This window comes from Paenibacillus hunanensis, from assembly GCF_034055775.1.
Classification (GTDB): domain Bacteria; phylum Bacillota; class Bacilli; order Paenibacillales; family Paenibacillaceae; genus Saccharibacillus; species Saccharibacillus hunanensis.
In genome coordinates, this window is sequence record NZ_CP139194.1 from 4107717 (window position 1) to 4223059 (window position 115343).

A 115343-nucleotide genomic window follows, 5' to 3' on the forward strand; every position below is an offset into this window, starting at 1 on the left:
CTGGCTTCTTCCTTCGCTTGTGCTGCTTCTGACTGCACAGATACCAGACGCTCGCCGATTTCACTTAATTGTTGCTCCAGCTGCTGGCGTTGCTGGGCTGTCTCATTCAGGCGCAATTCAAGCTCCTGCACGCGCTGTTCATGCTCGCTGGATAGCTGCTCCCAGGTTCCAGCTTCACCTTTAGCATGCTCGGCTTCTGCCTGCACTGCTGCTAGACGCTCACGTGTCTCGTGCAGCTCTTGCTCCAATTGCTGGCGTTGTTGACCCATTTCATTCAAGCGCATCTCCAGCTCCTGCATCTGTTGCTCATGCTCGCCCGACAGTTGCTCCCACGTACTAGCTTCTTCCTTCGCCTGTACCGCTTCTGCCTGTACGCTTGCCAGCTGCTCTCGAGTGTCATTCAAATTCTGCTCCAGCTGTTGACGCTGCTGATGAATGTCGCTGAGCTCATGCTCCAGTCGCTGACGTTGTGCTAGGGTTTCATCTAAGCGCATTTCCAGTTCTTGAATCTGCTGCTCATGCTCACTCGACATCTGTTCCCACGTCGTCACTTCTTCCTTCGCCTGTGTTGCCTCTGCCTGCACTGTGGCAAGACGTTCGCTCGTCTCGTGCAGCTCTTGCTCTAGTTGCTGACGCTGTTGCTGTGTTTCGTTCAAGCGTGTCTCCAGCTCGCCGATCTGCTCCGCATGTTGGGCTTGCAGTGTCGTCTGCTCTTCCTGACTATGCTGCTCCAGCTGTGTATGACGAGCTTGCCAAGTTTCTAGTTCGCTCCATACTTGAGTATGCTCATTGCGAAGATTTTCCAGTTCATGCTGACGCTCTTCCAATTGTCCGCGAAGCTGCTGTTGCTCTTGTTCCAGCTCGATACGACGCTGCTCGGCAGCTGCAAGCTGCGTGCGCAATTGCTCACTTTCTCCTTGCAAACGCTCCAGTTCCTCGCTTCGCTGTGACAGACTTACTTCCAGCTCGCGATACTGTTCTTCCAGACTGCTATATCGATCCTGCCATGAACCAAGCTCCGTCCACACCTGCCCGTTTTCCTCACGTAGTGCTTCCATACGTGTCGCTTGTTCAGCCAGCTTTTGCTCGGTCTGATCATGCAGTGTATTCAATTCCTCATATTGTGCACGTAGCTGCTCTAGCTCAGGACGCAGATGTTCATTTTCATCCTGTGCCTGCTGCAATTGTCCACGCACTTCGTCCATTTGCTGTAGTGCATTCGTATGCTGAGCTTGCAGCTGTTCATGCTGCTGTCTAAGCTCGGATAACTGCGGATGCAGTGTTGCATTTTCCTGTAAAGCTAGCTCCAGTTCCCCACTACGCTCATCCAGCTCGGACTGCGTGGTCTCCGCCTGCTGCTGCAATTGTTCATAACGTTGCTCCAGCGCTTCGAGCGTCAACTGACGCTGTTCTTGCTGGGCTTGCAGATCAGCCAGCAGAGCTTGACGCTGCTCTTGCTGGGCTTCCAACTCCGCTCGCTGCTGCTTGACTTGCTCCAGCTCGGTGCCTTTAGCAGATAGCTCGGCAGACAAGCGTTGCTGCTCTTCCTCCTGCTGTCCGGATAGCTCGCGCCATGTATCCGCTTCTTCCTGTAGCTGCGTTAGCTTCTGCTCCAGCCCTGTTTGTTTTACACGTAGCTCGTCTAGCTGCGCGTGCGTAAAATCGTTATCTTCCTCCAGTTCCTGCACCCGTTGCTGTGCCAGATCATGCGCCTGCTGAAGCGTATGGATGCTTTCTTCTAGCTCCTCGTTACGCAGACGATACATTTCCTCATTTTCATTCGACTGCATCAGCTCCATCTGTAGCTCTTCAGTCGCTTGCTTCGTGTTTGTTTCCAGATTCTGATACTGATCATTCAGCGCTTGAATCTGCTTGCGCGCTTTTTCCAGCTCATCTTGCAGCTGGCTACCCGTTTCACGGTAATCTGCACTCTGCTGCTCCAGCACTTCATTTTGCTGCTGTGCAGTCGCCAGATCAGCCTGCACCTGCTGTAGCTCCTCGGTTGCGACAGACAACTCATCTGTGAGTCGCTGCTTGTTCTGCTGCTCCAGCTCGGCATCATCCTGTAGCTTACGAATAACCTCCTGCTGCTTGAGCTGCACCTCATGCAAGCGTTCCAGCTCCTGCTGCAAACGATCGCGTTCATTCACCGCTGCATCCAGCTCAGACCGATCGGTCGTCGCCTGGATCGCTTCCTCCGCCATATGTACTGCCGACAAAATGGCAAGCTTCGTGGTGTCTAGATGATCATGTGCCTGCGCAATCTCGTGCATGTGACCATCCACATACTCGGCTACTCGCTTCATGTAGTCGGCACTGCTGCCAACCAGCTTATATGTTCTACCGTAAATATTCACACTGACTCGAATCCGTTCGGGTGTTGTCACAGCCTTGCCCTCCTTTGCATTCATACTATCTATATGTCATCGAAATGGTTTCTATCCTTTATAAGCACAAAATGTTGACGGAGCATCAGCGTTCCCATCAACATTTGGCATCTTATCGCTGTCTGCCATCCCTTTAACAGAGATGAACAGCGCATCCTATTTCCATTGCACATTGATGTTATCTTTGTGCGCATGTATGTGAGCCTGATTCGCGGAAATGATGTTTATCCTGATGTTTATAATTCCATTGTACAAAATGTCCTTCTGTATATTCTAGTGCCGGATGAACAAAAAAGCCACATCGACGATTAATTCGATGTGGCTTCTGCCATTTCCTGCTTTATCTGCAACTACACAAAGGCAGCTCTTACAGATAAAGACAGTTTATAGGAACGATTCAAAAAGTAATGTATTATCAGATCGTATACGTAAGCTTTTTTGCTGGAGCATGCCCTACTTCGGTAAGGAATGAGGGCAACCGCTTGCTAGTAAATTGCTGACACGCTATGTCGTCCTTTTCCCTGTTATCTTCCATTTCGTATTGCTTATACGTACACGAGATGGTGTGATACGCTCTAGCAAGACATTCTATACGTTACTTGCGCAGCTCAGCGTCAAAAGTTAAAGTAAGCGAAATCAGAACTCTCTCATGTACTTCTGTAACTTCTTCATCTGTCAGTGTACGTTCTGAATGACGATAAACAAGTGCAATAGCTACACTCTTTTTGCCATTGCCAATACGTTCACCCTTAAATACATCAAATACTTGCACCGACTCCAACAGTTCCTGACCCGCAGCACGAATAACATTTGTCAGATCACCAGATGGAATCGCATCGTCAACGACGACAGCGATATCACGCTGAATCGAAGGATAACGTGGCAGCTCATGATACGTAATCTGTCCGTTCACCTGCTCATACAGCGGTGCCAGTTCGATCTCAGCTACATACGTATCCTCCAGATCAACTTCACGCTGAATGTCTGGATGAATCTGTCCGATTGTACCGATGCGCAGCTCCTGCATGCCTGTATTCAGATAGACCGAAGCCGAACGCCCTGGATGGTAGCCTTCTGGTTGATCGGCTTTGTAGGTTACCTGTGGTTGAATACCCAGATAGCTGAATACGCCTTCCAGTGCACCTTTAATATCAAAGAAATCGACACGCTCAGCGGAAGTGTTCCATTGTGCTGGCTGACGACGACCGGTAAGTAGCAAGCCCAGCAGTGGAATTTCATGCGGCTGACGAGTCAGCTTCTCTTCCTCACTGAAAAATGCCATACCGATCTCGAACAGGGCGAGATTTTCCTGCTTACGATTACGGTTGTACGAAGCGATCTCCAGCAGCTGCGATACAAGTCCGGTACGCAACACGCTACGCTCCTCACTCATCGGCATCGCCAGTGCTACATCATGATGTGTACCACGAAGCTGCGGGAAACGCTTGTTTTTATCAGGATGTGTGAACGAGTAGCTGATCACTTCCTGATAACCACCGTGTACAAGCAAATGACGAATCGTACGACGCAGACGCTGTGGTGCAGTGAGTGCGCCTGGCGTTGTTGCGCCTTCGATTGGTGTAGTTGGAATATTGTCATAGCCATACAGACGTGCTACTTCTTCGATCAGATCCACATCGCGTGTAATATCACCGCGGCGTGTTGGTACACGTACTTCAATCAGATCATGTGCCACATCACCACAAGGGAATTGCAGGCGAGCGAAGATCGTTTTCACTTCCAGCAGCGACAGCTCTGTACCGAGGTAGCTGTTCAGCTTGCTCAGCGACAGCTGTAATGTCTGCTCCTGTGGTTCAGTAACGACCTGCTCCACGACACCTTCATGGATCATACCATGCGCGTAACGCACGATCAGCTCAGCCGCACGATTCAGCGCAGGCACTACTGCCGCTGCATCCACTTCTTTTTCAAAACGAAGACTTGCTTCAGAACGCAGTCCCAGACGACGGGACGTTTTGCGTACAGTACCGCCATCAAAACGTGCCGATTCCAGCAAAATATTCACCGTGCCCTGCGACACCTCACTGTCTGCACCACCCATTACACCAGCCAGACCCACTGCTTTGCCACCACTAGCGATTACGAGCATACGCTCATCCAGCTTGCGCTCCTGATCATCCAGCGTCGTCAGTACTTCACCTTCACGACCCATGCGGACTTCGATAGCACCGTTGTTCAGCTTGTCTGCATCATAAGCGTGCAGCGGCTGGCCGTATTCCAGCATGACGAAGTTCGTAATATCGACCACATTGTTGATCGGACGCACACCTGCGGCGATCAGACGGTTTTGCAGCCAGAGCGGAGATGTGCCCACTTTGATCCCGCTAATGTAACGTGCGGAAAAGTGACTGCATGCTTCTGTCGCTTCAATCGTAACCGAGATGTGATTGCTTGCTGCATCGCCACCTTCAACCGGCTGCACTTCTGGCAGTTTCACATCACGACCGAGAATCGCGCCTACCTCGTAGGCTGCACCCAGCATGCTCAGGCAGTCTGAACGGTTTGGTGTCAGATCGAAATCGAGAATCTGATCGTTCAAGCCTAGCAGGTCAACGATCGGCATACCGATCTCGGTTTGCTCAGGCAATACGAGAATGCCTTCCTGCTGTTCCTTTGGCAGCAGCTTATCGTTGATGCCCAGCTCTTTGGCGGAGCAGATCATGCCTTGCGACAGCACACCGCGCAGCTTTGCTTTTTTGATATGCAGATCACCTGGTAGCTTCGCACCTACGAGTGCCACCGGTACTTTTTGTCCGGCATCCACGTTTTTCGCTCCACAAACGATTTGCAGGTCTTCTCCCTGCCCAGCGTCAATGATACATACATTCAGCTTGTCCGCATCTGGATGCTTTTCCTTGCTTTTTACATAACCTACTACAACCGTCGTAATGCCCGCATTACGGGACTCGACACTATCGATCTCAATCCCTGCGCGTGTAATACGCTCAGCCAGCTCTTCAGCCTGTACGCCTTCCAGAGACACATACTGAGACAGCCAATCCATTGATACTTTCACAGTCCGTCCACTCCTTTTACATCAATCATGTACTTAATCGTTATCGTTCTATGCCATAGCATCCACTACTTAGATGCGGGAAAATTGCTTCAAGAAACGCATATCATTGCTATAGAAATGACGGATATCATCGATACCGTATTTCAGGATTGCGATACGCTCTACACCCATACCGAACGCAAAGCCACTGTACACCTCAGGGTCAAAGCCGCCCATTTCCAGTACCTTTGGATGCACCATACCGCAGCCAAGGATCTCGATCCATACGCGCTCGCCATTTTTCTTCGTGAACGTTACGTCCACCTCAACACTTGGCTCAGTGAATGGGAAGAAGCTTGGACGCAGACGAATCTCCGTCTGCTCGCCGAACATCTCGCGTGCGAATTGCAGCAATGTGCCTTTCAGGTCACTCATTCGAATCCCTTTATCGATAACCAGTCCTTCGATCTGATGGAACTGGAAGGAGTGAGTCGCATCATCATCATCACGGCGATATACAGCGCCCGGGCAAATGACTTTCAGCGGCGCCTGACCTTTGGCCGCTTCCATCGCACGAATCTGAATCGGAGAAGTTTGCGTACGCATCAGTAGATCCTCTGTCAGATAAAATGAATCCTGCATATCACGCGCAGGATGGTTCTGTGGCAGATTCAATGCTTCAAAGTTATAATAGTCTGTCTCTACCTGAGGGCCTTCTGCTACACGGTAACCCATACCGAGGAAGATATCCTCTAGCTCTTCGATGACCTTGTTCAGCGGGTGAATACCACCCTGTGGCATTGGACGACCTGGAAGAGTTACATCGACCTTCTCTGCTTGCAGACGTGCATTCGTCTCTTCACGTACAAAATGCTCCTGCTTGCGATTGATCACTTCCTCGATCGCTTCGCGTACTTCGTTAGCGACCTGACCTACAACGGGACGCTCCTCAGCACTTAGCTTGCCCATTCCACGTAAAATCTCAGTCAACGCACTTTTTTTACCAGAGTATTTGACACGCAGCTCGTCAAGCTCCTTCGGAGTACTGACTTTTTCCAATACATCCAGTGCTTCTGCTTTTAGCGTCAGCAACTGCTCTTTCATTTGAACCGTTTCGCTCATTATAAAATCCCCTTTCATCGTGCTTGTACAATCCTGCCAGCTTTTTTTACTGTTCCAAATGTAAAGAAAACCAACAAAAAAAGGCCTTCTCTCCCGTAAGGGACGAAAAGACCGTGGTACCACCCTTGTTAGAAACAATGCTGCTCTGACTGTCTTCGTATCCGACTCCTCACTCTGTGATCCCATCCTAAAGGGGCACAAAGCTTATCGAATCATCGAAGCCGCGCTATCACCATACAGTGACAGGCAAGTCATAGACAACGCTTGTCTCTCGCTCAAAACGATAATAACGGATCGTTAACCGGCTTGACCTACTGAATTCTCTTCCTGTTCTATGAAGCAGTAGCTCTTCTACACAAAGCGACTGATCGACTGGAATCGAATCGTTCAACAAGCTGCTCCAGAGTGAATTTCAACAGCCTTTTCCTTGTAAAATGCTCTCAATCTACGGCATTTTCTCCCTGTAAGGCAGTGCTGTGTACTTATCTCCATCGTTGCAGATATCCATGTGCTTCACTGTGGTCTATTGCGCTCTGTACAAGGACATATAGCAACAGCAGTGAAGATTCAATGTAGCTCCATTACATTTTACACGAAATGAAATTCCGTATAAGGTACACCTTATTGTACAAACTTCCCTGCGTGCCGTCAACGATTGTTCCCGAATTTGTATGGCTCTAATTCGCGCCGTAGCTCCCGAATCTCTGCCTGCAATTGCCGTTCACTCTCGGAACGCTCACCCAAAGCTAGACCGGATCCTCCGGGCTGCTGCTCAGCTGCTGCCATCAACCTTGCGAGTTGTAGCTCCAACAGCATCCGTCGATCATCATCCTGCTTGCCACCAGACTGCTCCTGCCGCTGTCGACGTGCACGGAATTGCTCGTACTCATCCATATTGCCATCGAATAGCTCATAGCCACCCTGTCCGTCCAGCATCAGCAGTCGATTTGCCAATCGCCGTACCAGCATCCGATCATGAGACACCAGCACAATCGTACCGCCAAAATCCTGCAATACCGACTCGATCACCTCCTGAGCAGATATATCTAGATAGTTCGTCGGCTCATCAAGTACCAGTACATTCGCGCCGCCAAAATAAAGCCGAATCAGCGCCGCTCGACATTTCTCGCCCATACTCAGATGCGCGATCGTCTTGTGCACATCTTCGCGTCGGAACAGAAAGCAGCCTAGAATCGTCTGCGCCTCCGTTCGTGTCATACCCGGTAACAGTAGCAAGCTATCTAATAGCGTCTGCTCCTGTGGCAAGCCTTCCAGCTCCTGTGAGAAGTAGCCGACCTTGAGCGCTGGATGACGATAAATATGTCCTTCCACAGGCTCCAGCTTATCCAGCAGCAGACGAAGCAGCGTCGTCTTCCCACTACCATTCGGCCCTATAACTGCAAGACGCTCGGTACGATGAAGCTGCAAGCTTACATCGTTGAGCAGCCAGGAAGACTGGCCTTTAGGATGAGTAGGTTCGACTGCTCCTGTCTGGTCGTTATGACTGATAAGTTCCATCTCGTGAGTCTGGTCTGCCTGATCGTTCTGACTGGCAGATTCCATGGCATGGGTCTGGTGTTTCGGATCGGTAAGCTCTATTTTAGAAGTACACTCTTCCATAGGAATAACAGATACTGTGGCATCATAACCAAAAGATACATGCTCCAGCTCCAGCAATGTATTCCCTCGGAACTCACTCGCTTCTAGCTCAAAATGCAACTTATCCGCCTCACGTGGACGCTCCACACGCTCTGCTTCCAGACGCTCCAGTGCCTTCTGCTTCGCATGATAGCGCGATATATTTTTATTCGCCCTTGCCTTGTAAAAGCTAGCGGTGATCTTCACCTCATTTTGCTTGGAGGCACTCGCATGTGCTTGCTTGAACCATTCGCTATACCGACGAATCGATTCCTGTAATGCTTGCTTTTGCTGCTCCTGTTTTTTGTATAAGGCTTCCTGTGCACGCAGCTCTCGCTGCTTATGCTCGCGATACGCAAGGTATCCCCCCTTATACACCGTTATACCATCAGCAGATAATTCCGCTACCGCCGTTGCCAAGCGATCAACGAATTCACGATCATGCGATACGAAAAGTAAGGCTCCGGTATACTGCTTGAGCCGCTCTTCCAGCCACTCCATCGTCTCGACATCCAGATGGTTGGTCGGCTCATCCAAAATAAGCAGCTGTGTATCTCGCGTCAGTACAGCGGCAAGCCGCACTCGCGTCTTCTGCCCACCGCTCAGACTCCTATAGGGACGTGACCATAGCTGCGAATGAATACCTAACCGTGCCAGCTGCTTCTCTACCTCGGTTTCCCAGTGAAAACCGTCCTGCTGCTCATACTGTTCCAGCAGACGACCATATCGCTCCAGCAAGGCAGTCATCTCATCCTCCTGCATCATAGCAGCCTGCTCACTGTTCAATTGCCGCTCGATCCGATCAAGCTCCTGACGCAGCGACCACAGCTCTCTTTTACCTTGACGAGCCATTTCCAGCACGGTCACATCCGCAGCAACCTCGCCTTCCTCCTGACGCATCCAATCCCAGTATTCCAATGGCAAGAAGCGCTCTACCTCACCTATAGTCGGACGCTCTTCTCCCATCAGGATGCGAATTAACGTTGTCTTGCCACTACCGTTCGGTCCAAGCAGCGCCAATCGCTCACCACTCTCAATCTGTAAATGAACTCCTTCGAAAATAGACTTCCCTTTCCAATCCTTTGCCATGTTGCGTATACTCGCTAATGTTGTCATATCTATCGTCCTCCTTCCTGCTACCACAGGACATATCAAAAAACCGCGCGGCAGCAGCCACGCGGTCGATGAACAGATATTCAGATATGCTCTAGCTTTCAAGCGATCACAAAGGGAAAGGGAGATAGGGACGGTAGGTTATATTCCTAACGGTATCTCTATTGTCAAAGCATCAGGTGAGTCGATGGATATCGCTATTTCCTGCAACAATGCTACCCACGCATCTATTCCGTATGCGGCGTACACCTTTGTCGCTTTGGAAAAGCTACTCCATTACATGACAAACCTATGCTTGTTCAGAACGTGCCAGCTAATGTCCTCTACGGTAATTAGCATGAAAATTCTGCAAATCATTTAAAAAGCTCCCATTTGTTATATCGATGAAAATGCGCATACGAATCCCGTTGCATCGGCCACGAATGGCTGACTGCCTGTACAACATATTCTGTACATGGGGACGTTCGCATACTTACTTCATCAGACAAATGGTTACCTCTCTTTTCTACAGAATACGTCTATCTTGTCTCCGATAGACACCCTCATTGTAGCAGAAGCTACCATAAATGCCAACTGCAAATTAGCTAATACATACTATACGATCGGGCTCATCGGATCGGCTTGATTGGTCAACGCGAAAATAAGTGAATTGAGCAAATACATTCGGCGCATCGGCTTTACAACGACACCTGTCGACCAGACACGCGCGGAATCGTCGATCATCGTACCAAGCGATGCTAATAAAATAACGGCGATGCCTTTTGTTTCCTGTAGCTCGCGCAGTGCCGCCTGCAACGATTCCGGTTGAAGCTTCATCCACTCATAGTCGACCAGTACCGCATCGAGTGAGTGATCCTGCTGAAGCCAGTCCAGTGCTTCCTGCTGATCATTAGTAGCCAGTAATCGCATGCCCCAATCGTCTACTAACCGTCCAATCCAGCCCTGGATTTTCTCATTATCATCGATGAGCAGAATCTGCTTACCATGAAGAAGCGGTTGACGTAGCGATGGTGTGGTCAGTTCATGTCGTAGCACGGGCAATGTGAATGAAAATACGCTACCTTCACCTGGCACACTTTTCACTTCAATCTGCCCTTCCATTAGCTCGATTAATTGCTTACATACAACCAGACCTAATCCGGTTCCATTGTACGAGGATTCACGCAAGCCAGCACGGTAATAGCGTTCAAACAGACGCTCTAGTTGCTTCGGCTCCATTCCAATTCCCGTATCGGTAATACTGATCTGTAGCGATACACGAGGCTCGGCTACGATTCCCGGTACTTCCAGTTGCTCGTTGTTTTCCGAAATGATCGTTGCCTGAATCAGAATATCGCCTGCATGGGTGAATTTGACGGCATTACTGATCAAGTTGATCAGGATTTGCCTGATTTTGCGTGTATCACCATATAGTAAAGGTGTCTCTTCCTCAATATCCATAATCAGCTCGATATTGCGCTCCAGCGCCTTCGCGGCAAACACATAGGTCGCTTCCTCCACCAGTGTAGGCAGGTCGAATAGCTCGCTCTCTACCGTCATTTTGCCTGATTCCAGTCGACTTAGCTCAAGCACATTATTTAGCAAATCCATTAGCGTATGGCTACTTTTTTTGATGATCTGAATGTAGGCGTGCTGCTCCGCTGATAATCCCGTTGTTTCCAGCAATTCGATCACACTGGAAATCCCGTTAAGCGGATTACGAATCTCATGGCTGAGCACAGCGAGCGTATCCGACTTATGCTGAAGCTTCAAGTCCAGCTGATCCTTCACCTGCTGTAGCACATCAACCTGCTCCATAACCTGCTGCTTATCCCGGTTCAGCTCTTCGTTACGCTCCTGCTCATATTCGATAATTTCCGCTTGCTGATCGATGCGCTTCTCCAGCTCGACCACATAGCTCATAAAGATCGCCATCGAATGCAGCGCCTGAATCTCAGACTTGGAAAATACATAGCCCGGTGCATGTAGTGCACATACTGTACCGAATAATTGACCATTTTGCTTCACAATCGGAAATCCAATAAAAGAGTGATCACCCAACCCTTTCGTTACAGGCAGCTGGCATGTGGATGGATGCTCAATCGTATGCGGAATATAGACAGCTTTACCGGATACAAGACTACAATACGTATCCCGAAGCGGAAGAACTAGATCACTACTAACCAGTATTTCCTCACGATTAAATGCTTTCAAAATTCGGTTATTCGCTCCATCATTGCTAGCGACGAAGATCGTATTTACCTGCAACAGATTACTGAGCACATCGGTAATATGCCCTGCCGCTTCAATCGCATCATTAAAAAAGGAATATTTACTCATGGCTCACCTTTCCCCAAGCAATCTAAAAATCACATTCTATGCCACTTATACAGCCAACTATATAATGAATCGATGAAAAAGGACTATTCTCCTAGTTCCAATGGTATTATATATGATTTACCCAGCCATTAACCTTATAAATTATTAAATTTTTAATTATTCATCCATAACTCTCTTAATTCGGTCAACAGCCCTACTTTTGAAGCTATGCAAGCTAGCACCGTGATACATGAAGGCAGTGCCTACACTTTATACCATTTCAACACGGGATAGCGAGAATCTACTCTCACAGCAATAGAGCGAGCAATGATGCACCCCTGCTCCTTTGGCTACAGGTTGCTCTTTACACTGTCCGCTAACGAGTCTTTACCCAAAAACAAGAGCGCCGTAAACGTCTCTACGTTTACGGCGCTCTTGTTTTTATACATTTGTTTGGAAAGCGGGTGATGGGAATCGAACCCACGCTACCAGCTTGGAAGGCTGGAGTTCTACCATTGAACTACACCCGCCTATTAAGTATCGGGATGACACGATTTGAACATGCGACCCCCTGGTCCCAAACCAGGTGCTCTACCAAGCTGAGCTACATCCCGTTAATCAAGTTATCAATCTTAGCGACAAGAATTAATATATCACATCGAAGGGTAGTTTGCAAGCATTTTTTATCCAAACCATTCAGCCCTGAATGATAGTGATATATGAAGCTTCCTTCGTGATTGTCTCATTATGCAACATCAAAAAATAAAAACCGGTGCAGCTAACGCACACCGGTTCTACCTTTATTATGCGTTTTTACCCGATTTGTCAAAGCTTACTTCAGGTGTAGTCAGCTTGTCGTAGAAATCAACCGAGTTATCCTTATCTTCTGTTGCACGCAGTGCCATTGCGGAGCGTGGATGCTCATCCAATGTACCGGTGATCATGTAAGGAATGATGTAGCCCCACTCTTCTTTTTCACGCAGCTTGATCATGTGCTTGTCGATCATTTCCAATACAGGACGCAGCGTGTATTTGGTGTTTTTCAGATGCGTAACGAGCAATTCTGTCGGGCAGTTCCCTGCGGCGCGACCCATGCCGTATACAGAAGCATCGAGCAGCTCTACACCGTTATCAGCTGCAATCAATGTATTCGAGAAGGCAAGCTGCATATTGTTATGGGTATGTACACCCAGTCGTTTGTTTGGCAGATGCGTTTTGAACTTCTCTACCAGGTAGATAAAGTCTTTGTAATCGAGACTACCGTAGCTATCTACGATGTACACGACATCAACCTTGCTCTCCTTGATCAGTTCAAACGCTTCGATCAGCTCGTTTTCCATTACGTTGGACAATGCCATAATGTTGATCGTTGTCTCGTAACCACGATCATGGAAAGTTTCTACGAGTTGTAGCGCTTTGTCTACATCCTTGATATAACAAGCAACACGGATCAGATCCAGCATGCTCTCATTACGTGGCAAAATATCATTTTCGTCCACACGTCCGATGTCTACCAGTGCAGACAGCTTCGTATGACCCTTATGCGGGATGACTTCACGCAGGAACTCATCATCAAGGAAACGCCATGGGCCAGCGCTTTCCGCACCCTTGAGCAGCTTTGGAGAGTTTTTGTAACCGATCTCCATATAATCAACGCCCGCTTCGTTCAGTTTATTGTACAAATCCTGTACAAATTCGACGCTGAAATCCCAGTTATTCACCAGACCTCCGTCGCGAATTGTGCAGTCTACAATTTTGCAGTGATTGAGTTTCATTGTTGATCTCCTTTCGGGCTCTTCATTCTCTACATGATACTGTACGCCTAGTTTAATGTAAAGGAAAATCCTCACACGCTTTAACGCATCAATACATTACAGCCATTTACACTCTATGATAGACGTTACGAAGCCCGATGTCCAGCCCTAACACAAGGTTAGAGACAAATTTACCGTTTCCTGCCACTCTCATACTGCTGTTCCCAGCGAGCCAGCTCCTGCTCCTCTACAGGCGCTCCGTCGTAGCGCACCCGATTGTACAGTGCGATCAGCTCTTTGGTGCCTGCTCCGGGTATAGATTCATGCTCTTCTATAGCTGAAGCAGCCCTATTTATCCCTGTTGTTGTCGCTTGTCTATACTCTTCCGGTGCAAGCTGACGACCCACATGCTCCGGTGTCGCTGACACTGCAATCGGAATCCCTCGCTTATCCGCACGATTCAGAAGCTGACGATAGTAGTAGCGTACACGCTCATCCAGTTGTGCAGGCTTACGATTGCGCTGAAAGAGACGACGCGGTTGATCCGAACGCTCGGCAAGCTTCTGCACTTCATCGGTATACGTATCTACGTGTACCTCTTGCTCTTGCAGCTGCTGTGGCTCCCATAATGACAGTAGCCAGCGATAAAGCTTTGGTGCATAGCGGCGAATCAAACGGATCACGACATAGCCGATCCAACCGATAAATGCACATAACGCCAGCAAAACAATAAGCTGGGCAAGCTTTTCCACCCAGAAGGGGTCGCCGCCTGTATTGCTCGTTTCTGGAAGCTGAAGCGGCTCCATCGGTGGTGGTGTATAGGTCTCGGTTGACATCGACGGAGGTGGCGCTGTCTGATTATTTAACATGGACAGTAGAGCTTGCCACGCCCGTTCCAGCCAGATCGTAAGCTGATCACTCGCACCTAAAATAGCGATAAGTACGATCGCCAGCCATGTCCAGCGCCGTGTCCGCTGAATGACTGCACGCAGCGAAGCAAACGAAAAGCCTTCATCCAGCGATATGTAATCAATCTGCTGAGTCGTAAATCGAAATAGTAACGTGAACAGTGTAAATGCACCTGCCGCATATAAGCTACCACGCACATCATGAATCGATGAGCTACTTCCAGCGGCAATATAGATGATCCAGGTTAAGCCGAGTGCAATGAGCTGCGCGCGAATCGGAAATAATCGATCACGATCACTACGTGCAATCATCACGCCACGAAGTAATGCCACTACACCTAATATCACTGCTGCAATCCATGTTATAACCGCTGGCTGCGTAGCCGCTATGCGATAACAGCCTACAAGGATTAGCACAGCATAGACAATCAGCAAGATACTATTCGTCCATACATTCAAACGTACAGCAGGACGCAGCAATGTGCCGATTCCAGCGATGCCTAATAACAGAAGAATCCAATTCCACGGCAGCCCATTTTGCAGTAAATAGGCATCCAGTAGCACGATCAGTGGATAGATCGCTGCTAGCTCCATTGCGATATGAAGTATTCCAGCTACAACCCGATTACCTATATATCGTTGCTCGTTCATGGGGTCACTCTCCTTTCCTAACCCAATGCGATACAGTGAGCATCGCAGGGCACGGGATCTATTCTACGCGATACCGAAAGACCTGACGTATTAGAGAGGCTACTCGGCTCGCGTACATGGAATACGATGCTCTATTGTTGTTGATAGATTGATATATCGTTGTGATTGATTAAACTCAGTCAGCTTGTTTTCCCAATTGATGATGGTCGTGCGCCTTTTAGCCTGAATTGCTCCATAAGCATGCTGTAGTTCTGCTTCATCTGCTCAACGGATGGCAATAATAGCACTTCCACACGCATCCCTTCATTTCGCAATTCCTCGATGGACGCTTCGATAGCCTCTGATACATACGGCGTTACGAGCAATATATCGGTTGGCATACGTTGTTCATCCTCTGGAATCAGACCTTTAATCAGCTGGGAAAAAGGACGGCGGATTTTCAATTGCAGCTCTGCCATCATTTGCAAAATTGAATACAGCTGCTCGGTGCCGTATCCAGGCGCAATATAAGCACGCTCCTCATCCTCATAAGGAATAATCGCATTATGGGCAAAGCCTGCCTTCATTCCTCGTCCGAGCAAATCATCAACAATGGTTGCCGCGCAGCTAATCGCATATTCGGCTGCGGCTGGCTCGGTCACCGTGCTCCACATTTGCTCATTAAGCTCAATATTCAATACGACCAGTAGCTCGGGATCAGCGCTGTAGCCATGCTGATACACCTGCAATTCACCCGTACGAGCGGTTGCTGCCCAGTGTACCTGATTCATCGGGTCACCGGAACGATATTCACGCACACCTGTGATCAGAAACGGATCCTCGTTAATCCAGCGCCGCATCTCCATTTCCCCCTGCCAGCTGCTATACGCGTCAGGCATATGATACGAAGGCAAATAAGGAGGATAGATCGTCACATCCAGCTGAAGCGGCATCGGACGATTCACCCGCACCAGTCCGAACAAATCACCCACACCCATCGACACGCTGTCCAAGCGATACATGCCCCGCTGACGAGCCAGCATCGGATGACGTCGTACAATCCGAACCCGGCGCCCTAGACTGAATAGACTTTGATGATTCTGATACACGGTGCCTTCACTAATAACCAGATCAGCTGACCCGGCAAACTGAAATGCAACCGGCAGCATCGCTTCCAGACGCAACCACGGTAATGGTAATGAGCTGCGATTTTCCAGCTCCTCAATCATTTCCAGTGGTTCGCCTACATGACACTGACTGGCAGATAAACGCCGGGTATAAAATAGCTTGCCCAGCGACCGTTTACCAAATAATACAGCCTGTGCTGCAACGACCAGCAGAGCGACCACCATTAACCAGAATAACGCCATCTTAGCGTGCTCCGCTCACGATAGTTTGCTCTGCTGGTACAGGCTCAGCAGCAATGACCGCTTCCAGCAGCTCACGTCCTGCTTCACTACCGCCTCGCTGGCGACTGCGGAACACAATTCGGTGAGCGAGCACCGGTACAGCTAGCGCCTGCACATCGTCAGGCAGCACATAATCGCGTCCATGAATCGCTGCATACGCCTGAGCAGCTCGTAGCAGTGCCTGCGTAGCGCGGGGGCTGGCACCAAGTGCAGTATCATGATGCTGACGTGTCGCTTCGGCAATACGAACGACATAATCAAGCAAATCATCATGCACTCTTACCTCGCGACATATACGGCGTGCTTCCATAATTTCTTGACGCGTAACAGAAGCGCCGCTGACAGACGTAGAATGAGATATAGCACGATCAGTATTGGTAAAATGATCTGCTGTCCGCTCGCTTGAAGTAACCTTTTCTACCGTATTTGCCTGTACGGTATCATTACTCTTATCCACATCGGCATGGGTGTTTCGTTCAGATGAGTTATTGGTGCTATTAACTAGGCTGTCCGACTCTGAACGCTCCAGCCCTCCACCAAGCGTACGTCGCAGCACTTCCACCCCTTCATCGCGCGTCGGATAGCCCAGTGATAGCTTGAGCATGAATCGATCCATCTGCGCCTCCGGTAACGGGAACGTTCCCTGATTATCGACTGGATTTTGCGTAGCGATAACCATGAATGGGTCTTCTAAGCGATGACTTTCGCCATCAATACTAATTTGCCGTTCCTCCATACATTCCAGCAGGCTGGATTGGGTACGCGGCGTTGCCCGGTTGATCTCATCAGCCAATACAATATGGGCAAACAATGGCCCCGGACGGAAAATAAACTCCGATTCCTTTTGATTATAAAAATAGCCACCTGTCAGATCAGATGGTAGTAAATCAGGGGTAAATTGAATACGCTGAAATCGACATTGCACAGACTGCGCTAGTGTACGAGCTAGAAGCGTTTTACCTGTACCTGGTACGTCTTCCATCAGCACATGCCCGGAAGCCAGTAGCGCTGTCAGCAGCATGCGTACCTCTCGCGATTTGCCTACAATGCGTTGTCCAATCTCTTGCTCTAATCGTTCTACGACTTGCTGAACGTGATTGATATTCATGATGCTGTCATCCCCTTCGTCTTATGTATACGCTCTCTTCTATCATACAATGAATACCGGACAAAACAAAAAAGCACCCTTTATATGCAGCAAACGACAGGAGAATATATCTCCTGCCGCTCGGATTATGATCCGTATGGTGATGGATCGGTATTCTAATTATTTGTGCTGAAGACGGGCACGACGCAGACTCATGACAGCAAGACGCTTTTTCAGATCGCGCTCCCATTTCTCGTCACCAATCTCTTTGGCTACTGCGAGCAGATCCAGGCTCATATCGATCTGGCGCTGCACCATATCCATCGGGTCATCCTCTTCAACGTTTACACAATTCTCAAACATGGTATCCTCGTCTTCCATCACATAATCCTGAAAGTCGATTTCCGGTGTGCCATCATCATGCGCATACTCGGCCAGAATCTCATATTCGTTCTCAACCTTATAGTGCACTTCGATGCGTTCGCATACAGGACACACCAGAAGGGGAACATTGTGAACCTGGGTTCTAAAATGTTTGAGGGTCCCTTTCGTTCCAATCATACTGCCGCCACAGCAAAAGCTCATCGTGTTCTCCCTCCAGACATGATTCTATAATCGTCAAAGTGACTTCGCATCAACATTGTATACATGTTTGTGAAAGATTATTAACCAGCTTGTGTACATTCTACACCTTTTCGTGGCAAGACAAAACCCCTTTTCTTCGCCAATTTGGTAAAGAAAAGGGGTTGGAAATAAAGTTAGGCCTTTTGGATTGCTGCTACGATCAGATCGCCCATTTGGGAAGTGGACAGCGCCTTGCTCTTATCGACTGCGATATCCGCTGTACGATGTCCCTCATCCAGTACCTTCGCTACAGCTGCCTCAATCGCATCCGCTGCTTCACCATAGCCAAATGTCGTACGGAACATCAATGCAAGCGACAGAATCGTTGCGATTGGATTCGCCAGTCCCTGTCCAGCAATATCCGGCGCAGAGCCGTGTACAGGCTCGTACAGACCGAAGCTGCCTTCACCCAGCGAAGCGGAAGCCAGCATTCCGATCGATCCGGTCAGCATTGCTGCTTCATCACTCAAAATATCGCCGAACATATTCTCTGTTACGATTACGTCAAAGCTAGCAGGACGACGCAGCAATTGCATCGCACAGTTATCCACCAGCACATGCTCCAGCTCGACATCTGGATAATCTGGAGCGATGCGGTTTACTGTTTCACGCCACAGACGGGACGTTTCCAGCACGTTCGCTTTATCAACAGAAGCCAGCTTTTTGCGGCGACCTTGAGCGATCTCGAATGCCTGACGCACGATGCGCTCTACTTCTGCTACATTGTAAGCACAGGTATCCACCGCTTCTTCGCCATGCTCAGTTTCACGTCTGAACTTCTCACCGAAATAGATCCCGCCAGTCAGCTCACGCACGACCATTAGGTCTGTGCCTTCCAGCACTTCTGGTTTCAAGGTGGAGGCTTCTTTCAGACAATCGAACACAACGGCTGGACGCAGGTTAGAGAACAGGCCTAGCTCTTTACGAATACCGAGCAATCCTGTTTCTGGACGCAGCTCTTTGGAATTGTTATCCCATTTTGGTCCGCCTACTGCACCGAGTAATACGGCATCCGCGCTTTTACACACCTTCAGTGTTTCTTCTGGAAGTGGAGTGCCTTTTTCGTCAATAGCGATACCGCCGAACAGCGCATGCTCTGTTTCAAAGGAATACCCGTACAGCTCTTCGGCACGACGAAGTACCTTTTCTGCTTCGGCTACAACCTCAGGACCGATTCCATCACCAGGGATTACCGCAATCTTTTTCGTTTCGCTCATGTATAGCTCTCCTTTGGGCAGCCTTGCTTTATGCCAAGGTCTGCATAGTCAGTAGGTTTATGTACATCGCGCTACGTACCTATTCGGATGTGCATTCGCTCATTTACTCTATATTCAGTTTTAACACGTAATCAGATTCTTATCCAAGATATACAAACTATGATAGCTATAGGCAGAACCTATAAAGAGGAAGGAAACGATTCTTTATAGCGTACGAGAATTGAATGGCTTGTTCCGGGTGCATATAACTTTAGGTACTCATGTAGCTACTCTTAACTAGAATGAATGTTGGATTTTGTTTTATGGTGGGAAGTATTTGATGTATGCGCGTAGACCAGTTTGGAAAAGAAGTAAGAAAACAGACTCTAATATAATGGTTGGAATCGTTGGGATGAGGAGTTCAGGAGTACACATTCAGATAGCAATATATAGCAACCGTATTCATTACTAAACGTTTCTTTTCGTTATTGTTATATCTCATATCATCTTAGTCGGGATTACCATATACTGGGTGGTTGGATTTGAAGTGGGCGATGGCAAGGACTACAATAGTATGCAGGTGTACAATCGTAACTACTCTCTGTGCATCAGCAATGGCTTGGTGCGCCTGTGCGCTCATACATAGGGCTCGTGCAGACGTCTACTTTAACTTCGAAGGAGTGCGATGATGAATGGATTACACTTATTTGGGTAAGTCGGGCTTGAAGGTTAGTCGCATTTGCCTGGGTACGATGAATTTTGGACCCGTGACGGATGAGAAAGAATCGTTCCGCATTATGGATGCTGCACTCGATGCAGGGATTAACTTTTTTGATACTGCCAATGTGTATGGCGGATTTGGCGGCAAGGGTCAATCCGGTTCAACGGAAGAGATCATCGGACGCTGGTTCAAGCAGGGCGGCGGACGACGGGAGAAGACGATTCTTGCAACCAAGGTATATGGCAAAATGAATATCGAACCAGACGGCCCGAACAATGAAGGTGGACTGTCTGCGTATAAAATCCGTCGTCATCTGGAAGGCTCGCTACAGCGTCTTCAGACGGATCATATCGAATTGTATCAGATGCACCACGTTGATCCTGCCATTAGCTGGGATGAGCTATGGGGGGCTTTTGAGGTCGCTGTGAATCAAGGTAAAATTGGCTATGTCGGCTCCAGTAACTTTGCTGGATGGAATATTGCAGTTGCCCAGAAGGAAGCCGAGAAGCGTCATTTCCTCGGACTTGTATCCGAGCAGCATAAATATAGTCTACTCTGCCGTGAGCCCGAGTTGGAAGTGCTACCAGCCTCGAAGGAGCTTGGGCTGGGTGTTATTCCATGGAGTCCGCTCGATGGCGGTCTGCTCGGTCGCAATGCACTCAAACAAATCGAAGGCTCTCGCAGTGGCGGCAATGCCGAGCGTGTGGAGAAGCACCGTACACAGCTGGAGCAATTTGACGAGCTATGCAAGGAGCTAGGCGAACCACAGGATGTGGTTGCGCTGGCGTGGGTACTGGCGAATCCAGCGGTAACAGCACCGATTATCGGGCCACGTACATCCGAGCAATTTGAAGGCTCGCTGCGTATTCTGGATGTGAAGCTGAATGAAGAAACATTGAAACGTCTGGATGAAATTTTCCCAGGACCAGGTAAAGCGGCTCCAATGGCGTATGCGTGGTAATCCACTCGTAATTAATATTGCCTAGCTACACTGTCAGGCTGTTTGGACGTAGGTTGAGCTATCGTTCAAGCTGCTTATCTTGGAGTTCGATGTAACGAGGCAAACGTCAAGTAAAATAGAATGATGAAAAAGTCGCAGCGGACGTATGGAGCCGCTGCGACTTTTTTGGTTTGGTATAGCGTTCTTATATGCTTGTGATACTTTAGATGTGTAGGGTGAATGTTGGTAGTGTAACGTGGGGCTTTGAAGCTTTTTCTCGGAGTCGATGATGTCAAAAACAAAGAATTAATTAGCATACAACACGACTCATTCGATCGAGCTTCGTCTAGCTTCTCCTTGGCTTCTGTATTTCTACCAGGCAAATTCTTAGTTTATACCGACACATTCAACGCTAACTGCATCGAGCACGCGCATGCCATCAGTTAATCCAGCTCTGCACGGGAGAACAAATCTGCGATCACTTCTGGCTGCTCACACGCCTCGTGAAAACCGATAATGAATTTGCGCAGCGCTTCGGCATCATTCGAATACGCGCAGAACATATCCGCTTCGGGATCAAAGCGTACAATCGACTCCAGCTCTGGCATACGTTCAGCCAAATATACCGCTGCCAGCGATGCCCAGTCATACCCTCCACCTTCAAAGCCCTCGTCTGCACGTTGGTCAAATACGTCCTGCTTGTACATACCAGCGACCAGGATAACAGAGGCACCTGGATTCGATTCCGACGATACCCATTTAAAAGGGGCGATCTGTTCATTGATTTCCTGTTTACTCATCATCATGTCTCCTTCGTGTTATCGGATGTATGGGTGAATCTATAAACAAACGTATGTTCGCTTAAATTCTACCATACCCTTTCACACGGCTCCATGATCGGATCGAATCAAATATAGACTGCTGCTCTAGTGCTTACTAACTGGAAGCTAGCATATCAATGGGAGCGCATTTCATGATTATGCATTTCTTCCTGTTCACAATTCCGTACGACCTGTGTCAGCAGGAACAGCTCGCTAGCTGGGATACAGGTTTTACCAGCCCCTGTATGCACGTATGAACATGACCAACAATTCTTCCCATAGAGCAGTCATTTTTTTACTTCTTGAGCTATGCGGCGATCTGTACTACACAACGGGTACACAACTGGCAATCGATTACAGTGTCTCCACCAGCAAACCAAGCGGCGTAGACGAAGCGCCTGCAATCATCAGGCTAAAGCTATAATTGCTCGTACCTGGTGCCACGCTGGCTACATATACAGGTGCCTTTTGCTGATTCGTACGCAGCAGTGGTACACCGTATACATCCTCACCAATCTTGACTGCACCGCCATAGCTACCACCACGCGGATTGAGTGAAATTTGCACGGTACGATGTTGTGGACCCGGGTTGTATACAGGTACAGTCACATTATAAATTGCACCAAATTGCGCCCGGTTATCTAGCGAGCTTTGCGGCTGTTCGCTGGCAGCAGCGGTAAAGAGCTGATCCGCTGGAATCGAGCCGTCTTTTTTCAGCTTGGCAGCTGTCGGATAGATCACGCGAGCCGTACCTGCGGTATAGACTGGAGTCATCGCATTCGTTTCTGAAAAGGTCCAGTTCCCGCGCGGATGAGACTGTGCTGCCAGCGGCAATGGCTCCGACTTCAGCAATGTCAGATCATACGCGGTATCGCGCGATGCGACTGTACGCACGGTATATAGCATCTCGCCGCTATCTGTACTTTTCACTGTAAAATCATACACGAACCCGAACAGCTTACCCGATGGTACGATAAAAGCTTCGATCTGACCGGATTGCTGCTGCTTGATCAGTGGCTGATCCGCTGTACGCTGATCCATTGTACCTGCCAGTACCGCCTTAGAAATATTGCCGCCGATATCCGTAATCCAGTTCACCTCATCGCCGCCGATCCGGTATTCACGCTTCACATCCTCCAGACGCAATGCACCATGGTTCGCGCGATTTTCCAGCGTAATTCCGATCTTCACCGGATTCGGCAACACATTATAATGCCAGCCGAAAATGCGATGCTTCACCTGTCCATCGTTGCTACGTACAACATCATGCCACAACACACCGTGTGTCACTGGAAAATTCGTTTCGTTCAATGTCTCCGGGTTATCGCTAACCATCAATCGTCGTGTACCACCCCGCGTAGCTGAAGCGATATCGTACTGCACCACACCTGTTGTATTGACAGCTTCAATCGTCAAATCACGTCCACTGCTTGTCATTATAATTGCCTCCCTGATTGTTGGATTGACCTCGCTCTCCAGACTTTATACACTCTGATGCTGTTCATGCTGGCTTCGTCTGAAAGTTAAGACTGAGAAGTTGGGACTGAAAAGCGAGGTTCATCTATAAAGTAAAAATAAGACCGCTTTCTACAACCATAATTTTGAAAATAAATAAACTTCTAGTGATCGTTATAACTAGAGACTCCAAACAAACTGATGCAAAAATACTCCATTCGTTAGATTCGTTTCTGTAGCTTTTTAGCACGGACAACTTATTTTTGCATGAACGACCACAGTCCGTATAGCAATCCCACTATGATATTACACATCAGACAACTGCATAAGGTCAGATTACCATGCCAAAAAAGCCTCTGGCTTACAGCTTCGTATACACCTGGAAGTAAGTAAGAATGCTCCATGATCGGAACGATTCTATGTACTTCCAGGCGATACGGCTGCAAAGCCAGAGACTTTAGAGTTGATAGTTAATCGTACATCGATGATACGATCTGTTTCTTTAGTTAGATCATTGAAATATTATCACGACGTCCTGTTTTGCGTTTTTCTACCAGACGATTCAAGGAGTCTACATATGCACGTGCACTCGCTTCTAAAATATCCGTGCTGACGCCGCGACCTTGAGCCGTAATGCCCTCTTGCGTCAAGGCTACATGAACCTCGCCGAGTGCATCCTTACCCTGGGTAACCGCCTTGATCGAATAATCAGATAGCGTCACATCTTCTTGTGAAGCTTTATCGATCGCATTGTAGATCGAATCGACTGCCCCGTTACCGCTCGATTCCTCTTCACGCACACCGCCATCGATCGTGCTCAGACGTACGCGTGCAGTCGGCTCACTCTCGCTATCAAACGATACGAACAACGAATCCAGCTGGAAAAATTCCGGTGTATCGGCAAGACGCTCTTCCAGCAGCGCGAACAGATCATCATCAGTAACTTCCTTCTTCTTGTCTGCCAGCACTTTGAATTTAGCAAATGCGCGATTCACTGCTTCTTCGTCCAGCTCAAAGCCCAGCTCGATCAGATGCTCACGGAAGGCATGGCGACCGGAGTGCTTGCCCATCACCAGCTTACTTTCCTTGAGTCCAATCGTTTCCGGTGTCATAATCTCATACGTTGATTTCTCTTTCAGCATACCATCCTGGTGAATACCGGATTCATGGGCAAATGCATTTGCACCAACGATTGCCTTGTTACCCGGAACAACCATACCTGTCAGCTTGCTGACGAGACGGCTCGTACGTGCAATTTCAGACAACGTAAACGATGTCTTCGCACCGTAGAAGTCCTGACGCGTTTCCAGCGCCATCGCCACTTCTTCCAGCGCCGTGTTACCCGCGCGTTCCCCAATACCGTTAATCGTACCTTCAACCTGATCGGCACCATTCAAAATCGCTGCCAGAGCATTCGCTGTTGCCATGCCCAGATCATCATGACAATGCGCGCTCAATTGCACCTTTTCTACACCAGGTACATTTTCTTTGACATATTTGAAAATATTACCGTATTCATAAGGTGTCAAATAACCGACAGTATCCGGCAAGTTGACCACATACGCGCCTTCTTCAATCGCCATCTTCGTCATTTCTGCGATAAATTCCAGCTCCGTACGTCCTGCATCCTCCAGCGAGAATTCAACCTTATCAAAATATTTACGTGCATATCGAATCGCAGAGCGTGCCGTATCGCGTACCTGATCCTTGTCCATGCGCAGCTTATACTGGCGGTGAATCGGTGAAGTCGCCAGGAACAGATGCAGGCACGGATCTTGCGCCCCCTTCAGCGCCTCGCGTACCGCATCGATGTCCTGCTCACGCGAACGCGACAAACCAATCACACTGGCATTTTTCACAGCGTTCGCCACAGCATTAACCGCTGCCAGATCACCAGGCGATGCCGCCGGAAATCCAGCTTCAATACGATCGACCCCCAGGCGCTCAAGCTGATGAGCAATCTCAACTTTCTCCGGCGTATTCAAGTTAACCCCAGGCGATTGCTCTCCATCTCTCAGCGTCGTATCGAAAATATAAATTTTACGCATAATCGCACCTCCTTATAGTTTAGGTAAAGCCATAACTAACTTTATAAAAAGTTCCATTTAAAAGAGTAAAAGTCATGCCAAGCACAACTCACTTCCCCCACTACTTCCCTAACATTTAAAAAAACAATGTTTAGAAGTTAATTTGCAGCAGGCAGATTGAACACGCACCAGCGAAGGGGAAAGAATTGTTCTAAAGAAGCGAAGCGTTCGCCTTTAAAGGTTGATTTTGACTGCTACAAGCAGTCGTTCAAAAAATCAACCTTTAACAGCGATCAAAAGAACAATCTTCCCCCGAAGCGCCAGTAGCTTCAACCCGCCCACCGCAATTTAAATCTTCAAATCATTATTTTTTAATCCAATGCATCATTTCACGCAATTGACCACCAACAACTTCAAGCTGATGCTCGGACTCGTTGCGGCGCGTTGCTGTCAGGAAGGCACGACCGGATTGGTTTTCCAGAATGAAGTCGCGTGCGAATTTACCCTGTTGGATATCGGACAGTACTTCTTTCATCGCTTTTTTCGTTTCTTCAGTTACGATACGAGGACCAGTTACATAGTCACCATACTCCGCAGTGTTACTGATGGAATCGCGCATCGTTGCCAGACCACCTTCGTACATCAGGTCAACGATCAGCTTCAGCTCATGCAGACACTCGAAGTAAGCCATTTCAGGAGCGTAGCCAGCTTCAGTCAGTGTTTCAAAGCCTGCTTTAACCAGGGCGCTTACGCCACCGCACAGTACAGCTTGCTCACCGAACAGATCCGTTTCCGTTTCTTCGCGGAAGGAAGTTTCGATAACGCCTGCACGTGTACAGCCGATACCTTTTGCATACGCCAGACCGATTTCTTTGGCATTGCCAGTAGCATCTTGATGAATCGCGATCAGGCCAGGTACGCCGAATCCCTCTTCATATGTACGACGTACCATATGACCAGGAGATTTAGGAGCAACAAGCAGTACGTCATTGCTTTTCGGAGCAACGATTTGACCAAAATGAACGTTAAAGCCGTGTGCGAACAGCAGAGCAGCCGTATCTTTCAGGTTTGGCGCGATTTCGCTGTTGTAGACGCTAGCTTGTGTTTCATCTGGCATCAGAATTTGAACGATATCTGCTTTTTTGGTAGCTTCTGCTACGGACAGTACTTCAAAGCCATCGTTTTTCGCTTTATCAAACGATTTACCTTCACGCAGACCGATGACAACCGACAGACCGCTATCACGCAGGTTTTGCGCGTGAGCATGACCCTGGCTACCATAACCGATAATTGCGATTGTTTTACCTTTCAATACGTTCAATTCTGCATCGTTTTCGTAGTAAGTTGTTACTGCCATTTTTTCTTCCTCCTTTAATATATGAAACGTTGTACCGGCACTGCCGATGGTTGTTTTAACCCTCCTGAAAAGAGCGGGTATTTCAAAGGAAGTCAGACTGCTCGTAATCGCCATACCGGCCTATTGTCATTATAAGCATGCAGCTCGATCCCGTACAAATCAGAACAAATATATACTATATTTATCTATAGCTTTCATTTATCTGTAGCCTTCTGATTTCCTCTCAAATCCCCGTCTTTTCAAGCGGGGCAGTTTTTACTCATGCAATATTGCTTACAAAAGCGAGTCACGAATCAGGTTTTTAACTAAACGGGCTATTCCAGCCTCGCCTGTGAACATGATTGCGATTAATCAGCTTACACATTACCACGAATCATAGCGGTTGCCCCTGTACGGGACAGCTCGCGGATGCCGTAAGGCTTGAGCAGCTCGATCATTGCATCAATCTTTTCCGTATCGCCGACAACCTGTACCATCAGGCTATTCGGGCCGATATCGACTACCGCTGCGCGGAAGGTTTCAATGACACCCATAATTTCTGGACGCTCGGATGGCTCTGCTTTCACTTTGATCAGTGCCAGCTCGCGAGCTACCATCGGACGGGAGCTCAGGTCGATAACCTTGATCACATCGATAATTTTGTACAATTGCTTTTCGATCTGCTCCAGCGTGTTTTCGTTGCCTGTAGTCACGATAACCATACGGGACAGGCCGGCTTCTTCGGATTGACCGACAGTAATACTTTCGATATTGAAGCCACGGCGGCCGAACAGGCCGGAGACCCGTTGCAGCACGCCTGGCTGGTCGTTAACTAATACGGCGATGGTGTGTTTGTATGTTGTCGATATCATTCCTTATCCCCCATTAACATTTGATCAATGGTAGCTCCCTGCGGAACCATCGGATACACATTTTCGTGCTTGTTGACGATGAACTCGACCACGACAGGTCCCGGTGTATCCATCGCTTCCTTCCATGCTGCCTGCGCTTCTTCTTTATTCGTTGCACGCAAGCCCTTTACTCCATACGCTTCAGCCAATTTTACAAAGTCCGGGCTACCCGACAGATCGATATGGCTGTAACGATTCTCATAGATCAATTCCTGCCACTGACGTACCATACCGAGTACCTGGTTATTCAGGATTACGATCTTCACCGGAATATTGTTGATCGCGCAGATTGCCAGTTCCTGTGCACACATCTGCATACCGCCATCACCGTTAATGGAAATAACGAGACGATCTGGATTCGCCATCTGCGCACCGATTGCGGATGGGAAGCCGAAGCCCATCGTACCCAGTCCACCGGAGGTTACCCAGGAACGCGGTTTGTTAAAGCGATAATACTGTGCTGCCCACATCTGGTGCTGACCTACATCTGTCGTTACGATCGCTTCACCGCGAGTTGTATCGTTCAGCATTTCTACAACCCATTGTGGCTTGAGCACTTCATCCGAGTCGTCATAACGGAAAGGCTTATCGCGCTTCCACTCAGCGATTTTTTGACGCCAAGCATCTGCTTTAGCACTGTAAGCTGCATCGCTGTTCAGCTGCTCCAGTACTGTTTTTACATCGCCAACGATTGGGATGTCTGTTTTCACGTTTTTGCCAATTTCGGCTGGATCGATATCGATATGAGCGATTCGAGCATGAGGCGCAAATCCATCAAGCTTACCTGTTACACGGTCATCGAAGCGTGCACCGATGCTGATCAGCAAGTCTGACTGCTGAATCGCCTGGTTCGCTGCATACGTTCCGTGCATACCCGGCATACCGATCCACAGATCGTTACCGCTTGGGAAGCCGCCCAGACCGAGCAAGGTAGTTGTAATTGGAATCCCTGTAGCCGTTACGAACTTCAGCAGTTCCTCATGTCCACCGGAGTAAACAACACCGCCACCTGCCAGAATCAACGGACGCTCGGCTTCAACAATCGCCTGATGCAGCTTATCCAGCTGTAGCTTGTTCGCTACGACACGTGGATTATAGCCTCTCATCACGACTGGCTCCGTATGCGGCTTGAACAGTGATTTCGCTGCCGATACATCCTTCGGAATGTCGATCAGTACCGGACCTTTACGACCTGTATTGGCGATGTGGAATGCCTCATGAATCACACGTGGCAGATCCTCTACATCCCGTACCAGATAGCTGTGCTTCGTGATTGGCATCGTGATCCCTGTAATGTCTGCTTCCTGGAAAGCATCTGTACCGATCAGCGTTGTTGCTACGTTACCTGTGATTACCACAAGTGGTACCGAATCCATATAGGCAGTTGCGATTCCTGTAACCAGATTCGTCGCTCCCGGACCAGAAGTCGCGATACATACGCCAACCTTGCCGCTTGCACGTGCATAGCCATCAGCTGCGTGAATCGCGCCTTGCTCGTGACGAGTCAGCAAATGTTTGAAGTCGTCAAATCCGTGCATCGCATCGTAAATGTACAGTACCGCTCCGCCCGGATAACCAAAGACGCATTCTACACCTTCCAGCAGCAAGCTGCGGAGAAGCATTTCAGAACCTGTAATGACTTCTGGCTTCATCCATTTCTCACGTAATTGATCAGTTGATTGCACATTCGGTATTTGCGCGCTCATATCTTTTCCTCCTCCCAAAAATTCACATCAATCTTACACAAAATTCGTATGACAGGCCGACGCATCCTACAGCAGGTTGCTTGCTCAGTTCTCTGCTGAAGATTGCTGGCTCAGGCTAATAAAATCAAAAAAACCTTTCGCCACCCCAAACAGAAAAACTCTGTTCGAGGGACGAAAGGTTATATCTTCCGTGGTACCACCCAGATTCGCATACAGCCTCACAGCTCGTATGCCTCATCAAGTAAGACAAGTGTGCCTTACCTATTGTCTGTAACGTAGACAGTACGATTTTCCCTAATAATCACGGATGAACCCGTGCCTTTCAGGAAAACAGCTCCGAGGTGAGCTCGTATAAAAGGGGTTTTGATGAAGCTTTCAGCAGTGCGCTTCACTCTCTGGACAAAATAGCCCTTAAAACTTCGTCCTCTTCATAGCCGATCATGGATATTCACAATATCGACCGCAACATTTCAACTTGTTGTCAGCCGCTGATTTAGAAACATTATATGATTCATTTGAAACAGAGTCAACACTAATTTTTTTTGCACTTTTGGACAATTCGCGTAAATGGGATGAAGACATTTATACAGCAAATATGTAGTGTAAGCGTGATCTTTGTGAGTATAGCTTTATATTTATAAGAAAAATGTGCATATCCACTGGAGGACAGGTGATTTGGTTTTGTCCTTTATGCACAAATGATAGGGTGTGATGGAATGTTATTTTGTTGAATGGGACATATGGTTTAGTTGGTGAGAAGGTTTACGGAGTATCGAGATGATTGGGTGGATTGGGTAAACTGGATGCTGAGTTGGAAAGTTGGAGAATGGCACATTGGGCGGCAACCACTCCGGGAAGGAATAAGGGGACGGACTCGGGTGGAGCCGCGGGAATCTTTTGGAATGGGGAAAGAATGAAGATTCCCGCCCCTCGGAAGCAGTAAGATATTTTGCTTTCGCAAAAATCACTTTTCATTGAACCCCGTGTTAGGAAATCGCTAACACTATAAGGAGTCCTTTCCCCTTATTTCCTTCCCTCCGTTCTGTGCGTATTGCTACAATCTACAATCTACAATCTACAATCTACAAAATGACCGCCATCTATATCCTATGAAAAATGTTAATTCAATTTATTTAAAATTATTTATTCTCGACTACCTTCTTTCAAATTTAAAATCACCCTTTTCTTGATGTTGATCATTATAGCTATAAAAAAAGTCGGTACTTCCGAAGAAGTACCGACTTTGCGTTTACATATAAGCTACTTTTGAATTCACTCTTACTCTTACATGCCATAACCATCGTGTATTGCACCGAGCATGGGGGTAGAACGTTTTGAATGAATCTACCGTTTGCTCGGATCGTAAGGTTGGCCGAGTGCTGATGGGGCGCTGGAGCGTCCGACAGCGGCTACCAGGACGATGATGGTGAGCAGGTATGGCAGCATGTAGATGATTTCGGGTGGGATGCTCTGCGTCCAGGCGAAGAGCTGTACGTAGTTACGTACGGCTTGTGCCAGACCAAAGAAGACAGCCGCGCCGAATGCGCCGATTGGGTTCCATTTACCGAAGATCATTGCAGCGATCGCGATGTAACCTTGACCGGAAATCGTATTGTGTGCAAATGTGCCTGTTGTGGTCAGTGTGATCGTTGCGCCACCGACAGCAGCCAGTGCACCACTGATCATAACGCCCACATAGCGCATACGATTAACCTTGATACCTACGGTATCCGCAGCACTTGGATGCTCACCGACGGAGCGCAGACGCAGACCGAACGGTGTTTTGTACAGTACAAAATATGAAACGAATACGAGAATAATCGCTAGGTATGTCGTTGGATAAGCATTGAACAGCGCATCACCCAGTAATGGGATTTTGCTCAAGCCTGGAATTGGCATACGGCTGTAGCCGGAGATCAATTCCGTTTCACCAGCGCCATCGAACAGCAGCTTCACCATATACAGCGTACTACCTGCTGCGAGGAAGTTGATCACGATACCGCTAATAACCTGATCCGCTTTGAATGTGATCGAAGCGACTGCGTGAATAAGCGATACGATAATACCGAGCACAATCGCTGCACACAGACCGATCGAAGCAGCGGCAAAGCCGTCCAGACCTGCTGCCTGTGCGTAATGACCAAATACACCAGCTGCAAATGCGCCGAACACCATCAAGCCTTCCAAACCAAGGTTGGTTACACCGGATTTTTCTGAGAAAATACCGCCGAGAGAAGTGAAGATGAGTGCTGTCGCAAACACCAACGTCGTATTAAGAAGCTGACCAATAATTGTTAATACGTCCATTATGACACCTTCTCTTTCTTGCGCTTGGCATAAAACGGTTTAAGCAACCAGCGCACAATACCCTGTGCGGCGATAAAGAATATAATTGCACCAATAACGATACGCACAATCTCAGGCGGCACATCAGCGCTAAAGCTCATACCTGCAGAACCGTAAGTGAGCGTACCGAACAGAATCGCTCCTAATACAACACCGAACGGATTATTCATACCGATCAGCGCCACCGCGATACCGTCAAAGCCAGTTCCTGGCGAGCTTGCCATAACAGACTGGTAACCAAACACACCGAGAACGGTAAATGCGCCACCCAGACCAGCAAATGCACCACTGATGAACATTGCTTTTACGATATTGCGGTTAACGTTCATACCCGCATATTTGGAAGCATCCTGGTTAAAACCAACCGAACGCAGCTCAAAGCCTTGCTTTGTTTTCCACATGAAAATGTAGAAGAATACAGCAGCCAATAGCGCGATCAGCGTACCCCAGTGTACACGCGCATTGCCCATCATTTCGGACAGCCAGCTAATTGCGATAGATGCAGACGGCTGAATATCAACCGAACGTGTATCGCCAGACTGGAGTGCAAATGTATTAATGATCAGATTGGACAGGTAAAGACCGATCCAGTTGAGCATGATACAGGAAATAACTTCGTTTACACCACGTGTTGCTTTCAGGAAGCCGGCAAGCGCCGCCCACAGACCGCCAAATACAGCACCCGCAATAATCGCCAGTGGTGCGTGAATGAACGCAGGCAAGCCATGCAGATGGATACCTACGATCGAAGCCGCAGTCATACCGATCAGATACTGACCTTCCCCACCGATGTTAAACAGACCTGTACGCGCTGCAAATGCAAACGCAAGACCTGTCATGATCAGCGGTGTCATCTCACGAATCGCTTCACCAAAGTCATACGTATTGCCATAGACGCGCTCAATCAGCGCGCTGTAAGCATCGATCGGATCATAACCACCGATCAGCATAACGAGTGCTCCTAGCACCAGACCGAGAATGATCGCTACAACGGGTAGCGTAACCGAATCTCGTGTAAACAGCTTTAATACTTTATTCATGCGTTGCACCTCTCTTTACGGTGCTTCCCGCCATCATTAAGCCCAATTCCTGATCATTGGTTTGTTCCGGCAGCACTTCACCTACAATTTGACCTTCATAAATAACAACAATCCGGTCGGATACGTTCAAAATCTCATCCAGCTCAAACGAAATGAGCAGAACTGCTTTACCCTGATCACGCTGTGCAATCAATTGCTTTTGTACAAACTCAATCGCACCTACGTCCAGACCGCGTGTTGGCTGTGCCGCTACGAGCAGCTCTGGATTTTTGTCGATCTCACGCGCGATGATCGCCTTCTGCTGATTACCACCGGACAGTGAGCGTGCCATCGTATGAATGCTTGGCGTACGCACGTCAAAGCCTTCTACAAGGCGCTGTGCCTTTTTATCGATCTCATCATGCTGGAGGAAGCCATTTTTGTTGTAGGGCTGCTTGTAGTACGTCTCCAGCACCATATTTTCACTAACGGAGAAGTCCAGCACCAGACCGTGCTTATGACGGTCTTCCGGAATATGAGCAACACCCGATTCGGTAATTTTACGCGGTGTCAGATTCGTGATTGGCTTACCATGAAGCGTAATCTCTCCACCATCTACATGACGCAGACCCGTAAGCGCTTCGATCAGCTCGCTCTGTCCGTTACCATCGACACCAGCAATACCGAGAATCTCGCCCGCCTTCACCTGTAAACTGAGGTGATTCAGCACCGACATTCCATCTTTATTTTTAGAAACGATATCCTTCATTTCCATAACTACTTCGCCCGGGTTAGCAGGGATCTTATCCACCTTAAAGCTAACGTTACGACCGACCATTTTCTCAGCCAGTTCCTGCGGCGAGGTTTCGGACTTTTTCAGTGTGTCGATAACTTTACCACGACGAATAATCGTTACCGTGTCAGCGATCTGCATAATCTCCTTGAGCTTATGCGTAATCAAAATGATCGACTTACCCTCTTTGATCAGACGCTGCATAATTTCCATCAGCTCGGAAATCTCCTGTGGTGTTAGCACCGCAGTCGGCTCATCAAAGATCAGAATATTAGCGCCACGATACAGCGTTTTGAGAATCTCGACCCGTTGCTGCATACCGACAGAAATGTCGTGGATTTTCGCATTCGGATCAACACGCAGTCCGTATTGCTCAGACAGCTTGCGAATTTCTTCCGTCGCTTTTTTATAGTTGATTCGGGCACCCTTTTGCGGTTCAGAGCCCAGAATAATATTCTCGGTAACAGTAAATGGCTGAACCAGCTTAAAATGCTGGTGAACCATCCCGATGCCAAGCTCAATCGCTTTGTTCGGCCCATCAATCATTACAGGCTTGCCATTGACTTCAATTACACCTTCTTCAGGCTGATACAGTCCAAAGACCACATTCATAAGCGTCGACTTGCCGGCACCGTTCTCACCCAGCAGGGCATGAATTTCACCCTTGAACAGCTTAAAGCTGATCGAATCGTTAGCTACGATTCCAGGGAAACGTTTTGTTATTTGTTTTAGCTCTACAACAGGGGTTGCTGTATTCATTAAATCACCCTTATAAGCAAATTGATTATCCCTTTGGTAAGACTTCGCACTGTATGGTATCTGACTATTACATATGGAAGTCCTGCAACCACCAGTATAGCAATACTTTTCGGCATTTCGACTAGCTTTTTCGATGAAGCTAATCTTTATCTGTCCACTTCATACTATCCATTTTGACGAGTTTGACGATGTACGAGTTATCAACAATTCAACCTGTAGACGTAACAACAAGGCTAGTCATGAACCAGCCTTGTGTTGGAGTCTACTATTTTAAAGCAACTTGAGTGAAGCTATATTATTGAACGGTATCTGGTACTTTAACTTCGCCTTTGATGATTTTTTCTTTGTACTCATCAACCAGCTTCAGTACATCAGCAGGCACGTTTTTGCTAGAAGTCTCAGCAACGCCTACACCATCATCCTTCAGACCCAGTGTTTCTGTACCGCCTTTGAAAGTACCATCGATTACTTCTTTGGATACTTTTTCAACAGCAGTGTCTACACGCTTGATCATGGAAGTCAGAGTGACTTTATCGCCAAATTCAAGAGATTGGTCTTTGTCGACACCGATTACCCATACTTGTTGTCCAGCGTTAACACGAGCAGTTGCTTCGTTAAATACGCCTGTACCTGTTGCACCAGCTGCGTGGAAGATAATATCTACGCCGTCGTTGTACAGTGTAGCTGCTGCGGATTTACCAACGTCTGGCTTGTCGAATGCACCAGTGTAGTTAACCATCAGCTGAGCGTTAGGATTAACAGCCTGGATACCTGCTTTGAAGCCAGCTTCGAAGCGTTGGATCAGTGGGCTTTTCTCGCCGCCTACGAAACCGATTTTGTTTGTTTTTGTCATTTTACCGGCGATTACGCCAACAAGGAAGGAACCTTCGTTTTCAGAGAATGTTACGGATTTTACGTTTGGCTGATCAACAACACTATCGATGATTGCCAGCTTTGCATCCGGGTTTTGCTTAGCAACAGTGTCAATTGCGTTTGCAAGGTTGAAGCCGATACCCCAAGTCAAGGAATAGTTATCCTTAACGAATTGATTCAGGTTAGGAATATAATCCTGATCGGATTTACTTTGAAGATACTTTACACTAGCTCCGCCGTCTTTTTGCACTTGTTGCAGTGCTTCCCATGCAGATTGGTTAAAGGATTTGTCATTCACGCCGCCTACGTCAGTAACCATACCGATTTTTACGTCGCTGGAACCGCCACTTCCCGATGTTCCGCTACCTGCATTGTTTGTGGATTCGCTTTTGTTACCGCATGCTGCCAAAAAGACGGACAGTGCGAGCACCATGATCAGCGAAAGTGAATAGACCTTCTTCATGTATGTTGTTCCCCCTTAAAAGTATCAACTATACATCTGCTTCTTTCTGTAAAAACCGAACATTTTACCCAAATCAACACGTAAAAGTTCGTCTTATGAGCAGATTCAATAGTCACTGAACCGATTATACAATCATGTGGTAGGAAAATCTACTATTTTAATAACAATTGGTCAATTAATTTATCCGATAAACGAAGAAAGCGCTTCATTTTGTTTGAATTTACTAATATATGTAATATGTATGTTAGATAACCTACTGAAATAGTTCGTTTTTTACCATTTAACGCACTAAATCGTTATAGTGGATGTGAGGTTTGGTTCATAACTTGCTACATAATCTCATGCTACAACGTTATCGCCTTACCCATAATCCGTACAATGGCTCTCTAACGAATCGCTTCCTATTATAATAGCATCGGATAACGACAGAGCAGCTCTCTCCTTTTACTTAACAGGCTTAGCCCTGCTCACTACAACATACAATATCGTCATTCACTTTGATTTCATTTAGCAAAAAAGCTCATGTTATTCCATGAACTTCTGCTTATTCTCAAAAAAAGAGTCCCTGCATATACAGAGACTCTCTTGATCACGCTGGAACTTAAGCGTTGATTTTTTCTTTTGCAACGGATGCCAGGGAGTTGAACGCTGTTACATCGTTCACTGCCAGGTCAGCCAGCATTTTACGGTTGATGTTAACACCAGCCAGTTTCAGGCCGTGCATCAGTTTGTTGTAAGACAGACCGTTCAGACGAGCTGCTGCATTGATACGTACGATCCACAGTCTGCGGAAGTTACGTTTTGTTTGACGACGGTCACGGTATGCGTAGACCAGGGATTTGTTAACCTGTTCTTTTGCAGTTTTGAAAATACGGTGTTTAGAACCGAAGTAACCTTTTGCAAGTTTCAGATATTTCTTATGTTTACGACGTGTGACGAATCCGCCTTTTACTCGTGCCATATTATAAACCCTCCCGGAAAATTAAATTATTTAAGATTAGCCAGACCTTGTTTCAAGCGTCTTACGTCACCAGCAGCCATCATTGGGCTAGTACCAAGTACGCGTTTTTGACGTTTGGATTTGTGGGAAAGCAGGTGGTTTTTGAACGCTTTGTGGCGTTTAACTTTACCTGTTCCTGTGATTTTAAAGCGACCTTTCAAACTGCTATGAGTTTTCATTTTAGGCATTTGAATATCCCCCTTAGTTATTTTTCGGCGCCAAGATCATAATCATGCTGCGGCCTTCCAGTTTAGGCTGGCGCTCAACAGTACAGATATCTGCAACTTCATCTCTTACGCGTTCCAAGACTCTTTGACCAATATTTGCATGTGCAATCTCGCGACCGCGGAAGCGGACCGAGCATTTCACCTTGTCGCCATTGTTAAGAAACTTCACTACATTACGGAGTTTAGTTTGATAATCGTGCTCCTCCGTATTCGCATGGAAACGCATTTCTTTCAGTTCAACAATCTTCTGATTTTTACGCGCTTCTTTTTCTTTCTTCTGCTGCTCGTAACGGAATTTGCCGTAGTCCATAATACGACATACAGGCGGCTTCGCTTGTGGCGCTACGTTAACGAGATCCAAATTCAGATCGATCGCCATTTGCATCGCTTCGCGAGTTGGCTTAATTCCGATTTGCTCACCTTCAGGACCTACCAGGCGCACTTCCTTTACCCGGATCTCATCGTTGATCATATGTTCCTTACTAATAACTTCCACCTCCACGTTGTGATAGACAGCGGTATTACAAAATAAAAAGGGATGCAGGCCTCATCACCCGCATCCCTTGATCATCTACATCTATTCATGACAATCGAATTGTCATCAAAGTAAAGATCAATGAACCAGCCAACAGCTATTGGTCAGGTGAGAAGACAGGCTTCTACTTATTCATTCGTTTAGTTGTTCCAAAAACACTTGATTAGTATATCATGGCTACCATCGAGTGTCAACAGCTTTATTCTATTTATTTTATAACCAACTCTATATTTTTAAAAGTACTTAGACTGCTTTAATTTGATGTCTTTATTTTAGCAGTTATCTACCCGCATATGGCTCACTATCGCACCCTACCGTATAGGATGATAAAGCGTTACTGGTCATTTTCCATAAAAAAAGGCGTAACGCTCAATCTTGAGAGCGCTACGCCTTTTTCACTTGTATATGAGCTGGTCGATCATCTTTCTTTAGAAAGGCGATCAGACCACTTCAGTTAAATTACAGTGTGCTTTGCTTGCTACCATGTACGTCCTCAATGCGCACCACGCGTGTATGCTGCGTGTGGCTCCATTGTTTGTTGTTCTGTGTGAAGAACGCGTAGAACGTAATCGGCCACCAGGACAGACCGTAGATTGGGAACAGTAATAGATACAGGTATACTTTCCACGATTTGACCTTTTCCAGCACCATAGCCAGGATGAACGTTACAACGTTCGCAGCAATTGCTACATACGCTACCCACAACGGCAGGTAGTTGTAGATGGACGAGATGTGTGGACCACCCAGAATAGCGGTGTCGATCCATACGCCAGCCGTCATCAGGAAGGTGACCAGAACGATGTATACGTTGACGCTATACAGCGCAAGGTCAAACTTGATGATGTTGAATTGCTTGATACTTTGCCACAACAGTGGGAAGAAATAACGACGAGCAACGGTAAAGTGACCTTGCATCCAGCGCAGACGTTGACGGGAAGAAGCTTTGAATGTCAGTGGCTTCTCATCAAATACTTTGGCATCATAGCTGAATTTTGGGTAAATGCCTTTTTCGGCACAACGCATAGTGAACTCCAGGTCTTCTACCAGACTTGTTGCTCCCCAGCCGATTTCTTTCAGTAGTTCATTTTCGAAACACATGCCTGTACCGCCAAGGAAGTTCGCCATGTTCAGGTTGTGGCGAGACAGCTGCCACAGACGGTTGATGTACCAGTACGATACACCGTATGCCGCAGTAATCCAGGAATCTTCAGGGTTCTTTGTATCAATGTAGCCTTGAATAACGCGTGCGCCTTCACACATGTCGTTGTTCATTTCTTGCAGGAAGTTCGGTGCAGCCAGATTGTCTGCGTCGAACATTACGATCCCATCGTATTGACGCTCCATACTCCACAGCTCGCGCAGCATCCATTCAATCGCATAACCTTTACCGCGTTGGTTCGGGTTGGTACGTACGCATGCGTTCATGCCATGACTTCTAACGATATCAGCTGTGCTATCTGTACAGTTATCACAGATAACGAACACGTCGTATAGCTCTCTCGGATAATCCATCCGTTTCAAGTTTTCCATCAAGGCGCCGATAACCTGCTCCTCATTGTGTGCAGCGACCAGAATCGCAAATGACTTTTGCGGCGCATGGTCAGGTCTGCGCTTGCGCTTTAAAATACCGAATAATGAAAAACCGAACTGATATACCGCAACGAATGCGAGTATAATCTGCAATACAATAAAAATGGTGTCCAATATATTGCCCATGAGTTTGTGTGACCCCCTTCAGTGGTAAACCCTCTTAAAAACAAATGAATAATGATAAAGCATTCTTTTTTCACTTGAGTCAATGTGTCAGATAGCAGTATGCTTAATTAGACTGCCGTTTCATTTTCATATTTCAGTTGTGTTACAGCGTGTGCGTGTTTCATTATGAAGGATGAATGTTCCTTCCGCAAATTTTGCAAATTCCTGAAATGATCATACATATTGATGCGGACATTAAGATTTTGCACACTTTTGAAACTTTTGTCAAAGCGGTATTTTTCATTCTTTCGTGAAAACTCTGTAATATAGACGTAATATATTACAGGAATGTTGCAGAATATGATTGAATATCTGTTTCTCGCCATTTATCGCTGTTTTGCTCGGTTTCTAAATCTTTAGTCTCATATTTACATCGTCTTTTGGTTCGATTGTTGTGTATTTGGGAATCAACTGTATGTTATGTGTGTTAGGAAGGAAAATGAAGACGGGTACCTAGCGGTTGTAATTTCCGCTTAGCTTGTCTGCCATTCCTATAAACGTTTTAATTTCGGTTGAATCAATCTAATTGGTGAACATGAAGCAGGCATTTGCTATTTGGCTACCTTCGTTGCTCCATACCTCCCTTATGCGGTAATCTATTCAGACTGCTACTTTTTACAAAGAACGTGACACAGATTAGAAGAGCACTTCTGCATAAAAATGAATGACTGTTCCGGTTAAAGGGTAAGTTTAGAATAAGAAAGTGGTATATCGCTCATTCCATTTCAAAATGAACCTGCTTAACAGAAGGATAGAGGTAATTTAACCGCTACTTAACGTTATAATGCTTGAAATGGTTAAAGAATAAAAATATGATTAATTTAAGCCAAATACGGCAATATATACGGGGGTCTCTCATGCGTCAGTTTCTTATCCGCTTACAAACTATGGAGCAATATATTTTTAGATGGTTCAACACCCGGCTTCATAATTCATTTCTGAACTTCTTCTTCTACTACCTAACGAATTTGGGCGGAGCCACCTTCACGATTATTGCAACACTGGCGATCTGGCTACTGGCACCACAGCCATGGAGTCTGGCGGGACTACAAGCAGCGATTGCGCTCGCAATTAGCCACATCCCTGTAGCCATCGCGAAAAAGCTGTATCCGCGTATACGTCCATATCTGGCGATTCCAGAAACGATTACTTTTCGCAATCCGTTGACTGACCATTCGTTTCCATCAGGTCATACGACAGCGATCTTCTCGGTTACGGTTCCGTTTATGTTAGCGAACACCGCGACCATTCCATGGCTGCTACCTATCGCATTACTGGTAGCTATATCCAGAATGTATCTTGGACTGCATTATCCTTCTGATGTTCTGGTTGGTATGCTGATCGGTTCAGGCGTTGCATTCGGTACATTTGCATTATGGCCTTAAAGGGGTTATTGTAACATTACAGTAATATGTTACAGGTATATTACAGACACTAGACGACATGACTTGCTATGATCAACAATGTAGAGAATACCTTTCAGAAAAGGTGAAATGAACGTGACAAAATACAGAGTGCTGCTTCTGTCGGAAGGTTTTGGTTCAGGTCATACACAGGCTGCGTATGCGCTATCGAGCAGCTTACGTAAAATCTCGCCAAATATCCAGACACGTGTGCTGGAGCTTGGCAGTTTCCTTAATCCCAAAGTAGCGCCGCTCATTATCACCGCTTATAAAAAAACGGTTATATCGCAGCCCAAATTGATACAGATGATGTACAAAAGCCAGTATAAGAAGTCGATCAATCGTCTGGCTACACTTGCGCTTCATCGTATCTTTTATACCCATACACATAACGTTATTCGTCAACTCCGACCGGATGTGATTGTATGTACGCATCCGATTCCAGGTGCCGTTATCGCCCGATTAAAGCGCCTTGGATTGCGTGTTCCTCTATGTATGGTCATTACGGATTACGATGCACATGGAACATGGGTCATTCCAGAAGTGAATCGCTATCTCGTCTCGACGAATGGCGTTCGCTCCAAATTACAGCTTCGCGGGATTGATAGCTCGCGCATTCATGTGACTGGCATTCCTGTCCACCCTAACTTCTGGGAACACCCGAGTAAAGCGGAGATTCGTAGCCGCTTTGGGCTTAAGGATATGCCTACCGTGCTTGTGATGGGTGGCGGCTGGGGCATGGCAGATGAATCGATCAGCAGCCAGTTAACCGGCTATGCGGATGATGTACAGTTTCTGTTCTGCTTTGGCAGTAATGAAAAAGCATATGAGCGTGCAAGACAGGATAGGCGTTTCAATCATGAACATATTCATTTGATTCGCTACACAAAAGAAATCGACAAGCTGATGGAGGTTGCCGATCTGCTTGTGACCAAGCCAGGAGGCATGACCTGTACGGAAGGTCTCGCCAAGGCGATACCGATGTTATTTTACAATCCGCTACCTGGTCAGGAAGAACATAATTCGCAATATTTTACCGAGCAAGGCTGGGGTGAGCCGATCACATCACCCGGTATCGTGCATCAGTGGATGAATCTGCTAATTCATGATTATGAGGCGGTTGTGACGCAGCGCCAGCTCAAGCTAGAACAAATCGACCGTTATAATCCAACCGAATGCGCTCGTAGCATTATGGATATGGTAGAACAAAGCAAGGTCTTAACCTAAATTGGTTAAGACCTTGCTTTGTTTATTGTTATTTACTTTGCAAAGCTATGCACTCTGTATCTGAATTAACTTAGTACTGATCCAGTCGAACCTTGTTATACTCAGCGAGCGCGTCCTTACCTACGATTACCTCGCAGCGGTGAATACGCATCCCCTTACCCATAAACTTCGCTTCGTACTCGGTCATCACATGATCTTCATTGATGCCATCACGATGCAGATTCAGGCTCAGATTCGTCATTTGCAAGCCGTAATCTGCAAATGAGTTCAACGAGAATTCGAACAGGGTTTCTGAATCGGTCTTAAAATGAATCTGACCGCGATCATTCAGCAAACGGCAATATTTTTCAAGAAAACGTGGATGTGTTAAACGACGACGTCCATGCTTCTTTTTCGGCCATGGATCACTAAAATTCAAATATACACGCTCAATCTCGCCTGGCTCAAAAATATCTTCGATATTCTCGATATTCGCCAGTGCCAGCTGAATGCTTGTTGGTGTTCCCATACCTGCTTCTTCCCATGCAATGCGCGTCTTCTCCGCCGAACGGCGAACCAGCTCATCATACATGTCAAAGCCAATATAGTTTACTTCCGGATTACGTACGCTCATCTGACTAACAAAGCGTCCTTTCCCCATTCCGAATTCCACATGGATCGGATAATCATTGTTAAAACGCTCACGCCATTTACCTTTATACATTTCAGGACTCAATACGACCAGATCTTGCTGCTGCTCCAGATCCTCGCGAATCCCTTTTCTTCCTCTTAAACGCATCTTCTTCCTCCGATTTTCAAATAAGTTCGTGCTTCCGGTGTTATTCCCTTCCGGTTGCAGGCTCACCCAGTAATATGCTCTATCGCTTGTCTTGTACGGAATTATTTTGACGAAGAAACCGTGAAATGTAAAGACTAAAAAGGAAAAAAGGACTCTCAGCACCCGAAAATGAATGCGGAAAATCCTTTTTTCTATATTTGGAATTGGGGTCCAACGATATTTAGGCAATCATAGTCTATCGATTTTTGCGTATAAATGCAAATTAGAATCTTATGAATAAACCATGAAGCCGCCGTTTTTAGTCAGCACTATATATGTACCCCGCCAGTAACCTATTGAATCAGCGATGGATATCATTTTCAATGGTTGTGCATTTTTGTTACAATCCTCTATATGCAACGATAGTGATCATTCACTCAAATTTTTAACTCAAAGGAGTTCTTATGGAAGCGATACATCCTAATCAACAGCCCCTACTATGGAGCGATAAACGGTTTCACACCTGGAATACAGAGATGAAAGAGCAATTTGGCGGCAAGGTATTCAAGGTCATGCTGGATGCTGGCTTCACCTGTCCGAACCGCGATGGCAAAATTGCTACTGGCGGCTGTACATTTTGCAGTGCACGCGGATCAGGCGATTTCGCTGGCTGGCGACGGGATGATCTGGTTACGCAATTTGAGACGATTCGTGATCGGCAGCACCGTAAATGGCCACAGGCGCAGTATATCGGTTATTTTCAAGCCTATACGAATACGTACGCTCCGGTTGAGGAGCTGCGTGAGTGCTACGAGCTGATCTTGAAGCAGCCCGGCGTGGTCGGTCTATCGATCGCAACTCGACCGGATTGTCTGCCTGATGATGTGGTGGATTATCTGGCTGAACTAAACGAGCGCACCTATCTATGGGTGGAAATGGGACTGCAAACGATTCACGAATCCACCTCAACGCTCATCAATCGCGCACATGATACGCAATGCTACGAAGAAGCGGTTGCCAAGCTGCGTGCACGCGGTATTCGAGTATGTACGCATATTATTTACGGTTTGCCGCAGGAAACGCACGAGATGATGCTGGAAACCGGGCGTGCTGTTGCTAACATGGATGTACAGGGCATTAAGATTCATCTGCTGCATCTGATGCGTAAAACGCCGATGGTGAAGCAATATGAAGCGGGTCTGCTGCGTTTCTTAGAGCAGGATGAATATATCGGTCTGATCGCCGATACGCTGGAAATGCTACCACCCGAAATGATCGTCCACCGACTTACCGGTGATGCGCCGCGTCATCTGCTGATCGGACCGATGTGGAGCTTGAATAAATGGGAAGTGTTAACCGGGATTGATGCGGAGCTGACGCGCCGGGATAGCTGGCAGGGCAAATACTGGAGGGGCAAGTAAGATGGGATTTATGTCCGTATTAAGCTTTGCCCATAAGCTTGCGGCTGAGCGTCTGGAATCTGTATCAGGCGCTTCGGCTATTGATGCGACGGCAGGCACAGGAGCAGATACGCTGATGCTTGCCCGTGCCGCAGGGCCTAAAGGGCATATTTATAGCTTCGATATCCAGCAGGCAGCACTCGATCATACGATGGAGCGCTTGAGTCGACATGGGGATGAGTCGCTTGCTACAGTAACACCCGTGTTAGCTAGCCATGATCGTATGAAGGAACATATTCCTAAGAAGCTGCACGGTCAGCTACAAGCGATTATGTTCAATCTAGGCTATTTGCCTACAGGTGATCATTCGATTATTACTACACCCCATTCTACCTTGCCTGCACTGGATATCGCGCTGGAGCTACTGTCTCCCCGTGGTATTTTGACGATTGTGCTATATCCAGGGCATCCTGGCGGTGCTGAGGAAGCGGAGCTTGTCCAGCAGTGGGCTACTTCTCTGCCTGTATGGCAGGCGCAGTGCATCATCTATCGGCAGTTGCAACGTGCGGATGCTCCGTATTTGATCGCGATCGAACGCAAAAAAGGACAAATTCCGGCTCAGGATTAATGGAATATGCCAGCAAGTAGCGACTTAGTTAGGGACTTCGGCACGGATGCAATTTGCCGGAACTGCGCTTATAATTTAAATGCTGCACGCCTAGCTGTAGCATGATTGGCATTTATTATCGTAAAAGGAGTGCAACCATTATGGCAGTACGTAAAATCGAGCATGTCGGTATTATGGTTTCATCGATTGAACAATCGATCGCATTTTATGAGCAGGTTGTCGGTTTGCAGCATCTGGAGACCATCGGTCATATTGATGCCCAGATTCGCCTTGCCTTCCTTGCTTTTCCGGGACATTCGGACACAGAGATTGAGCTGGTTCAAGGCTATTCCGATCAGCTTCCACAGGAAGGTCGGGTGCATCATGTGGCTTTTTCCGTGGATGATGTCGAGGAAGAATTTGCGCGTATTCGCGGTTTAGAACCGAAGGGTCTGGATGCAGAGATTACGACGCTGCCCAATGGAAGCCGTTATTTCTTTTTCGATGGGCCAGACGGAGAGCGCCTGGAATTCTTCCAATCGACACGCTAATATGGATACAGGCATGCGCTATTGAATCAGAGCGTAAGCTTCTGATGGATAGAACCGCTATACATACTGCGGTACACAAATACGTATATGTATGTGAGGAGAGAATATCATGACAAAGCCATACCCTTTACAATTTCAACCTGAATTTAAAGAGCGCGTCTGGGGTGGACGTGCATTGGAGCAATTCGGCTGGGACATTCCCGAAGGTGTGATCGGCGAAGGCTGGATGATCGCTGACCACCCGAATGGTACGACAGCTGTCATCGGTGGCGAGCTGGACGGCATGGGTTTGGATCAGCTACGTGAGAAATTCGGACGTGACTGGTTCGGTACAAAAGGGGTATCCGAGACGAATGGACGGTTCCCTCTGCTGATCAAGCTACTGGATTGCAATGATGATCTGTCGGTACAGGTACACCCGACAGATTCCTATTCCGGTCTACCTCAGGGCGAGCTTGGTAAGACAGAAATGTGGTACGTGCTAGACGCGAAGCCCGGTGCCAAAATCATCTATGGTCTGAAGGAAGGCGTGACACGCGAAACGCTGGCAGCAGCGATTCATGAGAACCGCATTATGGACGAGCTGCAGGAAGTGCCCGTACAAGCTGGCGATACATTCTATATTCCAGCGGGAACAGTACATGCTCTCTGTGCAGGTGTACTGGTTGCCGAAATTCAACAAAACTCCGATACGACCTATCGTCTGTATGATTATAATCGTCCAGGACTGGATGGCAAGCCGCGTGAGCTGCATATCGAGGATTCGCTAAATGTGATCGCCTATGAAGGCGCTGGCGCAACGACAATGAAGACTGACGGATTGGCAGCTGGTCAATGGCTGGAGCTGGCTCGTTCGCCTTATTTTGTTGTGGAAAAGGGCGTTGTTCAGCAGGCATGGGAATTGTCTACCACACCGGACAGCTTTACAATTCTGGTCGTTGCAGATGGGGAAGGCACTCTCTCCTGGGATGGAGATAGCACACCGCTTAAAGGTGGTCAGTGCTTCTTGCTGCCTGCTAATCTTGGGGGATATACGCTGGATGGGAATTGTACGGTAATTCGTTCGTATTTGCCTTAGTTAGTAGGGTGAATGATCTGGATATGTACACTACTGAATGTTGGATTCAGCAATCACTCCGGAAAGGAATAAGGGGACGGGCTCGGGTGGAGCCGCGAGAATCTACGGATTAAGAATCTGTTGTAGATTCCCCCCTCCACAGCAGTAAGATATTTTGCTTCGCAAAAATCACTTTTTCATTGAACCCCGTGTTAGGAAGTCGCTAACACTGGAAGTCGCCCTTTCCCCTTACTTCCTTTCCTACGTTCCGTGCTGATTGCATCATATGATTAGTGTATATTCGCAGATTCTTCGCCCTTCAGAGGTGCAGCAGATAAATAATTGTCGTTCGTACGACAGCTTAAAAATAGCCTGCATGATGTGCTAAACACATCATGCAGGCTATTCTTTCACTTATTTTATGAATGGCAAATTGTAATCATGTTGCTTTTACATTTACAGCAGTCCGCTCATATAATAGCGAATCTGCTTGCGCCACCAGTGCCATTCGTGGTCGACATCGTGGCCCCAGAATTCGATTTGAGCTGGGATGTGCTTTTCCTGTAGCACTTGCTGCAAGCGTCCGGTTTCGTAGCGCATTTCGTCCTCCCATGCGCCCTGTCCGCAGCAGATGACGATTCGGCTACGTCGGTATTGCTCAACTATCAATTCGTCGTGCAAGTTCGGAAGATAATCGAGCGGTGAGTTATAATATACGGCGCCATCGCGATAATCGCCGAAAAAGTGTTGCACGGAATAGACGCCACTTAGTGCGAGTAAGGTATCGAAATAGTGTGGGTGGCGGAAGAAGAAGTTGCTACTATAATAAGCGCCCATGGAGCAGCCGCTGATTAGAATTTTTTGCTCATGACCGCCATTGTTGTGCTGACTCTCATACAAAATGCTTGGAATCAACTCATGGACGATATACGCATTATATTGCTCATGTCGATTGATCCGATCCTCGATATTCCAGTGTGAGGAGAAGAAGGTTTCCTCATCGATGCTATCGCATGTCCAGACTTGCAATTTGCCGGCATGAATCCAATCGGCTAGCTCGTCGATCATGCCTGAATCCTCGTACTGGTAAAATCTCCCCAGCGATGTGGGAAAGACGAGCATAGGCTTGCCGCGATCACCATAAATTTTGTATTCCATGTCACGACCAAGTGCCGGACTGTATTCTTTGCGGTATTGTACACTTACCATATTCGCGCCTTCCGCCCTTCTGCTTGTCTATAGGTGACCCCTGTTGCCCTAACCACGTAGACATTCAAGCGTAGCGAGCATCTCGCCTGATCTACGGATCGCCACTCCATTTGTATAGCTTGCTTCATTTACTGCATAAGCTTAGTGCTCTATTCAATACCTTTATTGCCTATCGCTCTACTCAATAATGCTCTGCCTGAATGTAATCAGCCATCTCACGTACACGTTCTAATGTATCTGCTCGGAATTGATAAGCACGATTACCACTGGCACGACTGAAGATCGCCTCAATCTCTCCGTAGCGCACAATGCCTTCTCCAAATTGCTGTACGATATCCTCATGCGTATGCGCATATGTTTTCCAATCCTTGCGGCTTGCATAGCCAGTGTAGTAATGCCCGGCTGGTGGTTCGCCTTTGCCACCGTGCACAACCATCTGCGCCCACAGCGAGTAGACATCCACATCGTACGCATAATTAATCGCATCTGTCATCCATGCTCCTGGTGGACGCATATTGACTTCCAGCGCGATCAGTCTGCCATCCTTATTGGACTTGAACAGCTCAATATGGAAAAATCGCTCTTTAATATCAAATGCCTGCAAAATGCTACGTCCTGCCTGCTCCACCTCAGGATCAACGTCCTTCAAGCAAAAATAACGCAGATGATCATCATCACTAACCACCTTCATGATGCTCTGCTCAAAGCGGTGGCTCGCCTGAAAACGAATGATTCCATCGCGATCAATCAATCCGTCATAGGTCAAAATAATACCATCGACGAATTCTTCCATAATAAATTCGGTATCCTCAGGACGTGTATGTAAAAAGTAGTCCAGCTCCTCCTGATCGCTCAGCTTGTACGTCATGCTTGCACCTGAGCCAAGATCAGGCTTTACAACCACTGGAAAGCCATTTTGCTGGATAAATGCAGCTGCACTTTCCTGATCTGGATTTTTGAGAAAACGAACGGTATCTACGCCGCTCTTCTGAAAAAAGTCTTTCATTTTTGATTTTTGCTTGAGATTATCTACAAAATCGGCTTTTGTGCCCTCGATGTTAAAATCCGTTCGCATCTGAGCATCGCTTTCCAGCCAGTATTCATTCATCGACTCAAAACGATCCATCTTGCCATACTTATGGGTAAAAAATCCAACCGCACGTAAAATATCATCCTGCTGTTCCATACTGTCAATACGGTAATATTCCGTCAGCGCCGCCTGCAAACGAGGCTCCAGACTGGTGTACTCTGCATCACCAATGCCAAGCACAGTCGCGCCCTCTTGATGTAGCCGAATGGCAAACTCACTACTACTACTAGGAAAATGTGGAGAGAAAAAGACAAATTTCATGACCATACCGCCTCCATCACAAGATTAAAACTAATTTAGCAGTCTATGGAACGTTCGTCAATTTGAATTATAAATAACGACATCATCCAGCATACTTCGCTATTCAAACAATAGAATAAACCTGTAGCTATGAAATAAATCTCCCTTTAAAAATGGAAGAATACTGTAAATCCATCGCTGAATTTGGGTTAATAACCCTATAATGTTGACATTTTATTACGCTCAAAACTGGTATTTTATAGTAAGCTAATGGATAGAGAAGTATCGGAATATTGTCATATGCATTCTCCATATACGTACACATAGGATACCGATAGAAAGGACGATCGATTCATGCAACAACGTACATTTCGAATGATGGACCCGCAGGGCGTTGCGGTTCATGTATATGAGTGGCTACCTGATCATATGCAGAGCAAGCCCGGACTGCGTGGGGTTATACAATTGTCGCATGGCATGTCGGAAACCGCAGCACGGTACGCCCGTCTTGCGGCTGCACTAACTGAACAGGGCTATGCAGTATATGCGAATGATCATCGTGGGCACGGGCAGACAGCAGCATCTTTACAGGAGCTAGGCGATCCGGGTGAAGATGGCTTTTACTGGATGGGACAGAATCTATCCCAGCTATCTCAATTGATTCGGCAAGAGCATCCGGGGTTGCCTTTATTTTTGCTTGGGCACAGTATGGGTTCGTTTGTCGTACAGCAGCTAATGTACCGTCATCCTGAGGAGTATGATGGTTTTATTTTATCAGGTTCAAATGGCCCTCGCGGATTGTTGTCGACTGGCGCGCGGATTGCGGAGCTGGAGCATCGGCTACGTGGACCGCTGTATCGCAGCCCATTACTGCATGCGCTTGTATTTGGCCCGTACAATCGCGGCTTGCCACGTCCGCGTGCCACTCGATTCGACTGGCTTTCCCGTGATCCGGGGGAGGTCGCTCAATATGTGAATGATCCTTACTGCGCAAAGCCAGTGAGCGTACGCTTTTATGTGCATTTCTTCCGCTTGCTCATGGAAATTCATCGTCCAGAGTATATGCAGCGGATTCCGAAGCAGAAGCCGATCTATCTGTTCAGTGGTGATCGTGATCCGGTAGGCTTATATGGGAAAGGTGTGCAGCGATTGTATGAGCAGTATCGTAAACTGGACATTTCGGATGTTGAATTGAAGCTATATCCAGGTGCAAGACATGAAACCTTAAATGATATTAACCGTGACGAGGTTACAGCTGATCTGTTGCACTGGTTGGAACGCCACTGCGCTGTAGCATCAGCTGCTACGTATGCTCGCTAAACCCAAAAGCCCTGTACGCACCACAATGGGTGCATACAGGGCTTTTCTTTTTACATATAGCGCTTTTCCGTTCATATGAAGCACGATCGACTTATCACAGCGTCCAACGCAAAAACGATTCTTTTGCCTGTGGATATTAATGCTGCTACATCTTATCCTATATCCGGCTATTACGGCATGGTGCGTGTAGTACGTAGCAGATTCAGCCCTAGCAGTACGAAGACACTGCCTGTAATACGGTTCATATAACGAGAAACTATGCTCGATTGAAGTCGATGCGCCAGCTTGCTAGAGAAGAAGACGAGCAATAGACACCAGCATAGACCGGTCACACTAAAGGTGAATCCAAGCAGTAGGAATGGCAACGCGCCCATACTTTGCGTCGGATCAACAAATTGTGGAATAAAGGCAAGGAAGAATAGCGCTACCTTCGGATTCAGTACATTCGTTAGCATTCCTTGAAAAAATACCCTGCGCAATGACTGTCCGGAAGTCTGCTGAAGCCCTGTTCCCGCTTCGTGCCGGGTCATCAGCGAACGAATACCGAGCCAGATCAGATAACCTGCACCAATCCATTTTACCAGATTAAAAGCAAATGCTGACTGCATCAGAATCAACGATAAGCCTAAGCCTGCCAGCAAGGTATGCACGCATGAGCCTGCAATGATCCCATAGACCGACATCAAGCCTGCCTGTTTCCCTTGAAACACACTTCGACTTAAAATATAGATCGTATCACTGCCCGGTGTAATATTCAGCAAAATGCTAGATAGTATAAACAGCCAGTAATGCTCAATTCCCCACATGCTGAACGTCATCCCCTATCGGTTGAAGTGGCATTTTTTCATAGCAACGACTCTGCTCCTCACCAATATACTCGCCAAACCGCTCAATCGGCACGTATCCATTCCGCTCATAAAATGCCATCGCTTCCTGCTGCTTGCTCCCAGTCTCCAGACGGATTCCTATAAAGCCCTGCTCTACTGCCGCAGACTCCAGCGCTTGCAGCAATCGACCGGCAATGCCCTGCCGACGATACGTACCACGAACGAAAAACCGTTTTAGCTCTGTATACTGCTCATCTAGCTTACGAATCGCGCCACAGCCAGCGGGCTGGTCATCCACATAAGCGACCATAAAGGTATTGTTCTCCACATCGGGATGATCCAGATCCATACCATGAATCAGCTCCGGCGGATAACGTAGCAGCAAATCCTCATCCAGCTCTGCAATCAGCTGTCGTAGATCAGCATGCTGGGCAGTACGCTGTTGAATAGTAATTATACTCATGGTTTTCTCTCCTCTACTAATCCTGTATTTGGTATAGCCTCATTTGTTTATTCTATGTAGGTGAATGGTTGAACTGGTGCTAGCTAGTGAACGTAGAGTGTCACACAAGCTCATAATGATGAACGACCGGGAACGGATCATAATAATGATGAAGTAGCTTTTTCCATTGCTGATATTCGGCTGAGCCACGGAAGCCCTCCGTATGATCCTCCAGTGTCTCCCAACGTACTAATAAAATGTACTGGTTCTCCACCTCCATACAGCGTTGTAGCTCGTGCGAGATATAGCCCTGCATCCCTGTGATAATCTGCTGAGCCTGCTGGAAGCTTGCTTCAAATGCTTCGCTCTGTCCTGGAATTACATTCAATATGGCTACTTCAAGTATCATCCGTGAACCCTCCTCCAAATAAATATAAAAAATACTATAACGCAACTTCTGCCACACAGCTAGCCTTTTATCCTTTTCTGTCTTCTTGCCTTATGGATATCGAGACGTCAGGGCAGGATAGAAAAATGCCGTCCTTCGCAAACAGCGAACAGACGGCATTGCAAGATTAGTTGCGGCTAGAAGCCAGCTTGGCCAGCAGACGTAGAATTTCGAAATACATCCAGATGATCGTTACCATCAGACCAAATGCACCGTACCATTCCATATATTTCGGACGACCTTCGTTAGCGTACTGCTCGATATTGCTAAAATCGATCAGCAGATTAGAAGTCGCAATCACGATAACAAAAGCGCTAATTGCGATGCCAACCCAGCCCGTATCGTGAATATACGGCACGCTCATACCGAAAAAGCTCAATATAAAATTGACCAGATACGTTAAAGCAATTGCCAGTGTAGCAATACTAATCGCGGCTACCAGCCCCGGCGTTACACGAATAATACGTGTCGCATACAGAAATAGTGTGATCAGAAATAGCGATAATGTGATCAGAATCGCGTTCATCACAATACCTGGATACAGATATTCGCCCATCGCGGATACAGCGCCATACAATAGACCATTTACAATGACATACAGTGGTGCGGTAAACGGCGAGATGCGCGGAAAAAATATAGTAGGCAATGCGATGACTAATGAGCCGATCAAGCCTACCTTTAAAAATCCACTCACATCCTGACCGTTGAAAAACAAATACCAGGTGTATGCAGCCGAGGCTACAAGCAAAACCGTTAAAATCAGCGCTTTACCCGCGGCTCCAGCCAACGTCATCGATTGTCCGTAATCGTGATCAGGGGAGCGCTCAAATCGGTTGCCGTAGATTACAGGGTTGCGTAGTGCCATATGGATCATCCTTTTCATGGTTAGATTCATGCTTCATTATATTGCCCAGCTTCATTGCCTGACTTCAACGAATATTGATTTCTTTCAGCTGCTTCGTACCTAGCTTCATAAACAACACTTCCCGTGCTTCTGCTGGAAAAGGATGCTCGTAAATCCATATGCTAATTTTGAGCTGTGCGTCTCCAATTGGCGCGAGCTCCCATAAAAACCAGAAACGATTCTCAAGTCCAAACCAGTATAACCATCCCTCTAATGACCAATCGTCCTCATCTTCAGTCGAGGGAAAGGAATCTGTAAAAGCTGGCGGCAATATCGATATCCAATCCTCTATATCCGGCCACTGATCCTGGCTCGCTTCATTGATGACCTGTAGGATATTTTTGGCGTTACTTATGATGGTATCAGCACACCCCGGGCTACAATCTGCTACATAATCGACAATGATTCCCCTGTGCATTAAAGGTGCAGTAAAGAAAGATCGTATTCTTTCCCGCTCGATTTCTAATTCTGCTTTGATCGAATCCCGTGCGGTCATGATCTACATTCCGCATCGTATGTATGATTTCTCAATCGGAACAACCCTCCTTCTGTTTGGATGGGATCGTAGTATATATTTTTATGCTGAACAGACAACAATCCGAACAGAATCGCTCCCATCCGGATTGCAGCTGCCCTATGTGGTTCGATGCAGAAGCTCAGGATTCCTGCCAATGCTCCGTAATAAACTCATCGCGACCTGACTTCTCGCGATCTTCTTTGTAATGCTTTTTGTTCTTTTTGTGGTAATCCTGGTGGTATTCCTCTGCCGGATAAAACACGTCAGCAGGCAGAATTTCAGTCACGATCGGCTTATCGCCAAAGCGACCGCTCGCCGCTACGTCTGCTTTCGTTTGCAGCGCCTGCTCCTGCTGCTGCTCGTTATGGTAAAAGATCGCTGTGCGGTACTGAGAGCCGCGGTCATGGAATTGCCCGCCGTCGTCGGTCGGATCGATTTGAGGCCAGTACAGCTCCAGCAAGCGCTCATACGGGAACAGCTCCGGGTCAAATGTAATTTCAACGACTTCGTAATGACCGGTATTGCCTGTTTTTACTTGCTCATAGGTTGGGTTCTTCACATGTCCACCGGTGTAGCCGGAGACAATACCGTGAATACCAGGCAGTTCTTCAAATGGTGTCACCATGCACCAGAAGCAGCCACCTGCAAATGTTGCCTTTTGCAATTGTGCCATAGTCATTCATCCTTTCAGCTATAGATTCAAATGAAGTACATTGCGAATTGACGCTGGCATATGCCATCTAACGTTAAGCCTGTCCTTTCTATTATACCGTGCTTTCACCATTCCATCCATGTATCTCATTCATTCACCGTTACCACATCCATGCGAAAACAAACAAAAGCCGCAGACACGGAATCACCGTGCGCTGCAGCCTATGGATAAGGTCATATAGTCTATACGCCGAAGTTATTCTTCTTCTCTAGGGATGTAGACGATGAAGCCGCTGTCTTCACAATACACATCACCGAAATGATATACGCCGTTACGGTGAACAAATAGCCATTCGAACACTTTTTGAATGGTTTGCAGCATGAGGGTCCCTCCCCTGAATAATGAATAAACCTTGCGGTTTAAACAAATTTTAAGGGCAGGTATTACAGGTGTCAATCGCTAAGTTTGTAAAATATTATCGAAAAAATCGATCATTTGTTAACGCATATTTAAATCTTCAATTGTATATGATCACTTTATCATATCAAGCATAAAACGTTATGAAAGTATAGGTATATCCAGCTGTTTTTCATAAATAATCACGTCCAGCCCTGTATGGTTAACCGATGGCTTTACATAGTGAAATTGTTGCTTTTTCCAGAAGGCATGGGCAGGCTCATTCTCTGCAATGACTGCCAGGCGCAATTCGTGAATACCGCGCTGGAGCAGCATCTGCTCTACAGCCTGCCAGGCTAGCGCGCCATATCCACTGCGACGCTTGCTTCCGTCAATCATAAATAAGCCCAGTCACGGGTAACCATCCTGTGGATAGAGTGGTAACAATTCTACAATGCCGATCGGCGTATCCTCTAGAACAATCAGCTTGCGCTCTGCGCCGAGCTGCTGCGCCTGAAGATGCTCTTCCTGTAGTTCACTGGCAGTCAGTACCTCTTTGCCATGACTCAGAAGATTATAGTCGGGATTGGAATTAATAATAGCTAGCTCCTGGGCAAGTTGCTCGGGTGTTGATCGAATAAATGTAACTGACATACGAAGCTCCTTTATCCATGCGGTCTATTGGATTGGTAGTATAGGGTTGCCTTGCTATCTCAATTTTGTATTGCTGGAGTATCTTCTCTCTTTCTTTTGTCTATCAAGTCCATACTTGTAAAGAAATCTTGAAAGCAATAGGTAGGCTAACAACGAACTGTATGTATTCAATTATCATTTTAGACAAAATCTGTTATTCTCAGGCCACTTAGAGGTAATGAAGTTCAGTATGGGTATACGATCCAGTTTTGTCTCATGTAGTATAGCACATCCATTAGAGCATACAAAAAGGAGCGATTCGAATGAAAAATCTCGACATTCCACGCGATCATACAATTGATGGTAGCATCAACCTGCTGGCAGAAGGGTATACATATGCCTTTGACCGTAGGCAAAAGCTGCAAACGGATATTTTCCAGACTCGTCTGCTTGGTCAGCCTGCCATCTGCATAGGTGGCAAGGAGGCGGCAGAGCTATTTTATGATCGCGAGCTGTTCCAGCGTGGAGGAGCGATCCCGAAACGCATTCAAAAATCGCTATTTGGTGAAAAGGGCGTGCAGACGCTGGATGGTCAGGCTCATGCTCATCGTAAACAGATGTTCATGTCGCTCATGACGCCAGATCGACTGCAAATGATTCAGGATATCGTAAGGCAGCAATGGCTATCTGCCGCACTTCGCTGGCAAAGCACCGTACAGCTTGAGCTGGTAGACGAAGCACAGCAGGTGATGTGTCGTGCAGCATGTCAGTGGGCAGGTGTACCGCTCCGTGAACAGGATGTGCAGACGATCGCTAACGATCTTGCGAGTATGGTGGACGCCTTTGGTGCGATAGGTGACCGATACAAGGAAGGCCGAGATGCCAGACAGCGCACAGAGCAATGGGTCACCGAGCTGGTGGAATTGATTCGTGCACAGCGTGTACAGACCGATGAGCATACGGCTGCACATGTGATCTCCTGGCATCGCGGTCTGGATGGCGAGCTGCTGGATGCTAAAGTCGCTGCTGTCGAGCTGATCAACATTATCCGTCCGATCGTAGCGATCGCTTATTATGTTGTATTTAGCGCTCATGCGCTGCATACGTATCCAGAGACCCATCAGAAGCTGATCGAATCGTTTGAAAATGGAGATGATACGTATAGCCAGTGGTTTGTACAGGAGGTACGTCGCCTGTATCCGTTCACGCCGATTCTAGGTGCCAGCGTGCGTAAGGACTTTACGTGGAAAGGTTATCATTTCCCCGAAGGCACGACAGTGCTACTCGATGTGTATGGTACAACGCATGATCCTAAGCTATGGGATGAGCCGCAGCAATTCCGTCCGGAGCGCTTCGCAGATTGGGATGGAAGTCCATTTGATCTGATTCCGCAGGGTGGTGGCGATCATCGTCAGGATCATCGCTGTGCTGGTGAATGGCTGACCATTGATGTAATGCGAGTGAGTCTGGAATTTCTAGCAGGTCATATTGAATACGAAGTGCCCGAGCAGGATCTGTCGATCGATCTGTCACGTATGCCAGCCCTTCCTGCGAGCCGCTTCATTATGAGTCATGCTCGTCCGAAAAGCTCTTCTTCGCGCTTCTGATCAATCGGTGCTGGTCAGTGCTGCATCTGGACGAGTACAATAGGAAGAAATACAGCGATCTGTAAGTGATAGATCGCTTTCGAAAGGAGCATGCAGCATGCCACAGCCTACTCAGCGTGTCCCCTATGGCTATGAGCCACCGCCGTCCTCTACACGCGGCACACTGATCTACTACGATTCCTTTCAGGATACATCAGATGGCGAGCTAGAGCAGGCGCTGATAACGATGCAGCAGATGAACTTCTCACGGCTCGTGCTCTATCCGCTGCATGAACAGACGGTCAAACGAATGTCTAAAGAATCGGTTGCTCCCTTTTATCAGCGTGAACGACGCTTGCAGGATTGGAAGCAGCATAACGCTCATCGTGCAGTCATTATTGAAGGCTGGGATGGCAAGCGTAAAAAGTACACACCGATGGAGGCAGCATTACGCACGATGATCGATCATTATGAATCGCCCTACTTTTTACTAATGACACCAGAGATGGCGAATCAATTTGCTTCGTTCTCTATTTTTGAGGAATGGATTAGCAAAATTAGTCTGGTATTAACCGAGGAGCCACAGCAGCTGCATCCACGTCTTAGCAAGTTCAGCCGCCGCTGGCGCGTTGCAGGTGATACAGCATCAGGTCGGGACAAGAATGCATCGTCAGATCGGTCATAAAATGATATGGGATGCCCTCTGATGATCCATCGATTTTAATTCATTTGACGGAAAATAGTAGCGCACCGTCTGTACAGTTGCTGGGTCATGTATGAACGTTTATGACCATTATGCTGGATTGTCTAATCATCTTCTCTGATCGATTGAGCTTCGTCAGAGTATAGCTAAACAGTAAAAAAGCCTATCCGATCATGGATAGGCTTTTCTATTTCTATTCCATATCCTTTACATGAGCTAAGCGTCCATCATCACAATTCATATCCACTAATTCCCTTAATGACTCTAAACGGAAAATAACATAATAAAAGTTAATTATTTCCGTCATAATCTATTGCAAAAAACGACAAATTCAGCTACGATTTTCACAATTACATAGTGCTAAAAACCTGATTCTATGGTCTGTAGCACGTAAATATAACTGTTGGTGAGCGAGAGGAAGAGGATGGGATGGTTCGTTTTTTCAAAAATCATTTGGTCATTCGTATTGTTGCTATTGTAACACTTGTGATGATGCTGATTGCGGCGGGTAGCCTGCTGCTGCAACTGGCAAACATGAAGCTGACGGCGCAGGAGGCAATCTCCAGCTATAACGTTCAGATTGCTGAGAATTATGTCAAGCAGCTGGATGCAGCAAGCTACATTCGCTTTTCCCAGAATCCTCAGGAAAATGCGAGCTTTTTCGCGATTCGTGATGAGCTGGATCAATTCCGTCAGCGTATTGGCGCGATGTATGTGTATTTTGTAAAAATCGACTCCAAAGGAACACCGCTCATGATGGTGGATGGAATGAAAGACCCTGCGAAAGCATCTGCTATCAATGAAGTGACTGATATTCCTGCCGATGCGGTTCAACGTCTACAGGCAGGACACAGTGCTAGCTCTTCGATCATTAATAATGAGGAGTACGGGCGCTATATCTCCTCCTATGCTCCCATTTTAGATAGTAACGGTAAGCTGCTTGGTGTGATTGGTATCGATACCTCCGTTGCTGTTATTGATCAGATTGAAGCTAATGTACTGAAATCGAGCTGGATTCTGTATATTTTGCTATTCGTATTCACCTTGCTTGGAATCGCGATTGTGATGTGGTTTATTATTCGTGGACTGCGTCCGCTGGGTAACTTAAAGTCCAGTGTACTCAAAATGGCAGATGGTCAGCTTGCCGAAGCGCATCGCCTATTATCCACCCGCCATGTACGTAATGATGATGAGATCGGTAGTACCTACAAAGCGATGCTGCATATGTCGGGCAATCTCAACGATATGGTACGTGGCATGGTGTCTGGCGTATCCACTACTACATCCATCCTGACCGAATCAGCAGTTCAGTTCCGACAGGATGCTGACGGCATGCAGCAGATGAACTCGACTGTTCACGACGCGATGGAGAAGATTCGCGAAGGCGCTCATACGCAAAAGCAAGGCGTGATGGATAGCTCTAATGCTATGGAAGAAATCGCACGCGGAATTACGAATATTTCCGAATCCTCCTCTGCTGTGTCGGATGCTGCAACAGATGCACTGCACACCGCGCAAACAGGGCAACAAAGCATGAGTCATGTACGCGATCAAATGGATCATATTTCTCAAGCTGCCGCACAGGTGTCTACGATGGTAGGTACGCTTAACAACTACTCTCAGGAGATTGGTAGTGCATTACATTCGGTAAAAGAATTCGCCGCACAGACTAAGCTGCTAGCTCTGAATGCCTCGATTGAGGCGGCACATGCAGGTGAGCATGGCAAGGGATTCGCCGTTGTCGCTGATGAAGTACGCAAGCTGGCAGAAGCATCAAACGAATCGGTTCAGATGATCTCTACCCTACTACTCGGTATTCAGCAGGAAGCCGTTCAGATCGGTACACAGATGAATCAGACAGCAGGCGAGATCAAGCAGGGCGTGACGATGACTGCTGATGCGGAGCGTGCCTTTACGAGTGTGGTCGAGGCATTTATGACCGTGACTGATCGCATTCAGGAAATCTCTGCCGCAGCAGAGCAGATTACTGCGGGTACAGAAGAAGCAGCGGCATCGGTACAGACGATCTCACGCATCTCATCCGAGGTCTCCGATTACTCCGATGAAATCTATCATCTCGTACAGGAGCAAGCCTCCATGTTCCATAAGATTACCGATATGTCTAGCGAGCTAAATGCACAGACAGGTGCAATGAATGAAGCGGTACAGCGCGTGCAGGTATAAGCTATGGAGATGCCTGTAAGCTGCATCTATACGTTAAGAGTGAAGGTTATCATCGCCAGCATACTATATAACCCAGACAACGATAACCAGTAAGCCTAATGACAAAAAACCATCGAGTCCTCCTCTCCTTCATGCAGAAAAGGAAGTGACTCGATGGTTTTTATTTAACTCACAGCGTATACACGCTTCATCATATACTTGCTTAGATATACGTTTGCTAATTTATATTCAAAAATCAAACCGTATCCATCAACCGCTTCACATGCTCGCTTTGATAGCTATTTCCGTTACGAAGATCGAGCTTACGTGCGACATCGGTTGCCAGCTCGCCATAATATGCAGCCAGTCGATTCACATCGGTTGCATGCTCAGGATGTGGATAGGATGAAGGTAGCTTCACATTAAATTGTACGGTTTCCTGTGCCAGACGCTTGAACATTCCACTGGTGTAGGCATGGAACAGCATTTTATCGATTGGCGCTTCATTCAGATCTGTCCAATGCGCATGCTTTTCAAACAGCTCTAACGCTTTGTACGGATCTGTCACTGTCAGGTAGCCAATATGCTCACCGATGGACTGTACAAAGTCAGTATTATCGTGAATCAATTTGTAGCTTTTCTTCTGATACTTGTCGGCTTCGGCTTGCTTGCCCTGGCGATATAACGGCATCAATACCTTAGGTAGCGTCACATGAGGCACCTCAGCACAAGACATTCCTCCCTTGATAATCGGCTGTGCCATTTGGATCGTCTGTTCATCGTTTTGACGCTGTGCCCAGAAATCGACAAATTCATTTTGCTCACAGGCATCGCAATCTGCCATTCCATCGCGTGGTAGCGTCTTTAATTGATTCAGCGCCTGCTCCGCCTCATCCAGCTCACCATAATCGATAGCCAGTACAAAGCGATAGTAGTGGTAAGCATAATCGCTATAGCCCGCTTCCAAATAACGTCGACGCATATCCTCTAATAATGAATCAATCTGAGCACGCTCGATTTCTGGGAAAGCTGCAACGTTTCCGAGAATCCATTTGTACGACCAGAGTAATGTCCATTCGTCGTACATATCTGGATTTTTATCAAATTGTCCTAACTGCCATGAGAAAGCGACTAACGCTGTACGCGGAAAACCACTGAACGATGCTGTCTCCACAATCTCTCCGCGAATCTCGTAGCCCGCTTCCACTTCTCCAAGTGAATCGGCGATACGAGCTGCTTCCTCCAGCAATTGCAGCTTGGCATGCCCATTCGGCAAGCCATATGCTTCGTCCAATAATTCCTCATAGTCACGTTCGGTATTCATGCTCATCTATTCTTCCTCCTATACTGGTCTATACTATTCCTGTTATGTGTACGATTCATAAGGCTGAGCTGTGATCGATGCGATACGTCTCCATATCTGATCTTTTTTCTTTATCCATTCACTCTACAAGCCTATCCGATTACGCTACCGATAACCCTTCCGCCAGCTTCGCCATCGCTTCAACATAATACGAGGTGCCATTACGGCGATCGAATTGCTCGGCTAACTCCAGTGCCATCATTTTCAACTGCTCTGCAATCAATGATACATGCTGGCTGTGCTCGGGATAAGGATACTGCTCGGGTAAACGAATCTGGAACTCGGTCGTTTCCTGTGCCAGTACAGTAAACAAACTAGCTGCCGAAGCGAGAAAATACATCCGATCCAGCGGGCTTTCGCAATCAAACGACCATGCTGCATGGCGCTCGTACAGCTCCAACCCTTTAAAAGGATCAACGTGAGCCAGATAAGCAATATGCTGTCCAATGCTACGCAGAAAATCACGATTGTTTTGAATCATCGGATAGTTTTTTTGCTGATAATCGGTTGCTTCTCCCTGCCTTCCTAGCTGATATAACGGCATAAGTAGCTCTGCCAGCGTCAGGTGTGGAATTTTCTGACAGCTCATTTTATCGTTGATGATCGAATTGGCTGCTTTTAACGCTTCCTTATACCGTCCAATTTTGGCAAAATAACCAACGATTTCATCTTGTTCACACGCACGACAATTGCTAATATCCTCGCGTTTCATTTTTTTGTATATGTTATAGTATTCATCTGCCTGCTCAAACTCGCCTGTGTGCAAATGCAGTGTGAACAGATAGCTATAGTAAGTACGCTCACTATACCCAGCACGCTTATAGCGATCACGCATATCGGACAGCAGTTCCATTAGCTGCTGTCGACTAATCTGTGGGAAATCCATCGCATTGCTAATAATCCATTTATAAGACCATAAGAGATTTCGTTCATTATATAGATCGGGATTACGATCAAACTGACCGAGCTGCCATGAGAAATGGGTGATCGCTTTAAGCGCAAACCCATTAAATACAGCTGCCTCTACCAGATCCTCTCGAATCAGATACCCTGCCTGTACATCGCCTAACGCATCGGCAAGCTGTACAGCCTGCTCTAACAGCTGTAGCTTCGCAGGTCCATCTGGAAGTCCGCGCGCCTGCCAGAACAACTGCTTACATTCGGGATCGGTGAAGATTTCGCTCATCGCGCATCCCCGCTTCCTCCTGCGGACAAGCCCAGTTCAATAAAGCGTAGAATACCCTGATTCAGTGTAGCCAGCTCCTGACGATTCATCGGATAATGCCCCATCATCAGCGCATTCACATACAGCATCTCTACAGCGACAACCATCATCGCTTCATTGCCTGGCATGAAAATTTTGCTAACGACTGGATTATCCAGATTCAGATACAGCGTCGAATACGCAGATTGCTCCATTGCCGAGCCAAGACTACCGAGAATAGAAGATAACGTATCCGTGCTAACTTCCTTCGCCGCTTCGAGCGAACGAAGCTCAGACGATTCCTTGGACAAGGTGAACAGGGCAGGCAGCTCGGATGGCTTGAAACGCTTCAACTGAATCTGGCAACGGAAACGCTGCAAGGCCGTATCCGCGGTTCGAGTCAGCTCATAATAAGCACGACGCTCATCCGGTGTCAGATCGACGAAGGACAGCGATACATCCTCTGGCATCAAACGATTCGTACTCACCGCATCATTGACAAGCGGCAAAGCCGACATTAGCTCTGCATCATAAATATAGCCACCATTCACGACGAGTAGCGCCTGCGCTGCCGCCACATGGGTAATCTGACGATATTCATCCAGTGTGAGCGTGAAATAGATCGTATCATGCTCCTTTAGCATCTCGCCCAGTGTGCGGCGACCAAAGGTCGTTTCAAATGGCAACCAGCGATGAATAATCCGGTAAAATTGCTCATCCTCCGTTGCCAGTGCCTTCATCGACAGCACATGCAGCTGAATAATATGCTGTAACCGATCCGAATCGTAATCCGCCATCCGCATCAGCTCGCTACGAATCGAATCGCCCAGCTCCTCACGTACCTGCTGCAGCTTCTCATCCTCATAAAAATGCTCACGCGAAGCCGTCGGCTGTAGCTCGTCCGTCCAGATCAGACATTTTACAAAAAACGCCCAGTCCGGCAAAATATTTTCCGCCTTATCTGATACGAGCATCGACTTCAAGTACACCTGATGAGAGCGCTTCGCATTCAGATTGACCGAATGCGGCAATACAAACGCAATTCCTCCGGTGCGACCGGAAGACGTACGCAGCGGAATAAAGTCCTTGAATCGCTCGCCCATTAAGCGCTCACCAAAGTCCAGTACCTCATCGCGATGACTGCGTGCCAGCTCTGGCTCATGCAGCCACGCCGGACGCTGATCATTAATCACCTTCGACTGTTCACCATACTGAAGCGTGATCGGATATGGCAGCAAGGCACCGTAGTAATACAGACCCTCTGCCAGATATTCTGGATCAAAATACATCTCACTGCCCGGCTTACAACGCAAATATACCTTCGTGCCTGGCGACAGCTCGGTATCCAGCTTGCGAATGCTATACGTACCATCCGGTTGACCGCGCCATTCCAGCGTGGGGCCACCCTTCGCTGAGCGCGTAACCATCACGATCTCGTCGCTGACCATAAAGCAGGACAGCAGCCCGATCCCAAAGCGCCCAATAAAGGACGTCTCGCCTGTGAATGCCGCCTCGCCGCGCTTGGATGATTGGCCGATCTGAGCCAAAAATTCATGAATATCCTCTTCGGTCAGACCAATCCCATTATCCTCAATAATCAACGTACGATTGGTGATATCTCCGGTCAGTTCAATATGAATATGACCTGTATGCTCGGGCTCGATCTGTGTGCGTGCAGTAACCGCATCCACCCCGTTTTGCATCACTTCGCGCAGGAATACGCGTGGATTGCTGTACAGATGATTCGATAAAATATTAATCATGCCGCTCAAATTAACCTGAAAGCGGTATGTATCTTTATTAGTCATTAGGGTTCATCCTTTCGTGCATCATTGTTATTGTTCCCTATCTGTTCATCATCAATTCTGTTCATGCTCATGATTCGGACGTTTGCTCATCGGCTACCTGCTTCAATACATCGTGTAGCTGTAGCCTTGCTTCCACATCGTCATAATCAAGAAATGCGTCATATTCATAATAATATTTGAGTGCGATCACAATCATCGGCAAGGTCACAGGCTCCCCTGCATCGCGTAGCACCTCGATCACATCTTCAAATGTCGCCATTTCGAACCAGCTCTGCAAGCCTGCATCTCGGAACTCATGAGTAACAATGTCGCCCCGCTCATTTTCAGTCGCCTGGTCTTCCGCTAGCTGATCCTCCAGCCATTCCTCATTAAAATAATAGATCGGCGTATGCAGCGGCTCTTGCTCCCATTTGTCCACATTCGTGTATAACCAGGTATTGTGTAGCTTTCCGCACATCGCCACTAGCTCACCTAGCGTATGGAAGATGAGCTTGTCTGCATGCTGACGGCGATTATAATCATTCAACCGATCCTCGTAACGACTCATGCGCTTCACTCCTTTAGGTCGTAAAGATAAGCAGATGGAGCGTGCAGCTTATCAGGTTTGATTTTGCATTCGTGTGAGTAGCTTGATCATACCTTCGCGATTTTTCGCATCCTTCATATACCGTGGCAAACGATAGGAAGCAGTACGCGTATAGGCATAGCTTGGTCGCTGACGCTGATCGGCAGCGATATAGGTTAATAAATAGTTCAAATGCGCGCGGTTAATCGCCCATACCGGCTTACCGCGATAAGAGGACAAAAAGTACAGCTCCAAGCCAAAATACGGCTCACGTCCATCACGAATGGCTAAATTATAATACACACCGTCGAAACGTTTCTTCACAGGCATAGCCTGCATCGTTCCGCAATGCGGACAAGCATAATTTACAATCTTGTGTGTGTACTGTCTTTTGTCATGTAGCTGTTCATTAAACCAGCGATCACACTGGTTACAACGACCGGATACACGATAGACAGCTTCCTGCTCATATATTTTCTTTTGCATACATTGACTGCACATAAAGATGAGCTCGCCATCTCTACAGCGAATCGAACCCTCGCTACCACAATCACATCTCACAACAATTCCTTCAGGACCTGGTAAAATCCATGACAGTGCATAAGGCTCTCCACCATAATCGACAAAGCGCTTCATTGCTATTCTCTCCCCTTTCATCAGCACACGATCATGACTTCTGTTCGTGGAATGTGAAACGAACATACATTATCGTTGATGCCGCTATGAGACGAGTGACGGTTGTTATCTTTTCGATCTACTGAATCTAAAGTATTACATTCTAAACACCTGCTATATGTAAAAGTAAAAAGCTCCATCTCTACTCCATCCGACTGATATCGGGTGACCTATGGTCTAATCCATCGTCTATGAAGGAGTGAGGAGACGTTACTTTTAAGTATAGCGTTCCCATCCAATGAGAACAACAAGACCTCCGCATCAATTACAATCGACACGTATTGAGCTTCCTACGAATCGCGTATGACGTGCGCATGGAAGAAATTATTTTGGCTCATGAATCAGACACGCGATTTGTGTGTAATACACAGTTAAGATACTGCACTACAAGAACTATCAGTATACCATTCTACAGACTCTAATTCGACATCGTTCGACAGATCCAAATTACATCTATAGTCGTATATGATATAGATGTGAGTAGCCTTGTAAGACGGATCATTACTTATGCGGAGGTGATTAGCGCTTCATGATGAAGCTAGCATTCCAGCTTAAAGCTGTACGCAGCTAGCTTGCTTCCTATGTTACATATATACACCATATAGTTATCGATCAAGCAGATCATTGTATATATGCTGTACACTTCGCTTTCTACCACTATAGCGCTATGTATAAGCAATTCCAGCTTGTGCATAAGAAGAGATTTTCGAGTCTTCGAGCCTTAGTCATCTCGCCCAATTCATTCCCATTTATGTATATTTCTATAAGCAAAAGAATTATTTTGATATAAATTTAATTTTGTTAAATATAATTTTGAGATTTTTAATGAAATAGTGTAAAATACCTAATCAAAAATTGATTCGTATACGATAAATAAGTATACAGCATATTAACTTACTCTCTTAATATATAAAGTGATCTACACCTACAATAATCCATCTAAATATGTTTTATTTAAAGTTTGAACTATGGAGGACTTATATGTCGACTTACATTCCAACTAACCATCATGTGGAAGTCAATGACCAGCTTGTGATGAAGGCACTCAATCAGAATCTTGCGATCATCCGTTTTAATAGTAATCGTGAGGTCGCTTATGTAAATGATAATTTCGCGAATGCGATGGGATATAAAGCTGAACAAATGCTCGGTATGAAGCACCAGCTTTTTTGCTTTCCTGAGCTAACACAATCAACCGAATACGAAACGATGTGGAGAGGATTATTCTCCGGTCGTAGCTATCAGGACAAAATTAAGCGCAAAGATGCTTTCGGTAATCCAATCTGGCTTGAAGCGACATATATGCCTGTCTACAATGAAGAAGGCACACGCGTAGTCAGCGTCTGCAAAATCGCAACGAATATTACCGCTCGTCAAACGAATATTACGACTGTTGTCAATGACATGCAGGAGATGGCGGATGATCTGACCCGTCGTGCTGAGGATGGGATCAAACGTAACGGTGATATACTTTCCAGTATTCAGCGAATTGCTTCTGTCGCTTCGGATAATACGTTAATGCTAAATAACTTACAGCAACAGGCACAGGCTATTCAAAATGTAGTCAAAACGATCCGTGAGATATCTTCACAGACACAACTGCTCGCTCTCAATGCAGCGATTGAGGCTGCTCATGCAGGCGAATTCGGACGTGGCTTCGATATCGTTGCCAAAGAGGTTCGCAAGCTCTCCGGTATGGTTGAATCTTCGATCAGTGAAGTGAAAAGCAGCGCGGATGCGATCGCCAAAGAAATCAATAAAATTTCCAACGGTACAACGGATGTACACCAGAATGTTGAAGAAAGCCGGGAACAGATTGAATCGGTACTGGAAGAGTTCAATCTGCTCGCCTCTTCTGCTCAGCAGCTTGATGTGCAAGCACGTAAAGTCTCCAGTATCGTCTAATCGTTCCTGTTTGGTATCCATCTATTACGTAGCACCCTGCACATTATTACTTTACTCATTACAAGCTTAATCATTAAAAGCGTAATCCTCAAAAAAGCCTGATTGATCATGATATGTTACAGCCAGAGCTCATCCGATGCACCGGATGGATTCTGGCTTTTTGCTTGCGGAATCATGCACATTTCTTGTCGTCATTTTCACATCATTTCCACATCGGAATATCCAATATTTTGAAAAAGTAAGTATAGCTATGCTGACGTTGTTTGGATAAAATGAAGTTAAGACCTCCATTCATGCTCCCGAATAGAATCTACTTTTCCAGAAATCATAAGCATATGAAGCGTGTCATGAGGAGCTGGATGTCGCTGACAACAGGCTAAGCTTTCGGTTATATGTAAACGCTATCAATTTATTCCGCAGTGATCTCTCGTAAAGGGGTGGGTACACGATGGAAACATTCGATGTGCAGCTTTACAAGCCAAAGCTTCATTTTTCACCAGGGCAAAACTGGATCAATGATCCGAATGGGCTGGTTTATTTTGAGGGAGAATATCATTTATTTTATCAGTATCATCCGCATTCTACGGTATCGAGCACGATGCATTGGGGGCATGCTGTAAGCACCGATCTGATTCAATGGGAGGAGCTTGATGTCGCACTGTCTCCTGATGAACAGGGGACGATCTTCTCTGGCAGTGTAGTCGTGGACTGGAATAATACCTCCGGGCTATTTCCAGATGAGCCAGGTCTGGTGGCTATTTATACGAGTCATCTGGAGCCAATTGACAGGAACTCACAGCAGACCGATCGGTACACGCAGCAGACCGAATCGATGGGTCATGAGAATCCAGGTGGCGAGGTCTTCTCGGCTGCTGCACCAGATACAGTATCCGCTCCACCCTATCTGGACGATCAGTGCATCGCCTTCAGTCATGATCGTGGACGCACATGGACGAAGTATGAGGGCAATCCGGTGCTGACTAGCAGTACGGATCGTGATGTTCGTGATCCAAAGGTATTCTGGTATCGTCCAAAAGGCTACTGGGTGATGGTCGTTGCTACAGGACAGAATGTATCCTTTTATACGTCGCGTAATCTATTGGATTGGAAGCTGGAAAGTCGGTTTGGGGAAGGCTTTGGCTCTCATGAGGGCGTATGGGAATGCCCGGATCTATTCCGCTTGCCGATTGAAGGCACAGAATCGTGGAAATGGGTGCTGCTGGTGAGTACAGGCGATCAGCCTGAGCTGGGCAATGGCTCGCGGACACAGTATTTTGTCGGTTCCTTTGATGGCAGGCAGTTCATGCCAGAATATAATCGCATTCAGTGGCTGGATTATGGGCGAGATAATTATGCAGGCGTTAGCTTCTCCGATATCTCGGAGCAGGACGGTCGGCGCATCTATATGGGCTGGATGAATAACTGGCGCTATGCGCGTGAGCTGCCAGCAGGTGACTGGAATGGAGCGATGACGCTTCCACGCACGCTATGTCTGCGACCTCTGAAAAATCAATTGCTGATCTGCCAGCGTCCGGTCGCTGAGCTGGATCGATATTTTACTGAAAAGCATAAGCTATCTGGCATTACGGTTAGTAATAAGCAGCCGTATGAGTTGATCACTGCGGCAGCGATTGCGGATATTCGGCTTCGCGCACAGCATGATGGATTGGATGAGCTAACGGTTACGATTCATCATACAGCAGAGCAATATACGACGATCGGGTATCATGCAACTAGCGAGCTATTGAGTGTACGGCGTGAGCATTCCGGGCGGAGTGATTTTGATCCGTTGTTCGCTCGTGGTCAGCAGGTGCATATTCCGTATAGCAGTCATCTGAATCTACGAATTGTGCTCGATAGCTGCTCGGTTGAGGTATTTGCTGGGGATGGGATGTACGCGATCACAAGCTTAATTTTCCCGGATCAGGCATGCCAGCGCATTGTTATACAGTCACGAGGTGGAGATGCGCGGTTGTATGATAGCTTTATTTATACAGGATGAATAAGTGAAATGCTGGCATGTTGCTGTGAATATGTGCTTGGTAGGTCATACGGGGAGCCATTCAGTTGAATGCGGAATGCAGGAATCGATGAAATAAGATTGATCTGGTAATTGGATATACCGCCCTGATGCCGGGATCGAATAGGATTCTGCGTGCATCGGGCGGTTTTTGGTGTGGGTTTTTGGTGTGGGCTGTTGTTGATGGTTAATTTTGATGATTTATAGCTCTAATTAGCTTCAACGGGGATTAACTAATTTCTGACGTATCGTGTGTAGATGAGTAGCTTTAATAAGCGGATATCGCTGTGAGCATCCGATCCTCTATACTAGCTACTCCTCGTCACTTAGCGACCTTCCCATTCCTCGTAAAAGCGTTGTACATACTGCTCCATATACTGATGACGCTCCTCAGCAATCTGGCGTGCGGATGGAGTGTTGATTCGATTTTTGAGCTTGAGCAGCTTTTCATGAAAATGGTTAATCGCTGTGCTGCGACCGTTACGGTATTCCTCAGCACTCATCTGCTCGCGTACCGGCAAATCAGGATCATACATCATGTCACCAACATGACCTGCATATACGAATGTACGGGCGATTGCAATCGCGCCGATCGCGTCCAGACGGTCAGCATCCTGTACCACTTTGCCTTCGATTGTGGGCAATGGTGGATTGTTCCCTCCGTTATACGACATATTCGCGATAATATACGTAATCTGCTCGCGATCCTCAGTCTGTACATGCTGACGATCCAGCCAATCGGTGACACGCTGCATACCGACTTCCTTGGATGGGTTCAGCTTTTCGTCAGCGATATCATGCAGCAAGGCTGCCATCGTGCAAATATAGTCGTCTGCTCCCTCTGCCAGTGCCAGCCGCCGTGCCATCTGCACGACACGGTGAATATGCCACCAGTCATGTCCACTCGTCTCACCGCTGAGCTCCTGCTTCACAAAGGCATACGTATTCGCTAGAATGCGCTGCTTCTCCTGGGATAGATCGCTATGTACCTCTGCGGCTGGTGCTGGTGGAATCGGTGTTGATACAGTGGAGTCTGCATTTGAAGAGGCTTCCTGGCTTATCCGATCGGACTCGTGTGAAGCAGTAGAATGGGTAGAATTAGATTGGGTCAATGTGATCGTTCCTTTCATTTATCGCGTTCTTACTGTGTTATTGTGCTCATCTCTATGCTACTGGTGAAATCTAGCCCTCGCCAGCCTAGCTTATCCTTCCTCTCCCTCTGCTGCCTGCATAGGCGGCTTCTGATCGGATGGCATAGCGGCTTCTCCATTATGATCATACTCCCAGCATATAATCGTTGCACTATCATACGCCCCTGTCGTATGCAGATGGTTGAGCAGACGATGCAGATTCACACTCATACTATGCTCATTATACAGCGAATCATACAATGCTGGAGCATGCTCATATTCTCGATCCGCTCCCTCGACAATACCATCCGTGAGCAGCACGATCATATTCCGTCCACTCCGTAGCTGACGGCGACCGCTACTATAGCAAGGAACCGGCCCATCCAATGTGTTCACCTGACCGATCCATTCGTAAAATTGACGCTGGTTCAGTGCATATTGACCGAGCTTAGCCAGCTCGGGATGAAGCACATAAGCGATACAATCGCCAATGGAGAACCACCATACATACTCATCGCGCTGATAGACGATCAGCAGTGCTGTTTCTCCCTTGACCTGATGACAGGCAGCACGAAAGGCAGCATCTGATAACAGGCTTATTATGTATGACTCTATCTGTTGGAACGCATCCTCTCGCTCCATCAAGGCGACCAGATCATCCTTATGATCCAGTAGCTGATCAACTACCAGCTCTGCACTTTCAGCACTATAATGCGCATCTAGCACCACTGCCAGTCGACCGTTGCCTGACTCACTCTGTAAAACGATTAATCCATCCTCATTTTTACTCGCACCGCTCAATGTATTCCCACCGTAGCGTCCGATATGGATGCCCTTCTGCTCGGTCACTGAGATTTCATCCAGAAACATATATCGACTGCCTACCCAGCTATAACTCATATCGGCACCCTCCTGTTTATTGATATGTATTATGGTATACGATCGATCGTTGATGTCGAGTCATGCTCGCCAGCTTTATTTTCGTAGATAAAGCCTACTCGCTTCCAATCTCATGTGAACATTCAGCATAATGGATTAACAGCGTGTAGGAATAAGCTCACTAGCAAAAAATCGAACCGTACAGATAAACTGACGGTTCGATTATAACGGAATATGGGGCAGCCATCCTGCCTCCTACACTCTACTAGCTCATACGCGATCGCGCTGCTCCTGCAAAATAATATACTCTGGCTTTGACTGCTCCTGCTGACGGTAGTTCACCAGCAGTACACTTCCATCTGCTGAAGCCAACGCTAGCTCACCTGCCAGCACAGCGTCCAGACGAAATGGAAGCTGCTCTACGACGATATGCTTGTGCAGCTCACGCTCGTTCAGCTGCGAGCCTGTCCATGCAGCAGGTAGTCCCTCTCCCTCTGGAAGCTGAGCGATATACTGCAAATAACGATGAATTCGATCTCGATCCGGCGCATCATCCCACCAGATTTTACGCGGCTTCTGACGATGATTGAGCAAATAATCGAGCTTCATCAAGCCATGCACCCGATCTGGCTGCTTCAATCCGTGCTGCTGTAAAAATGCCTGTAATCGGGTGAACAAATCCTCCAGCTGATGCCCGATCTTTTGCCAGCCCTGCTCCTCCCAGTAATCGCCAAACGCCTGGAAAAAGTCAAACGGTGACTCAAATTCATGCTGCATCAAATACCCAAGTGTATGATCCAGCCGATGCGCATTCCAGTATTTCTCCAGCACATCCTCCAGCCGCTTCAACCGCACAATATCTTCAAAGGATAGCACATGACTGCCCAGAATCTCATACGGTGCATGATCCATATACGTGTACTGATACTTTTCCGCATCCAGACGGAGTCCGGTGCCGCGTAACATTTTGAGGAAGCCCAGCTGTAGCTCCTCGGGTTCAAGCGCAAACACGTCATTAAATGTCTTACGGAAGGTCGCATAATCCTCCAGCGGTAGCCCTGCGATCAAATCCAGATGCTGCGCGATTTTACCGGAGCGCTTGATCGTGTTGACGGTACGACTCAGTTTGGTAAAATTTTGCCGCCGCTTGACCAGCTCATTGGTCGGATCATTCGTCGATTGCACGCCGATCTCAAAGCGGAACACACCTGGCGGTGCATGCTCTGCCAAATAATCCAGCACCTCAGGACGCATAATATCGGCTGTAATCTCAAATTGGAACGTACAACCATTATGATTTTCAATCAAAAAGCGGAACATCTCCAGTGCATAATCACGCTTAATATTAAACGTACGATCGACGAATTTGATCAGCTTTGCGCCATTTTCGATCAGGTATAAAATATCACTCTTTGTCCGCTCGATATCAAAGTATCGTACCCCAACCTCAATACTCGATAGACAAAATTGACAGCTAAACGGACACCCACGGCTCGTTTCAAAATAAACGACTCGCTTCGCCAGATGCGGAATATCCTCGGGAAAACGATGCGGACTCGGCAGCTCATTCAGATCCTGCTTCGGTCTGCCCGGCATGACGATAATCTCCTCACCCTTGCGATAGGCTACACCGTAAATAAAGTGATATTTCCCCGCGCCTTCAATCTCCTGTAGCAGCTGATGGAACGTCTCTTCTCCTTCGCCAATCACGATAAAATCAACCTGAGGCAGACGTTGCATCCATTGCTCGGTATCATACGATACCTCCGGGCCACCGAGCACGATACGTGTAGCAGGCATGACTTTTTTAAGCACTTCCAGTACACGAATCGTTTCCTCGATATTCCAGATGTAACAGGAGAATCCGATCACATCCGGTTGTCTGCGATACAGATCGGACACGATATTCATCACCGGGTCTTTGATCGTATACTCTGCCAGCTCGATATCAAATTCCTTCTCGCTATATGCCTTCAGACAGCGAATGGCAAGCGAGGTATGAATATATTTGGCATTCAATGTAGACAGTACAACCTTCATGGATGATCCGCTCCTTTGCTTCTATACGTTATAGACAACCAAGTACCCAGCCTTCCAGCAAGGCAAGCTGTTGCTCCTGCTGACTCAGTGTAGCCAGCTCCAGATACGGCATTAAGGCTCCGGCACGATCTCGCGCCTGTAGCCAGTCGGCAATATAAGCGGCATCGCGTTCATGCTCACTAAGCGGCTCATAGGCCGCTGTCGTTTGAATACGTCTGCGATATAGCGACGGATACGCCTCCGTAATCAAATGACGATCTTCCGGCAAAACCAGACCATCATACGGCCAAAAGTGAATCTTTAGACCGCGCCGTTGACATTTTCGCAGACGATAGATCCATGGTAAGCCTGTATGTGTCGAATAGGACACCGCTCCCTGCATACCGGATACACGATCCAGATCGGTCACACTCTTCGTCGATGGGATGAATTCACGCTCGACCAGACGCTTATCGGTGGAGTTGATATAGTCTGCCTGTTCCTTACTCTGCTTCATCGTCAGCCGCGAAGTCTGCCATGTACGCTGACTCCACTTTAAAAAAGTATCCCAGTCCTGCAAGCCGAGTCGCTGTAGCTGAGATAGCGGATACGATAGACCATGATCCAGTCCAACGATTATGCGCTTGTCGCTATAATAAAGCTCATGCAACAGCCACTCATACACAAGACGTCTCGACCAGAGCGCTTGCTTCGCAGCGGCTACAGGTGGTATAGAGCGATGATCCGATACAGGTGGCAATGATAGCTGAAATGGCTCGTCTTCTCTAGCCACCGCGACTGCTAATCCTTTAATACGAGAATCAGGCTTCTCCGCACCCGAGTAATCGATTCCGATATAGACATGAAATAGCGACGCTCTGCCGCTCATTCACATCCACTCCCGCTCACGATATACCGCAATCAGAATAGTCGCAGACTGCTCACCGATATTCGTCACGCGATGCGGTACAACCGCATTCCAGCTAAAGCTATCACCTGCATCCAGCTCCGTAACCTCAGCGCCATATTCGACACGAACTCGTCCTTCGACCACCGTATGAATCTCTTCGCCTTCATGAGCGATCAGCTTATCTGAGCTAGAGTATCCGGCTGGCAGCTCCACGAGCGTAACACGCATATTGCGCGTAATACCCAGCTCGTATACCTTCATCGGCTGCTGACCGATCGAGGTGAGTGGACGCTCATCCTTTTTCACAATGTTGATACGTTCCTCACGACTAAGCAGCAAATGAGCGAGCGATACGTTCAATACCGCAGCAATGCTCTCCAGTGTAGCAAGTGAAGGTGAGGTTTTATTATTTTCCAGTTGACTCATGAATCCCTGCGACAATCCAGTTTGTTCACATATCTGAGCAATGGTAATGTTTTTCCGTTTACGAATGGCACGAATCATCGAACCGATTTCCATCGTGATTATTCTCCTTGCTATCGATAAATCAGCGTGTTGCTGGTAGTTTCCATCATACAGGCGTGTAGCAGGATCGTGCAAATGAAATTGTGCCGTACAAGCGATGAATTAACGTTTTTCTCACAACAATCCATAAAAAAATAAGACGACTCCTTTTGGCTATACTATTGCAGGTATTCATGATAACGAAGCGGTGTTTACTTGGTACAACAAATATTACTAATGAGAATAATATATAAACATAAGTAATATTTTTGTTGACATACTAATAAAGAGGGTGTAAATTACTTTTAGTAATCAAATTATTTAAGGAGTGGTTCATGATGAAAGTAACAGTAGTATCGACGATTATGCGGGTTGTACTTGGTATTCTATTTTTGGCTCACGGGATCAGTAAATTTCAAATGGGGATGGACGGCGTAGCTGGCTGGTTCCAAAGTGTAGGCATTCCTGGCTTCCTCGCGTATGTCGTTTCTCCAATCGAATTGGTTGGCGGTATTTTGCTAATCATCGGCTTATTCACACGTTATGTATCTATTTTGCTTATTATTGTGCTACTCGGAGCGATCTTCACGGTGAAGCTGTCTGCCGGTCTGATGGGGAATGGACAAATGGCGGGTTACGAGCTGGATCTGTCATTCATGCTGGTAGCTCTGTATCTGGCAGTTAGCAATAACACGGGCTTCTCGCTGGATCAAATGTTGTTCCGTCGTAAAACAGCGTAATCCTATCAACACCAATCGACGATCTATCAATTGCACGATTACTTCATCGCGTTCAAATGATTGCAGTATGGATGAATTCCATTAACAATAAGCAGCTACGATTGCAACTGGTGATCAGCTATGATTACAGCATGAAGTAGAAGTCTCATTTTTACAGCGATGGACGATGGCTTTATACACAAAAGGGAACCTCCATAGATGAGGTTCCCTTTTGTGTATATCGTTTTGATGCTAATCGTTCTCACACTGATCATCTTGTCTTAATATTCATCGCCATAGGTGCTGTTCTCTTCCATCGATTTCTTTTGGAAAAAGGCAAGGAACGGCTCGCCATACTTACGATACTTCACTTCACCGACACCCTTGATCGTGAGCATCTCGCCTTCACTTTGCGGCTCGATCACACTCATCTCGCGCAGGGTCGCATCATTGAAAATAATATACGATGGTACGCCTTCGCGCGAAGCAAGCTCGCGGCGAATGAGGCGTAGCTGCTCGAAGATCGTTTCGTTCACGGCGGATAGCTCTTCACTGCCAGCACGAGAACGGCTACTCGATGCGCGTCCAGCTGGTGTCGCTACTGGCAATGGCGCACGTTGCATGACCTTATGCTGCCCTTTGAGCACCTCAGCAGCAAGCGGCTGTAATTTGACGACAGGATACTGACCTTCGGTGAGCAGTAGATAACCTTCTGCTGCCAGCACGTTGATGCGCTCGGAGATTTCTTTTTCCGTCAGATGTGACAGCAGACCATGTGTTGGTAGCTCGTCGAATTTGTATTGTAGAATCTTTTTGTTACGTGAGCCCTTGAGCACCTGTGCAACGACCGATACACCAAAACGCTCACGCAGTCGATAAATACAGGAAAAAATCTTTTGCGCCTCAATCGTCGTATCCACCAGCTCACGGCTATCACGGCAGGAGCTACATTGACCGCAGGTCTCGCCGGAATGCTGCTCGCCAAAATAATCCAGCATCGCATTACGCAGACATTTGGTTGTATAGCAGTAGTCGATCATCTGCTGCATTTTACGATAGTCGTTATGCTTGCGATCGCCTTCGTTCATATTTTGCTCCAGCAGGAACTTTTGCGTCATAATATCCTGCGGGCTAAATAAAAGAATACATTCACTCGGATCGCCATCACGACCGGCACGTCCAGCCTCCTGAATGTAAGCCTCCATATTTTTCGGCATATTATAGTGAATGACATAGCGTACATTCGACTTATCAATCCCCATCCCGAACGCATTGGTCGCTACGATCACACGTACATCATCATACAAAAAGGCTTCCTGGCTCTGGTCACGCTCCTCATCACTCATACCAGCATGATAACGTCCTGCCTGCACACCGCTGCTTAGCAGGCGACTATACAGATCGTCTACATCCTTACGTGTCGCTGCATAAATAATACCGGAATCATTCTCATGTGTACGCGCATAATCAATAACAAATTCCTTACGCTGCGTGCCACGTAGTACCGACATTGACAGATTATCCCGTCCCAGTCCGGTAATAAACACCTCCGGATGACGTAGCTGGAGCAGACGTAAAATATCACTACGCACCTCCGGTGTCGCCGTTGCTGTAAAAGCAGCCACCATCGGACGCTCTGGCATCTGATCAACAAATGGCGCAATCTCCAGATAGCTTGTGCGGAAATCATGTCCCCATTGCGATACACAGTGCGCTTCATCGACCGCAAGACAGGTAATATTCACACTGTTCATCTCATCGCGGAACCAGTCCAGCTCCAGCCGCTCGGGTGCAACATAGAGTAGCTTCAATTCGCCACGACGTGCCGCGCGAATACGTTCATTCACTTCACGTCCGCTCAGTGTGCTGTTAATATAAGCAGCTGGAATGCCCGCCGCCTCCAGCGCATCCACCTGATCCTTCATCAGGGAGATCAGTGGCGAGATGACAAGCGTCACTCCATCATGCACCAGCGCTGGAATCTGATAACAGATCGACTTACCACCACCGGTTGGCATAATACCGAGTGTATCCTGACGATCCAGCAGACTCGCTACAATCTTACGCTGACCTTCGCGGAAATCTTCATAACCAAAATACTTTTGCAGCAATTCTTGAGCCTGCTGCATTACAGGTGCCTGTATACTCATTCTTCAAAACTCCTGTCTATCTGAACTTAACGATCTTCGAATTTCACATATTTCAATCCATAGGCTTTTATAGTGTAGGCTGTAATAGATAAATGTAATGATCTTTACGACTGACTGTCTGCATCTATATAAAGTGTGCAAAAATACGTACATAGCCCAGACGGCAAAAAGCAGCCCAGTAAGTAGGAGTACCTGCCTGGTCTGCTTTCTTTCCTTCTATTATAACTGATGAGCTGCTATTTTCCCAGCCTTTACGGTGATTATGCACGACTTTCTAAGGAATGGAAATTCACCGATTACAAATACCATTCTTCGATATATCATATCGTTCAAAAATAAACCGATACACTATAATTCTCTTCCATCTGTGCATTTTATAAGCACATATTACTCCATACGCCGGATTTTACAAAGGAAAGCATGAGCGTACTATACTTCTTTTTATTTTTGCAATGCGTCGGAATAGTCAGGCAGTTGCAGGGAACTATGCACATCACCAGAATCTCCTTCAGGCAATGTTAGATTACCGCCCTCATTGATCGCATCCAGCAATCTATTCCGTGCACTGATCTCGTCCGCTGTACGTGGCATCATGAACGAAGCGTTATTCGCCAGTGCCTGATTCGCTTCGGCAAATGGTCGCATCATCTGTTCGTAAGCGACAAAGGCGTCCTCGTAATGCTCATGAGTAGCCAGCTCTCCTGCCAGAATATACGCACCGACCATCGCAAGACTACTGCCCTGTCCGGTTAGAAAAGAAGGTGCATGCGCCGAATCGCCTACAAATGCCACACGTCCTTTATGCCAGCTCGGCAGATGAATCTGACTCACGGTATCAAAATAAAAATCGTCTGCATTCAGCATATGCTGTACCAGTTCAGACGTGATCCAACCCTCCCCAGCAAAACAATCCGCTATGCGTTTACGTTGCTGCTCTGTGTCCCGGTGATCAATATCCGGCATGTCCTCTGTCGCAAAATTCAAAAAAGCGTGCATCGTATCATTGTCTTTCACCACCGACAAAATAGCATAGCGACCAGGCAATGCATACACGACCGATTCATAAGCAAGACCCATCGTATTCGGTACAGTAAAGCCACCAAAACAGTAGCCCAGATAGCGCGTAAATGGTGCTTCATCGCCAAAAACCAAAAGACGTGTATTAGAGTGCATTCCATCTGCGCCAATGACGATATCGAATGTATCCTGGTGACCACTTTTGAAACGTACCTGAACCCCATCCTCGTCTTCGTGCATCGCAACGATCGAGTCATCGAAACGATACTGGATCGGCTGCTTCAACGTCAAATTGTACAATTCCGCAGTTAATTCACCACGCGGTAGATCGATATCTCTTGTCGCTGAACCACCTGTGAGCATGATCGGTTTTATCATTCCTGCTACGCTGCCATCTGGATGCAAAAAAGTGACCTTTTCCGAATGAATATTTTTTTGCTGTAAACGATCATAAATCCCCATCTGTTCCGCAACATCCACAGCAGTTCCACGCACATCAATCGGATAGCCACCGCTTCTGACTGCTCTGGACAGTTCGACTACGGTCACATCAAATCCATATCTTGCTAACCAGTACGCCAGTGTAGGTCCGGCAATGCTTGCACCGGAAATCAAGATTTTCGAAATTTTAGAATTACGTCTATTCGTCATCGGATAACCTTCTTTTTATTTATTTAAGGTACTAATAGTACCTTATTTGAATATGATATTATAGGTGTAGCTAAAAAACAACTATAAACAGGTAATGTATTTATATTTATATTTATATTTATATTTATATTCGGAAGGTGCACAGCGATGAATACAAATAAACAAGCAAATCAGCAGAACGACACAACGACCAAAAACACCCGCCGACGCGGCGAAGTGTTGGAAAATGCATTATTACAAGCTGCCTGGGATGAATTAAACGAAGTCGGATATAGCGAGATGTCGATGGATGGTGTGGCTGCACGCGCCCAGACGAATAAAAATGCGCTCTATCGCCGTTGGCCAAGCAAAAGTGAGCTTGTTATTGCGGCTATTATTAAATATCTGCCCCGCCCGGCCATGAAGGCACCGGATACAGGTAATCTACGCGATGATGTGCTTACATTTCTGCTGCAAATTACAGACACGATCCAGATGGTCGGTGCTGAAACGGTATTTGGCATTCTAGCAGACTATGGAGATCGCACCATTCTTGGTTCATTGGCGGACTTTAAGGAAAAGGTACAGGACGATAGCCTGAATTCGATTATGCGAGACATTTTGCAGCATGCTGTGGAACGAGGCGAAGTCGACCCGGAAGCGATCCGAGCGCGTATTGTATCTCTTCCGTTTGATCTGATTCGGTATGAATTTTTGATCAAGCAGCAGATGCTAACTACAGAGACTGTAACTGAAATTGTCGATTATATTTTCCTGCCACTGGTATTGCTCACTCGAAATTAAATTCATAAAGAACTGACCAATAAAAAAATCAAACGATAATGAACTAATGCATATCGCATATCATACAGAGGAAAGAGCACAAATGGTTGCTAAAATCGCAATCATTTGTGTTTTTCTTATGAAAGGATTCAAGCCTTTGTAACCACTACCAAAGAATCAGATTTATATGACATAAATCGGATAATAAGGGACTAAAAGTATAAATTTAGGTTGACATCTAGTCATTTAGCTTTATACTAAAATCGTTATTAAACCCATATAAAGGAGATAAATACATGAAATTGAAATTTGTAGGAATAGCTGCACTTGCGCTATCCATCGGTATGGCAGGAATGAATCCAGGTGCAATGGCACAAAGTAGCTCCGGCACCGCCGCATTTCCAAAAAACCAGACGTTACAGCCGCTTGCCACACAAGTCCAACCTGCCACTGTACATAACAGCAAATCCGCTCCGGCACAACATATCCCTCTATCTGATGTAGCCTCTGCTCGTAGCTTCGCCGCTGTGACAGCGACAGATAATACTTACGGTAGCAATACTTCGCCTGGCACCGCAGAAGAGATTAGTACAGACACAACGATTCCTGGTTATATCGATCAGCAGGGTGGAGCACGCTGGTATTATACCAATGTGACCAGCTCATTAAAATTGACTGCGTTCCTGTCGACCGGAACGAGCAATGTCGACTATGACCTCGCCCTGTATCGCTTGAACACCGCTACCTCCACACTGGAGCAAGTATCGTACTCTAGCAAAGGTGCAGGACAATATGAGCTGCTTAGCTATCTGGCAACACCGGGATATTATTTTATTAGTGTAACCTCGTATCAAGGTTCAGATACGACGAATCCATTCGTATTATTCACGACACTGTCAGACAGTTATGACCAGAACGAGCCGGACGACAATCCATTCTTTGCCAAGGATCGTGGCACTGCTCCATTTATCAGCCAACAAAATATCGATAATCTGCTGGATGAGGATTGGACGAAAATCACATTGAATGCTCAAAGTAAAGTGAATTTGCGTCTGAATAATACCTCCTCCAATGGCTCGTATGTGATCCAACTGTGGGACGCTAATCTGCAAAGCCTCGGTTCGCTTGCTCAAAATGCAGACGGACAAATCACCCTGCCCGCAGGTAGCTATTATATTCAGGTGTATGCTCCATCGACCTTTGATATCACTACGCCATACACATTGAGCGTGAATTATCAAAATGCAGCGATCGCTCGTGTCGCTGTGAGTGAAATTACATCCGATCGTGGTGTACAGGGCTTTATCGACTATGGTTACGGTAAAAAATGGCGTGTTGGCTACAACATTACGGTAAAAGGACGTGCCTTTGATGCAACAGGTGTTCCGGTTGGCAATGGCATCGTGACTGTAGGTGTACAGACACGAGTAGGAAATAATACAGTTGTGGTGAACGGAAATACCGACAGTCTTGGCTACTTCTCTATTCCGATGAATATCGGCCCTGCTGCTGGACAGTACAGCTATCGCGGCCCGGTATCGACGCATTATTTTGATATCATTCCAATCGTATTCCTGAGCAATAACAAGCAATTGAATGCAGATATTAATAGCCTGTATCACTACGCATACAGCATTAACTAACGGAGAGCATCGAGATCATAAAAGATGGCTATTCGTTTGTACAGCTGCTGGAATGGAATCCCATCCGATATGCTGGATCGGATGCTATCGAGTAAGACATTAGAAAAAGCACACGTATGCCGAGGTCACTCGGATGCGTGTGCTTTTTCTATACTTCTATAAATAATGATGTTCGATGTTCGATGTTCGATGTTCGATGTTCGATGTTCGATGTTCGATGTTCGATGTTCGATGTTCGATGTTCGATGTTCGATGTTCGATGTTCGATGTTCGATGTTCGATCAATGGTGACTGCTGGTCTTGCCCTTTTGCAACCTGTTTTGAATAAAATACGCAGCATAGCATAACACCATAAATGCCAGTCCACAATAAAACGCCAAACTCTGATTCGGGTCAAACGCAATTCCGATGCAGGACGCCAGACAGAGGACAAAGGCAGCGATCGGCACCAACGGATACAGTGGCGCACGATACTTCAGATCTTCAATTCGCTTCCCTTCACGTACATACTGACGACGGAACATATAGTGCGATGCCGAAATGCCCATCCACACCACGACAACGGCAAAGCCCGATACCGAAACGAGGAAAATATACACCGTATCCGGCGCAATCACGCTCGTCAGCAAAGCCAGACCGCCGCCGATCATACTGAAAATCATCGCATTCAGCGGAATGCCAGCTCTGGTCAGACGACCGAATACCGGTGGGAGTAGCTTCTCTGATGACAGCGACCATAGCATGCGTGAGCAAGCATACAAGCCGGAATTCGCTGCGGACAGCAGTGCCGTAATAATAACAAAGTTCATCAGATCAGCTGCATACGGAATACCGATCCGGTCAAACACCATTACAAATGGGCTTTCAATCACACCTGCCTGACGCCACGGAATCAGCGCCGATAATACAAAGATCGTACCGACGAAGAAAATAATCAAACGCCCCACTGTCGCTTTGATCGCGCGTGGAATATTTTTCTCTGGCTCTACACTTTCCCCTGCCGCAATACCAATCAGCTCCGTACCGGAAAAGGCAAAATTGACCGATAGCATCGCCATAAAAATCGGAAAAATTCCATTAGGGAAAAGCCCACCATCACTCGTAAAATTAGACAGCAATGGAGCGCCACCCGATTCCTTCATCGGTAACAGCCCGAATACAGCTGCTCCACCCAGTACAATAAATACCAGAATAACCGCTACCTTAATCCCTGAAAACCAAAATTCTGCCTCAGCGAATGAACGCACAGAGAAAGCATTTAACAAAAAGACCAGTAATGCGAAAATGCCGCTCCACAACCAGACCGAGCTGTCGGGAAACCACCGTTGCATGAGCAAACCTGCCGCCGTAAATTCAGAACCAAGGGCTACTGCCCACGTAAGCCAGTACATCCAGGCAATCATATAGCCTGTTCCCGGGCCGATAAATCGTGCCGCATACGTATGGAATGCTCCCGTCACTGGCATGTATACCGCCAGTTCACCCAGACAGAGCATGACCAGATAGACGACCAGCGCCCCAACCAGATACGCAATAATCGTACCGAGCGGGCCTGCCTGATTAATTGTGTACCCCGAGCTTAAAAACAAACCCGTACCAATTACGCCGCCTAGCGATAGCATCACCAGATGGCGACTTTTCATTTTGCGTTGAAACTCTCCTCCCCGGGATTCCGGGTGCTCCTGATCCTGCTGTACCGACATCGAACTCCTACCTTTCACTTTCTATAATCAATCCGTACTGTATCAACTTAGGAGCGTATCGCTGCTCCAACTTCAGCAATATCCGCTGGTGTTGTACGACAGCAACCGCCGATCAAGCGTGCGCCCAGCTCATACCATGTGCGTGCATGCTCGCCATAGCTTCCTGCGCAGGCTGTGCCGTGCCATGTTTTCGTAACCGGATCGTATTGCTCCCCAGAGTTCGGGTACACGAGGATCGGCTTGGACGTATGTGCACTAATCGCTTCGATCAAAGCAGGAATATACTCCAGCGCCGTACAGTTAATTCCGAGCGCTGCGACCTGCTCATGACCATCCAGCCAGGCTGCACAATCAGTCACCGCTTCGCCGCTGCTAATATGCGCACCATCGCGCGCACTAAAGCTAATCCATGCGTACACATTCGGGAATTGCTCCAGCGCACGAACAATCGCCTGAGCCTCCACCAGACAAGGAATCGTCTCGCAGGCGAGCACATCGGCTCCTGCTTCGATTAATATGCGCATGCGATCATAATGGAAGTCGTACAGCTCTTGCTCGCTCAATCCATAATCACCACGATACTCAGAGCCGTCTGCCAGATAAGCACCATATGGCCCGACTGATGCGGCAACCAGTGGACGCGGACGTGCTAATGAACTCCCAGCCTCTTGCTGGGCATCGATATAACCGCTCCAGAAGACATCTCGTTCGTCTACCGCCAGCTGCACTGAGCGAGCGATCAGCGCCGTCGCTTCCTCCGCCGATAATCCACGCTCCATAAATCCACTCACCGTTGCCTGATAGCTAGCTGTAATCGCACAATCCGCACCTGCTTCAAAATAGCGACGATGCACGCCTGCAATCGCCTGCGGATTATCGAGTAATAAACGTGCCGACCAGAGATCATCGTTCAGATCCGCACCATCCTTTTCCAGCTCTGTGGCCATCGCACCGTCCAAAATGATGAGCGGGTATTGATCCAGTATGTTTTTAATATGATTCATGCTTTACTCCTTTCAAGCCATAAAGTTATGGCGGTCACCAGACACCTTGTTCTGTCTCACGATGTCACTTTATTGTGAACGTATTTTAGATGATTATTGGTTATTTGTAAACCATTGTTTGACGAATACGTCGACTATCCTACAATACAAAACGACGCTAACAACATGTACGTTGCTAGCGTCGTTTAAGTACTTTCGTATAGCTAAACTATATCGATGCTGAGCTATCCACATCATTAGTAGTAGCTCAAGCAGATGATCCATCTTACTTCTTGAACGATCAGAATTGATTATAACTTACAAATTCACCGACCGGCTTGCGGTAGCCGCGAACGCGCTGACTGTTGGTGTCTTCTTTGCCGAGTGTGATCATCAGAACAGGAACGTAACGGTCTGGAACAGAAAGAACCTCTTTGACTGCCTCCGGATCAAAACCGATCATCGGGCACGTATCCCAACCTTTGTCTTTGGCAGCGAGCATGAAGGACATTGCAGACAGGCTGGCATTGCGGATCGCTTCGTCATGCTGGTACGATTCGCCCTGCTGCTTGTACGGTGCTTGTGCCATTTCGATCGTCTGATCGTATTCCTGCTGATTCAGTACGCCCAGGTGGAGCAGACCTTCATAGATTTGCGGTGCATTCAGATACGCATCCTTATGCCCGAGTACCACGATAACTGCGGAAGACGTTAACACTTTGTACTGCTTATAAGCTGCCTCATGAAGCTTCTGCTTCATAGCTGCATCCTGTACAACTACATAGTGGGCATGCTGCAAGTTGGAAGCAGATGGACTATATTTAACCAGCTCAAAAATCTCATCCAGCTCATGACGGCTGATCTCCACATTTTGAATAAATTTATTCGCCGATCTTCTCTGTTTCATTACATCAGTCAATTCGCTCATCGTCATCGTCCCCTCGTTCAGTTAGCTTTATTATTGTTTCGATATTAAGATAAAAACAATATAACTTACTTTTAGTAAAATAACAACAAAAAGTTACTAGTATAGCATATTTAATTTTATCCCAATACTCCTTACTAATTTATGTACGTCACGTCTCCTATTTATCATCGGTCAGCAGCACCAAGTTATTAAGCAATCTTTGAAAATAACTTTCCCTTACCTGCTCCCCCCACTCGATTGCGATGAAGCCATTGCTTATCCACCATACATGCACCCATAAAAAAAGCAACTGCCCTACCCTACGGTCATTGGCAGATGCTTTTGTTCACGATTTATATTTGCCTAATTCTGCTTACTACATCCCATTTAGGAATTTTACATACACATTCAAAGGAAATTAGCACTTGAAGCACTTCAGATACTTTAAAAGCTTCAACACCTTTAAACGTTTCAAATCCCTACTTCCACAACTAAAGAATTAAGATCATTACACTCGCGAATGCGAGTAAAGAGGTACTTCTGTTGCAATCCGCACAAAACGGAGGGAAGGAAATAAGGGGAAAGGACGACTTTTGAGCACGGGAATCTACATTCATTCCTAATTCGTAGATTCCTGTGCGATACCGGAGTCCGTCCCCTTATTCCTTCCCGGAGTGCATGATGCACAAAAAACACCATTACCTCCCATCCATCCTGTCGAATTTTAAAAAGTAATTCCTCCACTAAGCATTCTCAACGCTCACAACCATGATTAATTCCCAAACACCCTCACTTCATAAAGCGTCGGCGTATACCAATTATTCGGATTATTATGCAGTACCGCATTCACCATATTAATCCGCACATACCGCGCATTAAACGACACCTGATCCGTTGTAAATCCATATGTCGTATTGCTCGTACGATCGATCGTGGTGTAATTTACACCATCCGTACTATACTCAATTTTATATTTGTAATAGCCCTCCGATCCCTTGTACATAAACCACGAAATATCCACCTCATTGATCGATTTCACTGAACCAAGATCGACCTGCCACCACGCAGGCCAGGATGATGAGGTCGCTGCCCAGGATGTTTGCGCGTTGCCATCATTGGCATTGGAGGCTGGATTAGCAGTCGTGGCGGAGATTGCCGTTGCTGCTTTACCCAGTGCATGATTCGTCCGTGCTGGAGTGGAGATTGTGCCAGCCGCCGCATCGATATTCCAGCTACTATACCAGTCGAGTGTGGCTGTGCGTGCGCTATCGTTCAGTGTCAGCGGTAGCCAGATGAATTTATGATCACTCAGATTGAGCGGATTCCAGCGGTCGCCCATATAAATATAACTGGTGCCTGAGCTACCACTGATCGTAGCGATGGAATGAATCTGTGTTGCATACGCAGAAGGATCGCCAAATGGAGATAGTGCCGACCAGGTGCCTGTCATCGACGATGCCGTTGCATAAGCACCCTGATTCGGATACCAGCCGGATGCTTGTGAGGTGAACAGATAATAGGTGCTACCCTTTTTCACCACTGCTGGAGCTTCGCGATACGCATTATCGAACACCCAGCCCACAAAGGAGGCCACATTCGTATAATCCGCCGTCAATTGGAAAATCGCCATTGTATTGTTGGCACCGCCGTTATTTTGGCGGGAAGCAGTGATCAGATATGCTTTGCCATCAGTATCCACGAATACGGTCATATCGCGTGATTCGTAGCCCATCGGACGGAAGCTACCCTGATACACGAAATTGCCATCCGGTGTATCACTCGTTGCCACTGCTACACGAGCAAGCGAATAGTCGGAGCCATTTTCATAATGTGCCCATAGTACATACTTTTTAGTAGCAGCATTATAGATGACCTTAGGACGTTCAATTTTGCTAGAGTTCAGCTCAGTTGCCGAGCTTTTAGTCAGAATGCTATTGCCAAATGTCCAATTTTTCAGATCGGTCGATGTATAGACATTTACTTTATCAAAGGTGCCATTGGTTGCATGCTCGCCATACCAGTAATAGGTGGAGCCGACTTTGAGAATGTTACCGCTGTTAGCCTGGATCGGATTCCCTGACGTATCCTTCCAGTCCGTACCGTTCGTGATCGTTACACTCGCTGCCTGTGCAGTATGCCCGCCTAATCCTAGACCTGTTAGCAGTAGCAAAAGCGCAAGGCTTGTTGCCCAGATTTGACGCGAACTCCATTTGCCTTTACCCACATCATACGCCTCCTTGAGATCGGTTGAAATCGATTATGATTGATTTCACACTCATTCTAGTTATTATTGGAAGCGTTTACAATAAAACAATATGGAACGGTTTTATAAAAAAATGGAGAGTCGATGAAGAGAAGATAGCTTGCTTATTCTGCCTGTGCCATGCTTACTATCTTCTCCTGATATCATTGCTCAAACTTCTATGCACAGTTCAACTTTTATAAATCAATCATTCGCTTATAGCATCTTCATCGTGTTCGATAGAGAAAGTGTCATAGAACAAGAAAAGATTCGCATAAATTGGTCAAGGATATACAACTACAACTACAACTACAACTACAACTGACTATACGTCAATCCAGCCGACTTCCGCCAATGCTCGGCATGCTTATGTGCCATCTCGATAAAGCGACTTTGCGCAGGCGACTGCCACTTTTTCGTATGATAGCTAATATAAGTAGATACACGCTGGTCGGTATCATCCCAGTTCAGCGCAACCATCTTGCCTTCCTCTAGCTCACGCTGCACCGTTATGAACGGGAGAAACGCTAATCCCAAGCCTGCCATCACACACTGCTTGATCGCTTCATTACTCCAAAATTCAATGCTCGGATCGAGGAAAATACCATGTCGATTCAGTACTTTTTCAAATAAAACACGGTAGCTACAGCCTGACTCGGTATTCAAAATCGTCTGCTCTCGCAAGTGAGAGGGCTCTACCACAGACAGCTCTGTCAGCTTATGATCGGCCGGCGCAACGAGTGCCATCTTCTCTTCTACTAGCAGATCGATCTTTAATTCATAATCCTCAATACGCTCCTGTAGCAAAAAGACAATATCCAGCTCCCCACGCCGAAGCAGCTCCTGCAATTCATTACAGCCACCCGGCTTCAAAATAATCTGCACCGATGGATACAGCTGTCGGAATTCCTTAATGATCGGCGGCAGACGAAACGCAGCCAGCGATTCCGGTGCACCGATATGCAGTACACCACCAAGCTGATCACCAGTAGCACCAATCGCTTCGCGTGCCAGATTGTGCATCCGTGCAATTTCCTGAGCATAGGGCTGTAGCCGTCTTCCAGCGTCCGTCAGTAGAATCCGTTTATGAATACGATCAAATAAAGGGGTGCCCAGCTCCTGCTCCAATGCCTGAATTTGCGCCGTTACACTGGACTGTGCGTAATCCAGCTTACGTGCAGCAGCCGTAAAGCTTCCGGTCTCCACAACGGTTAAAAATGTAAACAGATGACGCGACTCCATCTGATCTCCTCCTTTTCCCATCGCTAAATCCGATGGATAACATTCGAATAATCCGTTTTACCGATGCATCTATTATCTGCTACGCTGAGGTAAATAACAAGGAAAGCAGGAACATTCATTATGACCATTTCGCGTCACACCGTAGCTGGCGAACGTTCAGCCAGTACATCCACTCCTACGAAAAGCTCTACTTCACAGCTTACTCGCCATATTAATATGCCGCAGGCAGTCGCACTCTATATCGGGGCTGTCGTTGGTTCCGGCATTCTGATCACGCCTGGCATCACCGCACGTATGGCAGGCCCGTCTGCACTGATCGCATGGGGCTGCATGGCATTGCTCATTTTGCCACTGGCGTTATCGATGGGGCTATTATCTGCACGCTATCCGAATGCTGGCGGTGTGTCTCACTTTGTATCGCTTGCCTTTGGGCCGCGTATTGGCGCACTCATCGGCTGGTTTTTCCTGATGTCCGTCCCGATTGGCGCGCCAGTCGCCGCCTTGACCGGGGCTGGCTATCTGACCGCTGCACTCGGTTGGAGCGAGCCAATCCGTATTCTGATCGCTGCTGCCCTGCTACTGCTCAGTCTAGCGATTAACTGGGTCGGATTTCAGCTTGCCGGGAAAATTCAGGTCATTGTCGTCGGTGCGATTATTGTCGTGCTCGGTGTAGCCATCGTGGTCGCACTACCGAATATGCGCGTAGCTAATTTCACACCATTTATGCCGCACGGCTGGTTCCCGATCGGTCAATCGGCAGCTATGCTATTCTGGTGCTTTATCGGCTGGGAAGCTGTATCTCATCTATCCGAAGAATTTGAAAATCCACAAAAGGCAGCCGTACGCGGTGTCATTATCGCTGCCTCGATTGTCGGCTTACTGTATTTGCTCACTGCGATTGTTACGATCGGAACCCAAAGCTATCTGAGCGGTGCAGACGCATCACTCGCGCATCTGATCGGCAACCGATTAGGATGGTGGGGAGCGGTTCTGTCCGGTCTGACAGCCGCTTGTATTTGTACAGCAACGACCATCGCCTATATCGGTGCCGCTTCACGCGTCGCCTTCGCCCTGTCTCGTAATGGCTACGCTGCACGTCAATTAAGCCATCTGTCCCCACGCTTCCGTACACCAACCGTAGGGATTAGCTTTTTGGCTATATGCTTTGTCATCATTTTATCCCTGTATTCCACAGGCTTGTTAAAGCTGGAGCTGCTGCTACAACTGCCCAACTCCTCCTTCATCCTCACCTACCTGGCAGGCTGCGCAGCTGGCATACGCTTACTATGGAAAGAACAACTAGGACGCTGGATCAGCGGCATCTCCTTCCTGTTCACCCTAATCGTATTCCCATTCACCGGCTGGGCAATCCTCTACCCATTAACCATCACCATCATATTCTGGCTACTCACACGTAAAGGAGTGAAAAGAAATGCGAAATTAACACCTTAAACGCGCCAAAGCACTTTACCTTGATCACTTCACCTCTCACCTTAGCCGTATCATAGGTAAAGTTAATGTTATACAGTAGAGATAAACCAGTTGTACAGCACAAATAAGCCAATGATGCAATTGCACCATCTAAACGTAAATTTATAAAGTAGCGCAGACCTACAGATAAAATAAACCAACGTTTAAAAGGAATAAGAAAAAGAGTAAACAAAAGTAAATAACGCTTAAAAATCAAAGTTATTCCCATCTCCCACTTCGGCAAACAAACTCGTGTGAATGCAAACTAATGAATGCGAGGAGCTCGGAACGAAGGGAAGGAAATAAGGGGAAAGGACGACCTTTGAGCCCGGGAATCTACATTCACTACCCATTCGTAGATTCCTGGGCGATACCGGAGTCCGTCCCCTTATTCCTTCCCGGAGTGGTCGAACTCCCAGCACATTATTTCCCTCAAACAAATCACTCATTTTATTTCATACACTTTTCACACATCTATTCCATTGTTCTCACATAATCCCTTGTTAAGATGAACTTACATCAGCAGCAAGCAATCACAAGCTACCGAGTCCGGAAGCGACAGCATCCGCCGGACGCGCATACGGTAGCCGAGAACCTGCGAACTGCTCAAACTTATAATGAGGTGACTTGAAATGAACAAATGGACAAAAAACGTAGCAGCATTGGTAGCAGCAATTAGCGTACTGGGTGGAGCAAGCAGCGTATTCGCAGCAACACCAGCAACAACAACTCCAGCTAAAAAGGTAGTAGCTTCCAAGCCAGCAACAAGCACAACTGCAAAAACAACTGCTTCCAAAACAACAAAAGCAGAGCCAACGAAAAAAGCCGCTTCCACTCACAAAGCAACTGCTAAAAAAGCAACTCATAAAAAAGCATCCCACAAAAAGGCTACACACAAAAAAGCAACTCATAAAAAAGCTACGCACAAAAAAGTGTCCCACAAAGCAAAAACGCACAAAACAAAAGTAGTAGCTCACAAAAACAAAGCAGCAGCTCACAAAGTTGCAGCTGTTAAAAAAGCTTCTGCTCACAAAGCGAAACAAGCTAGCCACAAAGCAACTGCTGCTCACAAAAAAGCCGCTCACAAAGCAAAACAAGCGTCCCACAAAGCAGCTGCAAAAACAGTGAAAAAATCTTCTGTAAAAGCACCTACAACTAAAAAATCAACAACAACTGCTCCTGCAACTAAAAAAGCAGCTACAACATCCCATAAATAAGAATTCGGATTGATTCTCCCCCAGAATCAACCAGCTGAACCGATACTCCTTCGGACAGCATAGGCTTCAACTCCTGCGTTCATGTTGATTCAAATGCCTTTAGCTTTGATCCAGGGCAAAGCTGAAGGTCGGGAGCACACCCTCCCACCTGCAAAAACTTGCTGCGAAAAGACGGAATACTCTACGGAGATTCCGTCTTTTTGTTTCTATCGCTAGATTTCTGCTATTACCGGATTTTCTTTGTAAAGAATGCTTTGAAATGCACCCACTGCGTCTGCTACATTAGAGAAGTAATATGTCATTTATAAAATAGAGGTGGACAAGCCATGACCCGGATTTTTGTCGTTGATGATGATCCTTATATTGCCCAGCTAATTACGGGGTATTTACGCAAAGAGCAGTATGAGGTAACAGCCTTCGGGCACGGACGTGATCTCGTTGAGCAGGTTCACGCCGAGCATCCAGACTGCCTCATTCTCGATATTATGCTACCAGGTATCGATGGATTGACCCTATTGACCGAGCTTCGCACGTTTACAGAAATGCCGATTATTATTATCTCGGCTCGCGGTGAGGAAGTCGATCGGCTAAATGGACTGGAGCTGGGCTGTAATGATTTTCTGAGTAAGCCCTTCAATCCACGGGAGCTGGTAGCCCGTGTCAAAAGTATGCTGCGACTCATTCGCAGTAGCCGGATCGCTGTTGGTGGCGAGACGGGTGTGATCGAGCAGGTTGGCGTAGCTGGTAATGCCTCAGCAGCACCATCGATTGCCTATATTAAAGCCGGAAATGTACAGCTATCCGAGGAATTCCGGCGTGTAAACGTGCAGGGACAGGAGCTGTCGCTGACCGGACGCGAATTTGAGTTGCTGCTGTTTTTGGCGCAGCATCTGGATCGCCCGTTTAGCCGGGAACAATTGATTCAGCAGGTATGGAATTATGACTTTTTTGGCGAAGTTCGTGTCGTCGATGATCTGGTCAAACGGATTCGCAAAAAGCTGTCTCAGCAGCATTCTACCCTGACGATCGATACGGTCTGGGGATTTGGTTATAAGGCGGCGGTACACACATCATGAAGACGATTCGCAGCAAAATGCTGGTGGCGCTATTTGCAGGTATGCTGGTAACGGTGGCGATTACTGTATTCTTTTTCATTCGCTTGCTTGATGATATTTTGCTGAATCAGGTCAAGCAGCAGTTGAAGGATCAGACGATCAAGGCTGTGCATATGCTGAACGAGGATAATCTGGACACGCTGGATAGTGACAGCTTCCGCTTCTTTATCAAGGACACGCTTTTTTATGCGGATTATTTTGTCCTGGATACGAAGGACCAGATCGTTGCATCCAGTAATGCGGGAGAAGTGGGCAAGACGATGGCGAACTTTCCGACTCAGCGTGAGGGCATCATGCAGCTTCATGGCAATAAGGTGCTCTATAGCGAGGCTCGGTTAGTGCATCAGCCCTTCCGTGTGATCCTGTATTCTCCACTCTCCTCGCTGCGCGCGCTATATATCCCCTTGCTGCGGACTACATTATTGTCGATTGCAGCCAGCTTTATCGTTATTTTGCTGATCGGTCTATTCGCCGTGTGGCGTACTGTACAGCCGCTGAATCGGTTAAAGGAAGCGGTCAACCAGTATGAGCCGCATCTGATGAATCGACAAGCCTTTTTGCAGGCAGATCATACCGAGATTGGCGAGCTAATGAGTACATTTCAGCTTATGGCCGATCGGCTGGAGCAGCATCATCGGTATCAGTTAGAATTTCTACAAAATGTATCCCATGAGCTGAAAACTCCATTGATGTCGATTCAGGGCTATGTGTATGCGATTCAGGATCAGGTGATGCCGGTGGAGCAGGGATTGGATATTATCTCCACGCAATCCCAGCGCCTTACCGATATGGTGGGCAAGCTTCTACAGCTGACCCGGCTGGAAAGTGTGGATGAGGAATGGCCGCTCGCCTCCGTCGATCTGAAAAGTATGGCGGAGGAAGCAGTCTATCTGCTGCAACCCGCAGCACGTCAGCAGGGTGTTGAGCTACAGGCGCACGGCTCGTCTCATACGGTCGAGATTGCTGGCGAGCAGCTTTTTCAAATTTTGCTTAATTTGCTACAAAATGCGATTCGCCATTGTGACTCCACCATCCACATTACTGTGGAGCTACCAGAAGAATCGAATACCGGCATCGACTGGATGATGCACATTGATGATGATGGGCCTGGACTCGCAGAAGGAGAGCGTGAGCATATTTTCAGACGCTTTTATACAGGGACGAACGGTGTGACCGGGCTCGGTCTTGCGATCAGTAAACAGATTGCAACACGCCTTCATGCCGATCTGACCTATGCGGATTCACCACTTGGCGGTGCACGCTTTAGCATCGTACACTACATTCCTGAGCCGAATGCTAGCAATGCAAAAGGTGCTTGACACGCCCTACAGGTTGGGTAATCTAATGATATAGAGACTGTTCATGATTGTTTAGACGCCGGGCGAATAAGCAGTAATGAAGCAGTCTCTATTTATTTCAGCGTGACTACGCAAAGGAGGAATGGATATGTCTGGTATCAAGATTGCCCGTGACGACGATCAACTGATCATCGATTGGCAGCAATCCAAGCTGGAGATCCCTCTGAATGAAGCCGTCTACGTAGCGCTGGATCAAGAATATCCTATGCTGGATTGCCATCCCGCTCTGCTCAAAACGCCTTATGGCACTCGCGAGCGTGTGATGATTCAAACCGGTACGCATACGTATCTGCTGTTAAACGGCGATCGTATTACCGTACTGAACAAATCGCATCTTCAGGATCGAGCGCAGGAGCGTCGTTCTTCACAGCTTCAGCCATCCTGATCATATTGATAGCGTACTGTTGTCCATGCTGGAGCATCGTCCTGCAATAGCGCGCATGGCAGCCCTCCGCCCGGCGGGGCTGTCATGCAGCGTTGCGGGTATTCGTCTGCTCTGTAGCCCGCCTACAGCTATCGTTCCCCCGGCGCCTATACATAAAATTAGAAGCCTGATGCCGTCACCTTACCCTCCTCACAGAAGCAAAACATGACAGATTCGAAATGAACCTGTATTGTTTTTGTAGAGGGTTATCGGGTAAAGGTATAGCAAATGAGTTGCCTGATATGCTTGTCCACGTCTATTGCAATCATCATGTACATTTACGTATTCCATCGAATGATAGGAGGAAATGCTATGGGACTGACCAGACAAGAGCGCATTCAACTGCATAACTTCAATAATCTGACCAAATCACTCAGCTTCAATATGTACGATATTTGCTACACACGCACACGTGAGGAACGAGAAGCCTATATTGCTTATATTGATGAGCAATACAATGCAGATCGGTTAAGCAAAATTTTGACCAATGTGTCCGATATTATCGGTGCGCATGTGCTGAATATTGCCAAGCAGGATTACGAGCCACAGGGAGCCAGCGTAACGATGCTGATCTCCGAAGAGCCTGTCGAGACAGCGCCAAATGCTTCCTTTGAAGAATCGCCCGGGCCGCTGCCTGAGCATGTGCTGATCCATCTGGATAAGAGCCATATTACGGTGCATACGTATCCTGAATACCATCCAGACGAGGGCATTAGCACATTCCGCGCCGATATTGATGTGTCCACCTGCGGCGAGATCTCACCGCTCAAGGCACTGAACTTTATGATCCATTCCTTTGATACAGATATTATGACGATTGACTATCTGGTACGAGGTTTTACACGGGATATTAAAGGCAACAAGCTGTTTATCGACCATGATATTAGCTCTATTCAAAATTTTATCCCGGATGAAGTGAAGGATCTGTATCATATGATTGATGTGAATATTTATCAGGAAAACATTTTCCATACGAAGTGTAAACGAAAAGAATTCGATCTGGATAACTATCTGTTCGGCTATACGAGCGATTCGTTATCTGAGGAAGAGCAACAGCATATTACCGATCGTTTGACACGAGAGATGAACGAGATTTATTATGCTAAAAACATGGGCTAAGGAGTGACCCGCATTGCCATCTACATTATTAAAAAATATTACCGAAGAACAAGGCTGTCTGAGCGCCGTCTTCGACAGCACTTTATTTAAAAAGCCCATTCCCGTGCATGGAATTGAGTCGCAGGTTCCACTAGCCTATATGGAGCGCTGCGCACAGGCATTTAACGCATTGAGCCCGGCAGTATTACAGCAGCTCTATCAATGTAGCTACGATTATTATATCGATTGCTGCGAATGGTCGGATGAGGTGCTACCGACGATTGAACGACCAGAGGATATTTTGCAACATCTCTCTCCACTCAGTATGCAGGTTCCAGCCTTTCCAGCAGAATACAATGCAGAAACAGCTGAACCGATCATGCATCTGCATATGGATTGTGATTGGGAATTTGAACATGGCATGGGATGGCTCATTCGCGGAGAGGATATTTTATATGTAAGCAGCTGCGATGGACTCCCTGAATGGAAGGATGAAGAGTATTATCGTAATTTAGAAAGTAATTTTGCATTTGGCAATAAGCTGTAAGCTTGATAGTATACAGCCTTGTTAAAGCTATGCTACAAAATAAAGCCGCTAATGCATCACAGCTATTGTAACTAGCTATGATGCATCAGCGGCTTCTATTCATGTTGCCTTATTTAATGAAAAGTGTGTACAGTCCTAATACTCGTTAGACATGAAGAAAATCGACTGAATAAAATGAGAGCAATCGCTGCGCATTAATGTCTAGGCTTCGGTTCGCATTTCATACAGATGATTGATCATGTAATTAGAGAACTAGCATATAATATATAGAAGCTAGCCATCATACCGAATCACGAATACATCATCTGCTACTTCAAGCATCCTCATGAATACGACGCTGCACCTGTTCCAGTAGCTCCATTTTACGATCGGTAATTTTGTTCATCAATACCCTCGAATGACCCGCATAGGCCTGCTTGAGATCATCGTCTTTTAACGTGACCAGATTAATATTAACGGTTAATAAGGAGCTATGGGCTGCTGCTTCAAACAGAATAATGCCGATACCTATATCCGATAGCACGGTACGATTGCATACTTCAATTAACGGTGCCGCGCTGTACATCCCGTACAGACAGCATTCCATTAAGCGTAGCGGCGTATCGATCGACTGAATCCGTGTCTCATAGATCGTTAGTCTTCGTTCTTCCTGTTGCTCCGGCGTGAGCTTGGGCAAGCTCAGCGCCTCGATATACTGACCAAAGGCTTCAATATCCTCTGCCATCAACCATTCACATGCAGTCGAAATATATTCCATATCTTGCAGAGCCTGCGCGACATGCTGCTGGATCTGCTCATAACCTTCGCCCTGTGAAAAGTTTGCCGTCATCGAGGTCATTGCCGCACCCAGTGCAGCGACGATGGAAGCAACACTGCCTCCACCCGGTGTAGGCTCCGAGCGTGCCAGCTGTTCCATGATCCGCCGAAGCGGCTCGTCCCATGAAACAGTATTCAATTCCGCTTGTTCTACCTTCATGTGAGTTCCCTCCTCTGACAGGCATTATTCCATTATTACCCACTTACCAGCAGCTTGCTATCGTTAAAACGTCGGTTGATGTATTTATTTTACAACTACTCTCTACATAACACCATGTCCAAAATGGCTGAATAGATGAGCAATATCTAACTTTCTAACTTGAGAAGCTGTCCTTTGCTAACGTAAAATCGCAATCATACTTATTTATACGCAGCAAGCTTCAATTTCGATTATGACACACAGAATATTACGGGTAGATAGCGTATATTTCCCTGCTATATACCGAAGTACAGCAACAAAAAAGGAAACGTTAACAAATAACACTTTGTCAGTCCCCTGCACACTCAGGTATAATAAATAGCGACTTCACTTTTTAGGGAAGACAGGCTTTGTCACAAGCAGGCAGACGATATCTACAGGAACCGTTTATATTCTGATGATCAGGAGAGACAATAATGCATAAGCAAGCTCTTCCTTTTTCCACACATCCTATATGACAACGCTGTTCAGCAGCTGGTAATGCTGCGATTCAACGAGGACCTCCCGAACGCTAGCGATTCGCGCTATGCGTTTACACTGTAGCTTTCCAATCCTATACAGGGGGGTTTCTTGAATGAGTGTATATCCGATTGAATTTACACAGTATTTTGCCGATTATGAGCAGAGCTTTGCTGGCTGGGATTTTGCATGGATTCATGATACAGGACGTATTGACAGTGAACCACTCGACTGGTCTTATGTCAGTTTATTAACAAGCCAGATGGCGAGTGCCGATTGTATGCTGGATATGGGCACAGGTGGCGGCGAGCTGCTATCGATGCTACGTCCGCTTCCCAGACAGGTATTTGCCACAGAAGCGTATGCACCAAATGTGCCGATTGCACGTAAACGTCTGGAGCCACTGGGCATCACCGTAGCGGCATTGGAGCGAGATGATGATCTTCCCTTTGCAGAGGGTCAGTTTGATCTCGTTATTAATCGCCATGAGTCATATGATCCTGCTGAGCTATGGAGGATTATGAAGCCAGGGGCACGATTAATCACCCAGCAGGTTGGCGGTACGGATTGCACAGGCATTAATGATGCACTCGGCGCGCCGTATAATGATGAGTTTCGTCATTGGACGCTGGCATTTGCCGTAGATCAGCTACAGAAGCAAGGTTTTCGTATTATACGCCAGCAGGAGCAATTCCCGATTCAGCGCTTCTACGATATCGGTGCTCTAATCTATTATTTAAAAGCAATTGAGTGGCAAATCCTCGGATTTGAGCCTGCTCTGTATATCGAGCAGCTATACTCCATTCATTTGCATATTGCATCGCATGGCTATTTTGATGTCAGACAGGATCGATTTTTACTGATCGCTGAACGAGGCTAACGCATCATAAGCGAGCGATGAATTCTAATCAATTGACTAGGAAAGGGCGATGGTATGGTCCGCTTTGGTATTATTGGCACAAACTTTATTACAGAACGTTTTATTGAAGCCGCAAAACGTAATGACGATTTTGAACTGACTGCTCTCTATTCACGCACAGAAGAACGTGCACAGCAGTTTGGACAAAAGCATGATATTCCACATCTGTTCACCGAGCTACAGGATATGCTGGATAGCGGTCATGTCGACGCCGTGTATATTGCCAGCCCGAACTCACTGCATGCCGAGCAAGCGATTCAATGTATGGATCATGGTAAGCATGTATTATGTGAGAAGCCGCTTGCTTCCAACACTGCCGAAGTGAAAGCGATGATCGAGGCTGCACAGCGCAATGGGGTGACATTGATGGAGGCGATCAAGTCGGTGCTTATGCCGAATCTGCGTGCACTCCAGCAAAGTCTGCCAAAGCTCGGTCAGGTTCGACGCTATTTTGCGAATTATTGTCAGTATTCCTCCCGCTATGATGCGTACAAGGAAGGCAATGTGCAAAATGCGTTCCGTCCAGAATTTTCCAATGGCTCACTGATGGATCTGGGTGTGTATTGCCTGTATCCGCTAGCAGTTATGTTTGGTCGTCCCAATGCGGTGAAAGCAACCGGTGTAATGCTGGAATCCGGTGTGGATGGCGAAGGCAGCATTGTCGCTTCTTACGACGATATGGATGCGGTCGTGATGTATTCTAAAATCACCGACTCCTCTCTCCCATCCGAAATTCAGGGTGAGCTGGGTAGCATTCGTATCGATAAGATCAGCGAGCCAAATCAGATCGTGATGACGTATCGCGGAGGCTATACAGAGGATCTACATGTGACTCAATATGAGCCACCGATGTATTATGAGATTCGCGAATTTCTTGATCTGATCGCCGAGGGTCGTCAGCAATCGGAGATCGCTTCCTGGGAAAGCTCACTGATCGCCGCAGAGATGATGGAGGAAGCACGTAAGCAGCTAGGACTTGTCTTCCCTGCGGATAGCAAGGCTACGCTGTAAGCTAGTTCTGCTATAGGCTCGCTCTACTCTGCTCCAATCGAACCATGTAATCACTTATTTCATCTGTCATGCGATCCACATTCCATTCGGGACGTTCTGTCCCGGATGGTTTATTATTATGACTACCTATTTTACAAAAGGAGGATGTCGATGACAGATATAGGGATATACCACGCGGCTCATCCGTTAAACGTAGTACCGCCTGCTCGTATTCAGGCTCTGGTCGAAGCAGCAAGGAAGCTCGATGTGCGTTTGCTTCTTTTTGATGAAGCTAGCTTCAATTCGCAGCAGCTGACTATTCAGGCGATGGTTCCCAATCCAGACCTGTCGGATAACTGGCTGGTGGAAACTTACCCACTTCCAGATGTCGTGATCAATGAAATGCCCAAGCTTCCCCATGAACGCTCTCCTCTCGAACAAAAGCTCAATCGCCTCGTCACCTTCACCTCCTATTCTATTCATGGTAAATTGCGCATTCAAAATGAACTGAAGAAGTCGACTACGTGGTCTCCTCTTATTATTCCTACGATCATTTATGCAGGCATGGAAAGTCTGCTAAATATGCTGGAGCAGGAAAAGGACGTGATTCTCAAGCCCGATCACGGTCGTCAGGGTAAGCAGATTGCACGGATTACAGCGACTGACGATCAGCACTTTATCTGGCGCTTGGAGGATGCGGTACAGCGTGTTTCAGTAGCTGAATTGCAGCAACTCATTCAATCCTTGACCGGAGAGCAGACCTTTCTCGTCCAGCGCTATATTGATAGCACGAATGATGAGCGTCAGCCCTTTGATTGCCGGATTCATGTGCAGCGCGATGAGCAGGGCGAATTTGTCATTACACGTATCTATATTCGCTATGGTGAGCCGGATCGCGTAACTAGCAATCTGGAGCAGGGTGGTCAGACGGCAGAATGGACAGATTGGCTTCGCCGCTATCGACCAGAATCGGCTGAGCAAGCGATTCAGCACTTACCTGCAACCGGTATTCAGCTGGCGTATGCGATTGATGAGCTTTACGATTACAATCTGGATGAGCTAGGTCTGGATCTAGCTGTAGACCCATCTGGCAAATGGTGGTTCTATGAAGCCAATACCGCTCCACAGACGAGAGAGCATGAAGCAGAACGGGCGATCCATACAATTGGCTATGCTCGTTATCTTGCTCATCGGCATCATATACTAGAGCAGGTGCCTGAGCTGAATACGGAGCAGACCATCATCGGATTGCTGGCGATTCCGTCAGCCGAGGAAAGTGAAGAGATTTTTGTAGAGGCTTGCTCGGCAGTTGCTCGTCTGCATGATGCGATAGTTGTGCGGATGCGTACTGAGGATGTCTTTTATAAACAGCAGCGTATGCTCGGTTATGTATGGGAACACTCCGAATGGGTCGCGTATTCATGCCCTTATCCGGATGTGCTATTGGATCGATTGAAAAAGCGCGGTATCGCTGCCTATTCGCGGTTTTACAGCGAGCTTCAGTATATTCCTGCTACCCATGAACTGAAAAGCGGCTCAATGAGTAAAATGCATATTTATCGTCTGTTGCTGGAAGCACCGGAGCATGTTCGCTCAGCGCTGATTCCATTTTATGAATCTCATCTGCCTGGACAGGTACTTTCATTTATCGATCAGTATGAGGAAACGGTGTTAAAGCCGGATGCTGGATCGCATGGGCAGCATATTTTTAATATTACAAAACTGAAGGACAGCTATGAGGTGTTCGACCAATCGTATCTGCACACACTTGATGCAGAGCAGCTAGGTCAGCTTGTGGCGATGACGATTGGACAGGGGTATATTTTGCAGCGATTTGTGAATAGCTCCACTGGTGAAGGCTATCCGTTTCACCTGCGCACCCATATGATGAAGCGAGTCGATGGGAGCTGGGAGGTGGTGTTTATCCAGCCCTATATCGCCGTCTCGACCTATCGCAAGGTGACGAATCATGAGCAAACCTTACGCTTATCCACCAAGTGGAGCTGGTTTTTAAGTGCAGAGTATGGAGAAGCGCTTGATGGAAATATGGATCGCAGAGTACGCCAGCTCGCTACAGCGATTGCGACGTATTTGGAGCCACGCTTGAATAAACGTTTTCCTGAGATGGCGATCGATCTTGGTATCGATAAGGAACAAAACGTCTGGCTGTTTGAAGCGAACTTCAATCGAATCGGCAATTCCTTCCATCCATTCGAGGTTGCCAAATACGCGATTCCATTTGCGGTATCGCTGGTGAATCGATCGTAAGCATTAGCCTAATTTATGCTTAAAAAAGAAGCAGACGTCTGATCGACGATCTGCTCCTTTTGTTGTTGTTTATTGATCCTATTACATGAGCATGATTATGCCATGTTAGCTTGCTCATCATTTTATATAGCTTACGACTGTGAGGACTCCAGTCTTACTCTGTTGCCGGACTCACCTAGTGCCAGGCTTTCAATATCATGAAATGAAGTCTGTACGATTAGTTGACCAGCTTCGTGCTTTTCAGCCAGTCTACCAGCGTCTGAGCACCTTCGCTTTCACTCATATTCGGCTGTGCAGTCAACGATGCGCTACCTGATGAACGGATACCGGTATCATTGCCCTGTGCAAGTGCCTGCTGCAATTCATCCTGTGCCCATTTGCTTGAGGAGCTACCGGTTGCTGTGTTTGTAGCGGAAGCACCATCTTCACTCAGTCCATAAGCCGCAGCGGCACGAGTCAAAATAACCGCCAGCTGCTCTCTGCTGATCACACGATCCGGTGCAAATTCCGTATTGCTAATTCCCTTCAGTACGCCTGCCTTGAACAGTGCTTCGATCGCACGGCTCTCCTCCGAAGCGGTACCCAGATCAGTGAATGTGCTTCCAGTAACCGTCGCTGTATTCACACCGAGCGCACGCGATAAATACAGGGCCAGCTCACCACGGGTTAACGAGCCATCTGTAGCTTGAGGCGCACGATCTACTGTAGGGACGATTTGCTTTTGCTCCAGTAACTGCATCGCTGGGGAGCTATTGCTAGTTGCTGGCGCTGCGGCTTTAACAATTTGTACGGTACTGCCTTCCAGTGTATGCACAGTCGCCTGCCCTTGATCATCAAACGTCACAGGTACCGTATACGTATGCCCGGCTGCATCTGTTGCAAGTGCTACATAGCTACTGGTATCACCTGTTGCTTCTGGCACAAGGAAGCTGAGCTTCACATAACGATTCTCATACGTAGCTGGTGAGGTATTGCTGCCCGCATTAGCGACATTAAGGTTTAGTTGATATGCGGTGTTGGCTACCGGACGGATTGGTGTGCCGTTCCAGTCGGTTGCAGCTGGTGCTGCCACCTTTTGCGCGGTCAATGTCCATGTGGCTGCATCGTTTGTGCTCAGATTTTGCTGCTGTGTCACACGACTCAGCACAGACGATGGGAGCTGTACTTTGATATCTCCAGTTTGCAGCGTCAGACCATTTTGCTTGCTCAGCAGATCCTGTACAACATTGCCTGCAAAATTCAATTGATACTGCTGCTTATCCTTCAAAATGCTCGCGTCAATCGCGATGCTTTGCTTCGGCTGAGCTTCTTTGATTGTATTAGCGATACGGTCATAAAGCACGTTCAGTACGGCATTTTGCTCTGTGCTTGTGGCGGACAGTGTTGCTACACCACGTGTGCGTCCACTCGTATTGCTGGATGGGCTCTGGTTGTTGTCGGTGTGTACCGCATCGATTGTAATATCGCCATTCGTTGCTGGAGCAGCTGGCTGTGAAGGCTGTACCTCTGGCTGCGCTGGTGTAACGGTTGTGGACGATTGATTTTTATCCTTGTCTTTGTCTTTATCTTTTTCAACGACAAAGGTAACTGTCGCTGGTTCAGAGCTTAGATTATGCGAATCGATTGCTCGATACGCGAATGTATAGGTTCCTGTTTCATAGCCGATATATGTGAATTCTCCAGTTTGTGCATCGAGTGTTAATGTGCCGTTTGTAGGCTGACTTACAAGTTGATAAGATAACGAATCATTGGCGTCCTGATCAGTAGCTTGCACTTTACCTGCGAAGATAGCGGATCTTTTGATCACAAAGTTCAAGCTCTGTGCGATTGGTGCGGAGCCACTTTCACCCGAAGTCAGTGTAGAGGATTGTCCTTTAAAAAACTTCTGTTGAAAATAAGCAATCGAATCGCCCTGATATACTTCTGGCGCGCCTTGATTAATCTGATAAGAGGTTGGTGTGGAGGCTGCGCTACCTGACGTATTACCATCTGCTAATGTCAATCCCGGTGCAGCGACAAGCCCTGTTGCCAGAATCGATGTTCCTGCGAAATGAATCACCTTTTTGGCATTTGATGTTTCTTTGATTTTTTTAACCATTATCTCTAACCCCTTTAAAGGACATATTTCAATATACTTGGAGAAACAAGTATTTAACTACTTATCGGTTACATAATTCAGTTTGGTTAGATGTATTTTGGCGGTTATTGTCGATTTATTTACTTTATCTAGTTATTTCTGTAACACCTGTTATATTTTATTGTTTGCTGCATGTGTATGGTTTATTATCGCTGCGCTGTGGATGTTCTTTTATATGGAAATGAACAGCATAAAAAACGACTGCCTGGTGATGGCAGTCGTTTTGCATCGCTTTTCTTATTGATTGTTTTCTTGGCTGCTTATCGTGCGTTTCTTGCTTTATATCCCCTACTTAATTCGATTCCTGCGCCTCTGTCATCAGCTCATCTAATGCACGTCCGTACTTGCTTAATCGCTCCATATCCTTCACCGATGGCTCCAGGTTGCGAGATGGGTCCATATTATCCTCGATATCTGCCATTTTCACCGTGCGTGCAATCGAGTTCTGCTTAGCACGCTGGATAAAGGCCTCATAATCCTCATCCTCACGTCGGCTCATCGCCTGTACTGCCTCGACGATCTCGTCTGAAAAGCCTTCTGCTGCCAGATCATGTGCCGTTACCTCGGTATCCTCCAGTACATCATGCAACACAGCCACGATGCGTGCTTCCTCATTACTCATTTTCAGCATAACTCGTAATGGATGTAAAATGTACGGTTGCCCTGCCCGATCGACCTGACCGGAGTGGGCGCGTGTTGCCAGAATAATCGCTCGATCCAGATTGCTCATCTTGCTCTCTCCCCTCATTTGGATATTACGTTGTCGCCCAGCCTGTACTGTTCTGCTTGAGCTTCATGATCTGACTACCTTACCTTCTATTCCCCATGCCAACCTACTCCTACACAGGTACAAGGCTTGCTTTATGTATTATTACACGGCAACAGCCGGATGAATCTACTCATCCAGCTGTTCCCCTCGTAGCACAGAACATGCCACACCTTTATGATGTACTCTTTATATTGACCATAATAGCTTAATATCTGCTACTCCTATTAATCAGGATACACATTAAAATCGGTAACCAGCTGTGCACAGCTTCCATCTGCTGCATAGCCAATGTAGCTATGATACACGCCGTTGCCGAAGCCACTTGAGAATATCGCCATATTATCGCCGGTTTCCAGCTCGGTCATAAGCCAGCTGCGGTTGGCACGAAAATTATCCATTGCTGCCGTTTCCCAGGCGTCCATCAGCTCTTGTGCCAGCTCAGGATTATCCAGCTCCTGCTGCTCTGCAAGCCAGCGATAGCCTCTGGCATCCAGATAGCTGCCTGTGCCAGAATCTACGGCAAATCCCCAGCGTGCTTGCTCATACAGATTGTTCGGGTCTGCTTCAGGACTGAACTCTCGCTCTGCACCTTCCCAGCTTACTACCGGTGCATCGCTAAATATAATCCGCGCAAACGCTACGCGTTCATCTGCCGCCAGTCCGCGATCGGCTTGAGGATCAGTAATCCTTGCGATCGATAGCTCTACTCGAAAAGAGCCTGTAGGGAACTCCTGCACAAAAGGGGTCGATTCAATCAGGCTGTACGGATCATCTGCAACAATTTTGCCGGTGGTCACGCGCAGTTCTCCGATAGACTCGGTATAAAAAGCAAGATTTCGTCGTTGTCCTCTCCAGAATTTGACCTGTTCCAGGTGAAATCCTTCCTTGAACACATCCTCCAGTACCTTACTGTGATGTAATACCTTGTCCATCCTTCTTTCCTCCCTTAGCAGTAAAATCATAGCCATGCCGACAGAGCGGTAATTCGGAGGTCTTGTATGGAGCGAACTGTGCTTATACTGGAGCATCGCTGCCAGCAACCACAGCGCTCACAGAGATCCTACCGATCCCACTATTGCGTGTGGTGAGGTCGAACGTATAGAGGTTGACGCTGATCATACCAGCCGCTGGATAGTAGATTAAATAACATTATACGCTTTCATACGCAAGAAGAAAGATTTTTTATTGCAAATTTCCAAAAATAGGACTTTGGCTTTGGGTTTTGTTTATATAATGTGAGAAAGCGTTGGGATTGGGCAACAGATTCCGCAGGTATACCTGCATTGATGTGCAATATTGTCTTGTTTGCTAGAGTTTCTGCAAAAGGATGTTTTTTGCAAAAGTTGATTTTAGGATTGAATGATTTTCATAGATCACGCATAATGTGAGAGATGAATGTTCAAGAGAGGATGGAGAAGAAGCTTGGAGCAACCGTCAACGTTCAGCCGGGCGATTAACGAGATTATGGATACGTGTATGCTGGCGGGGCAGATTATGCTGCAAAGTGGGGCGGAAACGTATCGTGTCGAGGATACGATGACCCGTATTGCCGTCGCTTCCGGGATGCCTGGAGCGCATAGCTATGTCACCCCGACTGCAATCATGTTCTCGACGACCGGTGCAGAGAGCGCACGGCTCGTACGAATCGATGAGCGCACAACCGATCTGCACAAAATTGCGCAGGTTAACGATATTTCACGGCGAATCAGCAGTGGTGAATTGACCGCTACGGAAGCCTACACTCTGCTCAAAGTCATTGAAGCAGGCCCACAGGAATACACCCCGTGGATGAAAATGATTGCCGCCGCACTGGCGAGTGGCTGTTTTACGATTATGTTTCAAGGAAGCTGGTATGATTTTCTGCCTTCGGTGATAGCTGGATTTTTCGGATATACGACAATGCTGTATTTGCATAAATGGGTGCAGGTCAAATTTTTCGCCGAGCTGTCAGCTGCCTTTTGTATCGGCTTGCTTGCCTCGATTTTTACCGAGTTTCATATCGGGCGTGAGCTGGACAAAATTATTATCGGCTCGGTTATGCCACTTGTTCCAGGGCTGCTCATTACGAATGCGATTCGTGATCTGATGGCAGGTCATCTGGTGTCCGGCATTTCCAAGGGCGCAGATGCTCTATTAACCGCCTTTGCGATTGGCGCGGGAGTCGCTATTATTTTAACATTTATGTAATCCAGCTTGTCTGGACAGAAAGGCAGGTTAATTCTGTTATGCTGGCTCAGCTTATTACCAGCTTTATCGCCTCTGTCGGCTTCGGTATTATTTTCAATGCACCACGCCGCTCTTTGCTGCAATGTGGCATTGCCGGAATGCTTGGCTGGATGGTATATGTGCTGCTATATACACATATTAATCCGATTGCGGCTACACTGGTCGCTACGTTTATCGTAGGCGGGATTAGCCAGATTTTTGCACGCATCTACAAAACGCCCATTATTATTTTCAGCGTTGCGGGTGTGATTCCGCTCGTACCGGGTGGACTGGCTTACAATTCGATGCGTAATTTTGTAGAAAACGATTATGCCGCCGCTACTGCGCTTGCGGCTCAGGCAGCGATGCTGTCGGGTTCGATTGCACTGGGTTTGGTGCTATCGGAAGTGTTTAATCAAATGATACGCCGTGCTGCCCGATAATGGGTGCACGGCGTATTTGAATTGTTCTGTTTGGAGTTAAAAAAGATGTTTGTGGGTTTAAGCAACAGGCGAGTTTGTGATGGGCACACCGCTCTGGCAAGGAATAAGGGAACGTCCTTAGGTGGAGCCCAGGAATCTACGAATTAGGAGTGAAGGTAGATTCCCGGGCTCCAAAGCAGTAAGATATTTTGCTTCGCAAAAATCATTATTTTATTGAACCTCGTGTTACAAAATCACTAACACTATAAGGCGTCCTTTTCCCTTATTTCCTTGCCCTCGCTCTGTGCTTATCGCAACATATCGTTTTGCTCAAGAGCAATAACATCTTTATAATCCAGGATGGATTGAAGTATATACTTCAAAATAAAGTTGTAGAAGCATCCTCTGCGTTCACTTAATACGTTAAACTTTGTATCAACGTGAATTTAAAAATGCTTTAATCACATATAGAACGTTAATATTAATTAGTATTTTGGCATCTTAGCTTTATAGAAAGCCGCCTACTTACATCATTGTAATCATGCTAATTATATGAAGCATACTCACGATAAATAGCTTTATAATGTAAGCTTGTTAGTTGTCGCCAGCTTCGTCAAGCTGGCAAACGGCCTTCATTGTAACAGCTCGCTAGCCAGTTGACGAAATCATCATTTAAGCCCAGCAGATGGGCGCTGAAGATGAGGTCGATGTCGTCGCTGACATAGGCGGCTAGATCGCCGCTTCCAGAGGCTTTGATTGTTTCGTTGAAGGCAAGGCGGCTCCATTCCTGTAGCTGATCTTGCTCGGCTGGGGTTAAGCCTTCTCGGCGCAGCTTTTGATAGGCATTAATCCAATCCGTATCAAAATCAGCTCCGTCACGGTAGTCGAGATAGGCAGCTTCATCGAGCTCTTCCCAGACCATTGCAGATAATAGCTGTTGCTGTTGTAGCTTTTGTTGTAAAGAATTGATCACTGCATCTAGCATGGCCGCTTCTCCTTTACTCATTTAGCTTGGCTGGCTGCATGACAGCTTGAGCCACATATTGACCTCATCCCAGCCGATCACATACGCCTTGAGCATATAGCCGGGTGCACGTGCTTCCGCTACAGGTGATCCATTACATTCGCGATCGTCCAAAATGCCGTACGCATCACTGGGTAGACTGAGGATCGTTCCTTGCGGATAAAATACCTCTACGATGCCAGCCACCTGAGCTCCGATCGTAAAGCGCTGCTTGGTGTGCTCCCATGCTTTACGATACGGACGTGTCGCTATCGTCCATGCTTCCTCAAACTGTTCTGGTGTAATATCTCGCCCTTCTGCATCGTCCATACTTTGATCAAATACCTGATCAAACAGGCAAAAGTGCAGCTCCTCATCTGGACGGCAGGAGACAATCCAGTGTCCTTCATCTTCTATGACCTGACGCAATACGGTGCGCTCATCGTCGACTTCAAAATAATAGTTTTCCTGACTTTCCTCAAAGCGCAGCTTATAATATTCCATTACTCGACCTGATCCTGTCCAGCACTGGATGGATGGGATTGCTGATGACCAGCATAGTAGGTTTCGCCTGGATCGAGATCAAGCACAACGCGGCGAGGCATGACCAGCGCATATTGATGCTCGACACGCCAGCGCTGATTCTCATGCAGACCGATCGTTTCGCCATCTGCAATAATATCGCCCTGATGATACACATAATCGGCGACATTCATCAGAAATTGAGCAACCTCACCCGGCTCCATATCATAGAAATGGCACTGTACATCCGGTACGCCAAGCGCTGCCAGTCCACAGCTATCCATTACCATTTCCTTCCGCTCACTGTCACCTGGAATCTGATACAGACGAATATTCAAGGCACCATAGAGCTGCTGATCCTGCTGAAGCGCCTGTAATAGCTCTGCTGAGGAAACCAGCTTATCACTTGATTTGTAATATACGGCTTCACATGGAGCTACCTCCAAAATCGCTCGCAATACATTGTTGAAGAGCGGCAATCTGCGCTGTGGCGGCATGCCTCGTGCCATCATATCGGTCAGCATCAATTCATACTGGCACGCTTCGATCGTTCCTGCTGCTTCTGCCCAGTGCCACGATTGTTGGAGCGCCGTCTCATACATCTCGACTGTTGGTGTATCATTGACTGGCATCAATACCGTTTGTACAGGCATCGGGCCTTCCTGATAGTTCAGTGTATGATTCAGGTGGAAGAAATGGTAATGATCCTCATCCTCCTCATGTCCCGCTTCACTACGCGCTTCCCATACGGCCAGTGTCTCCTCCGTATCCTCAGCTAAATCCTCAGAAGTACGAACGGGCCCTGTATATTCGATAATTTTGGCATATAAGGCTTCGCGATCAATGACAGGCTTTTCTTTATATAATAATTGCACCGTATAAATGGGAGCGTAGCCGTAATCCTCTTCCATTTCACGTTGTTGTTCTGGGTCCGGTTGACCGGGTTGCATAGATGTCATCTTCTCATCAAGCTCCTTTCCTTTTCCAAACCGAATCGGGATACTGCTGTCGTAAACATGCCAGCCATTCATCAAGTGTAAACGCTCATTCACTTCCCCCGTTATCGCTATAGTGAGCTTCATGGAGCAAACGATGATAGCAGGGATGGATCTGGCTTGCTGCTCTTTATTACCCTGTTTCATGACATTCTGAACGAGGCGTAATCTGGTACGTTATGTATCTCCCCATTATCATCGCGACACCTTCGATAGCTGTCCTGCTCCCAATTAGTGTATAATCTGGTATAGAAGCAGTTCAAGCTGCTTTCGTTTCAAAGGGAAGCTTAGCGGGGTACTCTGCAATTATAACCGCTTTGGGCTTCGATGCACAGTATCGCGCCTTTAGCAGGCAAACCACCATTTAAGGAGGTTTTGTTATGATTCATCCACATACCGTTACGATGCGCCAGCATATTTGTGACTTTATGGATTCACAGGACGAAACATTACTAAATGAACATGCCCGTGCTGGACAATGGAGTATGGCACAGGTGCTTGAGCATCTTTACCTGATGGAGACAGCCATTACAACACGCATGGGCGCAGTGCTACAGCAAAATGAGCCTACACCGCCGCCACTGTCTCAGCATAGCGATGTTCCTTCTTTCCGCCTGACACCAGATCGCTCGCGCCGAATTGAAGCGCCCGCCGACCTTGTGCCTGCGGATAAGCATATGACGCGGCAAGAGCTGCATACCCGTCTGTCACGCTCACGCTCGCATCTGAATCAGCTTGTGCAGAGCAGCGATCTCCAGCAGCTACAGCAGAAGACGATGAACCACCCTGTCTTCGGCTCGATGACGCTGGAGGAATGGGTAGAGTTTATCGGACTGCATGAACAGCGTCATCTGGAGCAAATGAAGGAAATTCAGTCTGCACTAACGGCGGCTCACGGTTAAAAATGAGTCCCCTGTCGATCGACTGCACGATATTTTATTTGCAAAAGACGGCTTCTAGCTTTCTGGTTCTAGCTGTCCGCCTCAGCATAATAGCTGAGTAGATCATCCGCTTCATCCAAGCCGCTTATTCCTATGTACAGGAATGGGCGGCTTTTTATAATCAAGCTTCTATTGATATAAAGATAAGCTATGACAACGGCTAGATAGCCTCGCAGCCTCCGCTCTGTTCTATTGTGCTTCTACCATTCGATATTGATAGTTGGAAGCGAGTATTTCGATATGACTGTCATAGCCTGCAATCACATAATGCTTCAATTGAAGTCGTCGTCTCGGATCGTATAGCGACTGCTTTTGCGCTAGCCACTCGGATACCTCTACTTCATAGATTCCCGGATTAGGATGATAGCCATGCTGCTGCCAAAATGCATCTGTATCATCTGCACCCTCCGCCAGCTCGATCACATGCTCTACATGCTCAAATACATTTATTGTTATACAACGTAGCTCGGCAACAGTCTGGAAGATCAGCTCCAGCTCACGATATTGCTCCTGCTGCCAATCCTCTCTCGTCTGCACATCCAATCGAATCGTTACGCCACCTGATTCTGTATAGCTTGCCATCAGATCGGTGGTCGATATGTAAAAGTCTACTTTTTCCGGTACTAGCTTGAGCACGGTATTCCTTGCCCCCTTTTGCAAACATGCTTCCTTTTCTTCAAAATACATATCTGTACGCTAAAACATACCTGTACTATGTTCGAGAACGAAAGCCGTATCTCCTTCTGCATCCATTGATATGTCGCTTGAGATGCCTGCTACTCCACATGTTGATAAGCTGCTCTTATCTATCCCTCATGACCGACTGACTTTTCCTGAGCCACATTAACCGCTACAATAGACAAAGTGAGCATAAGGACTTCATACGGGTATCTTTTGTATGAGGATTATTTTATAACGACAAGGAGCTGTAACTTATGGACGACAGAATCGCCACACTGCGTGGATTGATGAAACAAGCCGGGCTGGACAGCCTGCTAATTACCGATCCCAAGCATGTATACTATTTGAGCGGCTTCGCCAGTGATCCGCACGAGCGCTTTCTAGGCTTGTTTATTCCAGAAGGCAATGAGCCTTTTATTTTGCTGCCTGCACTCGATGCCGATAAGGCACGTAGTGTATCGATCATTCAGCGCATTGAAACGCATATGGATACCGATAATCCGTATGTGCGCCTGCAACAATGTATCGGCGGCAAAGTCGGTAAGCTGGGTGTGGAAAAGGAGCACTTATCGGTGGCACGCTTTGAACAGCTGGCTGAGGTGCTGCAAGCGGAAGCCTATCATGATATCACAAGCATGCTGAACAGTATGCGTTCGCGCAAATCACCAGAAGAGGTGGAGCGTATGCGTCTATCGATTCAAAAGATCGAGGAAGTGCTGCGTCGTGGTATCTCCAGTCTGAAAATCGGTATGACCGAGCTGGATCTTGTGGCTGAGCTGGAATACCAGATGAAGAAGGTCGGTGCGGAAAAGCCAGCCTTTGATACGATGGTATTGTCTGGCCCGAATACTGCACTACCACATGGCGTACCTGGTGAACGCAAGCTGCAATCTGGCGAGCTGGTCATGTTCGATCTGGGACTATTTTATAACGGGTATGCTTCGGATATTACGCGTACGTTTGCACTCGGTGATATCGATGAGGAAACATCTCGTGTGTATCATACGGTGCTGGCTGCGAATGAAGCGGCCATTCAAGCAACTCGTCCGGGCGTAACCTTTGCCTCGATCGACAAAGCGGCACGCGATGTGATTACGGAAGCCGGCTATGGACAATACTTTATTCACCGTCTGGGACATGGACTGGGCATGGATACGCACGAATATCCATCGGTCCATGGCGGAAATGAGAACCTGCTGGAATCGGGCGTACTGTTCACCGTAGAGCCAGGCATTTACGTTCCGGGTCATTGCGGCGTTCGTATTGAGGACGATGTGATCGTTACGGATCAGGGTGTGGATGTGCTGTCCTCGTTCCCGAAAGAGCTGACAGTTATCGGCTAAATTGAAGCCAAGCGAGCTATGCTTTGTAACGCTAGCAATGCTAACAATCTACGCTTTATTTTGTTTTGTAGATTCGTATGCTAGATCGAAGCATTCTTTGCTCTTTTTTATAAAATATCTATTACAGTCCAGAAGCCTGCTTCTATAGTCAAGAAGCGTGCTTCGATGCTGTAAATAAAAAACCACGCGATGGATACGCAGCATATTCGTATCCATCGCGTGGTTTTATTTAAGTAGCTATTGCGCTACCCGTCCGGTGAAAATGCTCCACCGATCAAGTCCATTCTCGCTCTGCTTCGCTATGCGCTGAGCCATGGCGTAGCAATAGGGGCTGATCCTCTGCCGGAGCCTTAAAGGTACGTGCCCAGTACAGGAACGGCGTGCCTGCTGCTGTCAAAATAAACTTTAAAATATAGGTCGTAAACAGAATCTGTAGCCAGACCGACCAATCATAAATGCCGAGAAATGCAATCGTACAAAAGATCAGTGTATCGACAAATGAGCTGATCATCGTACTCCCATTATTGCGAATCCATAGCTGCTCTGGCTTCGGAAATGAACGGCGTAGCCAGCGATACAGACGTACATCGAGCAGCTGACTGACCAGATACGCGGTCAGGCTCGCAATCAGTAAAATCGAGACCTGTCCGAAAATAAGCTCCAGTGCGCTCTGTGCATCTGCTGAGATATCCACGCCAGGTGCCACTTCAAATTGCAGCGCCATCTGCATTACAATCGTCGTAATAATCAACGTGAGAAAACCAAACCATACTGCACGACGAGCAACCTGCGGTCCAAACCGCTCATTCAGCAGATCACTTGCCAGATACATACTCACATACAGCGTATTACCGAGCGTGGTCACGACACCGACAAGCTCAATCGTTTTGATCACCTGAATATTGGCTAGAATCGCTGCAATCGCAATCCAGCCATAGATCCCTTTAATTCCAAATAGACGATAGCATAGAACAAATAATGTATACGTAACAAGAACGAATAAAATACCCCACCATAGGTTAAACACACCAATTTCCCCCTAGTTTTGATAACGCGGGATGGTCACGAACCGCGAAACATGCTGAAAACTGTTTTACTTTATCACAGGAATACGGACTCCACAACCCCAATTTGTGTCTAAATACCCTGTTTTGCTGTCAAAAGTATCCTTTTTAAATCGTTTCAAACTGAATAAGCTAGCGAAATGGAGCCGTCCTATCATGCTTCATTTGCAATTAAACATTTGTTTTAAAGGTAGTGTCATCTAATCACCTATAAATTGTAAAGCGAAAATATGATGTTAGCTATATGTTAATTATTATGGATTTTTCACGAAAATGCTGTTATTTTTCAGATTTTTTTATATTTTTATCATTTTATCGGCTTAAAGAACTATTCAAACAACGGTCAATTGATATAATATAGATAATCATTTAAGTCTTTTTGCTTAGTTCATTAAGCATGTATAAAGCCTGGTTTTACATATTTACTGCTACTAACAGATTATATGTTTCCGGAAGCTTGAAGGGAGTCGGATGTTTTATTGACAAAATAAGCCTAAAGTCGCCAAGACCGGCTTTTGTTACATTAGATACTTAATCGGATAATTTATTTTACTGATCACGTCACTTATTTTAACGTATGTAAACTGTGTTTGGATGAACGACAGGATGAACTGGCATATTTACATCTTAGATCTCGCATCGTGTCAAGTACAGGAAGGGGATTATGTATGTTTCGAATGAATCAATCGATTAGCCGTAAGATCATGGTTACTTTTGCTCTCCTTATTATTGTAGTTTGTCTTGTGATGAGTACCTTCTTCTATTTTATGACCCGTGGAGTGGTCAATGATAACGTGGTGCCTCAATTCCGTCAGGTGCTAAGTATCGCAATGGATGGGATTTTAAAAGGAATCGATAATACACAGGTGATGCAGGCTGCACAGGGGAATACAGGCGAAATTATGAAGCTGGAAACGTATCTTAATGATCAGTTAAATACGTATGAGCTGGATAATCTGTATGTGCTTCGTGTCGATAAGGATAAGGCTGTCGTTGCTGCCACATCCAACAAATCGAAGAATTTCAAGGATGGTCAGGAAGTGGAGCTGAGCGATAATATCAACATTGCGATGGACAAAGGTAAATTGCTCACTGACCTCTACTCGACTGAAAATGGTGCACATGTGACCTATTATTATCGTATTCCAGGCAGCTCTGTTCTCGTAGCAGCAAGCATGGATGCAAGCTTTGTTGGCGGCATTATAACAAACCTGATCGTAACTACAATCATCGTAGCCATCGCTTCGGTTGCAGTATGTCTGTTCGTTGCCTATCGTTTTAGTCGTAAAATCACCTTGCCACTTGCACGTCTTGTACGTCATACCCGTCTTGTTGCCGAGGGGAATCTGCAACAGGATATCAAGATGCAGGGCAGCGACGAGATCGCTCAGCTGGCGCGTGGCTTCCGATTGATGACTGAGAATCTGCGCATGATGGTAAATCATGTGATCGATAGCTCGGACAAGGTTCTATTCGGTACAGAAGCGCTCAGCAAACGGATCACCAAAATGCAGGGCATGGTCGATCAATCCGTTCACTCGATCACTACGATCAAGGACGGAAGTACAATGATCGCCACTTCTTCAACGGAAAATGCACGTGCAATGGAAGAAATCACCAACGGTATTCAGCATATCGCTTCCTCGACTGCGGATATCTCAGAGCAGCTGGGACAAGCCTCCGATCACGCGGTATCCGGTAACGGTATGGCACAGCATGCGATTCAGCAAATGAATTCGGTTGAAATGGTTGTATCCGATACACGCGAATCGGTTCAAATGCTCATTAATCGCTCAGAATCGATCAGTCAGATTCTGTTGTCCATCGGCGAGATTACCAAGCAGATTCAAATGCTGTCGCTGAATGCATCGATTGAAGCGGCTCGTGCAGGCGAGCATGGACGTGGTTTTGCTGTCGTAGCGGCTGAAGTTCGTAATCTGGCAGATCAATCACGCGGAGCTGCTCAGCAGATTGAATCAGCATTGCAATCGATTCGTGAGGAATCGCTCAAATCCACAGAATCGATGAATCGTGTTAGCGAGGAAGTACAATCCGGTACGCAACTTGTGCAGCAGGCAGGTCAGTCATTTGATCAGCTCGTTGAGCTGGTGCAGCAGGTGAACATGACGGTACAATCGGCTTCAGCGGCTACGCAGCAGATTTCAGCAGGATCTGAGGAAGTAAGCGCGTCGGTAGATGAAACAGCTGAAATTACGCAAAAGGCATTGGATAATATTCAAGGGATTGCGAAGAATACGGATCGTCAATCATCGGAGATGTTTGCTTATGCGGCGATTATGGAAGAGTTGAATGAACAGGCTCGGTCGTTGCAGGATGCGGTTAGTAAGTTTACGCTTAAATAGAGTGCAGGGGTAGTGA

94 protein-coding genes and 2 tRNA genes (1 of these 96 only partly in view) are annotated in these 115343 nt (G+C 47.0%); 31 read left to right on the forward strand and 65 right to left on the reverse strand.

Annotated features, from left to right (window positions below; translation table 11 throughout):
• The 13 genes from zapA to leuB all read right to left on the reverse strand — a co-directional run.
• Positions 1-2387, reverse strand: partial view of a cell division protein ZapA gene (zapA, locus tag SK066_RS16690; protein WP_320542317.1) — the 5' portion only. Its footprint begins 1384 nt before the window's first position; 2387 of the gene's 3771 nt are visible here — the first part of the coding sequence; the start codon lies at positions 2385-2387; its stop codon lies off the left edge, out of view.
• 595 nt (positions 2388-2982) lie between these two features.
• Complete coding sequence (pheT, locus tag SK066_RS16695; RefSeq protein ID WP_320542318.1) at positions 2983-5424, reverse strand: phenylalanine--tRNA ligase subunit beta; 2442 nt, start codon at positions 5422-5424, stop codon at positions 2983-2985.
• Between the two features lie 69 nt (positions 5425-5493).
• Positions 5494-6525, reverse strand: a complete 1032-nt coding sequence (gene pheS, locus SK066_RS16700; RefSeq protein WP_284446168.1) for a phenylalanine--tRNA ligase subunit alpha — start codon at positions 6523-6525, stop codon at positions 5494-5496.
• A 648-nt stretch (positions 6526-7173) separates the two neighbouring features.
• Entirely contained in the window at positions 7174-9279 is a 2106-nt protein-coding gene (locus SK066_RS16705; protein WP_320542319.1) for an ABC-F family ATP-binding cassette domain-containing protein, read from the reverse strand.
• Between the two features lie 591 nt (positions 9280-9870).
• A complete protein-coding gene (locus SK066_RS16710; RefSeq protein WP_320542320.1) occupies positions 9871-11595 on the reverse strand; it encodes a hybrid sensor histidine kinase/response regulator in 1725 nt (574 codons plus the stop codon).
• 438 nt (positions 11596-12033) lie between these two features.
• Positions 12034-12104: transfer RNA gene (locus SK066_RS16715), tRNA-Gly, on the reverse strand.
• A 10-nt stretch (positions 12105-12114) separates the two neighbouring features.
• Positions 12115-12188, reverse strand: a tRNA-Pro gene (locus SK066_RS16720).
• Positions 12189-12377: 189 nt separating this feature from the next.
• Positions 12378-13349, reverse strand: a complete 972-nt coding sequence (locus SK066_RS16725; protein ID WP_188773834.1) for an aldolase catalytic domain-containing protein — start codon at positions 13347-13349, stop codon at positions 12378-12380.
• A gap of 170 nt (positions 13350-13519) precedes the next feature.
• On the reverse strand, positions 13520-14887 hold the full coding sequence (locus tag SK066_RS16730; protein WP_320542321.1) for a DUF4129 domain-containing protein: 1368 nt from the start codon (positions 14885-14887) through the stop codon (positions 13520-13522).
• Positions 14888-15066: 179 nt separating this feature from the next.
• On the reverse strand, positions 15067-16236 hold the full coding sequence (locus SK066_RS16735; RefSeq protein ID WP_320542322.1) for a DUF58 domain-containing protein: 1170 nt from the start codon (positions 16234-16236) through the stop codon (positions 15067-15069).
• 1 nt (position 16237) lies between these two features.
• Positions 16238-17383 carry an AAA family ATPase gene (locus SK066_RS16740; RefSeq protein WP_320542323.1) on the reverse strand — a complete coding sequence of 382 codons (1146 nt, stop codon included), beginning with the start codon at positions 17381-17383 and terminating at the stop codon, positions 16238-16240.
• 159 nt (positions 17384-17542) lie between these two features.
• The gene (locus tag SK066_RS16745) at positions 17543-17947 is read right to left on the reverse strand and encodes a hypothetical protein (RefSeq protein WP_188773830.1); all 405 of its coding nucleotides are present in this window, start codon (positions 17945-17947) and stop codon (positions 17543-17545) included.
• 173 nt (positions 17948-18120) lie between these two features.
• Positions 18121-19203 carry a 3-isopropylmalate dehydrogenase gene (gene leuB / locus SK066_RS16750; protein ID WP_250342753.1) on the reverse strand — a complete coding sequence of 361 codons (1083 nt, stop codon included), beginning with the start codon at positions 19201-19203 and terminating at the stop codon, positions 18121-18123.
• A 671-nt stretch (positions 19204-19874) separates the two neighbouring features.
• Here leuB and SK066_RS16755 point away from each other — a divergent pair.
• On the forward strand, positions 19875-20864 hold the full coding sequence (locus SK066_RS16755; RefSeq protein WP_188773828.1) for an aldo/keto reductase: 990 nt from the start codon (positions 19875-19877) through the stop codon (positions 20862-20864).
• 422 nt (positions 20865-21286) lie between these two features.
• Here SK066_RS16755 and SK066_RS16760 read toward each other — a convergent pair whose 3' ends face one another.
• From SK066_RS16760 to SK066_RS16825, 14 genes are all read right to left on the reverse strand, one after another.
• Positions 21287-21643 carry an Imm51 family immunity protein gene (locus SK066_RS16760; RefSeq protein WP_320542324.1) on the reverse strand — a complete coding sequence of 119 codons (357 nt, stop codon included), beginning with the start codon at positions 21641-21643 and terminating at the stop codon, positions 21287-21289.
• Between the two features lie 375 nt (positions 21644-22018).
• Positions 22019-23101 (reverse strand): hypothetical protein, encoded by a 1083-nt coding sequence (locus SK066_RS16765; protein WP_320542325.1) that lies wholly within the window; start codon positions 23099-23101, stop codon positions 22019-22021.
• A 524-nt stretch (positions 23102-23625) separates the two neighbouring features.
• The gene (locus SK066_RS16770; protein WP_188773826.1) at positions 23626-25167 is read right to left on the reverse strand and encodes a 2-isopropylmalate synthase; all 1542 of its coding nucleotides are present in this window, start codon (positions 25165-25167) and stop codon (positions 23626-23628) included.
• 343 nt (positions 25168-25510) lie between these two features.
• Positions 25511-26503: a ketol-acid reductoisomerase gene (gene ilvC, locus SK066_RS16775; protein ID WP_188773825.1), complete on the reverse strand. Its 993-nt coding sequence runs from the start codon at positions 26501-26503 to the stop codon at positions 25511-25513.
• Between the two features lie 356 nt (positions 26504-26859).
• Positions 26860-27354: an acetolactate synthase small subunit gene (gene ilvN / locus SK066_RS16780; protein WP_188773824.1), complete on the reverse strand. Its 495-nt coding sequence runs from the start codon at positions 27352-27354 to the stop codon at positions 26860-26862.
• Entirely contained in the window at positions 27351-29099 is a 1749-nt protein-coding gene (gene ilvB, locus SK066_RS16785; protein WP_188773823.1) for a biosynthetic-type acetolactate synthase large subunit, read from the reverse strand. Before ilvB ends, ilvN begins: the two co-directional genes overlap by 4 nt.
• Positions 29100-30443: 1344 nt before the next feature.
• A complete protein-coding gene (locus tag SK066_RS16790; RefSeq protein ID WP_188773822.1) occupies positions 30444-31406 on the reverse strand; it encodes an ABC transporter permease in 963 nt (320 codons plus the stop codon).
• Positions 31406-32485, reverse strand: a complete 1080-nt coding sequence (locus tag SK066_RS16795) for an ABC transporter permease (protein ID WP_250342758.1) — start codon at positions 32483-32485, stop codon at positions 31406-31408. The genes SK066_RS16790 and SK066_RS16795 overlap by 1 nt, the downstream gene beginning before the upstream one ends.
• A complete protein-coding gene (locus tag SK066_RS16800; RefSeq protein WP_320542326.1) occupies positions 32478-34016 on the reverse strand; it encodes an ABC transporter ATP-binding protein in 1539 nt (512 codons plus the stop codon). The genes SK066_RS16795 and SK066_RS16800 overlap by 8 nt, the downstream gene beginning before the upstream one ends.
• Before the next feature lie 295 nt (positions 34017-34311).
• Positions 34312-35352, reverse strand: coding sequence for a BMP family lipoprotein (locus SK066_RS16805; protein ID WP_320542327.1), 1041 nt, complete (start codon positions 35350-35352; stop codon positions 34312-34314).
• A 601-nt stretch (positions 35353-35953) separates the two neighbouring features.
• Positions 35954-36313 (reverse strand): 50S ribosomal protein L20, encoded by a 360-nt coding sequence (gene rplT, locus SK066_RS16810; RefSeq protein ID WP_188773817.1) that lies wholly within the window; start codon positions 36311-36313, stop codon positions 35954-35956.
• A gap of 26 nt (positions 36314-36339) precedes the next feature.
• Positions 36340-36540, reverse strand: a complete 201-nt coding sequence (rpmI, locus tag SK066_RS16815; protein WP_188773816.1) for a 50S ribosomal protein L35 — start codon at positions 36538-36540, stop codon at positions 36340-36342.
• A 13-nt stretch (positions 36541-36553) separates the two neighbouring features.
• On the reverse strand, positions 36554-37051 hold the full coding sequence (infC, locus tag SK066_RS16820; protein ID WP_188773815.1) for a translation initiation factor IF-3: 498 nt from the start codon (positions 37049-37051) through the stop codon (positions 36554-36556).
• Between the two features lie 522 nt (positions 37052-37573).
• Complete coding sequence (locus SK066_RS16825) at positions 37574-38821, reverse strand: glycosyltransferase family 2 protein (RefSeq protein WP_250343028.1); 1248 nt, start codon at positions 38819-38821, stop codon at positions 37574-37576.
• 905 nt (positions 38822-39726) lie between these two features.
• On the opposite strand from SK066_RS16825, the gene SK066_RS16830 reads away from it, so the two are divergent.
• Positions 39727-40254 carry a phosphatase PAP2 family protein gene (locus SK066_RS16830; RefSeq protein ID WP_188773814.1) on the forward strand — a complete coding sequence of 176 codons (528 nt, stop codon included), beginning with the start codon at positions 39727-39729 and terminating at the stop codon, positions 40252-40254.
• 114 nt (positions 40255-40368) lie between these two features.
• A complete protein-coding gene (locus SK066_RS16835) occupies positions 40369-41499 on the forward strand; it encodes an MGDG synthase family glycosyltransferase (RefSeq protein ID WP_407673691.1) in 1131 nt (376 codons plus the stop codon).
• Positions 41500-41569: 70 nt separating this feature from the next.
• Here SK066_RS16835 and trmB read toward each other — a convergent pair whose 3' ends face one another.
• On the reverse strand, positions 41570-42277 hold the full coding sequence (gene trmB / locus SK066_RS16840) for a tRNA (guanosine(46)-N7)-methyltransferase TrmB (protein ID WP_250342761.1): 708 nt from the start codon (positions 42275-42277) through the stop codon (positions 41570-41572).
• A gap of 443 nt (positions 42278-42720) precedes the next feature.
• Here trmB and SK066_RS16845 point away from each other — a divergent pair, with 443 nt between their 5' ends.
• From SK066_RS16845 to SK066_RS16860, 4 genes are all read left to right on the forward strand, one after another.
• Positions 42721-43677 carry a tRNA modification radical SAM protein MnmL/YtqA gene (locus SK066_RS16845; RefSeq protein WP_320542328.1) on the forward strand — a complete coding sequence of 319 codons (957 nt, stop codon included), beginning with the start codon at positions 42721-42723 and terminating at the stop codon, positions 43675-43677.
• Position 43678: 1 nt separating this feature from the next.
• On the forward strand, positions 43679-44284 hold the full coding sequence (locus SK066_RS16850; protein WP_320542329.1) for a tRNA 5-(aminomethyl)-2-thiouridylate-methyltransferase MnmM: 606 nt from the start codon (positions 43679-43681) through the stop codon (positions 44282-44284).
• A 140-nt stretch (positions 44285-44424) separates the two neighbouring features.
• Complete coding sequence (locus tag SK066_RS16855) at positions 44425-44814, forward strand: VOC family protein (protein ID WP_320542330.1); 390 nt, start codon at positions 44425-44427, stop codon at positions 44812-44814.
• 109 nt (positions 44815-44923) lie between these two features.
• Positions 44924-45892, forward strand: a complete 969-nt coding sequence (locus tag SK066_RS16860; RefSeq protein ID WP_320542331.1) for a type I phosphomannose isomerase catalytic subunit — start codon at positions 44924-44926, stop codon at positions 45890-45892.
• Between the two features lie 435 nt (positions 45893-46327).
• Here the strand turns inward: SK066_RS16860 and SK066_RS16865 are convergent, their stop codons facing one another.
• Positions 46328-47080 carry an esterase family protein gene (locus SK066_RS16865; RefSeq protein WP_320542332.1) on the reverse strand — a complete coding sequence of 251 codons (753 nt, stop codon included), beginning with the start codon at positions 47078-47080 and terminating at the stop codon, positions 46328-46330.
• A 181-nt stretch (positions 47081-47261) separates the two neighbouring features.
• Positions 47262-48431, reverse strand: a complete 1170-nt coding sequence (locus SK066_RS16870) for an ATP-grasp domain-containing protein (RefSeq protein WP_320542333.1) — start codon at positions 48429-48431, stop codon at positions 47262-47264.
• 333 nt (positions 48432-48764) lie between these two features.
• Here SK066_RS16870 and SK066_RS16875 point away from each other — a divergent pair, with 333 nt between their 5' ends.
• Positions 48765-49730, forward strand: a complete 966-nt coding sequence (locus SK066_RS16875) for an alpha/beta fold hydrolase (protein ID WP_320542334.1) — start codon at positions 48765-48767, stop codon at positions 49728-49730.
• A gap of 170 nt (positions 49731-49900) precedes the next feature.
• Here the strand turns inward: SK066_RS16875 and SK066_RS16880 are convergent, their stop codons facing one another.
• The 9 genes from SK066_RS16880 to SK066_RS16920 all read right to left on the reverse strand — a co-directional run bounded on the left by SK066_RS16880 (position 49901) and on the right by SK066_RS16920 (position 54570).
• Positions 49901-50536 carry a LysE family translocator gene (locus tag SK066_RS16880; RefSeq protein WP_320542335.1) on the reverse strand — a complete coding sequence of 212 codons (636 nt, stop codon included), beginning with the start codon at positions 50534-50536 and terminating at the stop codon, positions 49901-49903.
• Positions 50523-51020, reverse strand: a complete 498-nt coding sequence (locus SK066_RS16885) for a GNAT family N-acetyltransferase (protein WP_320542336.1) — start codon at positions 51018-51020, stop codon at positions 50523-50525. Before SK066_RS16885 ends, SK066_RS16880 begins: the two co-directional genes overlap by 14 nt.
• Before the next feature lie 100 nt (positions 51021-51120).
• Positions 51121-51408, reverse strand: coding sequence for an antibiotic biosynthesis monooxygenase family protein (locus SK066_RS16890; protein ID WP_320542337.1), 288 nt, complete (start codon positions 51406-51408; stop codon positions 51121-51123).
• Positions 51409-51574: 166 nt separating this feature from the next.
• Complete coding sequence (locus SK066_RS16895) at positions 51575-52312, reverse strand: Bax inhibitor-1/YccA family protein (RefSeq protein ID WP_320542338.1); 738 nt, start codon at positions 52310-52312, stop codon at positions 51575-51577.
• Positions 52313-52376: 64 nt separating this feature from the next.
• Positions 52377-52847 (reverse strand): hypothetical protein, encoded by a 471-nt coding sequence (locus tag SK066_RS16900; RefSeq protein WP_320542339.1) that lies wholly within the window; start codon positions 52845-52847, stop codon positions 52377-52379.
• 160 nt (positions 52848-53007) lie between these two features.
• Positions 53008-53532, reverse strand: a complete 525-nt coding sequence (msrA, locus tag SK066_RS16905) for a peptide-methionine (S)-S-oxide reductase MsrA (protein ID WP_250343029.1) — start codon at positions 53530-53532, stop codon at positions 53008-53010.
• Between the two features lie 243 nt (positions 53533-53775).
• Entirely contained in the window at positions 53776-53901 is a 126-nt protein-coding gene (locus tag SK066_RS16910; RefSeq protein ID WP_268239784.1) for a hypothetical protein, read from the reverse strand.
• Positions 53902-54078: 177 nt separating this feature from the next.
• Positions 54079-54315, reverse strand: a complete 237-nt coding sequence (locus tag SK066_RS16915; protein WP_320542340.1) for a GNAT family N-acetyltransferase — start codon at positions 54313-54315, stop codon at positions 54079-54081.
• 12 nt (positions 54316-54327) lie between these two features.
• Positions 54328-54570: a hypothetical protein gene (locus SK066_RS16920; protein WP_320542341.1), complete on the reverse strand. Its 243-nt coding sequence runs from the start codon at positions 54568-54570 to the stop codon at positions 54328-54330.
• 302 nt (positions 54571-54872) lie between these two features.
• On the opposite strand from SK066_RS16920, the gene SK066_RS16925 reads away from it, so the two are divergent.
• The 3 genes from SK066_RS16925 (at position 54873) to SK066_RS16935 (ending at position 59022) form a co-directional block, all read left to right on the forward strand.
• On the forward strand, positions 54873-56156 hold the full coding sequence (locus SK066_RS16925) for a CYP152 family fatty-acid peroxygenase CypC (RefSeq protein ID WP_320542342.1): 1284 nt from the start codon (positions 54873-54875) through the stop codon (positions 56154-56156).
• Between the two features lie 97 nt (positions 56157-56253).
• Positions 56254-56820: a hypothetical protein gene (locus SK066_RS16930; protein WP_320542343.1), complete on the forward strand. Its 567-nt coding sequence runs from the start codon at positions 56254-56256 to the stop codon at positions 56818-56820.
• Between the two features lie 447 nt (positions 56821-57267).
• Positions 57268-59022, forward strand: coding sequence for a methyl-accepting chemotaxis protein (locus SK066_RS16935; RefSeq protein WP_320542344.1), 1755 nt, complete (start codon positions 57268-57270; stop codon positions 59020-59022).
• A gap of 235 nt (positions 59023-59257) precedes the next feature.
• On the opposite strand, the gene SK066_RS16940 is transcribed toward SK066_RS16935, so the two are convergent.
• The 5 genes from SK066_RS16940 to SK066_RS16960 all read right to left on the reverse strand — a co-directional run bounded on the left by SK066_RS16940 (position 59258) and on the right by SK066_RS16960 (position 64577).
• The gene (locus tag SK066_RS16940) at positions 59258-60331 is read right to left on the reverse strand and encodes a hypothetical protein (RefSeq protein ID WP_320542345.1); all 1074 of its coding nucleotides are present in this window, start codon (positions 60329-60331) and stop codon (positions 59258-59260) included.
• A 133-nt stretch (positions 60332-60464) separates the two neighbouring features.
• Positions 60465-61550, reverse strand: coding sequence for a hypothetical protein (locus tag SK066_RS16945; RefSeq protein WP_320542346.1), 1086 nt, complete (start codon positions 61548-61550; stop codon positions 60465-60467).
• Positions 61547-63376 carry an HSP90 family protein gene (locus SK066_RS16950; RefSeq protein ID WP_320542347.1) on the reverse strand — a complete coding sequence of 610 codons (1830 nt, stop codon included), beginning with the start codon at positions 63374-63376 and terminating at the stop codon, positions 61547-61549. The genes SK066_RS16945 and SK066_RS16950 overlap by 4 nt, the downstream gene beginning before the upstream one ends.
• Positions 63377-63443: 67 nt before the next feature.
• Positions 63444-63923 (reverse strand): DUF7716 domain-containing protein, encoded by a 480-nt coding sequence (locus SK066_RS16955; protein ID WP_320542348.1) that lies wholly within the window; start codon positions 63921-63923, stop codon positions 63444-63446.
• 51 nt (positions 63924-63974) lie between these two features.
• The gene (locus SK066_RS16960; protein ID WP_320542349.1) at positions 63975-64577 is read right to left on the reverse strand and encodes a hypothetical protein; all 603 of its coding nucleotides are present in this window, start codon (positions 64575-64577) and stop codon (positions 63975-63977) included.
• Positions 64578-65597: 1020 nt separating this feature from the next.
• On the opposite strand from SK066_RS16960, the gene SK066_RS16965 reads away from it, so the two are divergent.
• Entirely contained in the window at positions 65598-66521 is a 924-nt protein-coding gene (locus tag SK066_RS16965) for a methyl-accepting chemotaxis protein (RefSeq protein ID WP_320542350.1), read from the forward strand.
• Positions 66522-66969: 448 nt separating this feature from the next.
• Entirely contained in the window at positions 66970-68523 is a 1554-nt protein-coding gene (locus SK066_RS16970) for a glycoside hydrolase family 32 protein (protein WP_320542351.1), read from the forward strand.
• 344 nt (positions 68524-68867) lie between these two features.
• Here the strand turns inward: SK066_RS16970 and SK066_RS16975 are convergent, their stop codons facing one another.
• The 5 genes from SK066_RS16975 to SK066_RS16995 form a co-directional block, all read right to left on the reverse strand.
• Positions 68868-69653 (reverse strand): HD domain-containing protein, encoded by a 786-nt coding sequence (locus SK066_RS16975; RefSeq protein ID WP_320542352.1) that lies wholly within the window; start codon positions 69651-69653, stop codon positions 68868-68870.
• A 90-nt stretch (positions 69654-69743) separates the two neighbouring features.
• Positions 69744-70571 (reverse strand): PP2C family serine/threonine-protein phosphatase, encoded by an 828-nt coding sequence (locus tag SK066_RS16980; RefSeq protein ID WP_320542353.1) that lies wholly within the window; start codon positions 70569-70571, stop codon positions 69744-69746.
• A gap of 249 nt (positions 70572-70820) precedes the next feature.
• Positions 70821-72590 carry a B12-binding domain-containing radical SAM protein gene (locus SK066_RS16985; RefSeq protein ID WP_320542354.1) on the reverse strand — a complete coding sequence of 590 codons (1770 nt, stop codon included), beginning with the start codon at positions 72588-72590 and terminating at the stop codon, positions 70821-70823.
• Positions 72591-72618: 28 nt separating this feature from the next.
• On the reverse strand, positions 72619-73458 hold the full coding sequence (locus tag SK066_RS16990; RefSeq protein ID WP_320542355.1) for a hypothetical protein: 840 nt from the start codon (positions 73456-73458) through the stop codon (positions 72619-72621).
• Positions 73459-73998: a cupin domain-containing protein gene (locus tag SK066_RS16995; RefSeq protein WP_320542356.1), complete on the reverse strand. Its 540-nt coding sequence runs from the start codon at positions 73996-73998 to the stop codon at positions 73459-73461. It abuts the gene before it with no gap.
• Between the two features lie 320 nt (positions 73999-74318).
• Between SK066_RS16995 and SK066_RS17000 the strand changes: the two genes are divergently transcribed.
• Entirely contained in the window at positions 74319-74723 is a 405-nt protein-coding gene (locus SK066_RS17000) for a DoxX family protein (RefSeq protein WP_320542357.1), read from the forward strand.
• Between the two features lie 260 nt (positions 74724-74983).
• Here the strand turns inward: SK066_RS17000 and recQ are convergent, their stop codons facing one another.
• Positions 74984-76852, reverse strand: coding sequence for a DNA helicase RecQ (gene recQ / locus SK066_RS17005; RefSeq protein WP_188773785.1), 1869 nt, complete (start codon positions 76850-76852; stop codon positions 74984-74986).
• A 441-nt stretch (positions 76853-77293) separates the two neighbouring features.
• Positions 77294-78520: an FAD-dependent monooxygenase gene (locus tag SK066_RS17010; protein WP_320542358.1), complete on the reverse strand. Its 1227-nt coding sequence runs from the start codon at positions 78518-78520 to the stop codon at positions 77294-77296.
• A 147-nt stretch (positions 78521-78667) separates the two neighbouring features.
• Here SK066_RS17010 and SK066_RS17015 point away from each other — a divergent pair, with 147 nt between their 5' ends.
• Together SK066_RS17015 and SK066_RS17020 are read left to right on the forward strand one after the other, a co-directional pair.
• Entirely contained in the window at positions 78668-79303 is a 636-nt protein-coding gene (locus tag SK066_RS17015; protein ID WP_320542359.1) for a TetR/AcrR family transcriptional regulator, read from the forward strand.
• Between the two features lie 275 nt (positions 79304-79578).
• Entirely contained in the window at positions 79579-80925 is a 1347-nt protein-coding gene (locus tag SK066_RS17020; RefSeq protein WP_320542360.1) for a carboxypeptidase regulatory-like domain-containing protein, read from the forward strand.
• A gap of 281 nt (positions 80926-81206) precedes the next feature.
• Here SK066_RS17020 and mmuP read toward each other — a convergent pair whose 3' ends face one another.
• The 5 genes from mmuP to SK066_RS17045 form a co-directional block, all read right to left on the reverse strand.
• Entirely contained in the window at positions 81207-82628 is a 1422-nt protein-coding gene (gene mmuP, locus SK066_RS17025; protein WP_320542361.1) for an S-methylmethionine permease, read from the reverse strand.
• A 47-nt stretch (positions 82629-82675) separates the two neighbouring features.
• Positions 82676-83632, reverse strand: a complete 957-nt coding sequence (gene mmuM, locus SK066_RS17030; protein WP_320542362.1) for a homocysteine S-methyltransferase — start codon at positions 83630-83632, stop codon at positions 82676-82678.
• 280 nt (positions 83633-83912) lie between these two features.
• A complete protein-coding gene (locus SK066_RS17035) occupies positions 83913-84539 on the reverse strand; it encodes a nitroreductase family protein (RefSeq protein WP_320542363.1) in 627 nt (208 codons plus the stop codon).
• A gap of 751 nt (positions 84540-85290) precedes the next feature.
• Positions 85291-86688: a family 43 glycosylhydrolase gene (locus tag SK066_RS17040; protein ID WP_320544909.1), complete on the reverse strand. Its 1398-nt coding sequence runs from the start codon at positions 86686-86688 to the stop codon at positions 85291-85293.
• A 387-nt stretch (positions 86689-87075) separates the two neighbouring features.
• Positions 87076-88002, reverse strand: a complete 927-nt coding sequence (locus SK066_RS17045) for a LysR family transcriptional regulator (protein ID WP_320542364.1) — start codon at positions 88000-88002, stop codon at positions 87076-87078.
• Positions 88003-88218: 216 nt separating this feature from the next.
• Here SK066_RS17045 and SK066_RS17050 point away from each other — a divergent pair, with 216 nt between their 5' ends.
• The 7 genes from SK066_RS17050 (at position 88219) to SK066_RS17080 (ending at position 95231) form a co-directional block, all read left to right on the forward strand.
• Positions 88219-89454 (forward strand): APC family permease, encoded by a 1236-nt coding sequence (locus tag SK066_RS17050; protein WP_320544910.1) that lies wholly within the window; start codon positions 88219-88221, stop codon positions 89452-89454.
• A gap of 650 nt (positions 89455-90104) precedes the next feature.
• Positions 90105-90689 carry a hypothetical protein gene (locus SK066_RS17055; protein WP_320542365.1) on the forward strand — a complete coding sequence of 195 codons (585 nt, stop codon included), beginning with the start codon at positions 90105-90107 and terminating at the stop codon, positions 90687-90689.
• 326 nt (positions 90690-91015) lie between these two features.
• Positions 91016-91765: a response regulator transcription factor gene (locus tag SK066_RS17060; RefSeq protein WP_320542366.1), complete on the forward strand. Its 750-nt coding sequence runs from the start codon at positions 91016-91018 to the stop codon at positions 91763-91765.
• Entirely contained in the window at positions 91762-93123 is a 1362-nt protein-coding gene (locus tag SK066_RS17065) for a sensor histidine kinase (RefSeq protein ID WP_320542367.1), read from the forward strand. The genes SK066_RS17060 and SK066_RS17065 overlap by 4 nt, the downstream gene beginning before the upstream one ends.
• Before the next feature lie 127 nt (positions 93124-93250).
• Positions 93251-93547 (forward strand): SunI/YnzG family protein, encoded by a 297-nt coding sequence (locus SK066_RS17070; protein WP_320542368.1) that lies wholly within the window; start codon positions 93251-93253, stop codon positions 93545-93547.
• A gap of 351 nt (positions 93548-93898) precedes the next feature.
• Positions 93899-94705 carry an adenosylmethionine decarboxylase gene (speD, locus tag SK066_RS17075; protein ID WP_320542369.1) on the forward strand — a complete coding sequence of 269 codons (807 nt, stop codon included), beginning with the start codon at positions 93899-93901 and terminating at the stop codon, positions 94703-94705.
• Positions 94706-94718: 13 nt separating this feature from the next.
• Positions 94719-95231: a DUF6985 domain-containing protein gene (locus tag SK066_RS17080; RefSeq protein ID WP_320542370.1), complete on the forward strand. Its 513-nt coding sequence runs from the start codon at positions 94719-94721 to the stop codon at positions 95229-95231.
• Between the two features lie 313 nt (positions 95232-95544).
• Here the strand turns inward: SK066_RS17080 and SK066_RS17085 are convergent, their stop codons facing one another.
• Positions 95545-96207: a cyclodeaminase/cyclohydrolase family protein gene (locus SK066_RS17085; protein WP_250342795.1), complete on the reverse strand. Its 663-nt coding sequence runs from the start codon at positions 96205-96207 to the stop codon at positions 95545-95547.
• Between the two features lie 613 nt (positions 96208-96820).
• Between SK066_RS17085 and SK066_RS17090 the strand changes: the two genes are divergently transcribed.
• The 3 genes from SK066_RS17090 (at position 96821) to SK066_RS17100 (ending at position 100882) form a co-directional block, all read left to right on the forward strand.
• A complete protein-coding gene (locus tag SK066_RS17090; RefSeq protein WP_320542371.1) occupies positions 96821-97585 on the forward strand; it encodes a class I SAM-dependent methyltransferase in 765 nt (254 codons plus the stop codon).
• Positions 97586-97639: 54 nt separating this feature from the next.
• Positions 97640-98635 (forward strand): Gfo/Idh/MocA family protein, encoded by a 996-nt coding sequence (locus SK066_RS17095; protein WP_188773767.1) that lies wholly within the window; start codon positions 97640-97642, stop codon positions 98633-98635.
• Positions 98636-98785: 150 nt separating this feature from the next.
• Entirely contained in the window at positions 98786-100882 is a 2097-nt protein-coding gene (locus SK066_RS17100; RefSeq protein WP_320542372.1) for a YheC/YheD family protein, read from the forward strand.
• Positions 100883-101099: 217 nt separating this feature from the next.
• On the opposite strand, the gene SK066_RS17105 is transcribed toward SK066_RS17100, so the two are convergent.
• From SK066_RS17105 to SK066_RS17115, 3 genes are all read right to left on the reverse strand, one after another.
• The gene (locus tag SK066_RS17105; RefSeq protein WP_320542373.1) at positions 101100-102980 is read right to left on the reverse strand and encodes an S-layer homology domain-containing protein; all 1881 of its coding nucleotides are present in this window, start codon (positions 102978-102980) and stop codon (positions 101100-101102) included.
• Positions 102981-103311: 331 nt separating this feature from the next.
• Positions 103312-103749: an HD domain-containing protein gene (locus tag SK066_RS17110; RefSeq protein WP_320542374.1), complete on the reverse strand. Its 438-nt coding sequence runs from the start codon at positions 103747-103749 to the stop codon at positions 103312-103314.
• 263 nt (positions 103750-104012) lie between these two features.
• Complete coding sequence (locus tag SK066_RS17115) at positions 104013-104720, reverse strand: DUF4241 domain-containing protein (protein WP_188773763.1); 708 nt, start codon at positions 104718-104720, stop codon at positions 104013-104015.
• 532 nt (positions 104721-105252) lie between these two features.
• Here SK066_RS17115 and SK066_RS17120 point away from each other — a divergent pair.
• Complete coding sequence (locus SK066_RS17120; protein WP_229685591.1) at positions 105253-105975, forward strand: threonine/serine exporter family protein; 723 nt, start codon at positions 105253-105255, stop codon at positions 105973-105975.
• A gap of 38 nt (positions 105976-106013) precedes the next feature.
• Positions 106014-106436: a threonine/serine exporter family protein gene (locus SK066_RS17125; RefSeq protein WP_320542375.1), complete on the forward strand. Its 423-nt coding sequence runs from the start codon at positions 106014-106016 to the stop codon at positions 106434-106436.
• Between the two features lie 592 nt (positions 106437-107028).
• Here SK066_RS17125 and SK066_RS17130 read toward each other — a convergent pair.
• The 3 genes from SK066_RS17130 to SK066_RS17140 are packed head-to-tail and all read right to left on the reverse strand — an operon-like array spanning position 107029 to position 108899.
• Complete coding sequence (locus SK066_RS17130) at positions 107029-107400, reverse strand: hypothetical protein (protein ID WP_320542376.1); 372 nt, start codon at positions 107398-107400, stop codon at positions 107029-107031.
• 21 nt (positions 107401-107421) lie between these two features.
• Complete coding sequence (locus SK066_RS17135) at positions 107422-107922, reverse strand: hypothetical protein (RefSeq protein ID WP_188773759.1); 501 nt, start codon at positions 107920-107922, stop codon at positions 107422-107424.
• Entirely contained in the window at positions 107922-108899 is a 978-nt protein-coding gene (locus tag SK066_RS17140; RefSeq protein WP_320542377.1) for a DUF4261 domain-containing protein, read from the reverse strand. The genes SK066_RS17135 and SK066_RS17140 overlap by 1 nt, the downstream gene beginning before the upstream one ends.
• Positions 108900-109315: 416 nt before the next feature.
• On the opposite strand from SK066_RS17140, the gene SK066_RS17145 reads away from it, so the two are divergent.
• Complete coding sequence (locus SK066_RS17145; RefSeq protein WP_320542378.1) at positions 109316-109837, forward strand: DinB family protein; 522 nt, start codon at positions 109316-109318, stop codon at positions 109835-109837.
• A gap of 228 nt (positions 109838-110065) precedes the next feature.
• Here the strand turns inward: SK066_RS17145 and SK066_RS17150 are convergent, their stop codons facing one another.
• Positions 110066-110512: a hypothetical protein gene (locus SK066_RS17150; protein ID WP_320542379.1), complete on the reverse strand. Its 447-nt coding sequence runs from the start codon at positions 110510-110512 to the stop codon at positions 110066-110068.
• Between the two features lie 299 nt (positions 110513-110811).
• On the opposite strand from SK066_RS17150, the gene SK066_RS17155 reads away from it, so the two are divergent.
• Positions 110812-111900, forward strand: a complete 1089-nt coding sequence (locus tag SK066_RS17155) for a M24 family metallopeptidase (RefSeq protein ID WP_320542380.1) — start codon at positions 110812-110814, stop codon at positions 111898-111900.
• Between the two features lie 274 nt (positions 111901-112174).
• Here SK066_RS17155 and SK066_RS17160 read toward each other — a convergent pair whose 3' ends face one another.
• The gene (locus SK066_RS17160) at positions 112175-112927 is read right to left on the reverse strand and encodes a queuosine precursor transporter (RefSeq protein WP_188773754.1); all 753 of its coding nucleotides are present in this window, start codon (positions 112925-112927) and stop codon (positions 112175-112177) included.
• Positions 112928-113632: 705 nt separating this feature from the next.
• Between SK066_RS17160 and SK066_RS17165 the strand changes: the two genes are divergently transcribed.
• A complete protein-coding gene (locus tag SK066_RS17165; protein ID WP_320542381.1) occupies positions 113633-115327 on the forward strand; it encodes a methyl-accepting chemotaxis protein in 1695 nt (564 codons plus the stop codon).
• Positions 115328-115343 lie beyond the last annotated feature (16 nt).

Coding starts and splice junctions, on each gene's coding strand:
- SK066_RS17085 (WP_250342795.1), bottom strand. CDS start 96,207: ATGAAGGTAGAACAAGCGGAATTGAATACTGTTTCATGGGACGAGCCG.
- leuB (WP_250342753.1), bottom strand. CDS start 19,203: ATGAGCGAAACGAAAAAGATTGCGGTAATCCCTGGTGATGGAATCGGT.
- SK066_RS17120 (WP_229685591.1), top strand. CDS start 105,253: ATGGATACGTGTATGCTGGCGGGGCAGATTATGCTGCAAAGTGGGGCG.
- recQ (WP_188773785.1), bottom strand. CDS start 76,852: ATGAGTATACAGGCACCTGTAATGCAGCAGGCTCAAGAATTGCTGCAA.
- SK066_RS17015 (WP_320542359.1), top strand. CDS start 78,668: ATGAATACAAATAAACAAGCAAATCAGCAGAACGACACAACGACCAAA.
- SK066_RS17155 (WP_320542380.1), top strand. CDS start 110,812: ATGGACGACAGAATCGCCACACTGCGTGGATTGATGAAACAAGCCGGG.
- mmuP (WP_320542361.1), bottom strand. CDS start 82,628: ATGTCGGTACAGCAGGATCAGGAGCACCCGGAATCCCGGGGAGGAGAG.
- SK066_RS16890 (WP_320542337.1), bottom strand. CDS start 51,408: ATGATACTTGAAGTAGCCATATTGAATGTAATTCCAGGACAGAGCGAA.
- ilvB (WP_188773823.1), bottom strand. CDS start 29,099: ATGAGCGCGCAAATACCGAATGTGCAATCAACTGATCAATTACGTGAG.
- SK066_RS16990 (WP_320542355.1), bottom strand. CDS start 73,458: ATGAGCGGCAGAGCGTCGCTATTTCATGTCTATATCGGAATCGATTAC.
- rplT (WP_188773817.1), bottom strand. CDS start 36,313: ATGGCACGAGTAAAAGGCGGATTCGTCACACGTCGTAAACATAAGAAA.
- SK066_RS17020 (WP_320542360.1), top strand. CDS start 79,579: ATGAAATTGAAATTTGTAGGAATAGCTGCACTTGCGCTATCCATCGGT.
- SK066_RS16885 (WP_320542336.1), bottom strand. CDS start 51,020: ATGAGTATAATTACTATTCAACAGCGTACTGCCCAGCATGCTGATCTA.
- SK066_RS17105 (WP_320542373.1), bottom strand. CDS start 102,980: ATGGTTAAAAAAATCAAAGAAACATCAAATGCCAAAAAGGTGATTCAT.
- SK066_RS16795 (WP_250342758.1), bottom strand. CDS start 32,485: ATGAATAAAGTATTAAAGCTGTTTACACGAGATTCGGTTACGCTACCC.
- SK066_RS16970 (WP_320542351.1), top strand. CDS start 66,970: ATGGAAACATTCGATGTGCAGCTTTACAAGCCAAAGCTTCATTTTTCA.
- pheS (WP_284446168.1), bottom strand. CDS start 6,525: ATGAGCGAAACGGTTCAAATGAAAGAGCAGTTGCTGACGCTAAAAGCA.
- rpmI (WP_188773816.1), bottom strand. CDS start 36,540: ATGCCTAAAATGAAAACTCATAGCAGTTTGAAAGGTCGCTTTAAAATC.
- SK066_RS17115 (WP_188773763.1), bottom strand. CDS start 104,720: ATGGACAAGGTATTACATCACAGTAAGGTACTGGAGGATGTGTTCAAG.
- SK066_RS16910 (WP_268239784.1), bottom strand. CDS start 53,901: ATGCTGCAAACCATTCAAAAAGTGTTCGAATGGCTATTTGTTCACCGT.
- SK066_RS16705 (WP_320542319.1), bottom strand. CDS start 9,279: ATGACAACATTAGCGAGTATACGCAACATGGCAAAGGATTGGAAAGGG.
- SK066_RS17110 (WP_320542374.1), bottom strand. CDS start 103,749: ATGAGCAATCTGGATCGAGCGATTATTCTGGCAACACGCGCCCACTCC.
- SK066_RS16900 (WP_320542339.1), bottom strand. CDS start 52,847: ATGACCGCACGGGATTCGATCAAAGCAGAATTAGAAATCGAGCGGGAA.
- SK066_RS16870 (WP_320542333.1), bottom strand. CDS start 48,431: ATGAAATTTGTCTTTTTCTCTCCACATTTTCCTAGTAGTAGTAGTGAG.
- SK066_RS16935 (WP_320542344.1), top strand. CDS start 57,268: ATGGTTCGTTTTTTCAAAAATCATTTGGTCATTCGTATTGTTGCTATT.
- SK066_RS17065 (WP_320542367.1), top strand. CDS start 91,762: ATGAAGACGATTCGCAGCAAAATGCTGGTGGCGCTATTTGCAGGTATG.
- SK066_RS16735 (WP_320542322.1), bottom strand. CDS start 16,236: ATGGCGTTATTCTGGTTAATGGTGGTCGCTCTGCTGGTCGTTGCAGCA.
- SK066_RS16925 (WP_320542342.1), top strand. CDS start 54,873: ATGAAAAATCTCGACATTCCACGCGATCATACAATTGATGGTAGCATC.
- SK066_RS17060 (WP_320542366.1), top strand. CDS start 91,016: ATGACCCGGATTTTTGTCGTTGATGATGATCCTTATATTGCCCAGCTA.
- ilvC (WP_188773825.1), bottom strand. CDS start 26,503: ATGGCAGTAACAACTTACTACGAAAACGATGCAGAATTGAACGTATTG.
- infC (WP_188773815.1), bottom strand. CDS start 37,051: ATGATCAACGATGAGATCCGGGTAAAGGAAGTGCGCCTGGTAGGTCCT.
- SK066_RS17135 (WP_188773759.1), bottom strand. CDS start 107,922: ATGGAATATTATAAGCTGCGCTTTGAGGAAAGTCAGGAAAACTATTAT.
- mmuM (WP_320542362.1), bottom strand. CDS start 83,632: ATGAATCATATTAAAAACATACTGGATCAATACCCGCTCATCATTTTG.
- SK066_RS16845 (WP_320542328.1), top strand. CDS start 42,721: ATGGAAGCGATACATCCTAATCAACAGCCCCTACTATGGAGCGATAAA.
- SK066_RS17035 (WP_320542363.1), bottom strand. CDS start 84,539: ATGAGCGAATTGACTGATGTAATGAAACAGAGAAGATCGGCGAATAAA.
- SK066_RS16965 (WP_320542350.1), top strand. CDS start 65,598: ATGTCGACTTACATTCCAACTAACCATCATGTGGAAGTCAATGACCAG.
- SK066_RS16755 (WP_188773828.1), top strand. CDS start 19,875: ATGGATTACACTTATTTGGGTAAGTCGGGCTTGAAGGTTAGTCGCATT.
- SK066_RS16760 (WP_320542324.1), bottom strand. CDS start 21,643: ATGAGTAAACAGGAAATCAATGAACAGATCGCCCCTTTTAAATGGGTA.
- SK066_RS16995 (WP_320542356.1), bottom strand. CDS start 73,998: ATGGAAATCGGTTCGATGATTCGTGCCATTCGTAAACGGAAAAACATT.
- SK066_RS16710 (WP_320542320.1), bottom strand. CDS start 11,595: ATGAGTAAATATTCCTTTTTTAATGATGCGATTGAAGCGGCAGGGCAT.
- SK066_RS16920 (WP_320542341.1), bottom strand. CDS start 54,570: ATGTCAGTTACATTTATTCGATCAACACCCGAGCAACTTGCCCAGGAG.
- SK066_RS16945 (WP_320542346.1), bottom strand. CDS start 61,550: ATGAGCGAAATCTTCACCGATCCCGAATGTAAGCAGTTGTTCTGGCAG.
- SK066_RS16805 (WP_320542327.1), bottom strand. CDS start 35,352: ATGAAGAAGGTCTATTCACTTTCGCTGATCATGGTGCTCGCACTGTCC.
- SK066_RS16745 (WP_188773830.1), bottom strand. CDS start 17,947: ATGAGCTTTTGCTGTGGCGGCAGTATGATTGGAACGAAAGGGACCCTC.
- SK066_RS16950 (WP_320542347.1), bottom strand. CDS start 63,376: ATGACTAATAAAGATACATACCGCTTTCAGGTTAATTTGAGCGGCATG.
- SK066_RS16765 (WP_320542325.1), bottom strand. CDS start 23,101: ATGACAAGCAGTGGACGTGATTTGACGATTGAAGCTGTCAATACAACA.
- SK066_RS16940 (WP_320542345.1), bottom strand. CDS start 60,331: ATGAGCATGAATACCGAACGTGACTATGAGGAATTATTGGACGAAGCA.
- SK066_RS17010 (WP_320542358.1), bottom strand. CDS start 78,520: ATGACGAATAGACGTAATTCTAAAATTTCGAAAATCTTGATTTCCGGT.
- SK066_RS17125 (WP_320542375.1), top strand. CDS start 106,014: ATGCTGGCTCAGCTTATTACCAGCTTTATCGCCTCTGTCGGCTTCGGT.
- SK066_RS16800 (WP_320542326.1), bottom strand. CDS start 34,016: ATGAATACAGCAACCCCTGTTGTAGAGCTAAAACAAATAACAAAACGT.
- SK066_RS16875 (WP_320542334.1), top strand. CDS start 48,765: ATGCAACAACGTACATTTCGAATGATGGACCCGCAGGGCGTTGCGGTT.
- SK066_RS16980 (WP_320542353.1), bottom strand. CDS start 70,571: ATGAGTTATAGCTGGGTAGGCAGTCGATATATGTTTCTGGATGAAATC.
- SK066_RS17000 (WP_320542357.1), top strand. CDS start 74,319: ATGATGAAAGTAACAGTAGTATCGACGATTATGCGGGTTGTACTTGGT.
- SK066_RS16860 (WP_320542331.1), top strand. CDS start 44,924: ATGACAAAGCCATACCCTTTACAATTTCAACCTGAATTTAAAGAGCGC.
- SK066_RS16730 (WP_320542321.1), bottom strand. CDS start 14,887: ATGAACGAGCAACGATATATAGGTAATCGGGTTGTAGCTGGAATACTT.
- speD (WP_320542369.1), top strand. CDS start 93,899: ATGGGACTGACCAGACAAGAGCGCATTCAACTGCATAACTTCAATAAT.
- SK066_RS17145 (WP_320542378.1), top strand. CDS start 109,316: ATGATTCATCCACATACCGTTACGATGCGCCAGCATATTTGTGACTTT.
- SK066_RS16960 (WP_320542349.1), bottom strand. CDS start 64,577: ATGAAGCGCTTTGTCGATTATGGTGGAGAGCCTTATGCACTGTCATGG.
- SK066_RS16915 (WP_320542340.1), bottom strand. CDS start 54,315: ATGATTGACGGAAGCAAGCGTCGCAGTGGATATGGCGCGCTAGCCTGG.
- trmB (WP_250342761.1), bottom strand. CDS start 42,277: ATGCGTTTAAGAGGAAGAAAAGGGATTCGCGAGGATCTGGAGCAGCAG.
- SK066_RS16850 (WP_320542329.1), top strand. CDS start 43,679: ATGGGATTTATGTCCGTATTAAGCTTTGCCCATAAGCTTGCGGCTGAG.
- SK066_RS17070 (WP_320542368.1), top strand. CDS start 93,251: ATGTCTGGTATCAAGATTGCCCGTGACGACGATCAACTGATCATCGAT.
- ilvN (WP_188773824.1), bottom strand. CDS start 27,354: ATGATATCGACAACATACAAACACACCATCGCCGTATTAGTTAACGAC.
- SK066_RS16740 (WP_320542323.1), bottom strand. CDS start 17,383: ATGAATATCAATCACGTTCAGCAAGTCGTAGAACGATTAGAGCAAGAG.
- SK066_RS16725 (WP_188773834.1), bottom strand. CDS start 13,349: ATGAAACTCAATCACTGCAAAATTGTAGACTGCACAATTCGCGACGGA.
- SK066_RS17165 (WP_320542381.1), top strand. CDS start 113,633: ATGTTTCGAATGAATCAATCGATTAGCCGTAAGATCATGGTTACTTTT.
- SK066_RS17140 (WP_320542377.1), bottom strand. CDS start 108,899: ATGACATCTATGCAACCCGGTCAACCGGACCCAGAACAACAACGTGAA.
- SK066_RS16955 (WP_320542348.1), bottom strand. CDS start 63,923: ATGAGTCGTTACGAGGATCGGTTGAATGATTATAATCGCCGTCAGCAT.
- SK066_RS17055 (WP_320542365.1), top strand. CDS start 90,105: ATGAACAAATGGACAAAAAACGTAGCAGCATTGGTAGCAGCAATTAGC.
- SK066_RS16770 (WP_188773826.1), bottom strand. CDS start 25,167: ATGCGTAAAATTTATATTTTCGATACGACGCTGAGAGATGGAGAGCAA.
- SK066_RS17090 (WP_320542371.1), top strand. CDS start 96,821: ATGAGTGTATATCCGATTGAATTTACACAGTATTTTGCCGATTATGAG.
- SK066_RS16855 (WP_320542330.1), top strand. CDS start 44,425: ATGGCAGTACGTAAAATCGAGCATGTCGGTATTATGGTTTCATCGATT.
- SK066_RS17100 (WP_320542372.1), top strand. CDS start 98,786: ATGACAGATATAGGGATATACCACGCGGCTCATCCGTTAAACGTAGTA.
- SK066_RS16930 (WP_320542343.1), top strand. CDS start 56,254: ATGCCACAGCCTACTCAGCGTGTCCCCTATGGCTATGAGCCACCGCCG.
- SK066_RS16830 (WP_188773814.1), top strand. CDS start 39,727: ATGCGTCAGTTTCTTATCCGCTTACAAACTATGGAGCAATATATTTTT.
- SK066_RS17130 (WP_320542376.1), bottom strand. CDS start 107,400: ATGCTAGATGCAGTGATCAATTCTTTACAACAAAAGCTACAACAGCAA.
- SK066_RS17095 (WP_188773767.1), top strand. CDS start 97,640: ATGGTCCGCTTTGGTATTATTGGCACAAACTTTATTACAGAACGTTTT.
- SK066_RS17045 (WP_320542364.1), bottom strand. CDS start 88,002: ATGGAGTCGCGTCATCTGTTTACATTTTTAACCGTTGTGGAGACCGGA.
- SK066_RS16880 (WP_320542335.1), bottom strand. CDS start 50,536: ATGTGGGGAATTGAGCATTACTGGCTGTTTATACTATCTAGCATTTTG.
- SK066_RS16985 (WP_320542354.1), bottom strand. CDS start 72,590: ATGAAGGTTGTACTGTCTACATTGAATGCCAAATATATTCATACCTCG.
- SK066_RS16865 (WP_320542332.1), bottom strand. CDS start 47,080: ATGGTAAGTGTACAATACCGCAAAGAATACAGTCCGGCACTTGGTCGT.
- SK066_RS17050 (WP_320544910.1), top strand. CDS start 88,219: ATGCCGCAGGCAGTCGCACTCTATATCGGGGCTGTCGTTGGTTCCGGC.
- SK066_RS16895 (WP_320542338.1), bottom strand. CDS start 52,312: ATGGCACTACGCAACCCTGTAATCTACGGCAACCGATTTGAGCGCTCC.
- SK066_RS16790 (WP_188773822.1), bottom strand. CDS start 31,406: ATGGACGTATTAACAATTATTGGTCAGCTTCTTAATACGACGTTGGTG.